104 protein-coding genes, 2 tRNA genes and 5 riboswitches are annotated in these 101,365 nt (G+C 41.3%); of the genes, 97 read left to right on the plus strand and 9 right to left on the minus strand.

Features of this window, described 5'->3' with window-relative positions; all coding sequences use genetic code 11:
* The 8 genes from BUB56_RS01040 to BUB56_RS01075 all read left to right on the plus strand — a co-directional run.
* A partial coding sequence (locus BUB56_RS01040) for an LPXTG cell wall anchor domain-containing protein (RefSeq protein ID WP_190014023.1) occupies positions 1–297 on the plus strand: 297 nt, incomplete at its 5' end.
* Positions 298–398: 101 nt separating this feature from the next.
* Complete coding sequence (locus tag BUB56_RS01045) at positions 399–1,070, plus strand: class D sortase (protein WP_110939524.1); 672 nt, start codon at positions 399–401, stop codon at positions 1,068–1,070.
* A gap of 570 nt (positions 1,071–1,640) precedes the next feature.
* A riboswitch (cyclic di-GMP riboswitch) is annotated at positions 1,641–1,725 on the plus strand.
* Between the two features lie 68 nt (positions 1,726–1,793).
* A riboswitch (cyclic di-GMP riboswitch) is annotated at positions 1,794–1,878 on the plus strand.
* A 14-nt stretch (positions 1,879–1,892) separates the two neighbouring features.
* A complete protein-coding gene (locus tag BUB56_RS01050) occupies positions 1,893–2,693 on the plus strand; it encodes a transglutaminase-like domain-containing protein (protein WP_110939525.1) in 801 nt (266 codons plus the stop codon).
* Between the two features lie 179 nt (positions 2,694–2,872).
* Positions 2,873–3,436, plus strand: coding sequence for a DUF1694 domain-containing protein (locus BUB56_RS01055; RefSeq protein WP_190014024.1), 564 nt, complete (start codon positions 2,873–2,875; stop codon positions 3,434–3,436).
* 179 nt (positions 3,437–3,615) lie between these two features.
* Positions 3,616–4,368, plus strand: a complete 753-nt coding sequence (locus BUB56_RS01060) for a YwmB family TATA-box binding protein (protein ID WP_110939527.1) — start codon at positions 3,616–3,618, stop codon at positions 4,366–4,368.
* A 281-nt stretch (positions 4,369–4,649) separates the two neighbouring features.
* On the plus strand, positions 4,650–5,906 hold the full coding sequence (murA, locus tag BUB56_RS01065) for a UDP-N-acetylglucosamine 1-carboxyvinyltransferase (RefSeq protein ID WP_110939528.1): 1,257 nt from the start codon (positions 4,650–4,652) through the stop codon (positions 5,904–5,906).
* A 581-nt stretch (positions 5,907–6,487) separates the two neighbouring features.
* Positions 6,488–7,474: a stage II sporulation protein D gene (spoIID, locus tag BUB56_RS01070; protein WP_110939529.1), complete on the plus strand. Its 987-nt coding sequence runs from the start codon at positions 6,488–6,490 to the stop codon at positions 7,472–7,474.
* A gap of 192 nt (positions 7,475–7,666) precedes the next feature.
* Positions 7,667–8,509, plus strand: coding sequence for a M23 family metallopeptidase (locus BUB56_RS01075; RefSeq protein ID WP_190014025.1), 843 nt, complete (start codon positions 7,667–7,669; stop codon positions 8,507–8,509).
* A 438-nt stretch (positions 8,510–8,947) separates the two neighbouring features.
* On the opposite strand, the gene spoIIID is transcribed toward BUB56_RS01075, so the two are convergent.
* Positions 8,948–9,202, minus strand: a complete 255-nt coding sequence (gene spoIIID / locus BUB56_RS01085) for a sporulation transcriptional regulator SpoIIID (RefSeq protein ID WP_110939532.1) — start codon at positions 9,200–9,202, stop codon at positions 8,948–8,950.
* A 231-nt stretch (positions 9,203–9,433) separates the two neighbouring features.
* On the opposite strand from spoIIID, the gene mreB reads away from it, so the two are divergent.
* From mreB to BUB56_RS01140, 11 genes are all read left to right on the plus strand, one after another.
* Entirely contained in the window at positions 9,434–10,465 is a 1,032-nt protein-coding gene (gene mreB / locus BUB56_RS01090; RefSeq protein ID WP_110939533.1) for a rod shape-determining protein, read from the plus strand.
* Positions 10,466–11,138: 673 nt separating this feature from the next.
* Positions 11,139–12,215 carry a flagellar hook-basal body protein gene (locus BUB56_RS01095; RefSeq protein ID WP_110939534.1) on the plus strand — a complete coding sequence of 359 codons (1,077 nt, stop codon included), beginning with the start codon at positions 11,139–11,141 and terminating at the stop codon, positions 12,213–12,215.
* Positions 12,216–12,305: 90 nt separating this feature from the next.
* Positions 12,306–13,097: a flagellar basal-body rod protein FlgG gene (gene flgG / locus BUB56_RS01100; protein WP_207650377.1), complete on the plus strand. Its 792-nt coding sequence runs from the start codon at positions 12,306–12,308 to the stop codon at positions 13,095–13,097.
* Positions 13,098–13,300: 203 nt separating this feature from the next.
* Entirely contained in the window at positions 13,301–13,666 is a 366-nt protein-coding gene (locus BUB56_RS01105) for a rod-binding protein (protein ID WP_110939536.1), read from the plus strand.
* A gap of 308 nt (positions 13,667–13,974) precedes the next feature.
* On the plus strand, positions 13,975–14,409 hold the full coding sequence (gene fabZ / locus BUB56_RS01110) for a 3-hydroxyacyl-ACP dehydratase FabZ (RefSeq protein WP_110939537.1): 435 nt from the start codon (positions 13,975–13,977) through the stop codon (positions 14,407–14,409).
* A gap of 542 nt (positions 14,410–14,951) precedes the next feature.
* On the plus strand, positions 14,952–15,860 hold the full coding sequence (locus BUB56_RS01115) for an NAD-dependent epimerase/dehydratase family protein (RefSeq protein WP_110939538.1): 909 nt from the start codon (positions 14,952–14,954) through the stop codon (positions 15,858–15,860).
* 79 nt (positions 15,861–15,939) lie between these two features.
* Positions 15,940–17,676: a phospho-sugar mutase gene (locus tag BUB56_RS01120; RefSeq protein ID WP_110939539.1), complete on the plus strand. Its 1,737-nt coding sequence runs from the start codon at positions 15,940–15,942 to the stop codon at positions 17,674–17,676.
* Positions 17,677–17,761: 85 nt separating this feature from the next.
* On the plus strand, positions 17,762–18,157 hold the full coding sequence (locus BUB56_RS01125; RefSeq protein WP_110939540.1) for a DUF16 domain-containing protein: 396 nt from the start codon (positions 17,762–17,764) through the stop codon (positions 18,155–18,157).
* Positions 18,158–18,306: 149 nt separating this feature from the next.
* The gene (locus BUB56_RS01130; RefSeq protein ID WP_110939541.1) at positions 18,307–19,482 is read left to right on the plus strand and encodes a hypothetical protein; all 1,176 of its coding nucleotides are present in this window, start codon (positions 18,307–18,309) and stop codon (positions 19,480–19,482) included.
* Positions 19,483–19,991: 509 nt separating this feature from the next.
* On the plus strand, positions 19,992–20,897 hold the full coding sequence (locus BUB56_RS01135) for a DMT family transporter (protein WP_110939542.1): 906 nt from the start codon (positions 19,992–19,994) through the stop codon (positions 20,895–20,897).
* 117 nt (positions 20,898–21,014) lie between these two features.
* On the plus strand, positions 21,015–21,953 hold the full coding sequence (locus tag BUB56_RS01140) for an AEC family transporter (RefSeq protein ID WP_190014027.1): 939 nt from the start codon (positions 21,015–21,017) through the stop codon (positions 21,951–21,953).
* A 131-nt stretch (positions 21,954–22,084) separates the two neighbouring features.
* On the opposite strand, the gene yyaC is transcribed toward BUB56_RS01140, so the two are convergent.
* Positions 22,085–22,627 (minus strand): spore protease YyaC, encoded by a 543-nt coding sequence (gene yyaC / locus BUB56_RS01145; RefSeq protein ID WP_330392527.1) that lies wholly within the window; start codon positions 22,625–22,627, stop codon positions 22,085–22,087.
* A gap of 85 nt (positions 22,628–22,712) precedes the next feature.
* Entirely contained in the window at positions 22,713–22,877 is a 165-nt protein-coding gene (locus BUB56_RS01150; RefSeq protein ID WP_190014029.1) for an aspartyl-phosphate phosphatase Spo0E family protein, read from the minus strand.
* A gap of 164 nt (positions 22,878–23,041) precedes the next feature.
* Here BUB56_RS01150 and BUB56_RS01155 point away from each other — a divergent pair, with 164 nt between their 5' ends.
* Positions 23,042–23,530, plus strand: a complete 489-nt coding sequence (locus tag BUB56_RS01155; RefSeq protein ID WP_110939545.1) for a hypothetical protein — start codon at positions 23,042–23,044, stop codon at positions 23,528–23,530.
* 32 nt (positions 23,531–23,562) lie between these two features.
* Here the strand turns inward: BUB56_RS01155 and BUB56_RS01160 are convergent, their stop codons facing one another.
* Positions 23,563–26,391 (minus strand): phosphodiester glycosidase family protein, encoded by a 2,829-nt coding sequence (locus tag BUB56_RS01160; RefSeq protein WP_110939546.1) that lies wholly within the window; start codon positions 26,389–26,391, stop codon positions 23,563–23,565.
* Between the two features lie 473 nt (positions 26,392–26,864).
* On the opposite strand from BUB56_RS01160, the gene BUB56_RS01165 reads away from it, so the two are divergent.
* From BUB56_RS01165 to BUB56_RS01500, 68 genes are all read left to right on the plus strand, one after another.
* Positions 26,865–26,941 (plus strand) — tRNA-Pro (locus BUB56_RS01165).
* Between the two features lie 11 nt (positions 26,942–26,952).
* A tRNA-Glu gene (locus tag BUB56_RS01170) sits at positions 26,953–27,027 on the plus strand.
* Between the two features lie 291 nt (positions 27,028–27,318).
* Positions 27,319–27,786, plus strand: coding sequence for a COG2426 family protein (locus tag BUB56_RS01175; RefSeq protein WP_110939547.1), 468 nt, complete (start codon positions 27,319–27,321; stop codon positions 27,784–27,786).
* A 221-nt stretch (positions 27,787–28,007) separates the two neighbouring features.
* The gene (locus BUB56_RS01180; RefSeq protein ID WP_110939548.1) at positions 28,008–28,871 is read left to right on the plus strand and encodes a ComEC/Rec2 family competence protein; all 864 of its coding nucleotides are present in this window, start codon (positions 28,008–28,010) and stop codon (positions 28,869–28,871) included.
* A gap of 12 nt (positions 28,872–28,883) precedes the next feature.
* A complete protein-coding gene (locus tag BUB56_RS01185; protein ID WP_110939549.1) occupies positions 28,884–29,081 on the plus strand; it encodes a DUF3006 domain-containing protein in 198 nt (65 codons plus the stop codon).
* A gap of 338 nt (positions 29,082–29,419) precedes the next feature.
* Positions 29,420–29,523: riboswitch (SAM riboswitch) on the plus strand.
* Between the two features lie 147 nt (positions 29,524–29,670).
* A complete protein-coding gene (metK, locus tag BUB56_RS01190) occupies positions 29,671–30,861 on the plus strand; it encodes a methionine adenosyltransferase (RefSeq protein WP_110939550.1) in 1,191 nt (396 codons plus the stop codon).
* A 259-nt stretch (positions 30,862–31,120) separates the two neighbouring features.
* Entirely contained in the window at positions 31,121–31,708 is a 588-nt protein-coding gene (locus tag BUB56_RS01195) for an RNA polymerase sigma factor (RefSeq protein WP_110939551.1), read from the plus strand.
* A gap of 153 nt (positions 31,709–31,861) precedes the next feature.
* Positions 31,862–32,086 carry a DUF1659 domain-containing protein gene (locus BUB56_RS01200; protein WP_110939552.1) on the plus strand — a complete coding sequence of 75 codons (225 nt, stop codon included), beginning with the start codon at positions 31,862–31,864 and terminating at the stop codon, positions 32,084–32,086.
* A gap of 41 nt (positions 32,087–32,127) precedes the next feature.
* Complete coding sequence (locus BUB56_RS01205; protein WP_110939553.1) at positions 32,128–32,343, plus strand: DUF2922 domain-containing protein; 216 nt, start codon at positions 32,128–32,130, stop codon at positions 32,341–32,343.
* Positions 32,344–32,449: 106 nt separating this feature from the next.
* Entirely contained in the window at positions 32,450–32,593 is a 144-nt protein-coding gene (locus BUB56_RS01210) for a YvrJ family protein (protein WP_110939554.1), read from the plus strand.
* A gap of 302 nt (positions 32,594–32,895) precedes the next feature.
* Positions 32,896–33,534, plus strand: a complete 639-nt coding sequence (locus BUB56_RS01215) for a hypothetical protein (RefSeq protein ID WP_110939555.1) — start codon at positions 32,896–32,898, stop codon at positions 33,532–33,534.
* 418 nt (positions 33,535–33,952) lie between these two features.
* Positions 33,953–36,178: an SF1B family DNA helicase RecD2 gene (recD2, locus tag BUB56_RS01220; RefSeq protein WP_242946186.1), complete on the plus strand. Its 2,226-nt coding sequence runs from the start codon at positions 33,953–33,955 to the stop codon at positions 36,176–36,178.
* 34 nt (positions 36,179–36,212) lie between these two features.
* On the plus strand, positions 36,213–37,307 hold the full coding sequence (locus BUB56_RS01225) for a GGDEF domain-containing protein (protein WP_110939557.1): 1,095 nt from the start codon (positions 36,213–36,215) through the stop codon (positions 37,305–37,307).
* A 145-nt stretch (positions 37,308–37,452) separates the two neighbouring features.
* Positions 37,453–38,196, plus strand: a complete 744-nt coding sequence (locus tag BUB56_RS01230; RefSeq protein ID WP_110939558.1) for a ComF family protein — start codon at positions 37,453–37,455, stop codon at positions 38,194–38,196.
* Between the two features lie 183 nt (positions 38,197–38,379).
* Entirely contained in the window at positions 38,380–38,790 is a 411-nt protein-coding gene (locus BUB56_RS01235; RefSeq protein ID WP_110939559.1) for a TIGR03826 family flagellar region protein, read from the plus strand.
* A gap of 78 nt (positions 38,791–38,868) precedes the next feature.
* Positions 38,869–39,144 (plus strand): flagellar biosynthesis anti-sigma factor FlgM, encoded by a 276-nt coding sequence (gene flgM, locus BUB56_RS01240; protein WP_110939560.1) that lies wholly within the window; start codon positions 38,869–38,871, stop codon positions 39,142–39,144.
* 37 nt (positions 39,145–39,181) lie between these two features.
* Entirely contained in the window at positions 39,182–39,679 is a 498-nt protein-coding gene (locus BUB56_RS01245) for a flagellar protein FlgN (RefSeq protein WP_110939561.1), read from the plus strand.
* Between the two features lie 230 nt (positions 39,680–39,909).
* Positions 39,910–41,523 carry a flagellar hook-associated protein FlgK gene (gene flgK, locus BUB56_RS01250; RefSeq protein ID WP_110939562.1) on the plus strand — a complete coding sequence of 538 codons (1,614 nt, stop codon included), beginning with the start codon at positions 39,910–39,912 and terminating at the stop codon, positions 41,521–41,523.
* A gap of 84 nt (positions 41,524–41,607) precedes the next feature.
* Positions 41,608–41,988 (plus strand): four helix bundle protein, encoded by a 381-nt coding sequence (locus tag BUB56_RS01255; RefSeq protein WP_110939563.1) that lies wholly within the window; start codon positions 41,608–41,610, stop codon positions 41,986–41,988.
* A 65-nt stretch (positions 41,989–42,053) separates the two neighbouring features.
* Positions 42,054–43,700, plus strand: coding sequence for a flagellar hook-associated protein FlgL (gene flgL, locus BUB56_RS01260; RefSeq protein ID WP_110939564.1), 1,647 nt, complete (start codon positions 42,054–42,056; stop codon positions 43,698–43,700).
* 136 nt (positions 43,701–43,836) lie between these two features.
* Positions 43,837–44,403 carry a DUF6470 family protein gene (locus BUB56_RS01265; protein ID WP_110939565.1) on the plus strand — a complete coding sequence of 189 codons (567 nt, stop codon included), beginning with the start codon at positions 43,837–43,839 and terminating at the stop codon, positions 44,401–44,403.
* A 181-nt stretch (positions 44,404–44,584) separates the two neighbouring features.
* The gene (fliW, locus tag BUB56_RS01270; RefSeq protein WP_110939566.1) at positions 44,585–45,034 is read left to right on the plus strand and encodes a flagellar assembly protein FliW; all 450 of its coding nucleotides are present in this window, start codon (positions 44,585–44,587) and stop codon (positions 45,032–45,034) included.
* 11 nt (positions 45,035–45,045) lie between these two features.
* Positions 45,046–45,273, plus strand: coding sequence for a carbon storage regulator CsrA (csrA, locus tag BUB56_RS01275; protein WP_110939567.1), 228 nt, complete (start codon positions 45,046–45,048; stop codon positions 45,271–45,273).
* A gap of 317 nt (positions 45,274–45,590) precedes the next feature.
* Positions 45,591–46,718: a flagellin N-terminal helical domain-containing protein gene (locus BUB56_RS01280; RefSeq protein WP_110939568.1), complete on the plus strand. Its 1,128-nt coding sequence runs from the start codon at positions 45,591–45,593 to the stop codon at positions 46,716–46,718.
* 399 nt (positions 46,719–47,117) lie between these two features.
* Entirely contained in the window at positions 47,118–47,612 is a 495-nt protein-coding gene (locus BUB56_RS01285; protein ID WP_110939569.1) for an REP-associated tyrosine transposase, read from the plus strand.
* 160 nt (positions 47,613–47,772) lie between these two features.
* Positions 47,773–47,970 (plus strand): YjfB family protein, encoded by a 198-nt coding sequence (locus tag BUB56_RS01290; protein WP_110939570.1) that lies wholly within the window; start codon positions 47,773–47,775, stop codon positions 47,968–47,970.
* A 23-nt stretch (positions 47,971–47,993) separates the two neighbouring features.
* On the plus strand, positions 47,994–48,227 hold the full coding sequence (locus BUB56_RS01295) for a hypothetical protein (protein ID WP_110939571.1): 234 nt from the start codon (positions 47,994–47,996) through the stop codon (positions 48,225–48,227).
* Positions 48,228–48,469: 242 nt separating this feature from the next.
* Positions 48,470–48,631 carry a hypothetical protein gene (locus BUB56_RS19255; RefSeq protein ID WP_190014031.1) on the plus strand — a complete coding sequence of 54 codons (162 nt, stop codon included), beginning with the start codon at positions 48,470–48,472 and terminating at the stop codon, positions 48,629–48,631.
* Between the two features lie 65 nt (positions 48,632–48,696).
* Positions 48,697–49,077 carry a nucleotidyltransferase domain-containing protein gene (locus BUB56_RS01300; protein WP_110939572.1) on the plus strand — a complete coding sequence of 127 codons (381 nt, stop codon included), beginning with the start codon at positions 48,697–48,699 and terminating at the stop codon, positions 49,075–49,077.
* Entirely contained in the window at positions 49,067–49,441 is a 375-nt protein-coding gene (locus BUB56_RS01305) for a HEPN domain-containing protein (RefSeq protein WP_110939573.1), read from the plus strand. Before BUB56_RS01300 ends, BUB56_RS01305 begins: the two co-directional genes overlap by 11 nt.
* 510 nt (positions 49,442–49,951) lie before the next feature.
* Positions 49,952–50,308 carry a flagellar protein FlaG gene (locus tag BUB56_RS01310; RefSeq protein ID WP_110939574.1) on the plus strand — a complete coding sequence of 119 codons (357 nt, stop codon included), beginning with the start codon at positions 49,952–49,954 and terminating at the stop codon, positions 50,306–50,308.
* 52 nt (positions 50,309–50,360) lie between these two features.
* Positions 50,361–52,106, plus strand: a complete 1,746-nt coding sequence (gene fliD, locus BUB56_RS01315; protein ID WP_110939575.1) for a flagellar filament capping protein FliD — start codon at positions 50,361–50,363, stop codon at positions 52,104–52,106.
* A gap of 18 nt (positions 52,107–52,124) precedes the next feature.
* Positions 52,125–52,511 (plus strand): flagellar export chaperone FliS, encoded by a 387-nt coding sequence (fliS, locus tag BUB56_RS01320; protein ID WP_110939576.1) that lies wholly within the window; start codon positions 52,125–52,127, stop codon positions 52,509–52,511.
* Between the two features lie 11 nt (positions 52,512–52,522).
* The gene (flgN, locus tag BUB56_RS01325; protein WP_190014033.1) at positions 52,523–53,017 is read left to right on the plus strand and encodes a flagellar export chaperone FlgN; all 495 of its coding nucleotides are present in this window, start codon (positions 52,523–52,525) and stop codon (positions 53,015–53,017) included.
* 241 nt (positions 53,018–53,258) lie between these two features.
* Positions 53,259–53,690 (plus strand): nucleotidyltransferase substrate binding protein, encoded by a 432-nt coding sequence (locus BUB56_RS01330; protein ID WP_110939578.1) that lies wholly within the window; start codon positions 53,259–53,261, stop codon positions 53,688–53,690.
* On the plus strand, positions 53,687–54,001 hold the full coding sequence (locus tag BUB56_RS01335; protein WP_110939579.1) for a nucleotidyltransferase domain-containing protein: 315 nt from the start codon (positions 53,687–53,689) through the stop codon (positions 53,999–54,001). Before BUB56_RS01330 ends, BUB56_RS01335 begins: the two co-directional genes overlap by 4 nt.
* Positions 54,002–54,507: 506 nt before the next feature.
* Positions 54,508–54,593, plus strand: a riboswitch (cyclic di-GMP riboswitch).
* Positions 54,594–54,699: 106 nt separating this feature from the next.
* The gene (locus BUB56_RS01345) at positions 54,700–55,146 is read left to right on the plus strand and encodes a PilZ domain-containing protein (RefSeq protein WP_110939581.1); all 447 of its coding nucleotides are present in this window, start codon (positions 54,700–54,702) and stop codon (positions 55,144–55,146) included.
* 968 nt (positions 55,147–56,114) lie between these two features.
* Positions 56,115–56,645 carry a ribosome hibernation-promoting factor, HPF/YfiA family gene (hpf, locus tag BUB56_RS01350; RefSeq protein WP_110939582.1) on the plus strand — a complete coding sequence of 177 codons (531 nt, stop codon included), beginning with the start codon at positions 56,115–56,117 and terminating at the stop codon, positions 56,643–56,645.
* A 191-nt stretch (positions 56,646–56,836) separates the two neighbouring features.
* Positions 56,837–57,481: a hypothetical protein gene (locus BUB56_RS01355; protein ID WP_110939583.1), complete on the plus strand. Its 645-nt coding sequence runs from the start codon at positions 56,837–56,839 to the stop codon at positions 57,479–57,481.
* Positions 57,482–58,110: 629 nt separating this feature from the next.
* Positions 58,111–58,980 carry an HD-GYP domain-containing protein gene (locus BUB56_RS01360; RefSeq protein WP_190014035.1) on the plus strand — a complete coding sequence of 290 codons (870 nt, stop codon included), beginning with the start codon at positions 58,111–58,113 and terminating at the stop codon, positions 58,978–58,980.
* Positions 58,970–59,554 carry a DUF5317 domain-containing protein gene (locus tag BUB56_RS01365; RefSeq protein ID WP_110939585.1) on the plus strand — a complete coding sequence of 195 codons (585 nt, stop codon included), beginning with the start codon at positions 58,970–58,972 and terminating at the stop codon, positions 59,552–59,554. Before BUB56_RS01360 ends, BUB56_RS01365 begins: the two co-directional genes overlap by 11 nt.
* A 163-nt stretch (positions 59,555–59,717) precedes the next feature.
* Positions 59,718–60,311, plus strand: coding sequence for a DUF5317 domain-containing protein (locus BUB56_RS01370; protein WP_110939586.1), 594 nt, complete (start codon positions 59,718–59,720; stop codon positions 60,309–60,311).
* A 98-nt stretch (positions 60,312–60,409) separates the two neighbouring features.
* Complete coding sequence (gene secA / locus BUB56_RS01375; RefSeq protein WP_110939587.1) at positions 60,410–63,085, plus strand: preprotein translocase subunit SecA; 2,676 nt, start codon at positions 60,410–60,412, stop codon at positions 63,083–63,085.
* Positions 63,086–63,218: 133 nt separating this feature from the next.
* Positions 63,219–64,317 (plus strand): peptide chain release factor 2 gene (gene prfB, locus BUB56_RS01380; protein ID WP_190014038.1). Its coding sequence is split into 2 segments (ribosomal slippage): positions 63,219–63,293 and positions 63,295–64,317, totalling 1,098 coding nucleotides; the frame shifts between segments, so codons are not numbered across the junction.
* Positions 64,318–64,466: 149 nt separating this feature from the next.
* Entirely contained in the window at positions 64,467–66,839 is a 2,373-nt protein-coding gene (locus tag BUB56_RS01385; RefSeq protein ID WP_110939589.1) for a methyl-accepting chemotaxis protein, read from the plus strand.
* A gap of 504 nt (positions 66,840–67,343) precedes the next feature.
* Positions 67,344–69,506 carry a Tex family protein gene (locus tag BUB56_RS01395; RefSeq protein WP_110939591.1) on the plus strand — a complete coding sequence of 721 codons (2,163 nt, stop codon included), beginning with the start codon at positions 67,344–67,346 and terminating at the stop codon, positions 69,504–69,506.
* Positions 69,507–69,770: 264 nt separating this feature from the next.
* The gene (locus BUB56_RS01400) at positions 69,771–71,846 is read left to right on the plus strand and encodes a PRD domain-containing protein (RefSeq protein ID WP_110939592.1); all 2,076 of its coding nucleotides are present in this window, start codon (positions 69,771–69,773) and stop codon (positions 71,844–71,846) included.
* Positions 71,847–72,011: 165 nt separating this feature from the next.
* A complete protein-coding gene (locus BUB56_RS01405) occupies positions 72,012–72,278 on the plus strand; it encodes an HPr family phosphocarrier protein (protein ID WP_110939593.1) in 267 nt (88 codons plus the stop codon).
* Positions 72,279–72,311: 33 nt separating this feature from the next.
* A complete protein-coding gene (locus BUB56_RS01410) occupies positions 72,312–72,617 on the plus strand; it encodes a PTS sugar transporter subunit IIB (protein ID WP_110939594.1) in 306 nt (101 codons plus the stop codon).
* A 74-nt stretch (positions 72,618–72,691) separates the two neighbouring features.
* The gene (gene celB, locus BUB56_RS01415; protein WP_190014040.1) at positions 72,692–73,969 is read left to right on the plus strand and encodes a PTS cellobiose transporter subunit IIC; all 1,278 of its coding nucleotides are present in this window, start codon (positions 72,692–72,694) and stop codon (positions 73,967–73,969) included.
* A gap of 261 nt (positions 73,970–74,230) precedes the next feature.
* Complete coding sequence (locus tag BUB56_RS01420) at positions 74,231–74,536, plus strand: PTS lactose/cellobiose transporter subunit IIA (protein WP_110939595.1); 306 nt, start codon at positions 74,231–74,233, stop codon at positions 74,534–74,536.
* A 128-nt stretch (positions 74,537–74,664) separates the two neighbouring features.
* Positions 74,665–75,396 (plus strand): chitin disaccharide deacetylase, encoded by a 732-nt coding sequence (gene chbG, locus BUB56_RS01425; protein ID WP_278319439.1) that lies wholly within the window; start codon positions 74,665–74,667, stop codon positions 75,394–75,396.
* A gap of 42 nt (positions 75,397–75,438) precedes the next feature.
* Positions 75,439–76,752 (plus strand): 6-phospho-beta-glucosidase, encoded by a 1,314-nt coding sequence (locus BUB56_RS01430; protein WP_110939597.1) that lies wholly within the window; start codon positions 75,439–75,441, stop codon positions 76,750–76,752.
* A gap of 213 nt (positions 76,753–76,965) precedes the next feature.
* A complete protein-coding gene (locus BUB56_RS01435; RefSeq protein ID WP_190014042.1) occupies positions 76,966–77,607 on the plus strand; it encodes an HAD-IA family hydrolase in 642 nt (213 codons plus the stop codon).
* A 159-nt stretch (positions 77,608–77,766) separates the two neighbouring features.
* Positions 77,767–79,068 carry an MFS transporter gene (locus BUB56_RS01440; protein ID WP_110939599.1) on the plus strand — a complete coding sequence of 434 codons (1,302 nt, stop codon included), beginning with the start codon at positions 77,767–77,769 and terminating at the stop codon, positions 79,066–79,068.
* Positions 79,069–79,089: 21 nt separating this feature from the next.
* On the plus strand, positions 79,090–80,247 hold the full coding sequence (locus BUB56_RS01445; protein ID WP_110939600.1) for an amidohydrolase: 1,158 nt from the start codon (positions 79,090–79,092) through the stop codon (positions 80,245–80,247).
* Between the two features lie 65 nt (positions 80,248–80,312).
* Positions 80,313–80,783, plus strand: coding sequence for a hypothetical protein (locus BUB56_RS01450; protein ID WP_110939601.1), 471 nt, complete (start codon positions 80,313–80,315; stop codon positions 80,781–80,783).
* 65 nt (positions 80,784–80,848) lie between these two features.
* Positions 80,849–80,972, plus strand: a riboswitch (FMN riboswitch).
* Positions 80,973–81,098: 126 nt separating this feature from the next.
* Entirely contained in the window at positions 81,099–81,722 is a 624-nt protein-coding gene (locus BUB56_RS01455) for an ECF transporter S component (RefSeq protein ID WP_110939602.1), read from the plus strand.
* A 175-nt stretch (positions 81,723–81,897) separates the two neighbouring features.
* Complete coding sequence (locus BUB56_RS01460; protein ID WP_110939603.1) at positions 81,898–82,077, plus strand: Spo0E family sporulation regulatory protein-aspartic acid phosphatase; 180 nt, start codon at positions 81,898–81,900, stop codon at positions 82,075–82,077.
* A gap of 108 nt (positions 82,078–82,185) precedes the next feature.
* A complete protein-coding gene (locus BUB56_RS19260) occupies positions 82,186–82,353 on the plus strand; it encodes a hypothetical protein (protein WP_190014044.1) in 168 nt (55 codons plus the stop codon).
* A gap of 166 nt (positions 82,354–82,519) precedes the next feature.
* Complete coding sequence (tsaE, locus tag BUB56_RS01465; protein WP_110939604.1) at positions 82,520–82,981, plus strand: tRNA (adenosine(37)-N6)-threonylcarbamoyltransferase complex ATPase subunit type 1 TsaE; 462 nt, start codon at positions 82,520–82,522, stop codon at positions 82,979–82,981.
* Complete coding sequence (gene tsaB / locus BUB56_RS01470; RefSeq protein WP_110939605.1) at positions 82,975–83,706, plus strand: tRNA (adenosine(37)-N6)-threonylcarbamoyltransferase complex dimerization subunit type 1 TsaB; 732 nt, start codon at positions 82,975–82,977, stop codon at positions 83,704–83,706. The genes tsaE and tsaB overlap by 7 nt, the downstream gene beginning before the upstream one ends.
* Before the next feature lie 4 nt (positions 83,707–83,710).
* Positions 83,711–84,136 (plus strand): ribosomal protein S18-alanine N-acetyltransferase, encoded by a 426-nt coding sequence (gene rimI / locus BUB56_RS01475; RefSeq protein ID WP_242946187.1) that lies wholly within the window; start codon positions 83,711–83,713, stop codon positions 84,134–84,136.
* A 320-nt stretch (positions 84,137–84,456) separates the two neighbouring features.
* On the plus strand, positions 84,457–85,035 hold the full coding sequence (locus BUB56_RS01480; protein WP_190014047.1) for an RNA polymerase sigma factor: 579 nt from the start codon (positions 84,457–84,459) through the stop codon (positions 85,033–85,035).
* Complete coding sequence (locus tag BUB56_RS01485; RefSeq protein WP_110939608.1) at positions 85,008–85,622, plus strand: zf-HC2 domain-containing protein; 615 nt, start codon at positions 85,008–85,010, stop codon at positions 85,620–85,622. Before BUB56_RS01480 ends, BUB56_RS01485 begins: the two co-directional genes overlap by 28 nt.
* Entirely contained in the window at positions 85,612–86,574 is a 963-nt protein-coding gene (locus BUB56_RS01490; protein ID WP_110939609.1) for a bactofilin family protein, read from the plus strand. Before BUB56_RS01485 ends, BUB56_RS01490 begins: the two co-directional genes overlap by 11 nt.
* A 39-nt stretch (positions 86,575–86,613) precedes the next feature.
* Positions 86,614–87,762 (plus strand): bactofilin family protein, encoded by a 1,149-nt coding sequence (locus tag BUB56_RS01495; protein ID WP_110939610.1) that lies wholly within the window; start codon positions 86,614–86,616, stop codon positions 87,760–87,762.
* Between the two features lie 84 nt (positions 87,763–87,846).
* Positions 87,847–88,044 (plus strand): hypothetical protein, encoded by a 198-nt coding sequence (locus BUB56_RS01500; protein ID WP_110939611.1) that lies wholly within the window; start codon positions 87,847–87,849, stop codon positions 88,042–88,044.
* Between the two features lie 19 nt (positions 88,045–88,063).
* Here the strand turns inward: BUB56_RS01500 and BUB56_RS01505 are convergent, their stop codons facing one another.
* The gene (locus BUB56_RS01505; RefSeq protein ID WP_110939612.1) at positions 88,064–88,261 is read right to left on the minus strand and encodes a hypothetical protein; all 198 of its coding nucleotides are present in this window, start codon (positions 88,259–88,261) and stop codon (positions 88,064–88,066) included.
* A 172-nt stretch (positions 88,262–88,433) separates the two neighbouring features.
* Here BUB56_RS01505 and tsaD point away from each other — a divergent pair, with 172 nt between their 5' ends.
* The gene (gene tsaD / locus BUB56_RS01510) at positions 88,434–89,501 is read left to right on the plus strand and encodes a tRNA (adenosine(37)-N6)-threonylcarbamoyltransferase complex transferase subunit TsaD (RefSeq protein WP_110939613.1); all 1,068 of its coding nucleotides are present in this window, start codon (positions 88,434–88,436) and stop codon (positions 89,499–89,501) included.
* A gap of 75 nt (positions 89,502–89,576) precedes the next feature.
* On the plus strand, positions 89,577–89,756 hold the full coding sequence (locus BUB56_RS01515; protein ID WP_110939614.1) for a hypothetical protein: 180 nt from the start codon (positions 89,577–89,579) through the stop codon (positions 89,754–89,756).
* Positions 89,757–90,022: 266 nt separating this feature from the next.
* Here BUB56_RS01515 and acpP read toward each other — a convergent pair whose 3' ends face one another.
* From acpP to BUB56_RS01530, 3 genes are all read right to left on the minus strand, one after another.
* A complete protein-coding gene (gene acpP, locus BUB56_RS01520; protein WP_110939615.1) occupies positions 90,023–90,253 on the minus strand; it encodes an acyl carrier protein in 231 nt (76 codons plus the stop codon).
* A 201-nt stretch (positions 90,254–90,454) separates the two neighbouring features.
* Positions 90,455–91,732 (minus strand): NAD(P)-dependent oxidoreductase, encoded by a 1,278-nt coding sequence (locus BUB56_RS01525; RefSeq protein ID WP_278319437.1) that lies wholly within the window; start codon positions 91,730–91,732, stop codon positions 90,455–90,457.
* Between the two features lie 47 nt (positions 91,733–91,779).
* Positions 91,780–93,696, minus strand: coding sequence for an ABC-F family ATP-binding cassette domain-containing protein (locus BUB56_RS01530; protein ID WP_110939617.1), 1,917 nt, complete (start codon positions 93,694–93,696; stop codon positions 91,780–91,782).
* 216 nt (positions 93,697–93,912) lie between these two features.
* Between BUB56_RS01530 and BUB56_RS01535 the strand changes: the two genes are divergently transcribed.
* The 5 genes from BUB56_RS01535 (at position 93,913) to BUB56_RS01555 (ending at position 98,820) form a co-directional block, all read left to right on the plus strand.
* The gene (locus BUB56_RS01535) at positions 93,913–94,554 is read left to right on the plus strand and encodes a redox-sensing transcriptional repressor Rex (RefSeq protein WP_110939618.1); all 642 of its coding nucleotides are present in this window, start codon (positions 93,913–93,915) and stop codon (positions 94,552–94,554) included.
* A 288-nt stretch (positions 94,555–94,842) separates the two neighbouring features.
* Positions 94,843–95,982 (plus strand): acyl-CoA dehydrogenase, encoded by a 1,140-nt coding sequence (locus BUB56_RS01540; RefSeq protein WP_110939619.1) that lies wholly within the window; start codon positions 94,843–94,845, stop codon positions 95,980–95,982.
* A gap of 13 nt (positions 95,983–95,995) precedes the next feature.
* Positions 95,996–96,784, plus strand: a complete 789-nt coding sequence (gene etfB, locus BUB56_RS01545; RefSeq protein ID WP_110939620.1) for an electron transfer flavoprotein subunit beta — start codon at positions 95,996–95,998, stop codon at positions 96,782–96,784.
* A gap of 22 nt (positions 96,785–96,806) precedes the next feature.
* The gene (locus BUB56_RS01550) at positions 96,807–98,039 is read left to right on the plus strand and encodes an electron transfer flavoprotein subunit alpha (protein WP_110939621.1); all 1,233 of its coding nucleotides are present in this window, start codon (positions 96,807–96,809) and stop codon (positions 98,037–98,039) included.
* A gap of 307 nt (positions 98,040–98,346) precedes the next feature.
* The gene (locus BUB56_RS01555) at positions 98,347–98,820 is read left to right on the plus strand and encodes a MarR family transcriptional regulator (protein WP_110939622.1); all 474 of its coding nucleotides are present in this window, start codon (positions 98,347–98,349) and stop codon (positions 98,818–98,820) included.
* Between the two features lie 36 nt (positions 98,821–98,856).
* Here the strand turns inward: BUB56_RS01555 and BUB56_RS01560 are convergent, their stop codons facing one another.
* A complete protein-coding gene (locus BUB56_RS01560) occupies positions 98,857–99,027 on the minus strand; it encodes a DUF362 domain-containing protein (protein WP_069976222.1) in 171 nt (56 codons plus the stop codon).
* Positions 99,028–99,363: 336 nt separating this feature from the next.
* On the opposite strand from BUB56_RS01560, the gene BUB56_RS01565 reads away from it, so the two are divergent.
* A complete protein-coding gene (locus BUB56_RS01565; RefSeq protein WP_110939623.1) occupies positions 99,364–100,176 on the plus strand; it encodes an Asp23/Gls24 family envelope stress response protein in 813 nt (270 codons plus the stop codon).
* Between the two features lie 258 nt (positions 100,177–100,434).
* Positions 100,435–101,365, plus strand: a 931-nt coding sequence (locus tag BUB56_RS01570; RefSeq protein WP_110939624.1) for a Glu/Leu/Phe/Val family dehydrogenase, incomplete at its 3' end; no start/stop codon positions are given.

The following is a 101,365-nucleotide window of genomic DNA, read 5'->3' on the forward strand; positions in this document are numbered from 1 at the left end:
CCAGGAGACCCAGGTGATCCAGGTGATCCAGGAGACCCAGGTGATCCAGGAGACCCAGATGATGAGATCATTATAACCACTATAGTGGATGAAGAAACACCTCTAGGCCCAACTCCTGATGAGGTGATCATTACAACCGTAACAGATCCAGTGGAGGATGATCCGGTAGTAGATATCCCAGAGGAAGAGATTCCATTAGGCGCAGCACTGCCAAAGACAGGAGAAACCGCACCAATTCTCTTCTACGGTTTAGGGTTATTGCTAACTTCCTTAGGCGTTACAATGAAAAGAAAATAATGATATAATGGAAGATAACGGAAGGGTTATACTCCATTGAACAGGTCAGGCTGGGAGATTCGCTTCCCAGCCTATTCTTTTAGGAAAGAGAAGTGATTAAAATGAAAAAGTTATCTGCTATATCTATTATCCTGGGTTTGCTGATTGGAGCCTATCCGCTGCTGGACCGGGCCTATACCTGGTATTGGCAGCAAAAGGTAATGTCAGATTATAGCAGTTTGGATGATGTATTTGCCAATGAACCGGAAAATGTCACAGAGCCGGTAGAAGCTGAGCCACAAGAGGAAGTTACTGAAGAACCCCAGCCTTCTTCAGAAGAGACATCAGCAGAGGGAATTGCTCCGTCTTCGCCAAAACCGCAGTATTCAAAAGAAGTGCTTCAGCCTATCGGTGTTTTAAAAATTGATAAAATCAAAGTCAACCTGCCAATTCTGGAAGGAACGTCACAGAAAAACCTTAAGATAGGTGCAGGATGGATGAAGGAAACAACAAAAATTGGAGAAGTGGGAAATACAGCTCTGGCTGCCCACCGCAGCCATACCTATGGAAGATTCTTTAACCGTCTGGATGAAATAGAGATTGGGGACAGGGTGATGATCACTGCCCAAGGAAAAGAATATTCTTATGAGGTATTTAATAAGGTGGTTGTTAAGCCTACAGATGTATCGATTCTGAGACGAAATAAAAAAGATAAGATTTTAACACTTATTACCTGTCATCCACTATATAAGGCAACCGATCGATTAATTATTCAGGCAAAAATAGTGGAGTAAAGGAGATAAAGCATTTTACACTGTGATCCTTTGACTGCCAAAATATAAATATATATTGGCAGTTTTTTCTAAGCAATAATGACTCCACGTGTATACAAAATATATGAAATTTATAGAAGGAAGGGATACATTGTTAAAATCATCCAGACATGTAAAAAATATAGATGAAAACAACAATCATAGGCGTCAACGCAATCCAATTATTTCCAAATAAACCTTAGAAGCATGTCATTCTGAGCGTTAGCGAAGAATCTTATAGAACATAAGCAAGATTACTTTTGATTATCAGAATATATCATCTAGCTTAAAGATCCTTCGACTCCGTTTTACTCCGCTCAGGATGACAAATTATGGGTTAAGTTGACGCCTATGAAACAACAATGAAACTAAAAGAAGAAAGAGGTATTTCCCAAGGGAATTTTTTTCAAGTCCTTTGTTTGGCAGACCTTGGACAGGGTATTTAATAATTAGAGGATTTACCACGATTCTTCAAAAATTTGTTGATTTATAGTACAAGCAGTGGTAAAATTTAACTAAGAAAATGTAAATATTTGTAGAGATTTAACTTGTCAACGACAAGGGCAAACCATCCGAAAGGGTGGGACGCAAAGCCATAGGGCCTTTCGCAAAAGCGAGTGGCAGCCGTGCTACCGAAAGAGAAGTTTTTATTTTGAAAAAATTAACTGAAAAGTAAGAATATAATCAGATGGAAGATCAGCTTTCCATCGATAAAGGCAAACCATCCGAAAGGGTGGGACGCAAAGCCATAGGGCCTTTCACATCAGTGAGTGGCAGCCGTGCTACCGAAAGGAGAGTTAACCAATGAAAAAGCTTGTTGTTTTTGTCATCGGATTTATGATGATATTTACAAACATAGGATATGCTGCAGAAAAAAGCATGACTTCCTTTATAGATAGTTCCATGAGCAGTCAAGGCGTTGTAAATGTTAAATACCTAAGTGCCAGCAACAAAAAGTTAAAGCTTATAGTACAAAAGGATCAATCCCAATATGTATATAATCTAAAGGGTGACGAATCTGTTGAAAGCTTTCCCCTTCAATTAAACAGCGGACAATACAAAATCAGCATTATGGAAAATGTAGAAGGTAAAAGCTACAAGCAGGTACTAAGCAGCAGTATCAATGTAAAGCTTGAGGATCCAAATAAAACTTACCTAAACTCTATTCAAAATGTACGATGGGATGAAAATACAAAGGCTGTTGCAAAAGCAAAGGAATTAACGAAGAACGCAAAAACAGATGAAGAAAAAATCAAAATCGTCTATGAGTATGTAGTAAAAAACGTAAAATATGACTACGATAAAATAGGTAACTTGGCTACAGACTATGTACCTGTAGTAGATGAAACCTTTGAAAGCAATAAAGGAATCTGTTATGATTTCGCCTCCATGTTTGCCGCAATGCTCAGAAGCCTAAATATTCCTACTAAATTAGTAAAGGGATATACAAAAAATGCAGTAGGCTATCATGCTTGGAACGAAGTACTCATCAATGGTAAATGGATAGTAGTCGACACAACTTATGATTCTCAAGTGGCTGAGAATAATAAAAAATATACAATGGCGAAAGATGCAAAAATCTATGAAAAAGTAAATGAATATTAAGAGATAGGCTCCTTGTTGCAAGGGGCTTTTTTTATATAATAGGAAAGTTCTGCTTTCCTATCTTATATTAGTTTAGATACTTTTAAAGCGAATATGGGTATACTGATCATATAATCTTATTGACATAACAGCAATATGTAAAGAAGGTTATGTCAACGATGCCAATAGGAGGGAATGGAATGACCGATAAGAGACTAAATGAACTGGAGAGATATCTAGATATTGCTTTGGGTAATATTCCGGAACTAAAGGGAGATGAAAAAAGAAAATGGCTGGGAGAATTTCGCGAAAGGGTAGTATTTGCTTTGAAAGAAGATCAGATCCATCGAAGGGAAGCCAAAAAAATTCTGGAAGAGAAAATAAAAGCATTGAAACCAAAAAAGCTGATTTTAAATGCAAAGGTTGTGCCGGGGATTGCCGGTATTTTTATGGAGTTGGCAGCAAAATATGATCTTGATTATAAATCTGTGGATTCACCTAATCAAAAGGGAGATATTGCACTGGTGTTAGCCAGTGACCATGCAGTGAATATAGAGGAAGTAGTTTTGGAAGAACTGCCTTTAATGCCGGAAAAATTCTATCAGTCAAAGAGCAAGAAGCTTTGCAAGGAACATATGGAGGAGTTGAAAAAGGAAGCGCCGATCTACTTTGATGAGTTCGAAGAAGTCACTTTTTTTGACAAAATGGTAGGGATTAAATGTGGTGTCTGTGAGGATAACAGCCGAGACGGTGTTATGATATAGCCCTCTTGATTTATTAAAAAAATAACATGAATTGCATGTATATTCCCTTAGTCCCTCGTCAATACTTTTATTAACAAGGGAAGAAAGTAGATAGAAAATATGTTTTCGTCCCCCTTTAACATATTTGCTAACTTATTTTCTTCCCTTAATTATTTGGTGAAGAAGAGAGGTATTGTCGGGTGAGGGAATTGGGAAAAAATGAAAAGAGAATAGCACTCTATATCCTTATATTATGCAACTTAATTTTGCTGCCTTTCTATTCTACAAGGGCAGCCTCTAAAGAAGAAGGGATCCAGGCAGCTTTTGAAGCTTCAGGTGCCTGTTTCGCTGAGCTGAATGTCAATGGGCACGCAGCTGTCGATCACCAGTTTATTGATGTGCAAGAGGCAACTCAATGGTGCTGGGAGCTTGCCGAAAAACTGGAGTTAGAAAACGGGCAGTTGGAATCCAATGTGGAAGAGGATTTTACTCAGGTATGGATCACTGGAAAAGTTAAAGAGGGGACTACTGCTACACTGCAGATTCAATCACAGCAGTATGAAAAACTTGGGGAAACCCATATAATTATTGATTTTTATGATGATCAAAGAATGGTGCAGCTTAATGATTTAACCAAAAGGCTTAGGGATCTGCTGAAATCCTATGGAAAAACGAATATTACTACCTGCCTGGTAGGAACCTTTGAAGGCAATTTGAGTATTGAAGAAAGGCAAGCAGTTTTGAAAAAGGTGATGCAATCTCTGGAGGCAGAAGAAGTCGAAGGATACAAAGAAGGAAATGTGATGAGTATCGTTGGATATAGCAGTAAGGTGAAGGAATGGATTCGTTACGGGGGAAATCGTGTGAATATTAATTTGGCCATGCGGTATAAGGATTATGAAGATAAATCCTATCTTTGGATAGGGACACCATTGATTACCATGGGCTATTAGAAAGAGCTTATGCTGTAATAAGCCCTGAAACAATCCTCGTATTTTGATTTACTACTATCTGTGTCATTCTGAGCTCAGCGAAGAATCTAGATTTTTAAGAGATCTTATAGATTCTTCATTTCACTTCGTTTCATTCAGAATGACAGGAGTCTGATGGCTGTAACATATAACAATAGCTGAGCATATTTTCCTAGAGGATTTTAGAAAGTTTTGTAGAAATAAAAGGAGGATGATGGACAGAAACAGATAACAGAAAATCTAATCATAAAGGAGGACCGGATGTGGCAAAAATTATTGTAGAAAAAAGCGCTCCCCTTAAGGGAACAGTCCGAGTCAGTGGAGCAAAGAATTCTGTTTTGCCGATTATTGCTGCATCTCTTCTAGCTCAGGAACACTGTACCCTAGAGGATATACCTGAACTAAAGGATGTAGAAGTGATTTGTGAAGTGCTGACATCGATTGGCTCCGACATCAAAAAGAAACCTAATGGAATCATAGAGATTAATTCTTCGCGGATAGATAACTTTGAAGCCCCCTATGAATTGGTTAGAAAAATGAGGGCATCTTTTTTGGTAATGGGTCCACTGCTGGCAAGGATGGGAAGGGCGCGTATTGCACTTCCGGGAGGATGTGCCATTGGGACAAGACCTATTGATTTACACTTAAAAGGATTTCATGCCCTAGGGGCAAAGATTGATGTAGGGCATGGATATGTAGAAGCCTCTGCCGAAAAGCTGGTGGGAGATAAGATTTACCTGGACTTTCCCAGTGTGGGTGCAACAGAAAATATCATGATGGCTGCCACAATGGCAGAGGGCATTACCATTATTCAGAATGCAGCTGAGGAACCGGAAATCGTAGATTTGGCCAACTATTTAAATGGTATGGGGGCTCAGATCAAGGGTGCCGGAACAGATACCATAAGGATACAAGGAGTACAGGCACTAAAAGGCACACGGCATGCGGTGATTCCCGATCGGGTGGAGGCAGGAACCTATATGGTGGCTGCAGCCATGACAGGGGGAGATGTCACAGTACTCAACGCACTTCCAGACCACTTAAAACCCATTATTGCCAAGCTGAAGGAATGTGGTGTAGAGGTACAGGAGAATGGTGATCATGTTCGGGTACGTGCACTTAATGGCGTAAATTCGACAGATATCAAAACTCTTCCTTACCCGGGTTTTCCTACAGACATGCAGGCTCAGTTTATGGCGATGCTCAGCATTGCCAAAGGAACCAGTGTGGTCATAGAAACCGTATTTGAAAATCGCTTCATGCACGCAGGGGAATTAAAGCGGATGGGTGCAGATATCAAGATTGAGGGCAGAAGCGCCGTAGTGCAGGGTGTGGATAAACTGCAAGGAGCCCAAGTTACTGCAACAGATTTAAGAGCAGGGGCAGCACTAATATTAGCCGGACTTATAGCCGATGGAAAAACTGAAATTGGAGATATTTATCATATTGAACGCGGTTATGTTGGCATCGAGGACAAATTAAGACAGCTTGGAGCTAAAATTTATCGATCTGAGGATTGAAAAATGTGTCGTCACACGACACATTTTTTCTATTTCCCGGGAAATAGGCAGAAAAACAATGAAAAATTGCGGACCAACAGGGTACGGAGGCCACTGAAAAAGTCCAGGTTCTGTCATTCTGAATGAAACGTAGTGAAATGAAGAATCTCTAAAAGCGCTTAAATACTTAGATCCTTCGCTGGCGCTCAGTAGGACAGTAGTGGCAGGTTTCCATGGCTGCCAGCATGTGCTAGACCTTTCATCCGGTTGAGCGCAGAGACCTAACCCCATAGGCGTCAACTTAATCTAAATATTTCCAAATAAACCTTAGAAGCATGTCATTCTGAGCGTTAGCGAAGAATCTTATAGAACATAAGCAAGATTACTTTTGATTATCAGAATATATCATCTAGCTTAAAGATCCTTCGGCTTCGTTTTACTCTGCTCAGGATGACAAATTATGGGTTAAGTTGACGCCTATGGACCCAACTCTACATTGCTAACAGCTAAAGACGAATAACTTTATCATATTCCCTCCCGGACCCTCATATAATATAAGAGCCATCGGCGATTTACAGGACAACAACAAAGGGGGAAAAGGAATGCGGAGTATTTTTTTTGTGCTCATTGGCATGTTGGTGACCACCATTTTAATACCAATGGTTTTGATCCAAAGCTGTGATCTGTCAACGCCTAAGCTAGAAGAACAAGAGGTAGTGGAAAGCCAGCGTATGGTTCATGTATTCAGTCAACAAACAAAAACTGTGGTGGAGATCGAACTGGAGGAGTATGTAAAAGGGGTTATTGCAGGTGAAATGCCCGCATCCTTTGAAATAGAGGCATTGAAAGCGCAAGCAGTAGCTGCCCGCAGCTATGCCATATCCAGAGTGAATCAGTTTCGTGAATCCGGAAATCCCAACCATCCGCAAGCAGAGCTTTGTGACAGCATCCATTGTCAAGTGTGGTATTCAAAAGATAAGTTGAGGGAGATAAAATCTAAATACTGGATGAAGGACTATTGGCCCAGGATCGAGCAGGCAGTTGAAGAAACCCGGGGAATGATCATGACCTATGACGGTAAACCGGTGAATCAGCCGCTGTTTCACTCCACCAGCGGGGGAAGAACAGAAAATTCGGAGGATGTATTTGTATCAGCGGTACCCTATTTACGCAGCGTAGATAGTCCTTTCGAGGATAAAGCCCCTTATCTGACGGACCGGCAGACTGTATCTGCAGCTGCATTTGTTTCAAAGATAAAGGGCAAATATAAGGATTGTGACATCAAAGAATCAACGATATCGACAGCAATTAAAATTCTGGAAAAAAGCGAAGGCGGAAGAATTTTGAAGATACAGGTAGGCAATAAGGTTCTTACAGGGCGGGAAATCAGAGACCTGTTAGGCTTGCGTTCTGCCAATTTCACCCTTGCTTTTAAAGGACGTGACATAGAGTTTAGGACTGTAGGCTATGGTCACGGTGTTGGCATGAGTCAGTGGGGGGCCAACGGTATGGCAGAACAGGGACATACCTATGAAGAAATTCTAAAGCACTATTACCAAGGGGTAGAAATAGAAAAACTGAGGAATTAAGATTTCATCATAAATAATAGACTTGACGCAAAGAGTATATGTAATCTACAATCCCAGTAACCAGTAACCAGTAACCAGTAACCAGTAACCAGTAACCAGTAACCAGTAACCAGTAACCAGTAAGCGTTTTTTTATATAACATGTATGAAATCCTCTAAATTGGCAACAATACAAGATGGAGGTGGCATATACATGGATAGAAAAAAACTGTTTTTTAGAAATAAAAAATCAGAGGATGCAGAAAAAAGAAAAGAAAGTAGTATCTATAAATTTCTTGACAAAGAAGGATTTTATATCATTTTGTTCTTATGTGTATGTATTGTAGCAACTACAGCTGTTTGGGTAACAAAGACCAATATTGATCGTCTTGCAGTAGACGATTTGCAGCGGCCGATGCTGCCCTTTGACGAGGAACTTCCGGATTCGGGAACCGCTACGGAAGCACAGGATGAGGCTCCCGTTGTGGTAGTGGAAGAGAAGGAAGATGCCGAAGAGGTGATGGCTAAGCAGGAAGCACAAACACCAGTTCAACAGCCTGTAAAGCAGGCAGCTAAACCTGTGAAGCAAACCAGTGCTAAACCTGCTGCAGTACCTGCAAACGCTGCACAAACTGCAACTGCAAAGACTACCTTTAAAATGCCTGTAGTGGGGGAAAAAGGAATGGATTATGCTGCCAATAGTCTGGTGTATTCCAAGACCCTGGATCATTATACCACTCATTATGGCGTGGATATTATTGCGCCGGAAAACACTCCGGTAGTGGCAGCCTTAGCCGGTGAGGTTATAGAGGTTGTGGTTGATTCAAGAATGGGAATTACGATTACCATTGCCCACGAGGGAGAACTGGTAACAAAATATGCAAACCTTAGTACAGGAAGTATGGTCAAAGTAGGGGACAAGGTAGAAAAGGGGCAGATTATCAGCGGGGTAGGAAGAAGTGCACTTTTTGAAATATCCGAGGAACCCCATCTGCATTTTGAAGTATTGGTAGATGGTGAACATGTAGATCCAAACAAGTTTCTGCCGAAGAACTAGCTTGAATATAGGCGGTTTCTCTACAAATCCTTGTTTTTGTTGTTATTGTCGTGGCAGGCTTCCATGGCCGCCAGCGTGGGTTAGGACTTTTATCCGCTTAGACACAGAGAAAGGCTGCTGAAAAATTCCCATATCAGGGTGAATAACATGGCTGTCATCCTGAGCGCAGCGAAGGATCTGAGCATTTAAGCATTTTATAAGATCCTTCATTTCATTACATTTCATTCAGAATGACAAATCTTGACTTTTTCAGTGACCTCCAAAGAGACCCAACCCCACACTTTATGTCGCATCACTCTAGAAGTGTTCATTACGTATATTGCAGATTATAAACGTAGTACTTTGATGAAGAAAAATATAAAACAGGGTAATGATACCCTGTTTTTATCTATAAGCACCTCTATAGGATTTTAGCGCATCTGATGTTGTCCTGACTTCCTATTCGTGGCTGTTGCGATATTTTAGTTTCGTAGCTTTGCCTCCTCGAATATGTCTTTCTGCCTTGTTCTTGTCGAGAATCCGCTTAACCTGATTTGCCACAAGAGGGTTTATCTTAGGAAGTCTTTCGGTTACATCTTTATGTACTGTACTTTTACTTACTCCAAAGACTTTGGCTGTCTGGCGTACGGTAGCTTTTTGATTTATTATATATTCAGCGATCTCCATTGCTCTTTCTTCTATGTAGTCTTTCACTTACTTAACCCCCTTTTTGGATGATTCCTTTGTTAAATAATATGCTGGGATATGGTACTGTAGAACTGAAAAACAAGGGGAAAATATATATTATAATTTTTTTCTGAAATAGAGGAATTATGAAAACAATGTAGAATATGAATACTGTTTGAGACTATGAATATTGTCAAATTAAGATAAATTAAATCGCTATTTAAGATGAGCGGTGGGCAAAATGGAAGGTGATGAGGAATGTTTGGATTTGGTACAGAAATAGGTATTGACTTGGGAACGGCCAGTGTACTGGTATTTATAAAGGGGAAAGGAATTGTACTTCAAGAACCCTCAGTAGTTGCTATTGATAAAAACACGAACCAGCTTCTGGCAGTAGGAGTAGAGGCCAGAAGAATGCTAGGAAGAACGCCTGGGAATATTGTTGCCATTCGTCCACTGAAAGATGGTGTAATTTCTGACTATGAAGTTACAGAAAGAATGTTGCGCTATTTTATACATAAAACCTGCGGGAAGAGAAGATTTTTCAAACCAAAGATCATCGTGTGCGTACCCAGCGGGGTGACAGAGGTAGAAAAGAGAGCGGTTATTGATGCCACCACAGAAGCCGGGGGAGGAATCACCTATTTAATCGAAGAACCGATTGCTGCAGCCATCGGTGCCGGTTTGGATATCTCTAAGCCTGATGGAAACATGGTAGTGGATATTGGTGGAGGAACCGCCGATATTGCTGTAATTTCCCTAGGAGGCATTGTAGTCAGCGAGTCTATCAAGGTTGCAGGAGACAAGTTTGACGAGTCTATTGTGAGGTACATGCGTAAGAAGCACAATCTTTTGATTGGAGAGAGAACCGCCGAAGATCTTAAGATAAGTATTGGAACTGCTTATCCAAGGGTGCAGAATGCAACGAGGGAGTGTCGAGGACGTGACTTAGTATCTGGTCTGCCAAAGACGATCACGGTTACATCAGAAGAAATGCTGGAGGCGTTAGAGGAACCGGTAACCGCCATTGCCGACGCCGTCCACGCCGTACTGGAAAAGACTCCTCCAGAGCTGGCGGCAGATATCAGCGACCGGGGAATTGTTATGACCGGTGGAGGATCCCTGTTAAATGGATTAAACAAGCTAATTGAAAAGAGAACAGGTATTGTGACCTACATCGCCGAAGATGCTGTGTCCTGTGTAGCAAAGGGAACAGGCATGTCTCTTGAATCGATCCATATACTAGAGAAAAGTATGATGAGCAGCCGAAACTTTAAAAGGCTGAGATAAATTCGTTGGGTTTTACCCGTTACCCGTTGCCAGATAAAGATATAAGATCTATCTTAAAGGTTAATGTAAAATTTAGTTATAACAGGTTTTATAGGTTTACGCCATTAGAAATAAAAGTATTATTGTAGGGGCAGACCCGTAGGCGTCAACTTAATCTAAATATTTCAAAATAAACCTTAGAAGCATGTCATTCTGAGCGTTAGCGAAGAATCTGATAGAACATAAGCAAGATTGCTTTTGATTATCAGAATATGTCATCTAGCTTAAAGATCCTTCGACTCCCTTTTACTCCGCTCAGGATGACAAATTATGGGTTAAGTTGACGCCTATGGGGGCAGACCTGCGTGTCTGTCCGCTTTTTCGGGACGACACAAGGGTCATCCCCTACATATATCATTTACTGGCCTTTGTCTAATACAACGAAGGAATAAAAACTGTGTTTTAGTTAACGACAGTTTTTATTTTTTTCTAAAGATTTATTATAAAGGTGCCGATATATATGTAGAAGTATGGAATAATGTATGTTTTTAAAGGATTTTTTGGCCTTTTGTTTTCCACCAACTCGTCGTAAGGATAACGAAAAGATGAATATATCCTATAAGTAAAACTAGAGTTTTTTTATAGAGTTTACTTTTTCACCTAAATATGGATTATACTAAGGAGTTGAAATCCTATGTTAAGAGGCCTTTATACAGCTACGTCAGCCATGACAACAAATAATAAGAAAATGGATGTTATCACCAATAATCTTGCCAATATTAACACCACTGGTTATAAGAAGGATTTGGTTATATCAGAAACCTTTCCGGAGGTACTTATTAAGAAAATAAATTCTCCAGTAGATTATGCAGGAAGAGAAGGCTTTCGGGGAGTGGAAGTAACGCAAGAAGAAAATGGTGGTTATCAGGTAAGTACTACAGGCGGCTTCTTCAGAACAAAGACCTTTAACGGGGTCAGCTACGAAAAGATGTTGAATTTCGCTGTAAACGAAGATGGCTACTTAAGTACATATTACCGGGATCAGGATGGCAATATCGACACCGCTGCAGGATATTTAGTCTTAGGAAACAGAGGCCCTGTATATGTAGGAGATGCAGCCTTAGAAATCAATAACAGAGGCCAGGTATTGGTGGATGGAAATATTGTAGACAACCTGGTAATGCTGGCTCCTCCTCCAGTTATCGGTACACTAAATTCAGGGGTAAGATTAGATAAGATTGAAATCAACTATGATCAAGGGCAGATTTTTGAAACCGATAATCAGCTGGATTTTGCCCTAAAGGGTAGAGGCTTTTTTCAGATAGAAACTCCAGAGGGAGTAAAGTATACCCGTGACGGCTCCTTTAAACTCAATGCAAATAACGAGCTGGTGACGTCAGAAGGATATAGAGTACTAGGCAGCAATGGCCCGATCCTCATCGAAGGGACAAAGGTATCTGTGTCAGAAAGAGGAGAAATCTTTGCTGACGATCAGTGGATGGATCAGTTAAATATTGTGGACATACAAAACCTAAGGGATATGCGAAAAGAAGGCAGCAATCTGTACAGAATGGCAGCTGGTACTGAAGCGGAAGCACAACCCTTCTCAGGACAGGTGCTGCAAGGCTTCTTAGAGAATTCCAACGTAGATGCTGTCAAGGAAATGATCGAAATGATCACCCTTTTCCGAAACTATGAATCCAATCAGCGAATGATCAAAGCTTATGACGATACCCTGCATAAGGTAGTTAATGAGGTTGGGAAAGTGTAACGCGTAACGTGCAACAATGACAGCAAATACTTTATTTGATAAAAAATAAATGTCTCTATAGAATTCAAACAAAAAGAGGAGGAAAAAATCATGCGTGCACTTTGGACCGCTGCATCTGGCATGAAAGCACAGCAGCTAAATGTGGATACAATCGCCAACAACTTGGCCAATGTAAATACAACGGGATTTAAGAAACAAAGGGTAGAATTCAAAGACCTTTTATATGAAACATTGAGCAGAACAAATCTGGATCAGGGAGAAGGGAAACCCGTAAACCTGGAAGTAGGCCATGGGGTAATGCCGATTGCCACCACCAGATCCTTCTTAGCCGGGAATTTTGAACAGACAAATAATAACCTGGATCTTGCCATAGAGGGAGACGGGTTCTTCGTAGTAAGAGATGAAAATGACAACTTATTCTATACCAAGGATGGAAGCTTTAAATTGAGTATCATTGATGATGAAGCAAGATTGGTTACTTCCGACGGTTATTTTGTGCAAAGCGATGCAGGAGATGTAGAGCTGGGTACCGATATTGCAGATATTATGATCTCTCAAAATGGCGTGATTTCTGTGAAGCGAAAAGGGGAAGAGGAAATCGAAGAAATCGGGCAACTGACCCTCGTGACCTTTGCAAATCCCGCAGGGCTGGAGAGTAAAGGCAAGAATCTTTATGTGCAAACCACTGCATCAGGGGAAGCGATAGAGGCTATTGAAGGAGAAGCGGGAAAGGTATTGCAGGGATTTTTGGAAACCTCCAATGTGCAGGTAGTAGAAGAGATGATTAAGCTGATCACGGCACAAAGGGCCTATGAAATCAATTCAAAATCTATCCAGACAGCTGATCAGATGCTGGAACAGGCTAATAACCTTAGAAGATAATAAAAGCCGTTACACGATACATGTTTTTCGTTGGACGTAAAATATAAACCTATCAATGAACTCAGTATGTATACGCAATCGAGAAAAATAGTCAATTAGAATGGAAATAGGAGTTTATCTGTGTAGGTTGCACATAAAATAGGTTTTAGAGGTTTTTACGGGTAACGTGCAACGTGCATCGATATCTATAGGGAGAGAAGCAAATGAAAATTGATGGAAATCTACCCATTCACCAGGTGGATATAAAGAACAAAAAAGAAGAAGTAAAAACAGAAGAGTTCAAAAACCTGCTGGAACAGGCACAAAAAAGCCAGGATGAAAAGAAACTGATGGATGCTTGCCGGCAGTTTGAGTCTGTATTCATCAATATGCTTTTAAAAAATATGCGAAATTCTATACCGGAAGGCGGATTTATTGAAAAAAGCTATCCGAGGGAGATTTTCGAAGGCATGTTTGATGAAAAGATGGCAGATGAGGTGTCTAAAGGGCAAGGAATCGGCTTGGCCAAACAGATGTATAGTCAGCTGTCTAGAACGATGAAAATCAAAAAAATAGATGGTGAAGAATAAAAACTAAAAAAAATTTTAATAATTTAGAAGGGGTTTTATACCCCTTTATTTAATTTAATCAGTTATGCTAGTCGTTGGTATGTGACTGAGCATCCTAATTTGTACGCGGATCGACGAGGGCGTCGATCCCTGCTTCCTATTTTAAACTTATGTAGGGAACGGCCTCTGTGCCATTCTGCTGAATATTAGATTTCTCAATCACACATCTATAGAAGATCATCTGGAAAATTACTTCTTGTATTTTCTTCTGATTAGCGAATATTAACTAGTAGGATCTGTTAGTTTATATCTATAAAGGAGTGGATCAAATGTTAAATAGCGTAGACATTCAAAAAATCATACCTCACCGGTATCCATTTTTGCTGGTAGACAAAATCCTAGAGTTGGAGCCGGGTAAAAAGGCCGTAGGGATAAAAAATGTAACCATCAATGAACCTTTTTTTCAAGGACATTTTCCAGGAAATCCCATTATGCCTGGGGTTTTGATTGTGGAAGCCATGGCACAGGTGGGTGCTGCCTCTATGCTATGTCTTGAAGCCAATAAGGGCAAGCTGGGAGTATTTACGGGAATCGATGAACTGCGATTTAAAAGACAAGTGGTTCCGGGAGATACCCTAAGGATGGAAGTAGAGATGATCGCTGTAAAACGCAATATCGGCAAGGCCCAGGCTGTAGCTTATGTAGGCGATGAAGTAGCCTGCAAGGGTGTGCTGATGTTTGCTTTAGTGGATACACCAAAATAAATAATCTTAGATATATCTTAGGATTAGAGATTTACGCGTCTACAACAAGATGTTATTTTGTAGGGGACAACCTATGTGTCTGCCCGCTTTTTCGGGACGACACAGGGGCTGTTCCCCATAGGCACCAATGTAATCCAAATATTTGTAAATCAACCTTAGAAATATGTCATTCTGAGCGTTAGCGAAGAATCTTGTGGAACATATGCAAAATTACTTTTGATTATCAGAATATATCACCTAGCTGAAAGATCCTTCGACTCCGTTTTACTCCGCTCAGGATGACAAATTATGGGTTAAGTTAACGCCTATGGCTGTTCCCTACGATTATGTTTCTTTATAGAGGCGTAAATCGATATAAAGTAGGGTATTAAGAAATGTAGGGAATGACGCCCTCGTCATTCCGAAGAATATAAGCGCAAAATGCAATAAGAAGGAATCCTTTTTATTGCTCTTTTTTTGATTTTTTATTTAGGCTTCATGGTATAATAGGGAATGAGAAAACATAAACCCATAAAATTTACATAGAAAAGAGGAAAAAGCACATGAAGGTATTGGTAACGGGCGGAGCTGGCTTTATTGGGTCTCATGTGTCAGATTTACTGATCTCTGAAGGTTTTGAAGTCATCATCATCGATAATTTGTCTACTGGAAAGTTGGAGAATATGAATAAATCCGCCAGGTTTTATCATATGGATATTAGAAGTGATTCTTTAGGCGAAGTCTTTGAGAAGGAGAAACCTGACTTCGTTGTACACCACGCAGCCCAGATCGATGTGCAGACATCCATCAAAACCCCTGTTCTAGACGGAGATATCAATATATTAGGGACGATCAATATTTTGGAAAACTGTGTTAAGTATGGAGTAAAAAAAATCATATATGCATCATCGGCGGCTGTATATGGGGAGCCTGCCTATTTACCGGTGGATGAGAAGCATTCCATTGAACCAATGTCTTATTATGGGATTTCAAAGTTTGCACCGGAGCAGTACATCCGTGTATACAGCAGTCTCTACGATCTTAAGCATACGATCCTTCGTTATGCCAATGTTTATGGGCCTAGACAAGCCTATGAAGGGGAAGGCGGGGTAGTAGCCATCTTCCAGCATCTCATGTCAACGGGGCAAGCTCCAAGAATATTTGGCGATGGGGAACAAACCCGGGACTATGTCTATGTGAGAGATGTTGCACAGGCCAATCTTCAAGCGCTAACCCAAGGAGATAATGAAACCTTTAACATCAGCACCAATGAAAAGACCACAGTAAATCAACTGTTTGATGCAATGAGGCAGCTTCTGGGATTTCAAGGAGAGGTGCAATACGGGCCTGTCCGTCCAGGGGACATTCCTCACAGCACACTGGACAATGGAAAAGCAATGGTACAATTAAATTGGAAGCCTCAATACAGCCTTAAAGCAGGGCTGACAGAAATGCTTCAACCAGAAATCTAGGAAACGGCCCCTGTGCGGGTCCGCCACCAAATGCTAACCTTTCAGATATATACCTAGAGGAGAATAAGGAGGTACATATATGGATTATAAAAAAATCTATCAAGACTGGCTGGAGAATCCCTATTTTGATCAAGAAACCAAGGCAGAATTAAAAGCCATTGCAGAGGATGAAAAGGAAATAGAAGAAAGATTTTACAGGGATTTGGAATTCGGTACCGGGGGCTTGCGCGGGGTCATTGGAGCAGGTACCAACCGTATGAACATATATACTGTGCGGAGAGCTACCCAGGGCTTTGGGGAATATTTAGCAGAGTCTGTTGAAAATGCAAAAGCCAAAGGAGTGGTTATTGCATATGATTCCCGTCATAAATCTCCTGAGTTTGCGGAGGAAGCGGCTTTAGTACTATGTGCCAATGGCATTAAAGCCTATCTTTTTGATGCACTGCGTACCACACCGGAATTATCCTTTGCTGTCCGAGAATTAGGATGTGCCGGAGGGATCGTAGTGACAGCCAGTCACAATCCGCCGGAATACAATGGTTACAAGGTATACGGTGAGGATGGGGGACAGTTAGTTCCCGAGGATGCGGAAAAGGTCATTGATAAGATACAACAGATCCATGACTATAGCAAAGTTCCCTATCTACCAAAGCAGGAGGCTTTGGATAAAGGACTGCTGAAAATCATCGGCGAGGATATAGATAAAAAATATATAGAACAGGTGAAATCACTGGTTTTAAGACCAGAGATCATTGGGCAGACGGGAGAGGACTTCAAAGTTATCTTCACACCTCTCCATGGAACCGGCAATATGGCCGTAAGAAGAGCGCTGGCAGAAGCAGGCTTTAAGAATGTCTATGTGGTAGCGGAGCAGGAGCTGCCGGATCCCAATTTTTCTACAGTGAAATCGCCAAATCCAGAGGAGCATGAGGCCTTTACCCTGGCCCTTTCCCTGGCAAAGACCATAAAGCCTGATGTGATCATCGGGACCGATCCTGACTGTGACCGCATTGGTGCCGTAGTACAGAACAAGCAGGGAAATTATGAGGTTTTAACGGGCAATCAGACAGGGGCTTTATTGATCGATTATATCTTATCGGCCATGCAGGAAAAAAAACAGCTGCCTGATAACGGAGTGGTGGTGAAAACCATTGTAACCAGCGAAATGGGTGCAGCAATAGCGAAAAGCTATGGCATGACGGCTCTGGATACCCTTACAGGCTTTAAGTTTATAGGAGAAAAAATTAAACAATTTGAAGCAACAGGGGAAAAACAGTTTGTTTTTGGCTATGAAGAAAGCTACGGTTATCTGGCGGGAACCTTTGTCAGAGATAAGGATGCTGTGATCGCCGCCCTTTTGATCTGTGAAATGGCTGCCTTTTACAAAACAAAGGGTATGACCCTATACGATGCACTATTATCCTTATTTGAAAAGCATGGATACTATCAGGAAGGCTTGGCGTCTATTACCTTAAAGGGTAAAGAAGGAATGGAAAAGATTACAGACATTCTGAAGCAGTTAAGGATGAATCCCCCTAAAGCCGTCGGAGATAAGTCCTTAAAACTCCTTAGGGACTATGGACAGCGGATAGAATATCATCTTTTGGAGGATAGGGAGGAAGTGCTGACGCTGCCGCAATCCGATGTGCTTCACTTTACCATGGTCGATGGGTCCTGGTTCTGCGTTCGTCCCTCCGGTACCGAACCTAAGATCAAGATATACTTCTCTGTTATTGGAAAGTCCTTAGAAGATGCAAAGTCGCAGCTGCAAGCATTGAAGGACGGGGTAATGGCTATCATCAATGGAATGCTGTAGATATTAAAACATAAACCTTTCATCAATCATCTATAAATGATATAATAAGTATACAAAATAGCGGAAGAAAAAGGGAGGAGTACCCATGACAGATCAAGATCTTCAGCATACCTTGAATCAGATCGTAGGTATGATCGACACCCTGGGAAAGAAAATAGACAGATTAGAGGAAAAGGTAGATCGAATAGAGGAAAGATTAGATCGAATAGAGGAAAGATTAGATCGAGTAGAAGAAAGATTAGACCGAGTAGAGGAAAGATTAGATCGAGTAGAAGAAAGATTAGACCGAGTAGAAGCAAGATTAGATAGCCTTGAGGTAAGAGTGGACCGATTAGAGTCGAAAGTAGACCAACTGCAGGCAGACGTAACCTCTATGAAGGCAGAACAAAATGAAATGAATGACCGGTTGGATACTATAGCGTCAATGTATGGCTCCCATGAGGAAGCTATTCGCAGATTAAAGGCAAGAAAAATATTATAGAATGTGAATAGGAGATATGATACGTTGTGATAACGTATCTTTTTCTTTGCTGGCAGAAATAGTGTATAATAGATTTGAATAAAATATTACAAGAAACGTGACAAGATTCATTGCAGATCAATACTTGTTCATATTATGAGGAGACCATCATGAATAGAAGAAGATTTAAGGTGATTGTTGGAAATAAAAATATAGAAGCCATAAAAAAGCACCAGTTTCAGGAAGCCTACGTGACCAATACTCGGCTGATGGGGGTACTGGGTTTAAGAATTCAATGGATTACAGAAGAAAATCATCTGTTTACGCAGTTTTTTCACCTAGATGCGGAAGCGTATGGATTGGATGACTATGTAGGTGTGCTGGCACCGACAAAAGAAGAAGTAGAACTGCAAACCGCAAGGATGATGGGCGGTCTTGGGGGGAGACTGGTTCCTATCAGTGAGCGGGAAGCCAGATATCTTTTGAGAGAGTTTATCAAACGAAACAGCACTTTTAAGGAGAACCTTCCGGAACCTTTAGCCGAGTATGACTTTGCTATTCAGGAAAAGGTGACCCTTTCTTCGAAGGAAGTAAGACTTTTGTGGGATAAGATCTGTGAGCCCATAGAAACCCCTATACAGTTAATCAATTATTTTATCATGCGCGGGGTAGGCTGCGACGATGAGGCGCTGAAATATCTTTCCCTATCCGATGGGGTGGATTATAAAATTGTGGAAGGGCCGGGAACTCTTTTGAAAAATGTGACAGAAACCATAAAGGATGAGGAAGGAATCAGCTATCTCACAGAGTCAATCATTGATGTAAAAAACCAATATAAAATGGTTTTAAGTGAAATCAGGCTTCAAGAGACGAAGGACGGTTTGAAGGTAGCAAGGGCAGAAGTGCGGTCTTCTATGAATATTACTGCTATGGAGGCCGCCTTTGGCCTGACGAAGCCGGAATATATATCAATCTACTATGCTTCAGATCCTGATGCTGTTATACAGCGGCTGGAGGCAGATAAACCTCATGCCATGCGGCATGCCTATGAGGGCAGCTGCCTTTTTACGGAATTCAATCCTACCAATGATCATGTGAAGAGTCAGACCTATTATCTAAATGAGGATGTCTATGGAATATACTATTTAACCGATGAGGATCAGCTGTTGGTGGCAGCCTATTCAGAAGAGAAGATGAAAGCCTTGGAGGAATATTTTGCACAACCCTTCTATGACCAGCTGATACAGATGGAAGAAAGACTGCGACTGAATCGTCCTTTGCTCTATGAGTTTGTACAAAGTGACTACGGCGATTTCTTTGAATTCCTGGTTGATCATGAATATTAAGGCGGTGCAGAGGACGTGCCGTTCATTAGGCGGATGCACACCCAGGTGCACCCCTACAAAGGAAGACTACGAACGCAGGGATAACCTGTGTGCCACCCCGTAACCACAGCAATGTAGGGAACGACCTATGTGTCATTCCGAAAAGAACGGTGTATACACGGGTGTTCCCTTACGCAGGAAAACCATGAAGGTAGGGAACGACGCCCTCATCGTCCCCTATACATAGTCTAAATAATCGTAGGGGACGGTCCATAGGCGTCAACTTAACACATAATTTGTCATCCTGAGCGGAGTAAAACGGAGTCGAAGGATCTTTAAGCTAGATGATATATTCTGATAATCGAAAGTAATCTTGCTTATGTTCTATAAGATTCTTCGCTAACGCTCAGAATGACATGCTTCTAAGGTTTATTTGGAAATAATTGGATTAAGCTGACGCCTATGGGGGACGGTCTCTGGGCAATGTCGTCCCGTAAATATAACATATATAAAACAAAGGAGGTACTCCAATGTTTAATAAACTGAACCCCCAATGGGCAGTACTTATAGGAGTGGTATTTGTCTCTTTTTCCTCTATATTTATCAAATACTCTACAGCGCCATCCCTGATTATCGCCGCCTATCGGTTGGGATTTACCATCCTGCTGCTGCTGCCTTCAGTGATCAGGTCAAAGGGGGAGGAGATCAGCGCCATTAATAGAAAGAGCTTAGGGATATGTATACTCAGCGGTGTTTTTCTTGCTCTACATTTTGCAACCTGGATTACCTCCATCAAATATACCTCTATTGCCAGCTCCGCAGTCCTGGTCAATACCCATCCTGTCTTCATACTATTGGGAAGTGTATTGATACTAAAAGAAAAAGTGTCCAAGAGATCAGTGCTGTGCATTGCACTGGCACTAACGGGAGGAATAATCATCTCTCTGGGGGATTCGTCCTTGGGAAGCCATGCAATCTTCGGAGACATGCTGGCTCTTGCAGGGGCATTGTTTGTAGCAGGATATATGATGATTGGAAGGGCGGTACGGCAGCATATGTCGGTAACCACCTATACCTTTTTAGTCTATGCCAGCTGTTTTGCAACTTTAATGCTTCTCGTAGCAGCTGCCGGCATACCCTTATACCCCTATCCCATAAAGGAATGGTTTATCTTCTTGGCTTTAGCAGTGTTTTGTACGATTCTGGGTCATAGCATCTTCAACTGGGCCTTAGCTTACGTGAAAGCCGCCTTTGTATCTACTGCAGTCCTTGGTGAGCCGGTTTTTGCCACCCTATGGGCAATCCTCCTCTTTTCAGAACACCCTACCCTGTGGCAGATTCTTGGCAGTGGATTAATCCTCTTTGGCATCTATTTATTTATTCTTTGGGGTCAGGAAGATCAGCAAAATAAAGTCCCGGTTAAGGCTGAACAATAAAATATGAGACATGAAGATATAGAAAAGCAGCATTTTTATAAAGACTGACGTAAATTAGCAGGGTACCCTTTGGGGATACCCCATGATATAATAGTAGGATATAAGGGGGGATTTTTGTTGCAAACCTTAAATCAGATTTTCATCCTATTCCTGCTTATCCTCATAGGCTATGGTTGTAAAAAGCTTCATGTCATTAGCAACAATATGAATCAGGATGTGAGCAAACTGGTTACCAGCGTGGCACTGCCCGCTTTGATCATCAGCTCTTTAAGCAGCTACAGCTTCACGAGAGAAGCCCTGGCGAGAAGCGGTATCCTTGTAATGATTTCCTGTGCTGTATATGCACTATCTATATTGATTGCCACATTTGCACCTAAGCTTTTAAAGATTGAAGGATCTACCAGAGATATTTTCCAATTCATCACTGTATTTTCCAATGTGGGGTTTATGGGTTATCCGGTAGTAAATGCCATCTATGGAGAGCAGGGAGTTTTTTATGCAGCTATATATAATTTGCCCTTCAATGCGGTGCTTTGGACTTATGGCGTGATGGTCCTGAGCAGGCCCCTGATGGAAAAAAATGCTGCAGCATTGGATCAACGGGGAAGCATCGATTTTAAGCTACTGGTGAATCCTGGTCTGATATCTGTATTTATCGGCTTTGGGCTCTTTGTGACCTCTACAAAACTGCCCGGACCCATATTTTCTGCCTTTCAAATGGTGGGAAATACATCTACACCGCTGTCGATGATTTTTATAGGTTCGATCTTAGCAGACACAAAAATCAACGAAATTTTCGCCAATAATAAGATTTTTATGGCTGGCTGCATGCGCCTGCTGGTAATTCCCTTATTGGTATTGGGAATTTTGAAGGCATTGGACTTTCAAGGGATCATGGCAGGGATACCGGTTCTAATTACTGGGATGCCAGCTGCGGCCAACTGTGCCATCATGTCTACCAGATATGGAAATGATTATCAACTGGCTTCTCAGGCAGTGTTTGTTTCGACGGTTTTATCTATGGTCACGATTCCAGCCATAGCCATGCTGCTGTAGGAATAAAGAAATGACGGATATATAGGGTACTGCTGAAGTTTCCTTACTCTGGAACGAAGCGTGCGTCGATCCCTACGTCGCTGTTTCGTTACGCTTACTTGTGTCCTGAACCTTGCATCTAGTACCCAAAATTAACTCAAATAGGTTGCCAGCATAAATGCATCGGCGATGATCTGAGCCATATGCATGATCAGACTCAGGCGGATATGATGAATGGCATAAAGATCATCATTTTGAAGTTTATCTACGATTCCAACCACAGACAAATGACCTACTCTGGGTAAGGATTTTCCCACACCTTTGCCTGGGTAGATGGGGCCCTTTTTAATATGAATATTACCAATCAGGTTTTCCTGACCAAGACAGGCATCTATAGCGATGATATGGGCATCGGGATGTTCTGTCTTAATTTTTTCCAGGGAGGATTCCAGATTGACTGCATGAATCGGATCGTCTAGAGTACCATAGAGTGGATATCTAAAGTTTTTATTGGCTAGCAGTGTTCCGACTAGAGGCCCCAGTGCATCGCCAATACAGCGGTCTGTACCGATACAGAGAATGATGGTTTGTTCTAAGAGATGAGCCTTTAACATTTCACATAAAACCATAGGTGCGTTTTCATCGGTAAAGTGAACTTGAATGCCTGTGGGATGCAGGGGATTATATTTTTTCAAATAAAAAACACCTCCTTATATGAATATATATATAAGGAGGCGGCAGGTATCATGACACAAATGATAAGCAGGATTGCTTGCCTGGCTATAGGTAATTCTCTTTCTGGTAAATTAAGATCAACTGATCCAGTTCTTGGCTAACCTCCATGATTGTCCCATCATTCACCTTGTGGGAGTTTTCCTCGATCAGCCGGTAGAGCTTTTTACGAAGACGTTCAATTTTTTCGTATAAGACGGCAGTATCAGTCATCACTTCACCTCTCTTTTTCCATAATACTCTAAACATTTTATCTCAAATAAAAACAGATGGCAAGAGTATAATCGTAAAGAAGTTAGTCTTGGAAAGAAGTGCATAAAGAACAGCAGATATTCCCATACTATTGAATAGAGAATATTCAATAAGGAGGAATTATCATGGCGCCTTTAAAAAGTGGAAACGTCATGGTCCTAGTAGCACTGACCCTTGTTACAATTCTTGGTATTATCAGCATGGCCCCTCAGGAGCATGGATTTTTACCAAAGGATATTATTGGATACCTGCCTCATGGTGAACTAGGCGACACAGTTCCGCTAAACCCTAGAGAGGATTTATACTTTGATGATTTTGTCATGGAAGAGCAGGAGCAGTTCCAAGCAGTTATTGATGATACGACGTTACAGCGCTTTATACAGGTTTATATAGAAAAAATCAATGCAAAAAATATGGATAGGATGATCCCGGTAGAAGATCAGGAGCAGGTGAGAACCCTATTGGAAGGTATGGGCTACGATAACACCCTGCAGTTAAAAACGGTTTTGAGCCAGGAAGCTACGGAGGATGTGGTCCGAAAAGTACAGGATATACTGTATGATAATCTTTTTGAGCATGAATTGAATTTGCTGCACAGTCTATTGATCAAATAAAAACAAATCCGAGGAATTCCTCGGATTTGTTTTTATTTTGTATACATTGGAAGGATTTCATAGGTAACTTGATCTTCATTTACTGTAAAGCGCATATACTGCAGCTGTGTAAAGATATCGTAGTCATTGCTTTTCGGAAATGCTTTCAGTGTCACGTAGCGAATACCATCCTCCGGGGTGACGGTGAAGCCGTTTGTACTTGGAGTAAATACCCAGATATCTGCATTTTTGTTGTCTTTAGCTTTCTTGAGGGTATCCTTAAACAGTTTTTCCTCCAGAGGATCTTTGAAGGCAAGAGGTTTCGGCAATACCACAAATACACTGCCTGCATCTAGATTTTCCATAGTCTGTAAGAACCAGGACCACTGAGACACATTGGTTTCTCGAAGACCTCCCTTATTATTGTCCAGCTTGATAAACAAGCTGTTTTTGTATTTGCTGGAACCGTGACCGTTATTCCCCAGGAATACAGGTTTTTTTAAGGCACCGCTGAGAGAAGAATCTACCCCTTCGGTGAAAAGATTCATCTCTGCTTCCTTGTTAGAAAGCTCTGCCATTTTTGTTACCACCATTTTATCCTGAAGGGTGTCGATGCCGCTCACTAAGCCATGGGCAAAGAAGCGGAAGGAATTCTCCCCCTTAGCTTCTGCTTTTACATTTCTTTTATCCGCCGGACTTGCTGGAGTAGGAACAGTTCCTTGGAAGTTTATAGGATAGGAAGCTGTCAATTGATCAATGAGAATGCTTCCTGTATTTTTAATCAATGGATCCGTTTGCACTACATAAATTCTTTCCAGCTTGATCGGCGCTTTCATCGTACTGGGCACATTGGCTTCAACATATTTCCAGCCTTCCCAGTCAATACTGGAAACCAGGTCGATGACTTGGGCCGTTCCGTCTGCACCTACAGCTCTTGCTCTCAACCAGTGGCCGCCGCCTTCATTGCCGAATACCCACATGCCTATTTTGGAAGGCCGCTGCTCCAAATGAATACCGCCGTTATTAAAGACCAGATAGGCGGCTCTTGTGGCATCTGTTGCAGTAAAGTCATAGGATAGCTTGCCGGAGTAACTGCCCTCTTTCGCTACAGAAGCCAATTCATAGCTCCCTGTAACCTCTGCCGGGAAGGAGAGGTAAGCTCCTGTTACCTTTTCGAAGTTATCAATAACCTGATCCTGTGATCCCACTGCCGCAGCAATATATGCTTCCAGATTTCCATAGGTTGCACGAATTAATCCTGTTGCTCCTTGGGCAGAAGCTTTAAAGAAGCCCCGGTCATCAACAAAGCCTAATCCCGCTGGAATGTTGAAGCTCAGTTCTCTTGGATGAATAGAGGCACTGTAGCCATCCTCGTTCACTAGAGTGGCTTGAAGCTGTCTTTCACCGTTAGCGCCTAGGGTCAGAGTGCCTGGAGAGAGTTTGAGACGTACCGGGTTATCCAATACATGCAGGGCTAAACTTGCAGTAGTGCCGTTGTACTGGGCTGTCACAACGGCTCTGCCCGCTGTAGCAGGACGGAAGCTGCTGCCTTGTACAATTCCTTGCACACCGGATACCTCCCAGGTTACTTTATTCCAATCAATATTGAGAGGGTTATGATTTTTATCATAAGCTTTTAAAGTCAGCTGCCTCGAGGTGTTGACAAATACATTTTTATCCTGTGCTTCCAGGATGATGCCGGATAAATCTGTGATGGGAGCGTTGTTTACAACACCGATGCCATTCATCAGACGTCTCTCTGAACCATCAGAAAGGTTATTGACGATTTTCTTAATATTTTCCCCCAGAGGTCTAACCATCATCTCTGTAGAGCCTCCCCCATCCAGATTCATGGCCTCATAGGCTCCGAGGTAAACCATGATATTGGCAAGCTCCTGCTGGGTAACTCCAGTGTAGGAAGCTGTACGTCCATCAACGGTAACAAATAGTACCTCCTGTTTATCTCGGGAGATTCCCAGTGCAGTTCTGGGGTGGCTGCCGGAAATGTTATGGGTGAAGGTAGATGAAGCAACGCCGTTTTTTACCAGCGTTGCACCGCCGCCAAGGGTCAATGCCAGACTATTGAGATCCGGTTGTGCTGTAAAGGACAAGCTTACAGGGTCTTCCAAAAGCAGTGATTGGCGAATACGCTCAGAGCTGCTGCTGGAGGCTAGGATCACATAACCATTGGCAGGGATGTCAATACCATCTGCTGTAGCAGCCGTGATCTGCTTTACCATATCGTTTTCTACTACCAGGTAGGTTGGATTGGTAAGGTTCTTGTGAGGTACCGGTGCCTTTAGGCCCCAGTGAGGCGTGTAAAGGATCACTGAGCTGTTATAGTCGGTTTCTTTGTTTACAAGACCGATATTTAGTGTAAAGGCATTACTGCCTTGAAGTTCTATTTTTGTAGATACCCAGGGGGCGATATAGGGCATACCTTCATTGGTTATATTAAAGGTTGCCATCTGATCCGGCTTGGAAAAAGGTGTGGCTAAGAGCTGGCCGTCCTTAACCATGGGTCCAATGGTAGAGGAATTGGTAGTCATAAAAAAGTCCCCGTTGATAGCACCGACGATTTTTTCGTTTTGGTTTACCATTTCAGACAGCCTTGCTTTTTCACTCAATCCCTTCGGTCCCATTAACAGATCGATGGTATTGGAAGGTTCCGATAGAGAGATTCTGAGTACATTGATATTGACCCAGCCAGTATCAGTAAATCGCTGGAGTTGTTCATGCTTGACACCCTTTGCGATAATGGTTTCACTTCTGTTTTCGTAGATAGAGGTTGTCCAATCGGCATAGACCAGGGCATCCATATGGATGGAAAACAGCATGATCAGGGTTAAAAGCAGTGCAAAAAATCTTTTGCGGTTTAGCATAGTTCGTTGCTCCTTTCTAAGGTAGTAAATGTTATATGTAATATTCAGTTGTGCAGCATAAGATGACAGATATGAAACCCACCCTATTTAAGACGCATATGACTGGAAAAAGTTTCATAATATGTTTAAAAAAATAGGTTTCTGTGTCTGCCTGCTGGATATTGATATGTGACTGAGAATCCTAATAAATATTCGGAACGACGAGGGCGTCGATCCCTACATTTCTATTGAGGTTTATGTAGAGAACGGCCTCTGTGCCGTTCCCATGAATGTTAAATTTCTTAATCACATATCTATATTAGAACAAAATGGGCCTATCCTCCATGCTTTCATTATACCGAAAGAAGACTGCTATTTATATTAAGATACTGTTACAAAAGGCTGGAGTCCTTACCAATTAATGGAGAAAAAATTAATAAAAAATCTAGTTGCATTTTATGTTTTTGTATCATATAATTATGTAGTGACAAAAACGGGGTGTAGCGCAGTTTGGTAGCGCATCTGGTTTGGGACCAGAGGGCCGCGGGTTCAAATCCTGCCACCCCGACCATTTTATTTTTTGGCCCATTGGTCAAGCGGTCAAGACACCGCCTTTTCACGGCGGTAACTCGGGTTCCATTCCCGGATGGGTCACCAATTATATGTGATAGGAAAGGGGTTGAAGGTTCTATAGGGCTTTCAATCCTTTTTGTTATACATTGACAGATAAATTAAGGTTCATAAATTTAAAGGATTCCTATATAATGGTTCTATAGGTGTGTGATGAAGAGATTTGGCATTTATCGGAAGGGCATAGAGGCCATTTCCTGGGTAAACCCTAAAAGGGATGCAGGGATCGACGTCCTCGTCTTTCTGGATATAAATAAGATATCTCAGTCATATGTCTAAAGGAGAAGGATTAATCTTTATCAACAAAAGGAGATTGCAATGAGTACAATTTTGGATTTTCTGACAAAGGAGATTATGGTTTTGATGGTTGCAGCCATGCCTGTTATGGAATTGCGGGTAGCGATTCCTATGGGGGTATCTCTGGGAATGAGTCCACTGCATGCGATGATTTTAGGTATTGTAGGAAGTATGATTCCTGTACCTTTTTTACTGCTTTTTTTGAAACCGCTTTTTAGGAAATTGAGAAAGATGCCTACTTTTAAAAGATTTGTAGAGTGGGTAACCCGACGAACCATGAAGAAAACCAGTCAAATTCAAAAATACAGTCTGTGGGGATTGCTTCTTTTTGTTGCAGTGCCTATCCCTACTACGGGCGTATGGAGCGGGTCTATTGCAGCTTCTTTACTGGATATGCGGGTAAAGCATGCTTTTGCTGCTATCTTTGCAGGCAATTGCATTGCAGCAGCAATTATGATGACCCTAAGCCATATGGCAGTGAAATTTTAGATGTGGCTGCATTTAATACTAATCAAAGAATGCCTCTTATACGGACTTGCTCTATGTGTCTGTCATCCTGAACGCAGTGAAAGATCTTGCATAGGGTTTAAAGATCCTTCGTTTCACTCAGGATGACGAGTTATAATTTAGGTGGGATATATTTTTTTAATTGTTTTAGTTAGATGTGCTTATAAAAAATAATACATATAATCGACCAGGAGACTAAATCTATGAAACTCAACAAACCGCTTATAACACTACTCTTACTACTTATCCTCTTATTAACCTCCTCTTGCGGGATCATGCAGGATATGGAGGTCCAACTGCCTCCAAACTCCGGCTTGTTGGAGGTGCATTTTATCGATGTAGGACAAGGCGATGCCATATGGATTAAAACGCCTCAGGACCAAAATCTATTGATCGACGCAGGAGGGAACCGATATGGTGATTATGTAGTAGACTATCTCAGCAGTCATGGGGTAACAAGTCTTACGGCAGTGATTGGTACTCACCCTCATGAGGATCATATCGGGGGACTGGACCGGGTAATTGATTCTTTCGACATAGAAAAGGTTTATATGCCCAAGGTGCTGCACAACACAAAAACCTTTGAGGATGTGCTGGATGCCGTTGACCGAAAAGGATTAAAGATCAGTACGGCAAAAGCAGGCGTTCCGTTAGCATTACAGGGTGTTGATGCAGAATTCCTGGCCCCGGTGTCTGAAAAATATAAGGAATTAAACAATTATAGTGCAGTACTCAGGCTTCAGTATGGCACCCAGGTCTTTTTATTCATGGGAGATGCAGAGCAGCTGTCGGAGCAGGAGATGTTGTCCTCCTACCCTAAGGCAGTGTTCAAAGCCAATGTGCTAAAGGTAGGCCATCATGGCAGTACTACGTCCACAGGAGACCCGTGGCTGAACGCTGTAAATCCCCAGTATGCAGTAATTCTTAGCGGGAAGGATAATACCTATGGGCATCCCCATAAGGAGATACTGGAGAAGCTGAAGGAAAGAGATATCAAAATCTATCGAACCGATGAAAAGGGTACGATTGTTTTTCAAAGTGATGGAAAAACTATTTCTGTGAAATAGGGAGTGAAAAAAATGTTCGTATTGGATCGTATAGAAGAAGAAACTGCAGTGATAGAATGGCAGGGTCAAATGATCATGCTGCCGGCTGCTTTACTGCCTGAGGACGCAAAGGAGGGGGATTTGTTAGAGATCTCCATAAAGATCGATCATGAGGGCACAAAAGGACGGGAAGAAAGGATAGCGGAAAAAGCCAGGAGGCTGTGGGAGTAAAGAAGCGTTACACGTTACGCGTTGCACGAAAAAACAACAGTGAGATAGATGGATCTTCGTAGGGAACGGCCCCTGTGAAGGCCACTGAAAAAGTCAAAAATACAGCAAAAAGTCGAGTTTGTCATCCTGAGCGCAGCGAAGGATCTGAGCAATTAAGAGCTTTTAAAGATTCTTCATTCCACTACGTTTTATTCAGAATGACAAAACCTGGACTTTTTCAGTGGCCTTCCCCTGTGCAGAGGTGGCGACCCTATTTTCGGAATGCAAAAAATAATTGTTGACTTTTTATTTTTAACATGATAACATGTTTTTTGGCGAAATTGAATAGAAATCTTGATGCCTTATCAAGAGCGGCGGAGGGGATAGGCCCTATGAAGCCCGGCAACCGGTAATTCTTACGCGGTGCTAAATCCTACAGAACTTGTATTCTGGAAGATGAGGACAATGGTAACGACAACCTCTTCTTGTGATGAAGAGGTTTTTTTATTGGATTTTAGGGTAGAATATTTTTGTGGTGACTGATTCAATGATATGAATACCTTTTTAACATATATACAAATATAATAAAGATAATCAAGGAGGTTAACAAATGACAAGAAGATTATTTACTTCAGAATCCGTTACAGAAGGGCATCCTGATAAGATATGCGACCAGATTTCTGATGCCATACTAGATGCCATTTTTGAGCAGGACCCACAGGCACGTGTTGCAGCTGAGACATCTGTGACTACAGGGCTAGTGCTGGTAGCAGGGGAAATCACTACAAAATGCTACGTGGATATCCCAAAGGTAGTACGCAGAACCATTGAAGAAATCGGATATACCCGTGCGAAATATGGCTTTGACAGCGATACTTGCGCGGTGTTGACTTCTATTGACGAGCAGTCTCCTGATATTGCAATGGGGGTTAATGAAGCCCTCGAGCATAAAAAGGGAGAAATGACTGACGAAATCGAAGCGATCGGTGCAGGAGATCAGGGAATCATGTTTGGCTTCGCCTGCAACGAAACACCTGAATTAATGCCGCTTCCTATTGCATTGGCCCATAAGCTGGCAAGAAGATTATCCGAAGTTAGAAAGAATGGCACCCTAGATTACTTAAGACCAGATGGTAAGACACAGGTAACAGTAGAATATGTGAATGATAAGCCGGTACGTATTGATACCATCGTAATCTCTACACAACATAGCCCGGAAGTAAATCAGCCGCAAATCGAAAGAGACATGATCGAGCATGTAATTCGTAAGATCGTGCCTGCAAACCTGTTGGATGAGAAAACAAAATACTACATCAACCCAACGGGCAGGTTCGTAGTAGGGGGTCCACAAGGAGATGCGGGCTTAACAGGAAGAAAGATCATCGTAGATACTTATGGCGGTTATGCAAGACACGGCGGCGGTGCATTCTCTGGAAAAGATCCTACAAAGGTAGACCGTTCTGCTGCTTATGCTGCCAGATACGTAGCGAAGAATATTGTAGCTGCCGGATTGGCGGATAAGTGTGAAATTGAATTAGCATATGCAATCGGTGTAGCACAGCCGGTATCTATCCTGGTAGAGACCTTTGGCACTGGAAAAGTATCTGAAGAAAAATTGGTAGAGTTGGTTAAAAAGCACTTCGACTTAAGACCTGCTGCCATTATCCGTGATTTAGACCTAAGACGTCCTATCTATAGACAAATTGCTGCTTATGGACACTTTGGAAGAACAGACTTAGACTTAAGCTGGGAGAGAACGGATAAAGCTGAAATCCTTAGAAAAGAAGCATTAGAAGCGTAAAAATAGTTATGGGTTACCAGTTGCCGGTTATCGGTTGAAACCTAAAACCTATAGAGGAGGGCCTTGTGCCCTCCTTATAATATATGTAGGGAACGACGCTCTCGTCTCAGTAGGGAACGACGCCCTCGTCGTTCCGTAAGCTCAACTGAAAGTCGACTTTAAATAAGTCGACTTTTTCTTTTTTTGAACAGTTCCTCTAAAATGGTTGTATACCATGGGATTCTGAGGACCGGTCCTCCAAAATTTTGGAGGAGTAAAAATGGAATATGATATTCAGTCCTTGGTGACCAAAGCACAGAGAGGAGAAAGGGAGGCTGTGGCTGAATTGATAGAGCGGTTAAAGCCCTTGATCTATGCGTCAGCGAGAAGATATTACTTTGGTGAAGGGGACAAAGAAGATCTGCTGCAGGAGGGCTACCTAAAGCTGTTGGAACTGCTGGACAAATTTGATATGAGCAGGGGAATTCCATTCCTGGGTTTTATCAAGGTACACCTGAAATACTTCTATATGGAAAAAGGAAAAGACAGTAAAAAGGAAGCTGCCTTCTATATCCTGGAGAGCTTGACTGAGGATGGAAGGACATTTATTGAAGGGATGCCCGATGCAGATATGAGTATCGAGGAAAAGCTGGTACAAAGAGAAGTACAAAGGTCACTAGGAGAGGCGATACAGAAATTATCTGTCCATCAGAAGCGGGTGATCTCGCTTTGTTACGGACAGGGAATGGATATGGGCCAGATCGCCAAATATCTAGGTGTTCATTATCAAACCGTAGTAAAAACCAAGGAACGAGGATTGAGAAGGTTGAGAGAAACAATGACAGAAGTCCAGAGATCTAGGGGATGACGACCTTGTCATTCTGAAGAAGACGGGCAGACACAAGGCCTGCCCCTACAAAAGCAGGGAACGATTTCTGTATCCTTCTGAAAAAAATCTTTAAAAACCCATACTAAACATCCATCATATTTATCATCTAATGAATGAAAGGAGGTGATAAGTATGGCAGTAAATGTAACTCCCTTAGATTCCAAGCTAAGGATTACCTATAGCCTGGGAGCAGACAGCAACGGGAAGGAAATCACACAGATCAAAACCTACTCAAATGTTAAAGCTTCTGCAGCAGACGAGGATGTATACGCCATAGCAAAGGTTTTGACCAATCTACAGTCTAATGATGTACTTCGCATCGGAAGACTGGAAGAAAAAGAGATGACCGAAGTATAGGGGCATGGCTATAAAGGCTGAAGCAGGGAGGAGGTGAGCGTGTGAGTCAGAAAAGACTGGAAATGGTGTTTAAAAACCAGCTAGGCAGAACCAGCAAAATTACTGTAGAAAATGCAAGGCACGACCTTGAGGAAAGTGATGTACAGGCTGCTATGCAGGCCATTATTGACAAGAATATCTTCAAAACCAATGGAGGGGATCTGGTGTCTATCGAAGCCGCCAGAATCATTACCACAGATGTGGCAGAACTGGTGTAGAAGTATGTTAGAAAGACTTGCCTTAGTCAAGTCTTTCTAACTGTTTTAGATTTTTCGCATAACGGGTAACGTGTATCGTGTAACGATTTTTCCAAGGAGGTGGATTATGGAGGAAATCTACTCTCATGTGGCCAATCTGGGATTCCCCATTGCTGTCTCTGTATATCTTTTGGTACGTATTGAAGGAAAGCTGGAGAATCTCAGTTCAAGCATACATGAGTTGTCCAAAGTGATTGCAAGTCTGAAGTGAAAAAAAGGAACAATTTTGGAGGACTTCAAAATTGTTCCTTTTTTCAATAGCTAGGAAATTGAGATCTTTAATTTTCTAGCTATGGGGGATTTTTAAAGGGGGTCTCCCCTTTATGTCTAATATTTGGAGGGTTACAGCGAAGCGTCCTAGGGAACTATCAGTTCCCTGGGAAGAACAAAAGCATTTCTTTTGGCTTTTAAAGTATAAAATGCTTTTGTTCCGTAGACATAAAAAAGAGAAGAGAGTATAATAGAAATAACAAAAGAACATATGTTCGATTCAAAAAGGAACGAGGTGACAACATGGAAAATATAACAGAAATCTTTGAAGCAGGAATAAGCTGCTTAGTGCCTGTCTATCAACCCGGTGACGGCAATGCTACGAAATTGATTACAGATCAGGGTATATGCTATTTTGATAAAAGAGCGATCAAAACTGTAGTAAGGCTTCTTTGTAAGCACTATACCATACATATGGAGTCCTGCAGAGAAAAATACGGAACAATTATTCATCGCCAGCTGGGGGTGCCCCTGCCAATTCATTCCCAATTATTATTGATACCTGTTAAAATGAGAAAACCGATGTTTGGTAAAGATGGAGCCTATGGATATGTAAATCTATATAGCATAAAAAACCTGGAGGAGAAGGATGGATATGGATGGATCAGCCTGCATTCAGGCATTAAAATACCCAGTCTTCACAAGATGCAGACCCTAAGGCAGCAGATCAATCAGGCCAAACTGGTGGCAGGCAATATTCCCACAGTACAGAGCGGAGAAGCTGTAAGGGAAACACTGGATATTTTCTATGAAACCTGTGAGCACCCGGCGACTAAAGCGGATATTGCCATATTAAAGAGAGAAATATTGGAGCTCAAGCGGGTATTAAAGCGGGGAACCCTAGCGTATAACAATGAAAGAATAAAAATGAACAATGAATAATTAGTGAATTATAGCTACAGGGGACGATGACTCTGGAGGCCGCTGAAAAAGTCAAAAATACGGCAAAAAGTCGAGTTTGTCATCCTGAGCGCAGAGAAGGATCTGAGGGAATAAGTGCTTTTAAAGATTCTTGGTTTCACTCAGAATGACAGAATCTGGACTTTTTCAGTAGACTCCGACTCTGTCGTCCCGCAAATAGAAAAACGGGTAGATACCAGGCATATCCTACGCAAACCTTAAATAAGAAGTAGGGAACGATCAGTGATCGTTCCAAAAAGAGAGCTATAACTAAGTAAAAAAGGAAAAGCTACAGCCATAGAAGCCTAACCGATAACTTTTGCCTCAACCTATGATATAATAAAATAAAATATGTATACAAATAAATTGCTACTATATACAGCTTTCCATGGAGGCATTTATGACCATAGAAATTCAAGGGGTCTTAACAGATATCGTTTTTTATAATGAAGCCAACGGATATATCGTTGGCGTTGTGGATACTGGTGAGGAAGATATTACGGTAGTAGGATATATGCCTATCGTAAATAAGGGAGAAACCTTTGCTTTTAACGGCAAATGGACTGTCCATCCCGTTTATGGGAAGCAGCTGGAGATTCTCAGCTATCGGCAAGTGGCACCCAATACCCTGGAAGGCATGGAAAATTATCTGGCTTCCGGATTGATTAAGGGGATAGGCCCTAAGACTGCCAAAAAGATTGTGGACAAGTTTGGGAAGGATGCGCTGGATATTATCCAATACAGGCCACACCTGCTGACACAGATCGAAGGGATCGGGGGCGCTAAAGCGAATTTGATCGCAGAAGCCTTTCAGGAGCAGCGGGAGCTGCAGGAGGTTATGCTTTTTTTACAACAATATGGCGTAACCCCAAGTTATGGGATAAAAATATATAAAAAATATGGACAGGATACCATCAGGCTCATTCAAGAAAACCCCTATCGACTGGCCGACGAAATTATTGGCATTGGCTTTAGAATAGCTGATACCATCGCCAAGAGAATGGGCATAGATCCCCGTTCTAGCTACCGGCTCATGTGTGGGTTAAAGTATATGCTGATGCAGGGAAATCTGGAGGGGCATACCTATACCCCGAGAGAAGAGCTTCTCAGAGACACTGCAAGGCTATTGGAGGTCGAGGTTTCTTTGTTGGAAGAACCCCTAATGAATCTTGCCCTCAATAATGAGGTACAGCTGGAAAATCTGGAGGGTGAAATTGTAGTATTTGGATTGTCCTACTTTTTTGCAGAAACCTATGTATGCAAAAAATTAATCGAACTGGCAAAGACAGAAATTCCGCCTATGGGGGAAAATCTCGGTGAACTCATCAAAAAAATAGAAGAAAATGAAGGACTGGAGTTAGCAGACAATCAAAAGCACGCTATTAAAGAGGCTTTACAAAACGGGGTAACGGTAATCACCGGGGGCCCCGGAACCGGGAAGACAACTACCATCAACAGCATCATACGGATATTTGAGATGAATAATCTCAGTATTCTGCTGGGTGCACCTACCGGCCGTGCAGCCAAAAGAATGAGCGAGGCTACAGGAAGAGAAGCCAAAACCATTCACCGCTTGTTGGAATATGCTTACGCAGAGGATGATCTGGGGATGGCCTTCGGAAGAAATGAAGAAGAACCTCTTGCCGCTGATGTGGTGATCATTGATGAAATGTCCATGGTAGACATTCTGCTGATGAAGGCATTGCTGCGAGCCATTCTTCCCGGCACCCGCCTGATCCTGGTAGGAGATGTGGATCAGCTGCCCTCCGTAGGACCCGGAAACGTACTGCGGGATATTATTGAGAGCAATATATTTAGAGTAGTCAAGCTGGATAAAATCTTTCGCCAGGCCCAGGAAAGCATGATCATCGTCAATGCTCACCGGATCAATAAAGGCCAGTATCCCTATACCAATCAAAAAGAGAAGGATTTTTACTTCATATCGAAGAAAACTCAGGAAAACATTGCAGAGACCATCAAGGCATTGTGCAAGGAGCGTCTGCCAAAATATAACGGCTTTGATCCTATTAAAGATATCCAGGTCCTTACCCCTATGAAAAAAGGGGTAGTTGGAATGCTGCAGCTCAATAATCAGCTGCAGTCCATCTTAAATCCCAAGGCTCCTCATAAAGAGGAGAAGGAAATGAAAGAAAAAATCTTTCGAGTAGGGGACAAGGTGATGCAGATTAAGAACAACTATAACCTAAAATGGAAAAAAACTGAGGATGATGGGGATGGCGAAGGGATTTTTAATGGGGATATGGGATATATCCAGGAGATTGATACGGAAAACAGAGAATTGTGGGTGCTTTTTGATGATGAGAAGCTGGTGAAATATGACTTTAGTCAATTGGACGAGTTGGAGCTGGCCTACTGCATCACTATCCATAAAAGTCAGGGCAGTGAATTCCCCGTGGTAGTTATGCCCGTCAGCTGGGGACCTCCTATGCTGCAGACGAGAAACCTCCTTTATACTGCTGTGACCCGGGCGAAAAAGCTGGTGGTGATGGTGGGGCAGGAAGGCAGTCTGAAAAATATGGTAGACAATCATCGGATCACCAAGCGTAATACAGGTCTTGGGGTTCGACTAAGGAGATTTTTAGAGGACAGATTGATTGAGTTTTAGATTTGTAGAATAGTTTACCCTGGAGGCATAGGCTATGTCAAAGAAAAACAGAAAAAGCAAACTGCATATGGCAGCAGGCGGACTGACAGCACTTACCTCAGCATTTTTAAGCCTTACCTCATTTCATCGGTGGGATCATGGGGGAGTGCTGTGGGTTCTTATGGTGGCTGCAGCCTATAATGCATTGTTCCTCTGCTTTCAATTAACCAATATATCAAACCGCAAAAAGAATCAGATGATTTTCTCAGGAAACTTTTTGCTGTTTAATCTATTCCTTATCTATACCGATGGCTTCTCCAACAATGCTTATTTGCCTGTTTTTGTTTTTACCGTTACTATGGTTGCGGCCTATTATGGCGCAGGGTGGGGATTGTTGGCCATGTTTCTTTGCAGCTTTCTATCACTGCAAAAAGTACTAAACAGTGAAATAGCATGGAGTTTTCTAAAGCTTCATATCGGAATCTATGGAGGGGCTTTTTTTATCGGGAATATTATAACCTACTGTTGGACCATCAAGAAAAGGAAAAAACAGCAAAAATTTAATGCTTCAGGAACAGAGACCACACTAAGGCAATATGAGAGTATCAGTAAAAGCATGAAGGCTGTTATTGAAAGCATGCCGCCAATTAAGAATGAAATTCCTGATGGATTGACAGGTTTGCTTTCCTATAGTGCTTTTTATAAGAGAACAGGTGAATTGGCACAAAAGTGCCTGCAGAATAATGAGAGCTTTTTTCTGCTGATGATAGATATTGATCATTTTAGATGGTTTAATCAGAAGTACGGATATCCTATGGGGGATAGAATTTTAGCGGAAATCGGCCGCACCATCAAGATGGCTGTTGGGGATCAAGGATTTGCAGGGCGACATGGGGGAGAAGAGTTTATCGTCATACTGAAGGATGTAGATTATGAGAAAGCAGGAACCTTGGCAGATCAGCTGCGTGTGAAAATCAAAGGAGTGGCTGAGGTGATGGAAGAACTGGACAATCAGGATGTAAAATTATCTGTAAGCATTGGTATGGCCTGCTTTCCCGATGTGAGCAATGATATCCACAGTCTTGTAAGCATTGCAGAACTCAGAATGAACAAGGGAAAAGAGCTGGGGGGTGACCGGGTAACGGCTTAAAATTAAGAAGATCATTTTTGATTCAACCGGGTAGGGGACGACCTGTGTGTCGTCCCAAGGGTTTACGTTTAAGTTTTGCCGGGAGCGACGCCCTCGTGGTTTCGAATACTATCTTAATTAGGATGATGGAAGCGGAGGAGATCATATGAAGAGCTACAAAGTCTTATGGGAGCTAATAGATGGACTGCTGGATTTTATCTATCCCCGTAATATCGAGTGCATCCTCTGCGGAACGGCGGTCGAAAAGACAGAGAAATATTCTCTCTGTACTGCATGTAAGTGCCAGATTCATTTTGTAAATAAAGAATGTAAAAAATGCGGAAAACCGCTGGAGGAGATGTATCTTCCGGATACCTGCCATGACTGCATGCTGACCAACCACTTTTTTACAGCCGGATATGCCTGTGTTGCTTACGATGAAGAAATCAAAAAGCTTATATATCGATTGAAATATGGCGGGCAGCGGTATTTGGCCTATCACATGGCAGAGATGATGGCTGCAAAGATCCGGCAGAAAAAACTGGAACAGATAGATTGGATTATCCCTGTACCACTCCATATCAATAAAAAACGTCAGCGGGGATTCAATCAATCGGAAATCATAGGACAATACATCAGCCGACAAATGGGGTGGCCCCTAGACCGAGAAAACCTGATCAGAATTAAAGATACGGCTACACAGAACAAGCTGTCCAAAGAAGAACGGAAAATCAATATGAAAAACGCTTTCCAAATTTTAGATCCTTCAAAAATTAAGGCTAAGAAAATCCTGTTAATTGACGATATATATACTACAGGAAGTACATTAGACAGCTGCAGTAAGGAATTGCTCCGGGCAGGAGCAAAGGATATTTATGTGATCACCTTTGCAGCGGGAAAGAACCTATAGGTAATGTTAAAACGATGAACAAACAAGTTGTTGTGTAGAGGAAGGTTTTGTGTCTGACAGAAAAGCAGGCATTTAATGACCTGCGATAAAGGGTAGGGATCGACGCCCTCGCCGTTCCGATATAGTTGTGTAATATTTTTAAATATATATAATGTACAATATATACATAAAGGAGGGCATATCATGGCAGATATTAGAAACTGCATTAAATGCGGGCGGATTTTTCAATATGACGGCTTTAATAAAAAATGCGATCGATGCAGGAAAGATGAAGAGGAAGATTTTAAAAAAGTAAAGGAATACCTTTATGATAATCCCGGAGCTACTATCACAGAGGTTTCTGAGGAAACCGGTGTGGAAGAAGATCTTATTTTGAAATATCTAAGACAGGGAAGGCTTGAAATTACCTCAGAAGGAGGCTCTTTGGTACTGGACTGTGAAAGATGCGGCAGAGCAATCCGAACAGGAAAATTTTGTGATCAATGTGCTGAGGAAATGGCTAGAGAGTTAAAAGGGGCATTTAAGCCAAAAGAAAAGGAAAAACAAACTGTCGTAAACAAGATGTTTATATCCGATATGAGAAAGAGAAGATAATATTATAAAAAGTGTAAAGGAATCCTCTATCGTTGCCGATACTATGGATAGAATAGTGGTAATGATGGGGGTGTTTTTATGAAAATCACAAATAATCCAAATATACAAAAGGTGTTAAATGTATACCGAAAGAACACAGAGGGTGTCAGCAAAAGCGGAAGAACAGTACGAGAAAAGGATAAGGTAGAGATTTCCGAGCAGGCTAGAGCCTTTCAGGTGGCATACAATGCCTATAAAAAGCTGCCGGAGATAAGAGCTGATAAAGTAGAGGATATCACGAGAAAAATACAATCGGGCAATTATAATCCTTCAGCAGAGGAAATCGTCGAGAGTATGTTTGATAAGAAAATATAACTAAAGGGTTAGAGATTTCCTGAAAAGGAGGAACAGTATGTCCAAGTCTGTGGAGCAGTTGATCACTGCTTTAAAAAAGGAATATGACATTTATCGAGACTATGTAGATATAGCAAAGAAAAAGAAAGACATTATCATAAAGGGAAACATTAAAGAGCTAGATCATATTACAGGCCTGGAGCAGGATATGATTTTGAATATGGGCAAGATCGATAAGATACGGGCAGCCATCATAGGAAATTTGTTGAATGAGCTGAAGGTAAAGGAGATCGCCAATATTAGTGAGCTGGCGCCTTACTTAGAGGAAGAGGATCGGGTAAAGGTGCTCAACCTTAAGGATAAATTGGAGAAGGTACTCCAAGAAATTCAGGAGCTGAACGATCTGAACGGCAGACTGATTCAGCAGTCATTAGAATACATTAATTTCAATTTAAATCTTATGACCAGTGCCAGTACCCAGGGTACCACCTATGGAAACCGGGCTGATGAAAAAAACGTAAAGACCAAACCAAATCTATTTGATGTAAAGATATAAGTTCTGTTAGATACTGTATGTTATTATCAATAAGTAATTCTTTTAGATGTCATCCTGAGTGCAGCGAAGGATCTTAAGCAGAAGAAACAGGATATAGAAGTTCTAAAATACACGCATAGATATGGATGTAGAAGTTTATTCAGCGGAACGGCCCTGTGCCGTTCCACTGAATAATAGATTTCTCACTCACACATCTAAAACAGAAGCAAAATATAAGGTGGGATAAGCAGATGTCAACTTTTTTTGGATTTAATATCGCCCGTTCGGGACTCTTTGCCAGTCAAAGGGCCCTAAATGTTACTAGTCATAACATCGCTAATGCCAATACACCGGGCTATACAAGACAGAGGCTGGAACAACAAGCATCTAGGCCGATGATTCTGCCTAATGGCAAAGGAATGTTGGGCACTGGCGTAGATACCATCCATATACGAAATATCCGGGACCAGTTTTTAGATCTTAAGTTTAGAAGTGAAAACCAGGCCTTTGGAGAGTGGGATACCCGAGCAGACATACTACAGAATATTGAAGCCATCATGAATGAGCCTTCTACCTCTGGAATACGTACGGTAATGGACCAATTTTTCTCATCTCTACAAGAATTAAGCACGAAGCCGGAAAACTTAACAGTACGTGCTCTGGTTAGAGAACGGGGTATTGCTTTAGCAAAGACCATTAATCAGATGGGCTATCAACTTGAAAAAATGCAAAGCGATCTGGATTTTAGCGTAAGTACTACTGTTGGAGAAATCAATGGCTATGCAGCCCAGATTGCAGATTTGAATAAGCAGATTTATAACTATGAGCTCGACGGCAACAATGCCAATGATCTTCGTGACCAAAGAAACCTTCTTTTAGATAAGTTATCTCAATTGATCAACATCGATGCCTTTGAGGACAACCAAGGCCGGATGCACGTATTGGTTTCAGGTAAATCCTTAGTTTCCCATTATAGATATTCAGAGTTAGGGACTGTGCCAAGAACTGAGAAAAAGAATAATTCGGATCTAGGGGGGCTTAGTGATGTTGTATGGAAGGATGGCTCCACTTTTACGATCCAAGGGGGAAAACTAAAGGGACTGCTGGACGCTCGGGACAATGCAGAGGGCGGCACAAAAGGGGTACCCTATTATATGGAGCAGCTGAATCTGTTTGCCAAGACCTTTGCTGCCCATGTAAACATGGCCCATCGTAGCGGCTATGGTCTTGACGGCAGTACCGGAAATGACTTTTTTCATATGGGAGAGAATCAATTCCACGATATTTCTACTCACTTTGCAGGAAAAAGTGAAAACGAAATTCAGGAATTAATCAAGAGCATTGAGAAAGGCGGATCCAGCAGTTTAGCTGCTCTAGGCATTGCCACATCTTTAGCTTATGAAAATCTTTCTGTAGTGAAAATGGATGGTAAGTATTTTATTACGCCTAAGGTTACAGCTACGACTTTAAAGATTTCCGATAAGATTGATCAGGATCTCAATAAAATTGCAGCCAGCAGCACCTATGCCGGACTTCCTGGAGATGGAAGTAATGCCCTAAATATCAATCTGCTCAAAAATAATACAGGAATGTTTGACTGGGGGAAACCAGAGGATTTTATGAAATCGCTGATTTCAAACCTGGGGGTAGATACCCAGCAGGCTATACGCTTTGCCAACAACCAGCAGGTATTATTAGATCAAGTTGAATATAAACGGCAGTCCATATCAGGAGTATCCTTAGATGAAGAAATGGCAGATATGGTAAAATTCCAGCATGCATACAATGCCAACGCAAGGATGATTACGACCATAGATGAAATGATTGATGTGATTGTAAATCGGATGGGATTGGTAGGAAGATAGAATTTTTTGTTGAATGAGAAATGTTGAATGTTGTATGTTAAAAGCTTGTATCCCCATGTCTAAGGTTGTTAGAAGGTGAAATAAATGGCAAAATTTAAAACCTTTGAAGAAATTGATGCTTGGGTCTACTCTCGGGAACTAGTGAAAGAGATCTATCAGCTAACTAGAAGTAACAATTTAAGTAGGGATTATGGGTTAAAGGACCAAATTCAACGAGCCTCTGTTTCGATTATGTCTAATATTGCTGAGGGCTTTGAACGAAATAGTACGAAAGAATTTATTCGTTTTTTAAATATTGCAAGAGGTTCTAGTGCAGAAGTAAAAAGTCTATTATATGTTTTACTAGATTTAGGACATGTTGACCAGCAGACTTTTGGAAAACTTCAAGCCAAGACAGCAAATATATCAAAAACACTGCTAGGTTTAATAAACTATCTAAGAAGCTATGAACAACGGATAAAATAGGGTTTTTAACATTCAACATACAACCTTCAACCTTCAACATTTTTACGAACGGAGTGAGTAAAAAAATGCGCATAACTAATTCAATGATGGTCAGCACCATGATGCGAAATTTAAATAATAACTTAAATAGAATGGATAAGATTCAAATGCAGATGGCTACTGGAAAAAGAATCAATAAACCTTCCGATGATCCTGTGGGCATGGCTAAGGTATTGACACTTTCTTCGGATGTAGCAGCCAATGAACAGTATAAAAAGAACGTAGATGAAGCCCTATCCTGGCTGGAAACTACTGAAATTGCAGTAACCCAATTAAAGGATGTCATGCAGCGGGTGCGTGAGTTAACGGTCCGTGGAGCTACGGGAACATTGGCTCCAGAGGATAAGCAAGCCATTCAAAAAGAGATTACCCAGCTTAAGGATCAGGTGGTTTCCATCGGAAATTCAACTTATGCAGGCAGATATATCTTTGCAGGCTTTAATACCATCAATAAGCCTTTTACATTGGAAGAAACTGCTGCAGGAACACAGCTTGTATATAATGGCAGGATGGTTAGTCCTGGGGGAATAGTAGGTGAAAATATAGCAGAAGCAGACTTTATAAATTTCTTGATTAATCCTAACAACAAAGAATTAACCATGGCCCAAACCACAGACTCTATGATGATCGAGATCGGAATGGGAAACTTGATGAATGTCAATATTAATGGACCAGAGTTATTTCAGAAAGGCTTCGGGGGTATATTTGAAACTTTAACGAAGCTTGAAAATGTATTGCAAGAGAAGGAAAATTACCAGCATGGCTTCGTAGATATGCGTTTTCAAGGTGACTTGGGCACCTTGGATTTAGATAATGCTGCAGGAGATAAAATGTTGCAGATTAAGATGGGAGAAGATGTATTTACGATCAATTTTCCCCAGCAGACAGACCCATTGACCATAGATCAAATCCAAAAATCCATTGATTCCATTCCTCATCTGAAGAAAAATGGTGTAACCATTGCTGCAGATGGTACAATCTCAGCAGATCAGAAATTTACCCTTTTATCCAGTACTTTGAGCAGTAATACTTTTCCTCTAGAAGCAGATCCTGCCTATGCCCCTCTGCTGATTGGCAAGCGACTGGAGGGATCTATTGAAACCACTACAGGACAAGGTTTGATAGTTAACGGCACCAGTATACCATTGCATGAGGGGAAAAAATATGATCTCGACAGCAGGACAGGAAAAGAAGAGCTACTAAGGGATATTCGGGCACTGTTGCCATCTCCCTTACAGGTAGACTTTACTGCAGACAACCGGCTGCAGTTTCGTGATGCACATCAGACCGCAGCGCCCTATGATACCATAGTGATTCAAGATATAGGCGGTTTTCTGACAAATCTAGGCTTTACAGATGGACAACAGTCCAAGCAAGCGGATATCAAAACTGAAAAACTAAATACCAGTGCCATGCTGGCAGATCTGGATATCAATATGGAAAATATATTGGCCAAGCTTTCAGAGATTGGCGCTAAAACCAATCGTCTGGAATTAGATCAAAGCCGGTTGGAGGATAACATCATTAATTATAAAAATCTATTATCTAAAACAGAGGATGCAGATATGGCAGAGGTGATCATGAAGCTGAAGATGGAGGAAAATGTGTATCGAGCGTCTTTATCCTCTGGAGCAAGAATCATTCAGCCATCGCTGATAGACTTTTTAAGGTAAAGATTGTTGGATGTTGAATGTTGAAGGAGAAATGTTAAAATCTTTTCGACCCGTAGATAGGGTTTAAACATACAACATTCAACCTTTCTCATTCAACATTTTTAATTCTTAATTTTTAATTTACAGAGGTGTTCCCATGGATCTACGTATCACTACCACTCCCGCATTAATCGGCATCGACCGTACTCCCGGAGGCTTTGACATACGCCAGCCAAAGGCAGATATGGAACTGAATATAGAGCACCCTAAGGTAGAAATCCATACAGAGCATGGACAGGTGCGGATTGATCAAAGCCAATGCTTTGCAGAAGCAGGGCTAAAAAGCTACTCCGAGCTGACAATAGACAATGCTGCCTTTGCACGACAGAAGGTAATGCAGACTATCGAAAAGATCGTACGGCAGGGAGACCAGCTAATGGCAATTGAAACAGGGGCAGATCCCATACCGGGGCAAGCCGAGGAAAATGCCTTTTTATGGGATGATGTGGAGGTAAACTTTGATCTCATTCCCAAAAGCAGACCAAAAATTGATTTTGTGGGAGGCACGGTGGATATACAGGTTAAGGAAGGACGGGTGAACCTGCAGGTACAAGTCAATAAACCCATTGTTAACTATACCCCAACAAAAATAGATATCTATCTAAGGCAGAAAAATAGCATCCAGATAGAGTACGCAGGATCAAAGTTCAACCAGCTTGGTTGAGCTTTTGTATTAGATAGAAGAATAAGCAGCGAGGGCTTTGAAACAAGCTGGGTGAATTGATGGTTTTAATTCATAATAATCTACAAATATGAAAAACCTACAAAACTCGGCTAACATAATAATTGAAAAACAACATAATCCATAAGCATCATTATTTCAATTAAGGAACGGAGGAAATTCTATGAAGCTTCAAACAAAGCATTTTGGAGAAATAGATATTGAAGTAGAAAAAATTATTACCTTTGAAGAGGGTTTGCCGGGATTTGAACACATCAAAAAATATATTCTGATCCCAAACCCAGATTCAGAAAACCCCTTTCAATGGATGCAGGCCATAGATGAACCATGTCTTGCCTTTGTAATCACAGATCCTTTTTACTTCAAAGAAGACTATGAATTCGACATACCGGAAAAGGTAGTTCAACAGCTTGAAATTGAGAAGACAGAAGAGGTAGTGGTATACAGCATGGCAGTTGTGCCGGAAAATATTGAAGATATCACCATCAACCTACGGGGTCCCTTGGTAGTCAACATTGAAAAAAGAAAAGGGAAACAGCTGCTATTAGATGGAGAAGCCTATGCATTAAAATACAAGATATTTCAAAACCTCCCTATAGAGCAGAAAGAATAGGGGGCAGAGAGATGCTGATATTGACGCGCAAAAAAGATGAAAGTATTGTAATTGATGATCGCATTGAAGTGAAAGTCATCGGTATCGAGGAAGGAAAAGTAAGACTGGGAATCTCCGCAACAAAGGATGTGACCATCCACCGAAAAGAAATTTATCTGGAAATCCAACAGGAGAACAAACAGGCAGCTGTGACCAATGTAGATCTGCAGGATTTATCAAAAATCTTCAAGAAAAAGTAAATAAATTTCAAAAATCTACTAAAGTTCTACAAAAATCTTTCCGATAATAGGGATGTAGACAAAATCAAAATCCAACTCTGGCGGCCGACAGAATTGGATTAAGCAAAAGATTTACATACACGATTGTAGATTTAGATATTTTAATCTTCAATCAAAGGGTTTAAGACTTCTAGGTCTTGCTTTTAACTGGTAACCGACAACCAGTAACCGGTAACAAAAGTTTGAAAGGTTGGGTTTTAACCTTCAACCTTCAACATACAACCTTCAACACCCAAACGGCATGGACGCCAAAAACAAAAATCAAGGAGGAGAAAAAAATGAGAATTAACAACAACTTAATGGCAATGAACACCCACAGACAGTTGGGAATCACCAACAACTCTAGTGCAAAAGCAATGGAAAAACTATCTTCAGGCTTTAGAATCAACCGTGCAGGAGATGATGCAGCAGGTCTTGCTATCTCTGAAAAAATGAGAGGACAAATAAGAGGTCTTAACCAAGCATCTAGAAATGCTCAAGATGGTATTTCATTAATTCAAACTGCAGAAGGTGCTTTAACTGAAGTTCATGCTATACTTCAGAGAATGAATGAACTTGCTACACAAGCTGCCAATGATACAAATGAAGCTGTAGATAGAACTGCTATTCAAGATGAAATTACCCAATTAAATTCAGAAATTGATAGAATATCAAAATCAACTCAATTTAACCAAAAGAATTTGTTAGACGGTACATTAGGGGTACAGCTGGACACATCGGGTCTTCAAGTAGGTAGTGATGGAGTTACTGGGATTAGCATCGCAGGAGCAAAAGCTTCAGAAACATATACTATTACCTCAGGTGGGGCAGGTCAATATACAATTACTGAAACAGGTTCTGGAGACACACAAAACGTTACTTTAGCGGATGGAACTGCCGGAGTTCTAAATTTTGATAAGTTTGGAATTAAGATTACGGTTAATGGTAGCCAAACAGCCGCTGGAATTGCAGCAGCAACTGCTGGTGGCGGTGCTGCAGGTACTATTGTTACCGGAGCAGCTGCACAGATTTCTTTCCAAATCGGAGCTAAAAATGCCCTAGATGAAAGAATGGGTGTTCAGATTGCCAAAATTGATTCCTCAGCAACATCATTAAATACAACATCTGTTTCTGTTGCTAATGCAACAGATGCTAGAACCGCTATGGATACCATTCAAGCAGCAATAAACACTGTTTCTTCTGAAAGATCTAAACTTGGAGCATACCAAAACAGATTAGAACACACCATCAAGAACTTAGATACTTCTTCCGAAAACTTACAAGCAGCAGAATCTAGAATCAGAGATGTAGACATGGCTAAAGAAATGATGGAGTTCACAAAGAACAACATCCTTCAACAAGCAGCACAAGCTATGTTGGCTCAAGCAAACCAGGCTCCTCAAGGAGTACTTCAGTTATTAAGATAATCCTTCGTAATACCGTAGAGGCGAATTTATTCGCCATAAAATAATCTTTCATATAAATGAAAACCACGATGGAGACAATATTATAGAAATGGTAGAGGAGATTCCAATCTCCGGTAAGAATTCATTCGAACATTACCTTTTCAAAACAGAGGGTCAGAGGAATATTTCCTCTGGCTCTTTTATAATATTTGATTTTTTTCTTGTAGAGGAGATTTCAATCTCCGTGATTTAAATGAGATATGAAGCCTTCTACATATCAAAAACAAAATGATGAATCGAGGATGTATTGCCTAAAGAATACGTGCGAATGAATTCGCTACTACATATACCAATAATTTTATCAACATAGTAGAGGAGAATTTATTCTCCATTAAATAAAATCAATGAGGAGAGGAAACAATGTCTCCAAAACATTACTATGAAGAAAATAACTTTTATTTCATAACAACAGTAACAGAAAATCGAGTCCCCATATTTAAAGATTATCTGGCTTGTGAATTATTGATAAGCCTGCTTACATACCATAAATTCAGCTGTAATTATAACCTTAAGGCCTTTGTGATAATGCCAGATCACGTTCATTTAATCATACAACCTATGGGTAAGGATAATATATCTGATATAATGAAACGGATAAAGGGTAATTTTTCAAGATATTATAACAGGATACACAAAAGATCAGGCACAGTATTTCAAAAAGGATTTTACGATACTGCAATAAGGGATGAAAAGCATTGCTGTGAGACTATAGATTATATTCACTATAATCCTGTAAAAAAGGGAATCGTGATAGAAGCAAAGGATTATCTATATTCAAGCTACAAATTTTATTGTGAAAATGATGAGAAATTTTTATTGCTTTTAATGCCTTTGGATGAATTGGAAGCTACATAATATAAAAACAAATGGGAATCTTCGAATGAATTCGAAGCTACTTTTGTAAAGATTTAAATGAGATATGTAGCCTTCGAATGAATTCGAAGCTACTATATGACAGACTGTAGAAGGAAATTAAATCTCCAGTGAAAATACATTTTAAAAAGGAGCTGATACCATGGATATAGCAGCACTATCAATGAGCATAAGCCAGATGAAAGTAGCCCAACAAGCTGGCATCTCCGTCATGAAAATGGCAATGGATGCAGGACAAACACAGATGAATGACATAGTACAAATGGTACAGCAAAACACTAAGATGATGGAGCAATCCATAACCCCTCACCTAGGCAAAAACATAGACATTAGCCTGTAAATAATAAAAAAAGAGATGATAACATGACATATAAAGATCATATAAAAAAAGAACTGGAAGAACAGCTTGAGAGGGTCAAGCAGCGACTGCAGATCCTAGACATGATTGAAGAAAAACTCTTTCAGATGAGGGAACTAGCTCAAAGAGTAGTAGATGAAGATTTGACCGATGAAGAAATCCAAAAGATCAACAAACAGGTAAAATACTTGGAAGAGCAGGTAAGATTGCTAGATAGTGAAAGTACCCAGCTGTCTTAAAGAAAAGTATCCCCCAAAAAAACACCGAAGGCCCTGAAAAGGGTCTTTTCTTCTGCTATTTTTTTAAATACGAATTTATCCTAAAATGCTGCCAGTAGTGACAAATCATACTTAGTGTGGCGGTACCTGCCAATTTTGACAATACAGAGGATAAGAAGAAAACTCCTATTCTGTACTTTACTTTTTACGTTGATAGCATATAAATGTGGTATAATATAAGCAAAAACAGGTGGCTCCAAAAGATGCCTAATATAGATATACCAACGAAAAGGTTAATCCAGATTCGTCCTATGTGCCGGGCAAAGGCTACTCTGCCAGAATATGAAAATGCAGATATAGCTGAAATGAAAACAGGTAAAGTCCCAAGGACAGAATCTAAGCTAGATTCATTGTTTTGGATTTAAAAGGATAAAGAGCAATTTATCTCAAAGCCTGAAGTTGCTGGAAGAGAAAGGATGTTGATATAAAAATGGATATAGAGTGGATGATGAATAATTCGGAAAATAAGCCTATATCAAAAGAGCTAAATCAATATCAGACAATTCCTCTAATAATAGATGTAATTATAAAGCAAGTTGACCCTCAAAAAATTATTTTGTTTGGTTCATGTGCGAAACGATATATATCCAAAAACAGTGATATCGATTTATGTGTTGTAATAGATGAAATACAAAGTCCAAAACATAAAAGGAAAATGAAAATCAGTTTGTTAGAGAAACTTTTACAAATTACGGAGCATGAAGTAGATATACTTATCTGTAGTAAAGAAGAATGGGAAAAAAATCATAAAGATAAAAGTACTTTCATAGGTAAAATTGCTGGAGAAGGAGAATTGATTTATGGTCGATAGCAGCAGGTATGAAGATTGGCTCAAAATGGCTCAAAAAGATTTAAGAGGGGCGAAAATTCTTTTTGAGGCTGCTGGCACGGAAGAACTGGTTGCATTTCATTGTCAACAGGCGGTGGAAAAATATTTAAAAGCTTTTTTAATAAAAGAAACTGGGATGCTGCATGGTGGCCATTATTTAATGGGATTATTAAAAAAATGTTATAAAATCAATCCTGATTTTGAAAAATTCACGAACCACATTGCTTATTTAAACAGTTTCTACATAGAGACTAGATATCCTTCTAGTGAAGGATTAGTGGTGGAGGAAGAGGATGCGAAGAAATGTATCGAATATGCTAGTGAAGTTTTAGCGTATATTTTTTAAATATCTAGACAGGGAGGATTCTTCTGTCTTCAAAGTCTACATGTATGGGAATGAGGTCTGTAGGGATAGAGGTGGTCCAAAGTACCCGACAACCATTTTTCTATCTTCCCGTAGAAGCGAATTCATTCGTTAGAAAATGGTTGAAGATATAGTCTGGCAAGTATGGAAAGATATTTGATGGTCCGCAAGCAAACCAAGCACCTCATGGGTATTTCAATTATTTAGACAAAGGCACAGCAGCAAGCCTGTATATAAGCAAAGTAAGAATCTTTCAACCAAGGGAAATCTAACTTCAGATTTCCCTTTTCCATTAAGATATCTTTGTTAAAGACTGCTGTTAGAAAAGAAAATGAACATGGAAAGATTATTCATGCAGCAGATAAAAATTTTACTAACGGAGATTCAGTAAAATTAGATTGGAACTATACTTTTGATATATTTTCTATAAAGTCTGGCAAATAAATTGCCGATATAAATGCTAGAAAAATGATTTGAGGTGGGTGTATAAGGATGAAAATAGAAAGCAGCAGCTTAGCAAGTAATACATACATGACTCCCAATTCTGGTGAATCAGCTATTAAAAGAAGCACAGAGGAAGGAAAGGCTGCAGAAAGTGTTCAGGCAAATTCACAGACTTTTCCTGGAGAAAAGCAACTGATTGACGCGATTGAGAAGGCCAATAATGACTTGAAAATGAGTAATACCAGTCTAAAATTTTCCATTCATGAACAGACAAAACAGATTCTTGTGAAAATCGTTGACAATGAAACGAAGGAAGTGTTACGGGAAATTCCTCCTGAGAAGATATTGGATATGGTAGCGGCAATGTTAGAAAGAGTAGGACTGTTTGTAGATAAAAAAGTGTAATAATTTCTATAGAAATCTATTCTAGACTATAGAAAAAAGGAGTTGAAAAAGAATGAGTAATTTACGGATTTCAGGGATTGCATCGGGTATAGACACAGAGACTATGGTGCGTGATCTAATGAAGGCTCAGAGAATGAAAGCTGATAAGTTTGGACAAAACAAGCAGCTATTGCTGTGGCGCCAGGAGCAATATAACAATGTCAATAAAGATTTTGCCAATTTTATACTGGATATACGAAAAGAACTAGGATTAACTCGGACTACAGCCTCCGGAGCGCTAGTATCCAGTGGAGTAGGCAGTATGTCGTGGGTAAAAAAGGCAACTTCTTCACAGGAAACGATTTTTACGGCGTCTGCAACTGCAGCTGCTCCGTCGGGAATCCATAGAATAAAAATACAGCAGCTGGCAGAGGGGGTTAGTATAGCTAGTCAACAAGCCGTATCTACAACTGCAGGAACACGGGCGACTACAGCTACGACATTAGGTCAATTAGGTGTTATAGGAAGTAGTCATGTTACTTTCCAGATTAACGACAATGGAACTCCTAAGGACATAAACGTTTCATTTGATGAAACTTTTACAATAGGAAAGCTTATTACAGAGATCAATAGAGCAGTCACTGGTGATACTGCGAAAACAGCCCTTGGTATTCAGGCAAGCTTTGACAATACAACAGGGCGGTTATTCCTATCTACGAAGGCTACTGGGGAAATGGCACAAATTAAAATTACTGAAGATGATGAGGGCCTTTTCACAGGAACCAACAATAAATTTAACCTGAATCGGCTTACGAGCACAGAACCCGAAGTATATGAACCGCTACTGACAACCACTTCAGCAATTCGTGGTTCAAATGCAAAAATTAGCTTCAATGGAGCGGACAATTTACAATATAGCTCCAATCAATTCACCATCAATGGTATTCAGATTGATCTTAAAAAACTTCCTACAGACACTACAGAAGAATTTACTATTCGAGTAGACACTGATGTGGATGGGGTCTACAATAAAATCAAAGCTTTTGTTGATAGATACAATGAATTGATTGAAAAAATGAATGGTAAAATCTCTGAAAAGAGAAATAGAAACTATCTACCCCTGACAAAAGAACAAAAAGAGGCTTTAAAAGAGGATGAGATCAAAAAATGGGAGGAGAAAGCCCAGAGCGGACTACTTGCTAACGATGAGGCAATCAGCAGAACCCTGCAAAGCATGAGAAGCGGATTGTATGAGAAAGTAAGCGGCAATAATATTTCTGCCAAATACAGCCATCTAACAAGCATTGGGATTACAACGAGTGAGTATAGAAGCAAGGGGAAATTGGAAATAGATGAAACAAAGCTGAAAAATGCCATCATGGATGATGTAGATGGTGTACTCAATCTATTATTTCAACCATATACGCCGGAAGATGGAGATAGCGCATTATCGGAAGCGGCTCTGGCTAAAAAAACAAGAGAGGGCACTGGTCTGCTAAACCGTCTGTTTGATGATATCATAGTGGGCATGAAGGGGATCATCACGAAAGCCGGAACAGGCAGCAATGCCGATCTTTATAGAAATGTGCGAAGCAATATTTTGATTGACTTTGTCACTGGGGCTTCTACTGGAAAGGGTTCCATCAGTTTTCTAGATGATGACATTTTTAAGATTGAAAAAACCATTGCCAATGAAGAAAGACGTTTAGCAAGTATTGAAGATTCCTATTGGAAAAAGTTTACTGCCATGGAGAAAGCATTACAGAATATGAATTCTCAAAGCTCATGGTTAGCACAGCAGTTAAGTAGCGGAAGATAAAGATAAGGGGAGAGAGAGATGGCTTTAAGTAATCCTTATAATGCATACAATCAATATAAGCAAAATAATATTATAACAGCACCTCCGGAAGAACTGACACTTATGCTCTATAATGGTACCATTAAATTTGCCAATCAAGCGATGCTGGCCATTGATGAGAAAAATGTACCAAAGGCCCATGAATTGATCCTTAGAACAGAAGCAATTATTGCAGAGCTTAATGCAACGCTAGATATGCAGTATGAACTGTCAAAAAATCTCAGAGCACTCTATGAATTTATTTCTGATCGCTTATTGCAAGCAAATATTTCTAAGGATAAGAAATACATTGAAGAAGCATTGGTCATCATCACAGAAATGCGCGACACCTGGAAAGAGGCTATGGTATTAGCCAAAAAGAAATAATGGAGAAAAACATGGATAGTAAAGGACGAATCGACCAATTAATCCAAATCTCAGGACAAAAACTCAATGCATTAGAAGATCTTCTAAATATAACCGTCATGCAAGGAAATAGCATTAAGACAGGAGATCTGGAAGAACTTTCTACGCTCATCGAAAAGAAGCAGGACCTAATCAATTTGATTAATGGGCTGGATGTACAATTCCTGGAGCATTATACTCATTTTAAAAAGATGCTGCATATCCAGTCCTTAGAAGAGATCAATGCAAGAGAGCATCCTACTGTGGCGGTTTTGCAGCAAAATGTAGGCAAGATTTTGGTGCTTTTAAAGCGCATTGAAGAGATAGACCGGCAAAATAATGTTCACCTGAGCAAGGATTTTGAGCAGGTAAAGGAAGAAATGAAGAAGATCAAGGCTGAGCAGCAGAGCAATAAAATTGCAGCCAGCTATACACGGAAATATGCCGATGTGCAAGGTGTGTTTATTGATAGTAAGGATAAGAGATAGCGGGTAGATAAACAAATTAAGGAACGACGAGGGCGTCGTTCCCTACGATAGCGGAGAATAGATTCTCCGCTATTTTAATACCCATCTGAGCGTCTTTATAGGGTATGTATTTAAATTATTTGAACATACTGACTACAAATCTAGGGGTATGGTATAATAAATATATAGTAGAGGGGATAGGACAAGTGCTTAAGGGGTTGTCAGTAGGAAAGTCCCGATGTATTTAATAAGGAGAGTTTTTATGGAAGATAAAGATATTCGTTGGATTCAAAGATTTAGTAATTATAAGAAAGCACTAAACCAGCTGGAAGAAGCAGTAGAATTGATGAAAATAAGAGACCTTTCAAGACTTGAGAAACAAGGCGTTATACAAGCATTTGAATATACCCATGAGTTAGCATGGAAGACTTTGAAAGATTTTCTTGAAAATAGAGGGAATACAGAATTATATGGTTCAAGAGATGTTGTTAGAGAAGCTTTCAAGCTAGGGATTATAGAAAATGGAGAAGCTTGGATGCAAATGATAAAAAGCCGAAATCTGACAAGTCACACCTATGACGAGGGTAGGGCAGATGGCATTATTATGCTCATAAATGACTTATATTTTGCTGAGTTTGAAAAATTAAAAATAAAGATGAATGGTTTTCAAGAAGAAGAAGGTAGAAAAATATGAAATATGGACTAAAAGACAGTATATTAGAAAATTTAGTCCATGTTTTTGCTAAATACCCTAAGATAGAGAAAGTTTTACTTTATGGTTCTAGAGCAAAAGGAAATTATAAAAATGGTTCTGATATAGATTTGACTTTAATTGGGGAAAATCTTGATCTGCAGGATTTGAATAAAGTCAGCTTAGATTTGGATGAATTATATTTACCTTATAGTTTTGATCTATCCATATTTGAAAATATAGAAAACGAGGAACTTATAGAGCATATTAGTAGAATAGGAGTTACAATATATGAAAGACCCGTAAGATGTTAGTATCTTCAAATATGTTGATAAATACGCAAAAATAGGGTATAATTATTGATGCATATATTTTAGGTCTGTGGTTGCAAGTCCAAGCCAGTCGCAGGCAAAGGGACCCACGTAAGGTAATTAAAAATGAGATTACTGAGCATGGTGCGGCTTAGGGGTAAGACCTGCCAGATTCTTGCTCAAAGAGATTTCCCTAGAAATCCTTGTTCAGGAAGACTGAGAGGGGCAGTAGTGATGGCGAACCCAGAGCGAACCTCCCAGCAGGCGGGTGTGGGGTCAAAGACCAGGTCAGCTAAAAATATATGTAAAAGCAAAATGGGAAACCTTGATAGACTGCTATCAAGGTTTTTACTTTTCTATCTTCACTGCAGTTTGAAAAAGCAGTAAAGTATGATAAAATATAAGTAAGCTTACCATAATTTACATATTGCGACAGATCAATATGATAAAATAGTTCTATAAATTATTGGGACAGTAAAAACTGACAGACATAATCTGCAAATAGTACATATGGAAAACGGCACACTTATCTAAAGGTAAGGTCGCAAAGCTATGGGTCTAAGGGATGCATTCCTATGATTGCCAAGCCGCCAAAGTATGCTTCATAATGCTGTGGAAAAGGACCAAGGCCTTTGTATATTTATATGTGCAGTGGGCCTTTTTTATTGTCTTTATATCAGGATTTATGAGGAGGGTTTCTTTTGAGGACAACAGTATTAGAGAATAAAAGAGAATACTTTCGCCTTGATCTGAAACCTCCGCTGTGCGCGTCCATGAGGATTGTTTTGATAGACGGACAGCCAAAGAAGACAGGAAGCACAAGTGTATGCATAGAAGATATTGGTGCAGGCGGCCTGCGGTTTATATCCCATTTAAAGTTTCCGGAGAGTAGAAGGATTATTCTTGAATTTGATTCAAGAATATGTGGACAATATTATAAATTTTGGGGTTCAGTGGTTCGGGCTGAGAAGAAAGAAGAGGGAATCTGGGAATATGCCATAGCGTTTTATGTAGATGAACCTACCCGTTCTAAGTACATAACGTTGTTTAATCAGCTGGCAGTAAAGCTATACAAATTTAAACAGTGGGGCAGTTGTGATATTTGTCCTAAGGAAGAGCCGATGGAATGTCTTCGCAGCAGGTGTTAGTAAAAAATCAGGAGAAATTTCCTGGCATATTTCCCTATGAATAAACATATACATAATAGGTTGTAAAAAAAAGCTGTCATATCAACATTAAAGAGGTATTGCACAAAATTTGTAGAAAAATGTATAAAAAATGGTTTTCATTCATTGCAAATTATTACACTTAACGTCAAAAAATACTTGTCCACTAACTATTCACATTGTTTTCCACATAAAAAAAGATTGAAAAAACAAGTTATCAACAAAACTGTCCACATTATCCACAAAAAATGTGGACACATAGCCACAATCTGTGGATAAACTGTATAAATGAAACTTATTACAAAGGATTCATGAAAATCATGAAATGGAGAGAAGCAAAATTTGTTGGTGGATAAAAAATATACAATTTCTCTGTGCATGTTTCTGTAGAATTCATAGAAAAGCACTGTAAAAGTATTAAAAATTAACGGATAATCCTATAAATAAAACATAGGCGTCAACTTAACCCATAATTTGTCATCCTGAGCGGAGTAAAACGGAGTCGAAGGATCTTTAAGCTAGATGATATATTCTCATAATCAAAAGTAATCTTGCTTATGTTCTATAAGATTCTTCGCTAACGCTCAGAATGACATGCTTCTAAGGTTTATTTGGAAATAATTGGATTACATTGACGCCTATGATAAATAAAAAAACTTAAGATAGGTTGTTGAAAAAGATAATCCACAGGAATTTCATTTTTTGACAAATGATGATGGAAAAAAGTAATACAACCTGTTTTATAAAAGAACTGGTGGGTAAAATAATAGATATAGTACTTGTCCAAAACAAAAATTTTTTATTAGGAGGAGCAGGAAAGAATTGTGAATTGTTGAATAATAATAGAAATAAAAAGTGAATATGGAATAAATTCTCAAAAATTTGATAAACTTTGAGTTAAGGAGACTTAACTCATTGATTTATAGATATGTTGGAAGGAGCTGAAGTATATGAAGATTAAGGTAAGTGGAAGAAATCTAGAGGTTACAGATGCTTTACGGGACACAGTCATAGCAAAACTAGAAAGGTTTGGAAAATACTTCAAGGAGGATACAGAGGCTCAGGCAACTTTAAGTGTTGAGAAAAATCGTCAGATTTTAGAGGTGACTATTCCGATCAACGGATCATTATTGAGGGTAGAGGAAGCAACCGATGACATGTATGCTTCTGTAGATCGAGTGGTAGACAAGTTGAATCGTCAAATCGAGAAGCATAAAACAAAGCTGGAAAAGAGATATAGAGGGCATGATACCATTCGCTTTGAGAATATACCCGATGTGGAACCCACAGAAAGAAACGAAGCCCGCATCGTTAAAACAAAAAGATTTGCAGTAAAACCAATGGATGCAGAAGAAGCCGTATTGCAAATGGAGCTCATTGGCCATAACTTCTTCGTATTCACCAACGCAGAAACAGATGATATCAATGTGGTATATAAGCGAAAGGATGGACAATACGGTTTAATCGAACCGACCTTTTAAATAGAGTAAATGGAGGCAGCGAAAGCTGCCTTTAATTTTTTTTTTGCAGTCCCTGTTTCTTTTAATAAAAATTATGTCGATTAATGAGGAATATTTTAACATGAAAAATGAAGGAATTATCATTTTCTGGTCGAATTAACTTTAATATATGTAAAAATCAACATGAATAGGTTCAGATAGAGGAGTATGTTATGGAAAATAATGAAATGATACAGATGCATTTAAACATGGAGGAAATTATCAATCAAATGCCATCGGTAATCTCCTCAAAGGTTGTTATGAATGAAAGTGAAGAAATAGAAGAAATCCATGTATTGGCTTCTAACAATAGAAGTCCAAAGCAAATTTCCCGGGATATTCAATCTGCCTTGACAGCAAAGTTTCAATGCAAAATCGACCATAAGAAGATCAGTGTGGCACAGATCGACTTTCGAGATGAAAAGGAGCAGTTAGGCCGCTTTAGAATTGCGGCCATTGGATATGCCGTTTTAGGAAATATGGCAGAAGTAAAAGTGACACTGCAAAAAGGAGAGCAGCAGGTAGAAGGCGTGGCCAAAGGGACAAATTCAAAAAACAATGTCTATCGGCTGACTGCTAATGCAACGCTAAATTGTGTGCATGAATTGTTTGCGATTGACGATACCTTTATTATAGAAGATATTGAGAAGATTCAGCTTGCGAAGCGGGAGGTCATTATATCAGCTGTCAGCTTTATCACAGGGCATGGGGAAGAGATGCTGGTAGGTTCTGCCGTTGTGCGTAAGGATGAATATGAAGCCATTGTAAAGGCTACATTGGATGCAATCAACCGAAAGATTGTAAGATTTATTGATTAAGTGAATATTTTAGGTCGGCAAAATCATTCTTTATAGCGAAGCGATATAGCCTGTGAACATTAGCGAAGCAGCAGAGCCTATATATAAGGGGGCTATATCAGTGAAAAGATTAATGGTTTTATTCATGAGCTTGTTATCATTAGTTTTAGCAGGCGGAGCAAGTTTCAGCTGGAAATAATAGTTAGCCGACCTAAAATACTATATAAGGGGATATAAAAATGAAGGGTATGTCTACAAAACTAAAAGCTTATACTCTTTTTATAATTAGTCTAGGAATGATGTCGATTTTTTTAGGGCTAATAAATATTAGTGCTGACATAATGCCTAGCTTGGCATTTTTTGCAACCCTAGGTATAATTGCTGAATCTCTAAATATAAGGATTAGAGGTTCTGCAGCTGTTTCTGTAAGTTTCACAATTGGGTTGAGTGCAGTACTAATTTATCAATCATACTTAGCTTCAATTATTGGGTTTATGTCCATGTTTTTTTGTATTGAAAGTGTTAATGGGGAAATAGTACATATTTTAAATACTTCAAAATACAAAAGACTATTTAATGGGTGTGCCTATGCACTTTCTTTAGCTGTAGCGAGTATATCCTATAGATTTTTTAAGATCGATGTTCTTTATATGAATTTTTTAGGACTTAATATTGTTAGTATCATTGCGTGTGTAATTGCATATCTGGTAACAAATTCTTTGATTTTTATGGGGCTAATGGCACTCTTAGAGAAAAAAAAGTTTAGACAGGTTTTTTCTGATAATAAGTGGGCTATGCTAAATATATTAGCTCTTTCGCCTTTAGGAACAATAATTGCAGCCTCTTACCAAAACTATGGATGGTTTGCAGTAATACTCTTCTTTGGTCCACTGCTGATTGCCCGCTACTCCTTCAAGCTTTATATGGACATGCGCCATGTATATTTCGAAACCATCAAAGCCCTTTCCAGCGCTATGGAGGCCAAGGATCAATATACCAACGGACATTCCTACCGGGTGGCAGACTATGCGGTAGGGATTGCAGAACAAATGGGGTTGAAAGCTGATGTTATTGATAAGCTTCGCACCGCTGCCATACTCCATGATATCGGCAAGATAGGCATCGCCGACTCTATTCTCAATAAAAGCGGACAGCTGGAAAACAATGAATACTTAGAAATACAGAAGCACCCAGAGATAGGAGCAAAAATATTATCAGAGGTAGATTTCCTCGCAGAGGTGGCCCATATCATCAAGCATCATCATGAGCGATATGATGGTAAGGGATATCCGGACAAGCTGGAAGGCCCTCAGATATCTATAGAATCCTGCATTCTGGCCGTAGCTGACGCCTATGATGCCATGACCTCTGACCGGCCCTACCGCCGTGCCATGAGTCAGCAAACTGCTATGAATATCGTGCTGGAGCAAGTGGGAAAGCAGTTCAATCCTGTAGTGGTCAAATCCTTTATAGATTACCTCAATGCACAGCCAAAGGAGCACATTGCCCATGTTAGTTGAAACCCTAGGTACAGCTGTGGCAGTAGGAAAACTAAGAGGCGGAAAAGTGCTTAATCTTTCAGAGATATCCATCAAGTATTGGGAATGGATGGTGGCATCCGGACTTATTGAAGGCATTGCTGCATATATTCGCAAAGCAGAGATTGAGCCAATCTGGCCGCTTGTGGATCAGCATATTTTTTTGATCCATTTGCTGACCTACAGTCTGTTATTCTGTACCATTTTAGTCAACCGTAAAGAAAAAGGCTTTGTATGGATTTTGCTGGGTGTATTCTTAAATTTTCTGGTGATTATGGCAAACGGGGGAAGGATGCCTGTAGATACTAGCAATATCAACCAGGAGCTTTACCCGGCAACCATAGCTCTTCTGGAAAACGGTAAGGATCTTACCCATGGTCTTATGACGGAGCATACGAGATTGAAATTCTTAGGAGACATTATCCATTTGCAAAAGCCCTATCCCCTGCCAAAGAGTCTGAGCATTGGAGATCTATGGATGATGCTGGGAATTTTTATCTTCATACAGGATAAAATGGTGGTAAGTTCAGGAAGGGAAAATAGTCAAATCCACTAAATACAAGGCATGCCCAACACCTCTATGCTGATTAGAGGTGTTTTTTAGTTTTTTTTTTAAATTATTATTACAACTTGTCAAAAATAAAGGAAAAAAAGATGTTACAATAGAAGTAGTATCAGTATGGCTATAAAGAAAAATCAGCAATAAGGAGGCGTGGCATTTGTTTATTGAGGGTGGAATCATTGGACTGATTCTTGGTAAAGTACGGGGTGGCAGGTTTTCCAATTTCTCTTATTTGTCTATTCGTGCTTGGCCTTTGATTTTTCTGGCATTTTTCGTTCAAATTTCTCCGGCATTTACCGATAAGATTTCTGTTTTAGCAGGGTTTCAGTTCTATGCCTATGGTATATCTGTAGGTTTGATTATCCTGCTGCTGTTATTAAACCTGGATAAGCGTGGTCTTAAAATCATGCTGGTGGGTCTCTTGCTTAACCTTGCAGCAATTTATTTCAATACCTGGAAAATGCCTGTTTCCATGGAGGGACTCCAACTGGCAGGCTTACAGCCTATGCTTGAGGCTATCCAGAGTGGAAAGATTGCAAACTACATGCCGTTAGAGAATATTCACCATTGGTCTAAATACCTGGCTAAGTTTATTGTAATCCCTAAGCCCTATCCACTGGCAAAGGTAGTTAGCGTTGGAGATCTTTTCATTACCTTGGGACTAATCCTGTTCATACAGGGAGAAATGACAAAAAACTATTTGCATTCCAGAAGCAGAATGATAAAATTTGGATATAAAGGAACAATATAAGGAAGAGAAGAACATCTTCCTTTTTCCTTTTCAGTAGAAAAGGGTTATGTTAAAATGTAAATTGGGGTAAGATTCAGATTTTTAGAGGAGTGAAAAAAATGAGCTTTTTAGAAAAAATATTTGGCAGCTTAAACGACAGAGAGGTAAAAAAGCTTTTTAAGACTGTCCATCAGATTGAGGCACTTGAACCGGAGATTGCGAAATTAAGTGATATAGATTTACGGAATAAGACCTTATATTTCAAAGAACAGTTAAACGCAGGAAAAACACTGGATGATATTCTGCCTGAGGCCTTTGCAGTAGTGAGAGAAGCATCTTGGAGAACTTTGGGTATGAAGCATTTCCCTGTACAGATGCTTGGTGGTATTGTGCTCCACCAGGGCCGTATTGCAGAGATGAAAACCGGTGAAGGAAAAACCTTAGTTGCAACCCTTCCGGTGTATTTAAATGCTCTGGAAGGAAAAGGGGTTCATGTGGTTACGGTCAACGATTATCTGGCAAAACGTGATAAGGATTGGATGGGAAAAATCTATCAATTCTTAGGCCTTAGTGTGGGCTGCATTATCCATGGATTGAATAATCAGGAGCGTCAAGCCGCCTATAATTGTGACATCACCTATGGAACCAACAATGAATTTGGCTTTGATTATCTGCGGGACAACATGGTGATTTACCGGGAAGAAATGGTACAAAGAGATCTCAATTTCGCCATTGTGGACGAGGTGGACAGCATTTTGGTAGACGAAGCGAGGACACCGCTGATTATATCAGGGGCTGGAGAGAAATCAACGAAGCTGTACTTCATCGCAGATCAGTTTGTAAAGACACTGAAGAAGGAAATAGATTTCACTGTTGACGAAAAGGCCCATACCGTAGTACTGACTGACTCGGGGGATGAGAAGGCGGAGAAATATTTTGGCATCGAAAACCTTGGAGATCCGGAAAATATGGAGATTTCTCACCATATCAACCAGGCCTTAAAAGCCCATCTGCTGATGAAGCTAGATAAGGATTATGTGGTGAAAGACGGGGAAATCATCATCGTAGACGAATTCACCGGCCGTTTGATGTTTGGCCGACGCTATAGCGACGGACTGCATCAGGCCATTGAGGTAAAGGAAGGGCTGGAGGTACAGCGGGAATCCAAAACCCTGGCTACCATCACCCTGCAAAACTATTTTAGGATGTACCGAAAGCTTGCAGGAATGACCGGTACAGCAAAGACAGAGGAAGATGAGTTTAAACATATCTATAATATGGATGTTGTGGTGATTCCCACCAATAGAGAAATTCAGAGAAAAGATCTGCCTGATGCTGTCTATAAGACGGAAGAGGGCAAGTTCAGAGCCGTAGTCAATCAGATTGCTGAAAAGCATAAAACCGGGCAGCCGGTCCTGGTGGGTACCATATCCATCGAGCGGTCAGAGATTCTGAGTACCCTGTTGAAACGCAAAGGTATACCTCACGAGGTATTAAATGCCAAGCATCACGAGCGGGAGGCAGAGATCGTGGCCCAGGCTGGACATCTAGGTTCTGTTACTATTGCTACCAATATGGCAGGTCGTGGTACCGACATTGTGTTGGGCGGAAATGCCGAATTTATGGCCATCAAGGAAATGCGCAAGAGAGGCTATGGAGAACATATCCTTTCCATGGTAACCAGTTATGCCCCAACCACAGATCAGGAACTGATTGAGGCACGGGAAATATACCAGCAGATTTATAAAGAGATCAAGAAGAATACCGACGCGGAGCATGAGAAGGTAGTGGCTGCAGGAGGGCTTCATATTATTGGTACGGAAAGACATGAGTCACGCCGGATTGACAACCAGCTGCGAGGTCGTGCGGGACGTCAGGGAGACCCGGGTTCTTCACAATTCTTCATTTCCTTGGAAGATGATCTAATGAGACTTTTCGGCAGCGATAAGATCAAGGGTGTGGTAGAAAAGCTAGGGATGGATGATGACGAGGCCATTGAAGCCAGTCTGTTAAGCAAATCCATTGAGACTGCACAGAAGCGGGTAGAGGGAAGAAACTTCTCCATCCGAAAGCATGTATTGCAGTATGATGATGTAATGAACAAGCAAAGAGAGGTTATTTATAAGGAAAGAAGAAGAGTCTTGGAAGGGGAAAACTTGCGGGAGCATGTGATGAACATGCTGGAAAACATGGTAGAGGGCGTAGTGGAGATCTATACCGCGGAAGCCAAGTATCCGGAAGAGTGGGACTTGAAAGGTCTTGAAGATTATCTGCATACCATTTTCATGCCAAAGGGCAGTTTAGTGTTTGAAGATATTGAAAGCTTAACGAAGGAAGATTTAAAGGATAAAATAATGGAAATCGCAGAAGCTGCCTACAGTCATAAGGAGGAAGAGGTAGGAGAGGACCGCATGCGGGAGCTGGAGCGTGTGATGCTGCTGCGGGTGGTAGATACCAAGTGGATGGATCATATCGATGCTATGGATCAGCTCCGTCAGGGAATCGGCCTCAGAGCTTATGGACAGGAAGACCCGGTTCGGGCATACCAGGTTGAAGGCTTTGATATGTTTGATGCGATGATCAAGAGTATTCAAGAGGATACATTAAAATACCTGTTCAATGTAACGGTGGAGACCCAAACCCAAAGAAAACAGGTAGTGGAAGTAACCGGCACCAGCGGAGGCGACGGCGCAGTAGAGAGAAAGCCTATGGTCAAGGAAAGCGCCATCGGTCGAAACGATCCTTGTCCATGTGGCAGCGGCAAGAAGTACAAGAAGTGTTGTGGGGCGAAGTAGCGTGTTGAAGGAGAAAGGTTGAATGAGAAAGGTTGTTGGGGAGGATTTTTAGGGTCTAAAACTAAGATAATGACTCGAAAACATTCAACATTCAACCTACAACATTCAACATTATGATGAAGGAAGTGAAAGCGTGATTCAATTAGAACAGTTAAAATATACCTTGAATTCTTTTGAAGAAACCTTGCAGGAATTGAGGGCTTCTCTTTGACATTGAAAGGCTGAAAAATCAGATTGAGGAATTAGACGCCAAGACTGTGGATACAGGCTTTTGGGATGATCCTCAGCAGGCGCAAAAGATTCTGCAGCAGGCAAAGTTTTTGAAGGATCAGGTTAAGAAGTACGAAGATTTATATCTAAGCTGGGAAGAACTGCAGCTGCTGCTGGATATGGCTTTGGAGGAAGAGGATTTATCCCTAGAGAAAGAGATTGTCAGCGGGGTAGAAAAACTGGGACAGGAAATAGAGGACCTGCGGGTGGCTACCCTGTTGTCCGGTGAATATGATCACAGCAATGCCATTCTATCGATCCATGCCGGTGCAGGGGGACTGGATGCCCAGGACTGGGCAGAAATGCTGCTGCGTATGTATACCCGATGGGCTGAGACGAAGGGCTACCGGGTGAAAACATTGGACTTGCTGACGGACACCGAGGCAGGGATCAAAAGTGTTACCCTATTAATCGAAGGGGAGAATGCCTATGGATACATGAAGAGTGAAAAGGGTGTACACCGGATTGTCCGAATTTCGCCCTTTGATCCTTCTGGGAAGCGGCATACCTCCTTTGCTTCTGTAGATGTGATGCCGGACATTGACGATAGCATTGAGATTCATATTAATCCAAGTGATTTGAAGGTGGACACCTATCGGGCCAGTGGTGCCGGAGGACAGCATGTCAATAAGACGGAGTCGGCCATAAGGATTACCCATTTGCCGACGGGGATTATTGTACAGTGCCAAAATGAACGCTCTCAGCACAGCAATCGTGACACGGCCATGAAAATGCTAAAGGCCAAGCTAATCGAGCTAAAGGAGAGGGAGCAAAAGGATAAAATCGAAGATTTGAAGGGCGACTATAGTCAGATTGCCTGGGGCAGTCAGATTCGATCCTATGTTTTCCATCCTTATAATCTGGTGAAAGATCACCGGACCAATGCGGAGATAGGAAACATACAGGCTGTGATGGACGGAAATATAGACCTATTTATCCATGAATATTTAAAAGCGCGCTAGTATAAGGGCAGGAGATAAGGTTTCTCTGCCTTTTCTTTTTGGGTTTCCATAAAGAAGAGGAAAAACCAAGAGGAAAAGGAGAATTTTTGTCGAATATAGAAAGCTGATGATTCTAAAAGATACTGGTTAAATGGGGAAGGAGTGGAAGGATGCGAAATAAATATAAGCTTAAGCTTAAAAAACATGCAATAGGTACAGGCATGGAAGTAAAGACAAAAATGAGTTTCCAGTTAGCATCTGTGATTGTATTGATCATTGCGGTGACTGTCACTGCAATAGGCATAATTAATTATTCTAATGACATCAGCAAAATGGTAAGCAACCGAATGGAAGGAAATGCTTCCATGGCAAAGGTAGTTGCACAGCAGGTAGACCTATATGTAACAGGATCTATTGACACCATGAAAACAGTGGTAAATACGTTGGATTTTTCAAATATGGATAAATACGAAAAAAATATATCACTTGCCAAGGTAACGGCGAAAAATATGCAGTTTAAGGCCATTTACATAACAGATCTGGAAGGCAATGTAACGGCTACCACCAACAACCGGAGAGACGAGGGGAAAAATTATAAGGGTACCCAGTGGTTTCAGGCAGCAGCTAAAGGACAGACCTACATATCGGAAGCCTTTATAGATGAGGATTCAAAAATGCCCATTATCATTTTAGCTGTACCCGTAGAGGGTACCATCTCCGGTCAAACCGGTGTAATGGCTGTGGATCTCCGCCTGGACCGTCTTTTTTATCTTACCAGGGATATGAAGATTGGAGAAACAGGTTTTAGTTATATTGTAGACAGGGCAGGAAATATTATTGCCCATCCGGATTTTCAAGCAAAGGTATTGCAAAAGTTCAATGCAGTTGAAAAGGGAATCCTTGCAGCGCAAAAGGTTACAAAGGGTGAAAGCGGTGTGGAAGTTTATGAGGACACAGAAGGCCGGAAAGTAATCGGAGGCTACAGCCTTGTGACGACTACAGGCTGGGGAGTGATTGTAGAACAGCAATATGCAGAGATTACCCAGCAGAGTAAAGCCTCGTTGATCCGTACTTTCACTATTTCTTTATTCTTTATTTTATTAGGATTAGTGATTAGCTACTATTTTGCCAGATTCTTTACAAAACCTATTTTAGACATGCTGAAGGTGGTTAACCGCATTAAGGATGGAGACCTGACAGAACGTATTAAAATAAACGCAAGTAATGAGGTTGGAATACTGCAGAGAGCTTTTAATGATATGGCGGATAATTTAGCCAGTCTCATTAGGGATGTGGAGCAGGTAACGATGAAAATCCAATCCTCCACAGGAAATCTGGAAAACAACGCCCAACTGACAGCAGAAGCCGTTGCGGAAATCGCCACGGTAATCGATGAGGTAGCAGCAGGCTCCGGCAAACAGATAACCAGTGTAGTAGAGACTACAGAGGTAGTAGGCCAGATGGTAGCCAGCGTAAAAAATGTTACGGAAAACTCTATGGAGATACTGAAATCTTCCAGTCAAGCCTCCTCCTTAGCAAAACGAGGCGTTGAAAATATCGAACAGATCAACCGAACCATGATTTCTATAGACGAAACCGTAGGTGAATCTGCAGCCCTTATCAAGGAGTTGACGGTACATACAAGACAGATCGGAGATATTGTACAACTCATTAAGCAAATTTCCGATCAGACCAATCTGCTGGCACTGAATGCTGCTATCGAGGCAGCAAGGGCAGGAGAACATGGCAGGGGTTTCTCTGTCGTTGCTGATGAAGTAAGGAAATTGGCGGAACAATCATCCAATGCCTCCGGAGGTATTGTGGCACTGATCCATAAAATACAATCGGAGACCGATAAGGTTGTAAAAACCATGGAATGCAGTTTAGCAGGCGTACGTAATGGGACACAGGTAGTTAGCAGTACTACACAGTCCTTCTATGAAATCATTGAAGAGACACAAAAGGTAGCCAGTGAGGTAGAGGCTTTTACTGGGGTTGTACAGGAATTGACGGCGGGGATGGATCTTGTAGAACAGGCCATCCACGAGGTGAGCCAGATTTCAGAGGCCACTGCTGCAGGTACCCAGTCGATTTTAGCCAGTACGGAGGAACAGGATACAGCGGTTCGCAGTATTCATGAGTCTGCTATAGAATTAACCGGCATGGTAGATGCATTGGAAAAGGTAATGGGACGCTTTAAGACCGATAATCGGTTGAAGAATCTGGAGTGCCGGGAAGAGAAAGTCATAGAGGCAGTTGGGGAAGATGTTGTTTCCTGCGAGGAAGATAAGCCGGATGAGTTTTCAGATGAAGAGGAAAAGGATCAAACAAATGAAATTTCCGATAGGGAACAGGAGGAAGAACTCCTTGAGATATCAAGAGAGATGGAGGAACTTGATCCGGAGGATGATGGGGAAGAGTTTACATTAGAGGATGAAGGGGCGCCTGCTGTGGAAGATGTCATTTCAGAAGAGGATTCAGCAGACTCGGAAGAGGGAGAAGCTGAGACGATAGAAGAAGACGCAGAAAAATTACAGGAATAAATTGAATGAGCCGGGGTAAAACCCGGCTGTCCTATTTATGTCTAGGAAATTATGGTTTTAAATTTCCTAGACATGGGGAGTGCAGAGGGGATTCCCCTCGCCGGTTTCAGGGGGGTGCTCAGACTGCGATAGCAGTCGTCGAAGGGGACCTAGGGTCCCATAGCGAAAACAAATTGACGAAGTCAAATTTGTTCTTTCCAGGGATGTGGTATAATAAAACAGCGGATAAGAGATTTGAATGGGGAGGATTATCTTTACGGGGGCAGACACAAGGAAGGCCAGTGAAAAAGTCAAAAATACGGCAAAAAGTCGAATTTGTCATCCTGAGCCTTTAGTCCTGAGCGATAGCGAAGGAGCTTGCGAAGGATCTAAAGAGGTGTAAAACAGGATCCTTCGCTGCGCTCAGGATGACAAACCATTGCGTATTTCTACGCTTATAAAGAACAATAGTATAGAATCATTTGAAAAAATAAGCGGCTAACAGCATATTAGGAGGGATTTAGGATGGAGTTAATCAAAGGACAGCTGATGTCGGAGTTCCGGCTAAAGGAGTATCAGGTAACCAATACCATTGATCTGATCGATCAGGGGAATACCATCCCCTTTATCGCCCGATACCGTAAAGAACAGACGGGAGAAATGGATGATACGGTACTGAGGGATTTCTATGACCGGTTAACCTACTTAAGAAATTTACATACCCGTAAGGAAGAAATAATCCGTCTCATCGAAGAACAGGGAAAACTGACGGAGGAGCTTCGTATAGACATAGAGAAAGCAGTGACCTTAACAGAGATAGAAGACATTTACCGTCCTTACAGACCTAAGCGTAGAACCAGAGCCACCATTGCCAAGGAGAAAGGCCTGGAGCCTCTGGCAGAACTTATTTTTGCCCAGGATATTTATGCCGGTGACATAAATGCCTTAGCAGCCCCTTACATCGATGCTGAAAAGGAGGTGCATACAGTAGAAGATGCGCTGCAGGGAGCCATGGATATTATCGCTGAAATGATCTCCGATGATGCTGAATATAGAAAGAAGGTACGCCGGCTCACCTTTGAAAAGGGAACCATGCACTCTACTGCAGTGAAAGAAAGGGAGCAATCGGTTTATGAAATGTACTATGACTATAAGGAGCCTCTGAAGAAGATTCCGGATCATCGAATTTTAGCCGTAAACCGGGGAGAGAAAGAAAAGTTTCTGCGGGTAAAGATTGAGGCGCCTGAAGAAGAAATACTTCGTCAGCTGGAAAAAGAAGTAATTAAGCCGAAGGCCTCACTGACTACCGGATATGTACAAAGGGCATTGGCGGATGGTTATAAACGGCTGATCGCCCCTTCCATCGAAAGGGAAATCAGAAATGACTTAACAGAGCGGGCAGAAGAAAAGGCTATCCGTGTCTTTGCTGCAAATTTGAAAAATCTACTGCTGCAGCCTCCTGTAAAAGGCAGGGTTGTGATGGGCTTTGACCCGGCCTACCGTACAGGGTGCAAGATTGCAGTGGTAGATGATACAGGGAAGCTGTTGGACACCGCTACCGTATATCCCACACAGCCTCAAAATGATGTGGCAACTGCAAAAAAAGAGCTAAAGGGATTGATCGAAAAGCATCAAGTAGATTTGATCGCCATTGGCAATGGGACGGCTTCCAGGGAATCAGAGCTTTTTGTAGCGGAGTTGATTAAGGAGCTAAATCGCCCTGTGTACTATATGATTGTCAACGAAGCAGGAGCTTCCGTATACTCTGCTTCCAAGCTGGCCGCAGAGGAATACCCGGAGATTAACGTATCCTTAAGAGGAGCCATCTCTATCGGGCGTAGACTACAGGACCCTTTAGCAGAGCTGGTGAAAATTGATCCTAAGCATGTAGGGGTAGGTCAGTATCAGCACGATGTCAATCAAGGCAGATTGGATGAAGCCCTTAAAGGGGTGGTAGAAGATGCAGTTAACAGCGTAGGGGTAGATTTAAATACTGCATCCCCTTCCTTGCTCCAATATATCTCAGGTATCAGCAAGACCGTAGCTAATAATATCGTAAAGTTTCGGGAGGAGAAGGGGAAATTTACCGACCGCAAGCAGCTGACCAAGGTGCCGCGGCTGGGGCCCGCAGCCTTTGTACAGTGTGCCGGCTTCCTGCGTATTACGGAAGGCAGCAACGCACTGGATAATACCGCTGTTCATCCCGAATCCTACCAGGTAACGGAGAGGCTGCTGGCGAAGCTGGGCTACAGGCTGGAAGATGTACGGAACAGAAAACTGGCAGACCTTGAGGAAAAGATTGAAAACATCGGTCTGAAAGTATTGGCAGAAGAGCTTGGCGTGGGACTTCCTACCTTGAGAGATATTCTGAAGGAAATTCAAAAACCAGGCAGAGATCCCCGGGAAGAGATGGAAAAACCGGTCTTCAGAACAGATGTGATGAAGATAGAGGACTTGAAGGTAGATATGGTACTGACGGGAACCGTGCGCAATGTAATAGATTTTGGCGCCTTCGTAGATATCGGGGTAAAGAATGATGGTTTGGTGCATATCTCAGAAATGAGTGATAAGTTTATAAAAAATCCCATGGAGGTAGTGGCTGTAGGGGATATTGTCAAGGTTCGGGTCATCAAGGTAGATGTGGAACGAGGGAAAGTGTCTCTTAGTATGAAAAATATTAAAGAATAGGCTGAAGGCAACAGGCGTCAACTTAACCCATAATTTGTCATCCTGAGCGGAGGAAAACGGAGCCGAAGGATCTTTAAGCTAGATGATATATTCTGATAATCAAAAGTAATCTTGCTTATGTTCTATAAGATTCTTCGCTAACGCTCAGAATGACATGCTTCTAAGGTTTATTTGGAAATATTTAGATTAAGTTGATGCCTATGGGCTGAAGGCAGTAGGCGCAAAAAGCATCTCAATCACAAATCTGCTATTGGGGGAATAGGGATGAAAAAGATTGATGAGATTTATCAAACACTCCTTTTACTGGAGGAGAGAAATCCGGCAGGGGTTTTTGCCTTCGAATTGGGTGAAGTACTGAAGATGGATCGGGCCAATATCAGCAGACATCTAAATGAGTTATACAAGCAAAACAAATTAGATAGAGTGGAAGGAAGGCCCGTACGCTACCGTTCCTCAGCTTCACAGGCTAAAACCTATATAGAGAAAAACCCTGGAAAGGAAAATAGCTTGGACAGGATGGTAGGTGCAGCCTACAGCCTGCAGGTATCTGTTCAACAGGCCAAGGCTGCAGTGCTATATCCTCCAAGAGGTCTTCATACTCTGCTTTTGGGAGAGACCGGTGTGGGAAAATCCATGTTCGCCGAACTGATGTACAAATTTGCATTAGAGACAAATATGATCAAGCCCAATGCACCTTTCATCCGATTCAACTGTGCAGACTATGCAGATAACCCCCAGTTGATCGTAACACAGATTTTTGGTGTTAAAAAAGGTGCATACACCGGTGCGGACCGTGACCGGGAAGGGCTATTGAAGCAGGCAGAAGCAAAAATTTATGCATTGAAGAACAAGGGGATGAAAGAAGGAGAGATCAATCAAATCTTAAACATTGATATAGACAGCCATTTTGAAAGATATATCGGAAATCTTCCCCATAAATACAGGAAAGATGAAATCATCAAGGTTGTGGATAAAAAAATAGTGGATATAGTAGAAGAAATATTGACAATTGCCCAGAAAAGGCTCAATAAAGAGTATGACGAAAAGATCTTTTTTGGTCTTGCACTGCATCTCCACAGCAGTATCGAAAGAATACGGAACAGAAGTAAAATTTATCATCCCAATCTAAATTTCATCCGATCCAACTATGTTGAGGAATTTCTTACAGCTATGGAAGCGGCCAAGTGGATCGATCAGATTTTTCAAATCGAAACCCCCTTGGATGAAATCGGGTATCTAACCATGTTTCTGGCTTCAGATCCCTATAATCTTGAGGGGAAAGAGGAGGGGAAGGTAGGACTGCTGTTGATTATGCACGGAAATAGTACTGCCAGCAGTATGGCACAGGTAGCCAACACATTGGTAGGCGTAGATCATGCTGCTGCTTTGGATATGCCCCTCAGTATGAAACCGGAAGTCATGTATGAGCTGGCCAAGGAGAGCGTCATTCGGCTAAATGAAGGAAAAGGGGTTCTTTTACTGGTAGATATGGGTTCACTCACAAATTTTGGAGAAATGATTTACGAGGATACTGGGATTATTACCAAGACCATTGAAGCAGTCAGCACGCCTATAGCGATAGATGCCTGCCGTAAGGCTGTCATGGGAAGAAGTTTGCTGGAGATATACAAATCCTTTAAAGATAGTGGAGCCCATGGAAATACAGAATACATAAAGTCAAATATCAAAAAAAAGAATATAATCATTACGGCTTGCTTTACAGGGGAAGGTGCATCGGAGAAGCTAAAGCAGATTATAGAAGAAAAACTCCATATCGGGGATAATCTCAGGATCATTCCTTTAAATATACTCAACCGGAAAGCCTTTGTTCAGAGCATAGAAGGTTATCGCAAGGAGCATAATGTTTTGGCCATAGCAGGGACTATAGAACTCCATATAGATGATATTCCCTTTGTTTCTGCCGGGGAGATTCTTACAGGCAATGGATTAAAGACCTTGCAGGACATCATTGAGGGCGAGGAACAATATATCAATATGGGAAAATCCATTGGGGAATATTTACATGGGATTGACGGAGAAAGGATCATACAAGAGACGCGACAGGCAGCGGAAACCATAGCCCGCAGTCTGCAGGTACAGATTAGCAATGAAGTGCGCATCGGAATCATATTGCATATGATCTTTTTAGTAGATAAATTATCGAGTGGGGGAAAGGAAACAGATTTTCAAGAGCTTGCAATATATAGAGAACAGTTTAGCAGAGAGCTGCTTTTAGTGAAGGAAAGTATAAAGTCTCTGGAAGCAAGCTTTGGCATAGATATAGGAGAGAATGAATTAGCCTATCTGTGTAAAATGTTTCTGGCAAATCATAATAAATAATAATGTGTGTTGACTGTGTAATGCAGTGTAAAATAGTGTGTAATGATAAACTGCCCTATTTTACACTGTATTTTTTTATTTTTTTCATTAGAAAAATTGGCATCAGCTTTGCAAGTATATTATGTGTAAATGTTCCAAGAGATTAGGATTCAAGGAGATGATGAAATGCGGGAAATATCGGTGACCATTCATAATAAAGCGGGATTGCATGCCCGACCGGCAAGCATGTTTGTAAACATGGCACAGAAGTTTGCATCGGAGATTCTAATTGCTAAGAATGGCAAAAAGGCTAACGGAAAGAGTATTATTGGAGTCCTCAGCTTAGGTGTAATTGAGGGAGACCAATTGTACATCTATGCTGCGGGAGATGATGAATCCGATGCAATTGCTGCAATTGAAAACCTAGTGAATACACAGCTGCTGCATGCATAATTTGTGAAAATATTAAGGAAAGGAGGAAAAAGGATGAAAACAATTATGTTAGTTTGTTCTGCAGGAATGTCTACCAGTTTGCTGGTAACAAAAATGAAAAAGGCAGCAGAGGAACAGAATATAGATGTAGAAGTTTTTGCAGTGTCGGAAGCCGAATCAAAAAACTATACCAATCAGGCAAATGTAGTACTGCTTGGACCTCAGGTCAGATATATACTGGAAAAAATGAAGGCTATGATGGCTTTCAGAGAGGTGCCTGTTGCAGTGATCAACAGTGCCGACTATGGAATGATGAACGGCAAAGCTGTTCTGAAGCAGGCGTTAGATCTGATGAAGTAGACAAAAGTCCGTTGAGCGTCCTCATTCAATTTATGTGAAACAGTAAAATTAAGAAGGTGAAAAGGGGGATTTCCATGAAAAAAATCATGGCATTTCTAGAAAAATATTTTGTGCCGATTGCCGGGAGAATAGGGTCTCAAAGACATCTTGTGGCCATCCGGGACGGCTTTGTAGTGATTATGCCAATTATTATGGCGGGCTCCTTTGCAGTGTTAATCAATAACTTACCGATAGCACCTTACCAAAACCTCATGACATCTATGTTGGGAGAGAGCTGGAAAAGCTTTGGCGGCCAGGTATGGATGGGCTCCTTTGCCGTGATGTCGCTGCTTGTTAACTTTACCATAAGCTATAATGTTGCAAAATCCTATAACTCAAATGCAGTAGCTGCCGGAGCGGTAAGTTTGGCATCCTTGATGGCCATCATGCAGCCGGCAGCAGAAGCTTTTGCTATCCCTTACCAGTGGACTGGAGCTGTAGGGTTATTTGTTTCAATCTTTGTAGCATTGGTATCTTCAGAGGTTTTCGTCCGACTGTTAGGAAACCCTAGGTTGGTTATTAAAATGCCGGAGGGCGTACCGCCAGCTGTAGCCAAATCCTTTGCAGCATTATTTCCTTCCATTATTACACTTTCCATATTTGCACTGCTGAAAGTATTTACTGTCCTTGCAGGAGTAACAGATATTCATGCCCTTGTGAACGATATTGTCCAGGCACCATTGTTGAAGCTGGCCAATTCCATGGGATCTGCCCTAACCATAGCTTTTGTAAATCATCTATTATGGTTCTTCGGTCTACACGGATCCAATATCCTTGAGCCGGTTATGCAGACCGTATTTATGCAGACTCTGGATGCAAATATCAGTGCATTCCAGGCTGGTGCTGCCATCCCCAATATTGTGACAAAGCCTTTCTTTGATGCCTTTGTATATATGGGTGGTTCTGGGACCACGATTACACTCATCGCTGCAATCTATATCGCTTCCAAGCGAAAACAGTACAGAAGCCTGGCAAATATGGCAGCTGGACCAGGGCTATTCAATATCAATGAACCGGTCATCTTCGGAATGCCGATTGTATTAAATCCCATATTTATGATTCCTTTTATATGCGTGCCGGTGGTGACAACCATCATAAGTTATATTGCTTTAGCCAGCGGAATTGTTCCTAAAACCGTCGCCATGATTCCTTGGACTACTCCGCCGATTATCAGCGGATATTTGGTAACAGGAGGATCTGTAATGGGCTCGCTGCTGCAGATTGTCAATCTGATTATCGGAATAGCGATTTATATGCCTTTTGTGCTGATGGCAGAAAAGCTGGATACAGAAAAAGCTACAGAAGAAGCTTAAGATTTTTAACGGGAGACGACCGATGCTTTGCCTTATTTAGGGAGGAGCATTATCATTTCCCATCCTTCTTATTCATATAGATGTGCAATTAAGAAATCTCAAATTCAGCGGAACGGCACAGAGGCCGTTCCCTGCGTAAACCTCAATAAAAATGTAGGGATCGACGCCTCGTCGTTCCGAATATTCATTAGGATTCTCAGTCACATATCTATAATAGGAAATCTGATCGGATAAAATTGAAGAAGCAAGGGGAGAGCAGTCATGAACTTTGAAAGAATTATCTTTACGATTATCACGTATAGCGGTGAGGCGAGAAGCTTGTCCATGGAAGCCATTGCTCATGCAAAGAGAAAGGAAATATCAAAGGCTAAAAAGTGTATCGAGGAGGCCGTAGAAAAGCTGGAAATGGCCCATAGGGAGCAAACTCACCTAATTCACGCAGAAGCACAGGGGGAAAAAGTAGAGGTCTCCTTGCTCCTCATTCATGCCCAGGACCATCTCATGATGGCAATGACGGTAAAGGATTTAGCCAATGAGCTGATAGACATTCACGAAAAAATATCCTAGGAGACCAAGGCGGGGCGGTTTATATCAATAGCTTTGCGGAGGACTGTCAACAGATAAGCCTGCATGCCGGACGCTGGAAACTCCTTAGAGCACTTATTTATGCAAAGGGGGAGATTGGGATTCGACTGATTGTTAATGCAGATGATTTTGGGCTTTCAAAGGGTGTCAATCTTGGAATTATTGAAGCCTATCAACATGGGATTGTTACCTCTACTACCATGATGATGAATATGCCGGAATATACCCACGGACTCAATCTTATACGGGAAAATCCGGGGATTGGTGTGGGTATTCATTTGACCGTCACCTGCGGCAGACCAGTGGCAGAGAAGGTGGATTCTCTGATTGATGCTTCGGGGTGCTTTCATTCTCAGTTCAATATCCTTCATTACGGAAAATCAGAAGACATGGAAAGAGAGTTTCAATGCCAGATTGAACGTTTTTTAGATACCGGACTGCATCCAACTCACATAGATAGCCATCATCATATCCATATGCATGAAAGAGTCTTACCAATAGCATTGAAGCTGGCCGATCAGTATGATTTGGCCGTAAGGTTAGGGAGGACTGGGCTTCCAAGGGATTTTAAATACAGCAATCTGCGAACCACCGATTTTTTTACCGATGCCTTTTATGGCCAGAACTTAACACAGAAGAATTTTTTGGAGATTCTTCATAAAGCACAAGATTATAAGACGGTTGAAGTGATGTGTCATCCGGCATTTATAGATAATGGGCTATTAGCACAGAGCCGGTACAGTCATCAGCGTAGAAATGAACTGGATATTTTAACAGATGAGAAAATGATTGAAAAGATAAAAGGAGATCATATTCAGTTCATTCATTACGGAGACCTGTAAAACCTAAAGGAGAAGAGTAAATAGCAATGGGGGGATATGGGAATGAAAGGAATAAAAATTGTAACAATAGGCGGTGGTTCCAGCTATACGCCAGAGCTGGTAGAAGGGTTGATACAGTACTATGATGAACTGCCGGTAAGAGAGCTATGGCTGGTAGATATTCCTGAGGGCAAAGAAAAGCTGGAGATTGTAGGAAACTTAGCAAAAAGAATGGTTAAAAAAGCCGGTGTACCCATGAATATCCATTTAACCTTAGACCGCAGGGCAGCACTAGAGGATGCAGATTTTGTAACAACACAAATTCGGGTAGGGCAGTTGGATGCGAGGATTATCGATGAAAGTATTCCATTAAAATACGGAATGATAGGCCAGGAAACCAATGGTGCGGGAGGACTTTTTAAGGGTTTGCGCACCATACCAATCATATTGGAGATTACTAAGGATATGGCAGAGCTATGCCCAAAGGCTTGGTTGATTAACTTTACAAATCCTGCAGGGATGTTGACAGAGGCAGTGCTGCGCTATGGAAAAATAAAAAAGGTCATTGGACTTTGTAATGTTCCCATTGGTATGGAAATGACAATCGCAAATATGCTGGAGGTGGACAGCAGTAGAATCCACGTAGAATTTGCAGGATTAAACCACATGGTTTTTGGGACCCATGTATATCTGGACGGGATGGAGGTCACTGCTCAGGTATTGGATTTGCTAGGCAGCGGCAAGGTGAGTATGACAATGAAAAATATCATCGGACTAGATTGGGATAGGGATTTCTTAAAGGCGTTGAAAATCATACCCTGCCCATACCATCGATATTATTATAAGCATAAGGAAATGCTGGAGCATGAACTGGAAGAGCTTAAAAAGACAGGTACAAGAGGTGCAGCGGTTAAGCAGATTGAAAAGGAACTCTTTGAGGTCTACAAAGACCCGGATCTGGCTGTAAAACCATCCCAATTGGAAAACCGGGGAGGTGCCTATTACAGCTATGCTGCATGCCGGTTGATTCGTTCTATCTATAATGATAAAAGAGATATCCAGCCAGTCAATGTGAGAAACAATGGGGCCATTATAGGTCTGCCTGAGGGGGCGGCAGTAGAAGTTAGCTGTATGATTACAAAGGATGGACCGAAGCCCTTAGCAGTGGGAGAACTGCCAGTGGCTGTAAGAGGATTGGTACAGCAGATCAAGTCTTTTGAGCAGCTGGCGGTAGAAGCAGCTGTGACAGGGGATTATCATTTGGCTTTGCTGGCGATGACCATACATCCGCTGGTTACCTCTGATGTCATCGGAAAAAAGATACTGAATGAAATGCTGGAAGCCCATAAGAAATACCTGCCTCAATTCTTCCGGTAAAGAGAATAAAAATTGCATCACTCCAAAACAATAATTGACGAGAGTCAATTTTGTTTTTTTTGTCGTTATCTCATATTGGATTCCCATATTCGAAAAAATATTATTCCTTTATTTACTTTGTTTAGATTGCTGGCAAAGGTTATGTGTGCTAAAATATTATAAGACTACAGATACACAGACATAAACTGTGATCAAAATGAAGGGAGCAATACAGTGGCAGTAAAATACATATTATTTGATTTAGATGGTACATTACTGGATACCAATGAATTGATCGTTCAATCCTTTCGACATACCTATAAAGAGCATTTAAACAAAGATGTGCCTAGAGAATATATTATTCAAAGCTTTGGAGAGATCTTAAGAACTACCCTGGAGCGGGAATGTAAGGATTGTGTGGAAGCGGCGCTAACCACTTACCGAAGCTTTCAGCAGGAACATTTTGAAAGCTATATTACCCTCCACTTAGGGGTGCGGGAAGCCTTGGAGAAATTGACTGCTAAGGGCTATAAGCTGGGGATTGTAACCTCACGGCTCAATGAATCTGCATTAAGGGGATTGAAGTTCTTTGATATAGAGGGTTATTTCCATAGCATCATTGGTGCTGATGATACAGACCTGCACAAACCGGATCCTACCCCTGCAAGAATGGCCCTTGAAGCCATGGGGGGCCGTGCTGAGGAGGCTGTTTTGGTAGGAGACAGTCCCTTTGATATCCAGTGCGCGAAGAATACGGGGATGGTGTCCGTTGCCGTTGGATGGAGTGCGCTGCCTCGGGAGGTATATATGCAGTATGAGCCGGACTATGTGGTGGACACCATGGAAGAATTAGTAGAGTTAATTTACTCCTTGTAAGAACCATATAAAGTAAGGACTTATAAGACGGACATGATTTCATGTAACGTGCAGTGCGTATCGTGCATCGATTATTGGAGAATATAATTAGACTTTATTGTACAGTTTCATAAAAGAGGAAAGTGTGGATATGAGTCTAACATCAATGGAGGGAAAATCATGGAACAACTAGATCAAAATAAAGTAAAAAAGCTAATGAGCTATCGGTGGGCCGTATGGGGTGTATTGGTCTTGTCCTATGTGATTGTATTCTTTCATCGATTGGCTGTAGGCGTAGTGAGGGAGGACCTGGTCCGTGCCTTTGATATATCAGGAACAACCTTTGCCCATTTGGGATCAACCTATTTTTATGCCTATATGCTTATGCAAATCCCTTCAGGGATTCTGGCAGATTCCCTCGGCGCAAGAATGACTGTTACCATAGGGACTCTGGTGGCAGGAATCGGTTCCATCATTTTTGGATTTGCACCTACTATTGCCATAGCATTTGCAGGAAGGCTGCTGGTAGGATTAGGTGTTTCTGTTGTATTTATTGCGATTCTAAAAATCCAATCCCAGTGGTTTAAGGAAAGCGAATTTGGTACCATGTCAGGAATCACTTCTTTCGTAGGGAATCTGGGGGGCATGTTTGCCCAAACACCATTAGCCCTTTTAGCCGCTGCTATTACCTGGCGATACTCTTTTGCCGCCATTGGCGTAATTTCCTTAGGAATTGCAGCTCTTTGCTATATGATCATCCGCAATGAGCCAAAGGATATGGGACTGCCCAGTATTGCCGAAATAGAGGGAAGGGCACCTGCTCAGAATACCGGAAAGCCCGATTTAGCAAAGAGTCTTATCACCGTTGTTGCCAATTGGAAAACCTGGCCCTCCTTTGTCATGTTCACGGGATTTTTCGGTGCCTATGTATCTTTGACAGGTACCTGGGGACGATCTTATATGGTAGACGTTTATGGGCTGTCCAAAGTGGCTGCTGCCAACTATATGACAGCTGCAGTTTTAGGAATGGCCATCGGAAGCCTTGTGATTGGAAAGGTTTCTGATGCCATGGGCCGAAGAAAGCTGCCCATGCTGGTATTTGGAGCCATCTATGTAGCCTGCTGGGCAGTATTGGTCTTTTTTCAGGGAGGTCAGCCCCCTGTGGCGGTTATGATGCCCTTGATGTTTGTGCTTGGATTTACTTGTCCCACCTTTGTGTTGGGTTGGGCTTGCGCAAAAGAAATCAACCCTCCTCAGATTGCAGGGATTTCAACTTCTGTAGTGAATACGGGAGGATTTTTAGGAGCAGCCATTCTTCCTCCGGTAATGGGCAGCGTTTTTGATCGTTTTGGAGGACAGCTGCTGCCGGCAGAGCTGTATCAAAAGGCCTTTTTATATGGATTTATCGCTGCAGCCCTTGGATATCTGGCTACATTTTTGGTACAGGAAACCCACTGCAGAAATATTTATAAAGAGAAATAGGATAGATTGGAGGCATCAGACATGCTATTTATAAAAGACGGTCGTCTTCTCACCATGGAAGGAAAGGTCTATGAGAAGGCCAGCATACTTGTAAGAGATGGAAAAATTCAAGAGATTGGGGAGGAACTGGTAGCGCCTCTAGATGCAGAGGTAATCGATGCGAAAGGCAGAATCATTACACCAGGTCTGATCGATGCCCATTGTCATCTTGGATTATGGGAGGATGCTATTGGCTTTGAAGGTGCCGACGGAAACGAGGCTACCGATCCTGTAACGCCCCATATGCGGGCCATTGACGGCATCAACCCTATGGATAGAACCTTTGAGGAAGCCAGGCAGGGCGGCATCACAACCGTTGCTTCAGGGCCGGGCAGTGCCAATGTGATTGGAGGCCAGTTTGCTGCGGTTAAAACCTGGGGCAGACGAATTGACGATATGATTCTCCAAGCGCCTATAGCCATGAAATGTGCTTTTGGAGAAAACCCTAAAAGGGTATATCATGACCGCAAGCAGTCTCCCAGCACGCGGATGGCAACGGCGGCAATTCTGAGAGATACTCTATATAGGGCTAAGGAATATGCAGAAAAACTGGAAGCGGCCAAGGAGGATCCGACGAAAAAACCGGGATATGACATGAAAATGGAGGCATTGCTTCCTGTCATACGAAAAGAAATTCCGCTAAAGGCCCATGCCCATCGTGCCGATGATATTTTTACAGCGATCCGTATTGCTAAAGAGTTAGATGTAAAAATTACATTAGAACACTGTACAGAGGGACACTTGATCGTAGAGGAGTTAAAGCAGGAAGGCCTTTATGCGGTAGTAGGACCAAGCCTCAGTGAACGTTCCAAATATGAGCTAAAGAACCTTACCTTCGAAACTGCAGGTATTCTTAGCAATGCAGGCATAAAAATTGCCATTATGACGGATCATCCCGTGATCCCCCTGCAGTATCTGCCTATGTGTGCAGCACTGGCTGTGAAGGCAGGGATGGATGAAACAGAGGCCTTAAAGGCTATCACGATCTATGCTGCGGAAATACTGGGGATAGATCATCGTGTAGGCAGCATCAGGGAGGGGAAAGATGCAGATCTGGTGATCTGGCAGGGGCATCCCTTTGAACTGCAGTCTACAGTAGAATATACGATTATCAATGGATCGATAGTATATAAAAAATAATTTAACCGGACATATTTACACTACGAGCGGCTAACCGCTAACGGTTTTATAAAGGGGACATGAGAATGGATAGAATGCCGATAAATGTGGTTGTGCTTGGATCCATTCCCGAGGCCATGTTAATGGTTTGGGCAGGGTTTTTGCTGCTGGGAATAAAGCCACCTCTGAGGAGAATTCTAATGGTAGGCGTGCTGCAAGGAATATCCTCCTATTTTATTCGAAGATATTTTGATTTTGGCCCACATATTGTAGCCCATATGGTCACTTTCATTTTTTACAGCTACGTAATCATTCGCGCCAATATACCTACAACTGTACTGGCTATCGCATTAGCATTTACCGTTGTAGTCATGGTTGAAGGGCCCTTATTAATCTTTGGCAATATAAATATAGCCTATATGCTGTCATCTTCATGGAAGCGGCTGTTGTTTTTTTTACCCCATGAAATCCTATTGGGGCTGATCATTTATTTTTGCAGCCGTAAGGAGATTTCTTTAGTGAAGGAATTTGGCTTCCTAAAAAAAATTGTAGGGTAGGGTTGCAAAAACGATGTACATATTTTATAATGAAGTTGAGATGAATTTGCCAACAATTCAATAGAGGTAGTCTTCGGGGCAGGGTGCAATTCCCTACCGGCGGTATAGTCCGCGAGCGGCTGTGGATACAGCTGTTGAACTGGTGAGATTCCAGTACCGACAGTATAGTCTGGATGAGAGAAGATGGACTGTTTTCGTTTATTTAGTCGTCTATGCCTGAAGATCATTTTTCTTCAGGCTTTTTTAGTTGAAGAATATGACAGTTCCATAAATCATGAGGATTACCCCAAAAAACGATAAGGAGGAGGAAGTGTCATGTCAAACAAAACAATTGCATTAGGAAACGGTATTTTTGAAGGAAGACAGCTGGGATCCACAAAAGCATTAACCAAAATTTCTATTCTTTCAGTAATCGCATATCTGATTATGTTTTTGGAGATGCCGGTAATGTTTTTCCCAGGTTTTTTAAAAATTGACCTAAGCGATATTCCAGCGTTGGTTGGAGCCTTTGCTATGGGACCTGCAGCAGGAATCATGATTGAATTAATAAAAAATATCCTGCATTTCATCACTAAAACCACTACGGGAGGCGTCGGGGAGTTGGCCAATTTCCTTGTAGGGATTGCATTGATTGTACCAGCAGCTATTGCATACAGACAATACCAAAGCAAAAAAGCAGCCGTAATCGGCGTCATCATCGGAACGATGGTGATGGGCATTACCGGGGGGCTGGCAAACTATTATATTCTTTTGCCCTTCTATGCCAAAATTATGCCTATGGAGCAGATTATCGCATGGAGTGCTGCTGCCAATGGGGCTATTGTAGATATGAAAACTTTGATTTTTTATGCAATCATACCTTTTAATATCCTTAAAGGCATTGTAGTGGCTGTGATCACCAGCATGCTGTATAAGAAGCTTTCCCCGATTCTAAAATAAAAACAGTGAAATGATCCCCTTAGAGCAGGCACATTCTTCTAAGGGGATTTTATATTTGTCTAGGAAATGGATCATAGGTATGGGTTCCTATATTTTCCTGGGCAGTAGGAAAAAATAAGGATTATCGTTTAAGAAAGAGAATAATAGGTATATATATTTAAAAGGAGGGGGAATTATGGTTCAAGAAAAAAACTACCTAAATTTAGACTCTAAGATTGATGAGAACAGAAAGAAATTAGAAGACATGATTAGCAGACATGACAGCATCAATCATGATGAAATCCTCTTGATCAGCCAACAACTGGACGAACTGATCACCTTGTTTTATAGGGAAAGGAAGGAAAAGGAAAAGTAAGAAATAGCTGCTGAGGAGCAGTTTGCTTTTAAAATTCTCAATTCCACTGAATAGGACGGAAAGCTTTAGGGTATATGTTGAAATAAGTATAATGAGGGAGGGAAAATGATGGATACCAGCAAATTGTTTAATATTATGACGGGCTTGACCCTTACATTTGGTGGGTTATCAGCTCTCTTTTACCGGCATTTCTTTGGGGGATTTGCATTTTTCATATTCTTTGTTGCCTTAGTCTCAGAAGTATTTTTGTTGGTAGGTAATCTGTATGAAGAATAAAATTAAATACATAAACACAAGACATAAGGCCTTCTTCCCAATGTTTGAATGAAGGTCTTTTTTTTGCCCAATCCCTGCCCTTGCACCCTATATTAAGACAATATATAATAAATATGAAATATTGGAGAAAATAACCTATATCCAGAATTTGAATCGAGGTGTAAGTGTGATAAAACTAACCAGTCATGATCCACAGGAGACAGATCAAATAGGGTACAAGCTCGGCACTATGCTGCAAGAGGGAGATGTCGTCTGTCTGACGGGAGATCTGGGTGCCGGGAAAACCACCTTGACCCAGGCCATTGCCCGGGGATTGGGCGTGAAGGAGGATGTAACCAGTCCCACCTTTGCTTTGATCCATGAATATAGGGGCAGAGTGCCCGTATACCACTTTGATGTCTATCGTATTGGTAATATAGAGGAACTGGAAGATTTGGGCTATGAGGAATATTTCTATGGACAAGGGGTCTGTATCATAGAGTGGGCTTCTCAGATTCGGGAGGTGATCCCAAAGGAGCATTTGTGGATTTATATCCAGAGAACAGAAGAGGATCACCGGGAAATAAGGCTAGAGGGAACTACTGCAAGATTTCATGGGATAGTGGAGGAGTTGAATCATTTATGCTGATTTTGGCTTTAGATACATCTTCTATTGTGGCTTCTGTGGCCTTGATGGAAGAAGATAAACTAATTGGAGAGTATATTATCAACCACGAGAAGACCCATTCTCAAAAACTGATGCCCATGATCGATGCGCTGCTTTCAGACTGTGAGCGCAAGCTGGAAGAAATAGATGTAATTGCCGTCGCAGAGGGGCCCGGATCCTTTACAGGGCTGCGCATAGGCGTTGCCACAGCCAAGGCTTTAGCCCATGGATTAGACCGGCCTGTAGCAGGCATATCTACTTTGGATGGTCTTGCCTTCAATATGCCTTATTGTGAGGGACTGATCTGTCCTATTTTAGATGCCAGGAGAAGTCAAGTCTATACAGCGGTCTATAAATGGGATGATGGTGTTTTGAATAGAGTTTTGGAGCCCATGGCCCTGTCTATTGAAGAGCTGACAGAGCAGCTAAAGAATCGACCGGAAAAAATCGTATTTTTAGGAGATGGCGTAAAAGCCAACGAGAGCTTTTTAAAGGATCAGCTGGGGAATAGAGTTTTGTTGGCGCCACAGACTGTAGCGATGCAGCGGGCGTCCTCCGTTGCAGCCCTTGCACTCCAAAAGGCCAGAGCCGGTCAACTAGACAATTTCTATGGGCTGACACCGGAGTATCTGCGAAAGTCTGAAGCAGAACGTCAATATGATGAAAAAATGAAAAGGTGTGATCAAGATGGGGGAACCCAGGGTTAGATCTATGACTAAAGATGATATTTCGCAGGTTCTGGAAATCGAAGAACAGTGTTTTTCTGTACCTTGGACAAAGGAAGCTTTCACAATGGAAGTTGAACAAAATAAATTTGCCAGATATATTGTTGTAGAACAGGACGGCTTTATATTGGGCTATGGAGGCATGTGGATGATTTTAGATGAAGCCCATGTGACCAATATAGCCGTACGCCCGGCCTTTCGCGGAAGGGGTTATGGAGACAAGGTGGTTCAAGCCATGATCGCTGCAGCGGAAAAGGAAGGCATTTATAATATGACCCTGGAGGTGCGCTTATCCAATACCGTTGCCCAGAACCTTTATAGTAAATATGGTTTCAAAGCCTGTGGGATAAGGCCGAAGTATTACCAGGATAATGATGAAGATGCAGTGATTATGTGGAAGCAGGGAAGTTGAATCGCCAGTAGAAAAACAGGGAAACCTGTTTTTTTCATTCATGCCCCATGAAAACCAGTCTTGATTGCCAATGTAGATATTCTCACAGAGAGTAAACAGGATGTAATGGGAGTGTCCTATGAAGCCTTGTTTGAAAAAAAGCAGTGAAACCGTTGTATCGTGAAGGGTCTCTGTGCCCTCCAGCAAAGCGAACAAAAACATGGGCTAATCAAAAAACCCATGTTTTCCTATTTAAAAATATAAATAAATTTTATTAGGGACTCAAACAAAATCATTTTTCTTCCGTAAATATGTATGGAGAGATAAAAGAGGTGGTATGGTTGACACTGACGGATCAGGAATTGATAGAAAGAATCCTGCAGGGTGAGGGCGAGCTTTTTGAGGAACTCATGGGCAGGTATAAGAACGGGGTATATTCCCTGTGCTTTCGCATGCTGGGAAATGGAGAAGATGCTAAGGATATGGCGCAGGAAACCTTTATAAAATCTTATCACGCCTTGGGAAAATACAGCAGAGAATACAAATTTTCTACCTGGCTTTTCAAGATTGCCACCAATCTATGTATTGACGAACACCGGAAAAGGAAAGCCAAGCTGATGCCCCTGGATGAACAGATTCATATGCCCTATGACACTGCCAGCGCGGAAACCATGTACTTCCATCAATCCAATAAAGATGAAATTGAAAGAGCTATCGGAGAATTATCCCAGGAATATAAGGCTTTAATTCTTCTCTATCATAAGGAAGGTTTTTCTTATCAGCAGATTTGTGACATGCTTCAATTGCCTATGTCAAAGGTAAAAAACAGACTCCACCGCGCTCGGCATATGCTTAAAGACCGGTTGAAGGAAATCAAGGAGGAGGAATCAAAATGGACTGCCAAAGAGCTGCAAATTTGATGATGAAATACTTTGATCATGCAATCGGTGATTTAGAAGAGAAGGAAATGACCCTGCATATGAAAGGCTGCAGTAGTTGCAGATTGGACTTCCAATGGATGAAGGAAGCGATCTGCTCTGTTGAGGAGATGGAAGAATTAGAGGCCCCGGAGGATTTTGAAAGCATGGTCATGGCGAGCATCCCCATAGACTACTACAGACCCTCCACCCAGAAAAACAGTTTTTTCCCCTATGGGGCGGTTATGATTGCTATGGCTGCAGTGTTGGTGTGCGGTATGCTGTATCTCCGATATGCAACAGTAGACTTTGGGGAAATCCACCATCTCATGAGCTTTGTCTTTAGAATAATGGATCTTCAGGGTGTTTTCCAGAACCTAGCGGCTTTAGCCAGTAAAAATATGGTCAGGTTACTGATCTTCGTTATACGCTGCCTAAACACCATAGGAACTGTTTTAATCAATACAAGAATGAATGTATATCTTATCATCGTAGGGACCCTGTGCAGTATTTTTGTAGGGATACAACATTGGCTGATGCGCCTGACCTATGAAGCAGGATATAGAGGAGGCAAAATATATGAGAAATAAATGGGGAAGGATATTGCTAACGGCAGTCTGCATCATGTTACTCCTTGGAACTAGCGTGTGGGCTGCAGGAACCAATCATATGTCGGATTTGTTAGGGTTCTTTCAGGATATTGAAGTACCCAGCGGAATGACTGTATACGGCAGTGTAGTGGCTATTTTTGGCGATATACAGATGAAGGGAGCTGTCACTGGAGATGTGGTGGCCATATTCGGAGATGTAAAAATCGATGGTCCCACGAAAGGCAACGTAGTAGCAATTTTCGGCGACCTGCATTTGGCCTCAAAGGCAGCAGTGAATGGCGATACAGTTCAAATTCTGGGAGGAAGAACGATTGAGGAGCCTGGGGCCATTGTTACGGGACAAAAGGTAAGCCTGGCTGGTTTTGGACTCAACGGACTCCCAAACGCAGGCATCATATTGGTAATCATTATGCTGATTACCTTAGTAAAAATTATCATTGATTATCTGATTTCAATTATCGCAGTCTTAGTATTTCCGGAAAGATTTGAAAACATGGCATCAGCTGCCTTGGACAATATGGGAAAAAAGTTTTTGATTGGTATTTTGATTATCCTGGGATTTTATATCCTATCGGCAGTGCTGGTGATGGTCATCATCGGAATTCCATTCATGCTCCTTTTGGTTCCTGCCATGGCACTCTTGTCCTTTACCGGTAATACAGCTGTCAAACTGGCCATTGGCAAAAGAATCGGCTCAGGGAGAGAAAAGCCTTGGTCACAGATGATGGAGCTCTTTATAGGAACCCTGGTGTATGCTTTAGTAGAGATAACATTGGTAGGGAAAAGCGTAACCTTTCTGGCTAAAGCAGTAGGAATTGGAGCAGTCATCGATACCAAAGGAGGCAACGGAGGCCCTCATGTGCAAGCTCCCATAGGATTTATCACAAAGAGACAGGATGAAGAAGAGATTATGGGAGAACCTAAAGAATAGGCTCTTACGCTGAATTTAAGGAGGATGGAGGTTGGATAAATGAAAAAAATAATAGGGATGCTCCTCGGCGTGTTGTTGCTGACAATGAGCAGCTTCCCTGCAGCGGCAGCCCAAGATAACCCGAATAATATTATTATTGGGCAAGAACAAGTAATACAAGGAGACTATTTTGGCGCCGGGGAAACCATCATAAATAACGGTAAAATTAATGGAGATATTTATGCTGCCAGTAGTGCGTTTGAAAATAGCGGTGAAGTAACAGGAGACATTCTTCTGGCAGCTTCCTATAGCAAAATCGGCGGAAAAACCAATGGAAATCTTAGAATTGCATCCAGCAGAACGGAGATTTCCGGAGAAATCGGAAAAAATATAACCGCCTTGACGGAGACCTTGCTATTGGTAGAAGGTGCAGCAGTAGACGGTAATATCAATGCCTTTGCATCCAGTGTTATCTTGAATGGCATCGTAGGCGGAGATGTAAGATCTGCATCCCGTCGATTAGAGATCAACGGTGAGGTTAAAGGAGATGTAGCGGCATCTGTTGAAACATTGACCTTTGGACCCAAAGGAAAAATACAGGGGAATTTGATCTATACCAGTGAGCAGAAAATGAACATACCCGAGGGTGCTGTGGCAGGCAGTGTAGAGCATCGTCTGCCGAATCCCAGAACCAATAGAAGTCAAAGCGTAGAAAATCTTCAAAAGGGGTGGAAATATCTCCGTCTTGTAGGTAAAGGGATCAGCATGCTGGCCTATCTGCTTATTGGATTTTTATCAATTTTACTTTTTGATAAATTCATGAAGAAAAGCGCAGTCACCATGGAGGAAAAGCCGTGGCATAGTGCAGGCATTGGCCTGGTGGCGTTGATTGTGATTCCTATCGCTTCTATACTCATTATGTTTACAGTGATTGGCATTCCACTGGGGATTATTTCTCTGATGCTTTATGGAATATTGTTATATTTGGCTAGGCTTCCTGTAGGATTATGGATTGGCAGCAAGATTTTGAAGAATGAAGAAAAGCCCATACTGCCCATGCTGTTAGGATTAGTCATGCTGTTATTGGTTTCCTACATTCCATATATAGGAAGATTTACATCCTTTGTTGTACTGCTCTTTGGAATAGGGACCTACCTGATAAATATTCAAAGTGCTTTGAAAAAAGATAAAAATATAGAAGAGATATAGAGAAAGCCGAGGAAAGAATTTTCCTTGGCTTTTGTATAGTTCAATGAAGTTTACGGATACTAATAATAAAAAAGGAGGGATAGGATGTCTAGTGCCAGCAGAGATCAGCTTCACGCCATCGCATCTCAATGCAGCAAGTTTCGAAATGTTTATCGGGGCGGTCTTCAGAGTGCAACATTTCCATCTCAGGTGACCTGTGAGCATTGCGGACATTTTACAGAAGATCATAGATGCGAATTGGATCTTATTGATGAAATTCTAGTGAATATGGATCAAACATAAAAAGCAGCCAAGCTGCTTTTTATGTTTGATCCTCTGTGTCATCTTTTTCATCCTGTATAGACTGTTCTGCGATCAATACATTGGTAAAGTCTGTTTGATCTACTTCTACCAGCAGGGCATCAGAAAGAACATTTTGATTGCTTAGTCGCTGCATGAAGCCTTCAACATCAGGTTCTTTTTCTTTCTTTTGATTGTTATCCTTAGGATGTTCGATCATCGGCTTGATCCCCCCATACAATCGGATTTCCGTACCACGGATAACTATAGTATTCCACGCAGAAACAAATATCATGAAAAAAGCCAGATAGAGGATGGTATATAGAAAATTTTGCTATTTGCCCTTCCTTTGGTTATAATATACTGAGATATAAACAAAAGTAGGTGAACCCATGACAAAAGTTTTAAAAGAAAAAAATGGATCGGATATTCTAACCCTTGCCATAGAAACAAGCTGTGATGAAACCTCTGCTGCAGTGGTTAGAAATGGTAGAGAGGTTTTATCCAATGTTATTTCCTCTCAAATTGATCTGCACAAAAAATTTGGTGGTGTGGTGCCTGAGGTAGCTTCCCGAAAGCATGTGGAAAATGTGAATTTGGTGATTCAGGAATCCTTGGATGTAGCCGGTATAAAACTAAAGGAAATTGACCAGATTGGCGTAACCTATGGGCCGGGATTGGTAGGGGCGCTGCTGGTAGGTGTTTCTGCGGCAAAGGCCTTGGCCTATGCGTTAAAGGTTCCCCTCATCGGTGTAAATCATATCGAGGGTCACATTTGCGCCAATTACATCGAAGACAAAACCCTGACACCGCCTTTCCTATGCCTGATCGTATCCGGAGGACACTCCCATTTGGTACATGTTAAGGATTATGGAATCTATGAAGTGCTGGGAAAAACCAGGGATGATGCAGTGGGAGAGGCCTTTGATAAGGTAGCAAGAGCCATGGGCCTGGGATATCCCGGTGGGCCTTTGATTGATGGACTGGCTCAAAAGGGAGATCCGGAGGCAATAAAGTTTCCCCGTGTGTATTTAGAGGCAGACAGCTTTGATTTTAGTTTCAGCGGGATCAAGTCTGCGGTTCTCAATTATCTAAACGGCGAAAGGCAAAAAGGAAATAAGATTTCCCTTGAAAACGTGGCAGCGGGATTTCAACAGGCAGTTACGGAGGTCCTTGTTCATAAGACTATTGAAGGGGCAAAACAGAAAAAAACCGATACCATTGTTCTGGCAGGCGGGGTAGCAGCCAATAGCGGATTAAGAAAGCTATTGACGGAGGAAGGGAAGAAGCAGGGACTGAGGGTAAAATATCCCTCGCTGACTCTCTGTACCGACAATGCAGCCATGATTGGATGTGCAGCTTATTATGACAGCTTAGGAGGTCATAGGGCAGATTTATATCTGAATGCTGTTCCTAACCTGAAGCTGGGGGAGAAATATGTAAGGTTTTCCCAAGAATAACAGAGATTACAGCTAGGAAGAAAAAAAGCCTCCATGATATAATGGGTCTAGAGGATATCATTAGGAGGTATACATATGCTGCATTGGTTGAAGGAAGTGGATGAAAACATTAGCAGGGAAGAACTGGAAGCTAGAGTAAAGGACTTATACGAATTGGTAGAGTTGCTATTGAAGAAGAACAAGCAAAATGATGAAATCATCTGCAAAATGTATTCAGAATTGGAAGGCCTGAAGAACAGAATGAATATCGCATAATCTGAAAAACCTCTTATGTTAATCATAGGAGGTTTCTTTTTTAAATAAAGTTATTCAGAAATAAGTGTGGATAAAATTGTGGATAATGTGGAAAATGTTTCGAATGGAGTGTATAAGTAGATTCTACTGTGGATAAACATGTGGATTCTGTGGAAAAAATGTGGATAAAGATATGCAGATTTCCACTTATATGATATATATGCCCATGTTATGTAAAATATAACACCAAAATGTAAAAAATAAAAAATGTAGTTTGGAATACCAAACTACATTTTGTCCTCTACATATCTTACGATATCTCCGATGTTCTTAAAGGCTTCTGCGTCTTCATCGGGAATTTCCACATCAAATTCATCTTCAATTCCCATAATGATTTCTACAGCGTCCAGTGAATCTGCTTCCAAGTCTCTCATGAGAGAAGTGTCCATTGTGATTTCTGCATCATCATCCAAGCCCAATTGATCGATAATAATCTGCTTTATTTTTTCAAATACCATTATGTATATACCTCCCTTATAATATCATCATAACCACTCAGTGGCCACTAACGTGTTTATTTTACCACAGTTCATTTAAAAATACTATACTGAAAACTCGGGGAAAAAATTTTCCTCCAGATTTCTTAAGGAATAGAAGCTTGAATTTGAAGATAGGCTGTCCACTAATACCTTTCTTAAGTTTAACACATAAGTAATCTTCTATTCATCTATTTTCGCTCTTTTTTTTTCGACGTATTCTGATATACTCTCTGCAACATCTCGAGCCATTTTTACGGCCTCTACCACATTTTTGGCGCCGGTTACTACATCTCCTGAAGCAAAGACTCCTTCCCGTGTGGTCATTCCACCCCTGTCGGTGATCAGCAGGCCTCGGTCATTGATCTCGATTCCCTCTGTGGTGGATACAATGTTTTTACGGGGTCCTTGGCTGGCAGCAATGATTACTGCATCCGCAGGGAGCATAAATTCTGAGTCCGGGATTACTTCAAGATTTCCATTGACCAGATGATTTTTTACACAACGGATGCCATCATCAAGGATTTCCACAGGGGAAGTAAAAAATTGGAACTTTACTCCGTCAATCCGCGCCAATTCTACTTCCGTATCTCTTGCAGGCATGCTTTCCCGGTCTCTGCGATAAAGAATCTGCACATCCCGTGCACCGTTTCGGAGGGCTGTTCGAGCCACGTCCATGGCGGAATTGCCTCCGCCGATGACACAGACCCGATTCCCCAGCTGATATGCCTGGGGACTGCGGAGGTAGTCAATGGCATAGTGCACGTGGCCTAAGCTCTCGCCCTTAATGCGAAGAACATTAGGACGCCATACACCAGTGGCAATAAATACTGCATCGTAGCCGTCATCGAAGAGGGTATCAATGGTAATGACCGGGCCAATCAGCGTATTGGGCCGAATTTTTACCCCCAGAGCTGTAAGACGGGCGGCGATTTGATCTAAGATGGATTTAGAGAGTCTGAATTCAGGAATGCCATAGCGCAAAAAACCGCCAATTCGATCCTGCGCCTCAAAAAGAGTGATTCTATACCCCTTGGAAACCAAATAAAAAGCGGCTGTTAATCCTGCAGGGCCCGAGCCGATGACAGCAATGCGGCCTTTGTTGAGCTTTGGGCTTTCCGGGGAGGTTCTGTTGAGAAAATAGCTTGAGATATAGTTCTCAATGGAGCTAATGCGAACAGGGTCCTCCTTGATGCCGCGGATGCAGCTGCCTTCACACTGATTTTCATGGGGGCAGACCATGGAGCAGATGATAGAAAGAGGATTATTTTCAAATATCTTTTTACCTGCATCCTCAATATTCCCCTCCAAAAAATCGTGAATAAAGCCGGGAATATCCGTAGCGATGGGGCAGGCATTGCGACATTTGGGAGACTTGCATTGATAGCAGCGCTTGGCCTCCTTAATGATGTCATGGGACATAAAGGTCTCCTCCTTTTCTGCTTCATTTTTATTAAACACAATTGTATAGTATTCTGTAGAGATTTTCAAGAATTATACATAGGTTTCTAATTTAAGTATTCTTCCCATTGGGCATATAAATCCTCCAGCTGCTGCCTTAAGGCACTGGATTCTTCGTGGATTTGCCTGCTTAATTGGGGATTGGCATAAACCTCTTCCTGACACATCTGCTGTTCCAGATCGGTGATGCGTTCTTCCAGCAGAGAAATCTGCTCTTCGATGCTTTCCCTTGCTTTTTTTACTCTGCGTTCTTCCTGCTGCTTTTCTTTTTCCTTCCTACGTTCATCCTTAATCTGGGTCTTAGTTTTTTGCACGGTGATCTCCGGCTCTTGAGGCTCCATCAGTTCCTTTTTCTTTTCCTGATAGTACTTATAATTGCCAAGATACTGCTGGACGCCATTGTGGGATAATTCGAGAATTTTAGTGGTGACCCGGTTTAGGAAATACCGGTCATGGGAGATCAAAAACAGCGTGCCGTTATAATGAAGCAATGCCTCTTCTAATACTTCCTTCGAGGAAATATCCAAGTGGTTGGTGGGCTCGTCCATCAGCAGAAAATTTGCCTTTGAAAGCATCAGCTTTAACAGGGCTACCCTGCTTTTTTCTCCGCCGCTCAAAGCGGAAATATCCTTTTGTACATCATCCCCGCTGAAGAGAAAGGAGCCTAACAGGGTTCGAACCTCAGTTTGAGTAAAGTGTATATTTTCTTTCCATATTTCATCGATTACCGTTGATTTTTGATCTAGATCCGACTGTTCTTGATCATAATAGCCTAAAATCACATTGTGGCCTATACGAATGAGACCCGTATCATAGGGCAGCCGGTTCAAGAGAATCTTAAAAAGGGTAGACTTGCCGATGCCGTTGGGGCCGATGAGACCTACCCGCTCTCCTTTATAGATTTCGAAGGAAACATTTTGAAAAAGGAGTGCATCCCCAAAGCTTTTGGATAGATTGCTGACCTGAAGGACATCTTCACCGCTGCTAATCCTTGTTTCGAAACGGATTTTTGCTTTTTTATACAACAGCAGGGGTTTCTCTATTCTTTCTATATGGGCCAGTCTTTTTTCCCGGCTTTGGGCCCGTTTTGCCAATTTCTCCGTGCCATGCTGTTTGAATCTGCGGATGATTTCTTCCTGTTTTTCAATTTCCTTCTGTTGTTCAGTATATTCCTTAAGCTGCTGCTCATAAACCTGGAGCTTCTTTTCACTATAATAGGAGTAGTTGCCATGATAGATAGTGAGGGATCTGTTTTCCAACTCATAGATTTTATTGACGACTTCATCGATAAAGTATCGGTCATGGGAGATTAAAAGAACAGTTCCTGCATAGGTGCGCAGGTAGCCCTCCAGCCATTCTACTGCTTCAATATCCAAGTGGTTTGTGGGCTCGTCCAGTAAAAGGAGATTCGGCTTAGTCAAAAGCAGCTTGGCAAGATTTACCCGGGTTTTTTGTCCGCCGCTTAGCTGGAAAATAGGCTGTTCGAATTCCTCCTCGGTAAAGCCCAGTCCTTTAAGAACTCCTCGTATCTCACTAGGGTAACCGTAGCCGTTTTTTTGTTGGAATTCTTCCGACAGGCGGGCATAATGATTCATTAATTGGTTTAAACTGTTACTATTAGAAAGCTGACCTTGCTGTGCAATCTGATGCTCCAGCTGCCTAAGTTCTGCCTCCATCTCTATCAGGCTGCGAAACACTTCAAGAGTTTCCTGAAAAATCGTATATTCAGGATTTAATGGGGCACTTTGCTCCAGATGACCTATCGTGAGGGATTTGGATATGAAAAACTCCCCCTGGTCATAGCCGTACTGTCCCGTAAGAATACGAAACAAAGTGGTCTTGCCGGCACCGTTGACACCGATTAAGCCGATCTTTTCACCGGCATTAATAGAAAAGGATATATTTTCAAGAACGGTATCGATACCAAAGGATTTGGTTAAGTTGTTACAGGACAAAACAATCATAGGAACCTCCTTATATGATGACTGCGCTCTTTTATTTTAACAGAAAAAATTAAGGATGAAAATGGACTGGATTTATGCCATAATATAATGGAAGATAATAGGTATAAAAATACCTTATAAGCCGCTAGATTGACACTTTTATATCAAAGTGATATAATCTTGTGGAAACCGATAATATGTGGAAAACAATAATAAAGGCAATAGGAGAAGAGAGCAATGGATAAGGATAATATGAAGATTTCTATGGCTGTTATCAGACGGCTGCCCAAATATCACCGATACTTAAGAGATTTATTGGAAAAGGATATTAAGCGAATTTCTTCAAAAGAGCTAAGCAATATTATGGGATTAACTGCGTCTCAGATCCGACAAGACCTAAACAATTTTGGAGGTTTTGGCCAACAAGGTTATGGATACAATGTAGAAGCGCTCTATGAAGAAATTGAGAAAATATTAGGGTTAGATAAACAGTATAACACCATTATTGTGGGGGCGGGCAATCTAGGTCAGGCAATTGCCAACTATACCAATTTTGAAAAAGCAGGGTTTTTACCAAAATGTATGTTTGACATTAATCCTAAGCTCATCGGATTGAAGATCAGGGATATTCAAATCATGGATGCAGATCACATGGAAGAATACATCCGAAGGAATGACATTGCAATCGGCATCATATGTACACCAAAGGAGCAGGCCCAAAGTGTTGCAGACCGTTTGGTAAAATGCAATATCCAAGGAATATGGAATTTTGCCCCTGTGGATTTAAATGTACCAGACCATATCATTTTGGAGAATGTGCACTTAAGTGAGAGTCTGTTTACACTATCCTACCTGCTAAATCATCGAGACGAACTATAAAAAACCAGAAAGTGTACGGAAAAGCACACAGTGTACGGAAAAATGCACATGTTTGACAGGCAATTAACAAACAGATAATTTTATAAGCGGTTGTACTGAATGAGGAAGAAGATACTTATGGTCTTTCTGATTCTGTACAGCCGCTTTTTTACTGGGTTCCATAAACCCAGCCAAAACAAGTGTGAAAAAAATTTAACAAAGATAAAAAACTGGCATAGAATATGCAATATGATATGAGGCGCGATGTGAATAAAATATCAATTGATAAATATAGAGGAGGGAATTGCGTTGAATTTTACACTGAGTAAAGAACAAGAGATGGTTCGCAAGATGGTTCGTGAATTTACCCTTAGAGAGGTAGCGGGTATTGCGGCAGAGATTGACGAGACAGAAAGATTTCCAAAGGAAAATGTAGAAAAGATGGGCCGATACGGAATGATGGGTATGATCGTTCCCAAGGTTTATGGAGGTGCTGAGGCTGATGAGGTAGCCTATGCAATTACTGTGGAGGAACTTTCCAGAGCCTGCGGTACAACAGGAGTAATCTGTTCTGCCCATACCTCATTGGCATGTTGGCCGATCCTGAAATACGGTACAGAGGAGCAAAAACAAAAATTTCTGATTCCTTTAGCAAAGGGAGAAAAGATTGGTGCCTTTGGATTAACGGAGCCTAATGCAGGTACAGATGCTGCTGGACAGCAAACAACTGCTGTTGCCGAGGGAGAAGAATGGGTGCTCAATGGTACGAAGATCTTTATCACCAATGGCGGTGAAGCAGATACTTATGTAATCTTTGCCATGACGGACAAAAGCAAAGGGGTAAAGGGAATTTCAGCTTTTATCGTAGAAAAAGGAACTCCAGGATTCAGTATTGGAAAAAAAGAGAAAAAGATGGGGATTCGAGGCTCCGCTACTACAGAATTGATTTTTGAAAATTGCAGAATCCCGAAAGAAAACCTATTGGGCCAAGCTGGAAAAGGCTTTGGGATTGCCATGGGTACATTAGACGGAGGCAGAATTGGTATTGCTGCCCAAGCACTAGGAATTGCACAGGGAGCCTTGGATGAAACCATTAAATACATTCAGCAGAGAGAACAGTTTGGAAGACCAATCGGTAAGTTTCAGGCCCTGCAGTTTGAGATTGCAGATATGGAAACCAGAGTGAATGCGGCCCGTTGGCTGGTGTACAACGCGGCATGGAGAAAATCCAAGGGACTCAGCTACGGAAAAGAAGCGGCTATGGCCAAGCTTTTTGCTTCAGAAACAGCTATGTATGTAACCACAAAGGCCGTACAGCTTCACGGAGGCTATGGTTATACTCAGGATTATCCCGTTGAGAGAATGATGAGAGATGCTAAGATTACTGAAATCTATGAAGGAACCTCAGAGGTACAAAGAATGGTTATCTCTGCGGCAACGATTAAATAAAGGAGGAATTTTCGTGAAGATCATCGTTTGTGTAAAGCAAGTGCCTGATACAAATGAAGTAAAAATAGATCCAGTGAAAGGAACCCTGATTCGAGAAGGGGTACCCAGTATTTTAAATCCCGATGACAAAAATGCCTTAGAAGAGGCACTGGCCCTAAAGGATAAAAATCCGGAGGTCCATGTAACCGTTGTGACTATGGGACCTCCACAGGCTGATGAAATGCTGCGGGAGTGCCTGGCCATGGGTGCAGACGAGGCTATTTTATTAAGCGACAGAGCTTTTGCCGGTGCAGATACTTGGGCTACCTCCAATACACTGGCAGCGGCTGTGCGAAAAATCGGACACTACGATATTATTTTTGCCGGCCGACAGGCCATCGACGGAGATACTGCTCAGGTAGGGCCGCAGCTGGCAGAGAGATTGGGCATCCCTCAGGTAACCTATGTACAGCAGTTTGAAATTCAAGGAGAAGACATATTGGTTCAAAGAGCTTTAGAAGACGGCTACGAGCTTATCAAGGTAAAAGCTCCGGTCCTGTTAACAGCGATCAAAGAATTAAATCATCCGCGATACATGTCTGTCGGCGGCATTTACGATGCTTTCCGGGAAAAGGAAGTAAAGGTTTGGACTTTAGCCGATTTAGATGTACAGAAGCAGGAGGTTGGATTGGATGCTTCCCCTACTCAGGTTAAGCGATCCTTTACACCGGAGCCGAAGGGTAAGGGTATTATGTTAAAGGGAAGCACGAAGGAAATGGTCGAACAGTTGGTAGGCAGTTTAAAACAAAAACATGTAATATAATCGGGAAAATGGAGGGAAAAAGATGGCTATTATAGTATTAGAGGATAAATGTATCGGCTGTAAGCTTTGTCTAAAAGCTTGCCCCTTCGATGCAATCGATATGGTCGAGAAAAAAGCGGTAATCAACGATAAATGTGTGGCTTGCGGTGCCTGTATAGATGCATGTAAGTTTGATGCGATCCTTCGGGAAGAGGGAGAAGGATCAGAAAAGGATTTATCTGCCTATAAAAATGTTTGGGTATTTGTAGAACAAAGAGAAAATAAAATCATGCCTGTAGCCATTGAGCTTTTAGGAGAAGGGAAAAGACTGGCGAAGGAAATTGGCGTAGAGCTATGTGCAGTTGTATTAGGAGAGAACATCAGTGATTTGGCGAAGGAATGCATCGCCTACGGCGCCGATAAGGTGTATCTGGCTCAGCATTCACTGCTAAAAAACTTTACCACCGATGGATATACGAAGGTAATATCGGAAATGATCCAGGCAGAAAAGCCTGAGATTGTACTGCTGGGAGCGACCCACATCGGAAGAGACTTAGCACCTAGGATCGCAGCCAGAGTGGATACAGGACTTACTGCTGATTGTACTAAGCTGGAAATCGACCCGGAGGATAAAAAATTATTGCAGACCCGTCCGGCCTTTGGTGGAAATATCATGGCTACTATCGTTTGTACTAAGCATAGACCGCAGATGGCCACAGTAAGACCAGGGGTAATGGACAAAGCCGTTGCAGATGGCAAAAGAAGCGGCAAGATCATCGATGTAGCAGTAAATTTGGACAAAGAAGATATTCGCACACAAGTCATCAAAACCGTAAAAGCAGATAAAGCTGTGGTTGCCCTAGAGGAAGCGGAAGTAATCGTTGCCGGCGGAAGAGGTTTAGGGAAGGCTGAAGGTTTCCAATTGATCCAGCAGTTGGCTGATCGTTTAGGCGGTGTTGTTGGGGCATCCCGTGCAACGGTTGATGCAGGATGGATCAGCCATGATCATCAGGTAGGACAGACGGGAAAAACTGTTAAACCTAGGATTTATGTTGCCTGCGGTATTTCAGGAGCGATCCAGCATATGGCAGGAATGCAGGGAGCAGATGTGATCATTGCCATTAATAAAAACCCGGATGCACCGATCTTTAGTATTGCAGATTATGGTATTGTAGGAGATCTTTATGAGGTTATTCCAGCCTTAATTGATGCCTTAGATAGAGTAGATGACATTGTGAAAGCCATGAAGGAAGTAGCGGCAACGACCCAGTTATAGTAAGCTGCAAAGAAGTCGGGTTATCTTATACAAGCATGGGAACTTGGAAAATAGTGTTTCTAATTTTCCATACAGGTTACACGTTGCACGATAAAAGCTATTAAGCTGTTTTGTTTTAAAATTAATTTCTACTGTTTATCAGGATTATTGATAAACGCCTCTATAAAGAAATATAATCGTAGGGAACAGCCCCTGTGCTGTTCCGAAAAACGGGCAGACCTGCGTGTCTGCCCGTTGCTATTTTTATGATTGAAACTTATTCTCAATAATGCTATAATGGCAAGAACAGAGATGGCAGGTGATCGAAATGGGAAATTACTATAATGAAATCAACCGAATGATGGAAAAACTCATTCATAAGGTATTGGTTTATGATCGTAAGGGCTTCAAAGCAGGTGTAAAGGGAGAAGCCTTATCTCTATTGGATTTGGACATTCTGAGAAGAATAGAAGAGCAGGGTTGCAAAAAGCTCTATGAATTGGTAGAAGAAATGGAAATAGACCGGGGCTTGATCTCATCCTGTATTCAAAAATTGGTCCTAAACAGCTATCTGGAAAAAGAAAAATCAAAGAAGGATAAACGGGCCTATATTGTACGGCTTACGGAATTGGGCAGAAAAATGACAGCAACCCATTTAGAGAAGCAGAAGGAATTGCTGCATCTCATTCTGGATGATATGAGCCTAAATGAGGAAAAAGCCATCCTGAAGTTTCTCAGTAGAGTGAACCAGACTTCTTTGGCCTATAGCAGAAAAATGGAACAAAAGAATAATACCCCCTGATTGTATCAGAGGGTACCTTTTATTGGTTTTATAAGACTACTCTTGAACAGGAGCGTCAACTGGGCATACATTTGCACAAGCGCCGCAGTCAATACATCCGCTTTGATCGATTACATATTTGTCATCTCCAGCGCTGATTACGTTTACTGGACACTCAGGCTCACAAGCTCCACAGCTGATACAAGAATCTAAAATTACATATGCCATATGTATATCCTCCTCAATATTGTTTTTCTTTGGATAATAGTATTATAACAAAAGGAAATTTGCCGGACAATAAAACAAACAAAATTATAGGGTAAAAAATCCAATATATAATGATTATCATTGTATATATTATGAGATACTGTTGAATGAGAAAGGTTGTAGGTTGAAGGTAAAAAGCATAACACAGCGTAAACAGCAGAGCAGCTGTAAAGATAAATTGTTACCTGTTCTGATCATTGTTCAAATGTGATAAAATAAAAAAGTCAAAAGTTATAGGTATAAGAACATTCAACATACAGCAAAAATATCTGCAGGATATTTTTAAGGAGGTCCTCCATGAGGGTATATGCGCTAATTGGAAGCAGTGGTACAGGAAAAAGCTATCGGGCGATGATGCTGGCCGTTGAAAAGGGACTGGACTATATCATTGATGATGGCTTATTAATTCATGAAAATAAGATTATAGCAGGCAAGTCTGCTAAAAGAGAAGCTACTGCGGTAGGAGCCGTCAAGAGGGCCCTTTTTGCCAGTGAAGAACATCGGAAAACGGTAAAGCAAGCTATTGAAAGAGTTCAACCGAAGGGACTCCTAATATTGGGCACCTCTGACCGGATGGTAGAAAAAATTGCATCCCATTTAGAGGTAGGGCCTATTCAACAATATGTTTTTATTGAGGAGATCTCCACTGAAGAGGAACGAAAAATTGCACAGAAACAGCGGAAGGAATTGGGAAAGCACGTAATTCCGGTACCTACCTTTGAAATCAAAGAGGATTTTTCAGGGTATTTTATAGATCCTCTTAAAATTCTTCGCAGAAGAAAGGACAACAGCGTACATATTTCTGAAAAGTCGGTAGTAAGGCCAACCTTCAGCTACCTTGGAAAATACACGATCTCTGATAAAGTAATCAGTGATCTGGTATATCATGCAGCCCATAAGGTGATAGGAACCTATAAGATATCTAAGGTGGATGTGGTAAACTATCCCAACGGAATTGCTATTCATTTGGAGATTGTTTTTGTATATGGAAACCCTGTTAGAGAATTAGCAAAGTTGGTACAAAAACAGATAAAGGAAGAAGTAGAATACATGACAGCGCTGAATATTCTGTCAATAAATGTCATGATAAAAAGTTTGGTAATTATTTAATAGACGGTGTTTACAAAAAAAATTGAGTATGTTATAATGACTTTGGAGTGGGACAAAAGACAAAAAACATTGAAATATCAAAGCGGAAAATGTTTTCCCTAATTAAGTGCGCGCAAATTTATTTTCAAAAAATTTTGTAAAGTTAAAAAATTAACAATTAACATACATAATTTATTAATTTTTTTGAGATAATAAAGTGTGCATGGTTTTTATGATTTTTTACATCAATAACATATATTAACGAGGAGGTCATAAGAAATGGCTGAAAAAACATTAAATCCTTTTGAGATTGCCCAGCATCAAGTAAAAGTAGCATGTGACAAATTGGGTGCAGATCCGGCAGTATATGAAATTCTAAAGAACCCATTAAGAACCTTAGAAGTGTCCATTCCGGTAAGAATGGATGATGGCAGCATCAAAACCTTCATTGGCTTCAGAGCACAACACAACGATGCGCCTGGACCAACTAAGGGAGGTATTCGTTTCCACCATGATGTATCCAGAGATGAAGTAAAAGCATTGTCTACATGGATGACATTCAAGTGCAACGTAATCGGATTGCCATACGGTGGCGGTAAGGGCGGAATCATCGTAGACCCGGCAACACTATCTAAAGGAGAATTAGAAAGACTGTCCAGAGGATACATAACAGCGATTGCTCCAATCGTTGGGGACAGAAAAGATATTCCGGCACCAGACGTAAATACAAACGGACAAATCATGTCCTGGATGGTAGATGAGTTTAGCAAATTAAGAGGATACAATGAGCCTGGTGTTATCACAGGAAAGCCGGTAGACTTCGGCGGATCCTTAGCAAGAACAGAAGCAACAGGGTACGGCGTAGCCATCATGGCAAGAGACGCAGCAAAGAAAATCGGATTAAACCTAAATGGTGCAACTGTAGCAATCCAAGGTTTTGGTAATGTAGGAAGCTATGCAGCATTATACATCACAAAGATGGGTGCAAAGGTTATCGCAGTATCTGACTCCAGTGCATGTATCGTAAACGAAAATGGATTAGATGTAAAAGCATTAATGGAATATACAGCGAAAAACAGACATGTGAAGGGCTTCCCGGGAGCAACAAAAGAAATCGACAGAAACGAAGTATTGACAATGGATGTAGATATGTTATTCCCATGTGCCTTAGAAAACCAAATTACATCTAAGAATGTAGGAGACATCAAAG

The sequence above is a fragment of the Geosporobacter subterraneus DSM 17957 genome (genome assembly GCF_900142145.1).
GTDB classification, from domain to species: Bacteria; Bacillota; Clostridia; order Peptostreptococcales; family Thermotaleaceae; genus Geosporobacter; species Geosporobacter subterraneus.

Bases quoted from the DNA above. Each gene is read 5' to 3' on its own strand.
- BUB56_RS19260 (WP_190014044.1), top strand. From the start codon at position 82,186: ATGGATACCAGCAAATTGTTTAATATTATGACGGGCTTGACCCTTACA.
- BUB56_RS01445 (WP_110939600.1), top strand. From the start codon at position 79,090: ATGCTATTTATAAAAGACGGTCGTCTTCTCACCATGGAAGGAAAGGTC.
- BUB56_RS01455 (WP_110939602.1), top strand. From the start codon at position 81,099: ATGTCAAACAAAACAATTGCATTAGGAAACGGTATTTTTGAAGGAAGA.
- BUB56_RS01130 (WP_110939541.1), top strand. From the start codon at position 18,307: ATGAATAGAAGAAGATTTAAGGTGATTGTTGGAAATAAAAATATAGAA.
- BUB56_RS01385 (WP_110939589.1), top strand. From the start codon at position 64,467: ATGCGAAATAAATATAAGCTTAAGCTTAAAAAACATGCAATAGGTACA.
- BUB56_RS01175 (WP_110939547.1), top strand. From the start codon at position 27,319: ATGAGTACAATTTTGGATTTTCTGACAAAGGAGATTATGGTTTTGATG.
- BUB56_RS01555 (WP_110939622.1), top strand. From the start codon at position 98,347: ATGGGAAATTACTATAATGAAATCAACCGAATGATGGAAAAACTCATT.
- flgN (WP_190014033.1), top strand. From the start codon at position 52,523: ATGGATAGTAAAGGACGAATCGACCAATTAATCCAAATCTCAGGACAA.
- BUB56_RS01535 (WP_110939618.1), top strand. From the start codon at position 93,913: ATGGATAAGGATAATATGAAGATTTCTATGGCTGTTATCAGACGGCTG.
- BUB56_RS01135 (WP_110939542.1), top strand. From the start codon at position 19,992: ATGTTTAATAAACTGAACCCCCAATGGGCAGTACTTATAGGAGTGGTA.
- csrA (WP_110939567.1), top strand. From the start codon at position 45,046: ATGCTGATATTGACGCGCAAAAAAGATGAAAGTATTGTAATTGATGAT.
- BUB56_RS01400 (WP_110939592.1), top strand. From the start codon at position 69,771: ATGAAAAAGATTGATGAGATTTATCAAACACTCCTTTTACTGGAGGAG.
- fliS (WP_110939576.1), top strand. From the start codon at position 52,125: ATGGCTTTAAGTAATCCTTATAATGCATACAATCAATATAAGCAAAAT.
- BUB56_RS01300 (WP_110939572.1), top strand. From the start codon at position 48,697: ATGGATATAGAGTGGATGATGAATAATTCGGAAAATAAGCCTATATCA.
- BUB56_RS01120 (WP_110939539.1), top strand. From the start codon at position 15,940: ATGGATTATAAAAAAATCTATCAAGACTGGCTGGAGAATCCCTATTTT.
- BUB56_RS01255 (WP_110939563.1), top strand. From the start codon at position 41,608: ATGGCAAAATTTAAAACCTTTGAAGAAATTGATGCTTGGGTCTACTCT.
- metK (WP_110939550.1), top strand. From the start codon at position 29,671: ATGACAAGAAGATTATTTACTTCAGAATCCGTTACAGAAGGGCATCCT.
- celB (WP_190014040.1), top strand. From the start codon at position 72,692: ATGAAAAAAATCATGGCATTTCTAGAAAAATATTTTGTGCCGATTGCC.
- BUB56_RS01285 (WP_110939569.1), top strand. From the start codon at position 47,118: ATGTCTCCAAAACATTACTATGAAGAAAATAACTTTTATTTCATAACA.
- fliD (WP_110939575.1), top strand. From the start codon at position 50,361: ATGAGTAATTTACGGATTTCAGGGATTGCATCGGGTATAGACACAGAG.
- BUB56_RS01115 (WP_110939538.1), top strand. From the start codon at position 14,952: ATGAAGGTATTGGTAACGGGCGGAGCTGGCTTTATTGGGTCTCATGTG.
- secA (WP_110939587.1), top strand. From the start codon at position 60,410: ATGAGCTTTTTAGAAAAAATATTTGGCAGCTTAAACGACAGAGAGGTA.
- BUB56_RS01160 (WP_110939546.1), bottom strand. From the start codon at position 26,391: ATGCTAAACCGCAAAAGATTTTTTGCACTGCTTTTAACCCTGATCATG.
- BUB56_RS01420 (WP_110939595.1), top strand. From the start codon at position 74,231: ATGAACTTTGAAAGAATTATCTTTACGATTATCACGTATAGCGGTGAG.
- BUB56_RS01355 (WP_110939583.1), top strand. From the start codon at position 56,837: ATGGAAAATAATGAAATGATACAGATGCATTTAAACATGGAGGAAATT.
- flgK (WP_110939562.1), top strand. From the start codon at position 39,910: ATGTCAACTTTTTTTGGATTTAATATCGCCCGTTCGGGACTCTTTGCC.
- BUB56_RS01230 (WP_110939558.1), top strand. From the start codon at position 37,453: ATGAAGAGCTACAAAGTCTTATGGGAGCTAATAGATGGACTGCTGGAT.
- BUB56_RS01495 (WP_110939610.1), top strand. From the start codon at position 86,614: ATGAAAAAAATAATAGGGATGCTCCTCGGCGTGTTGTTGCTGACAATG.
- hpf (WP_110939582.1), top strand. From the start codon at position 56,115: ATGAAGATTAAGGTAAGTGGAAGAAATCTAGAGGTTACAGATGCTTTA.
- BUB56_RS01105 (WP_110939536.1), top strand. From the start codon at position 13,301: ATGAAAATTGATGGAAATCTACCCATTCACCAGGTGGATATAAAGAAC.
- rimI (WP_242946187.1), top strand. From the start codon at position 83,711: ATGACTAAAGATGATATTTCGCAGGTTCTGGAAATCGAAGAACAGTGT.
- BUB56_RS01295 (WP_110939571.1), top strand. From the start codon at position 47,994: ATGACATATAAAGATCATATAAAAAAAGAACTGGAAGAACAGCTTGAG.
- mreB (WP_110939533.1), top strand. From the start codon at position 9,434: ATGTTTGGATTTGGTACAGAAATAGGTATTGACTTGGGAACGGCCAGT.
- BUB56_RS19255 (WP_190014031.1), top strand. From the start codon at position 48,470: ATGCCTAATATAGATATACCAACGAAAAGGTTAATCCAGATTCGTCCT.
- BUB56_RS01530 (WP_110939617.1), bottom strand. From the start codon at position 93,696: ATGATTGTTTTGTCCTGTAACAACTTAACCAAATCCTTTGGTATCGAT.
- BUB56_RS01500 (WP_110939611.1), top strand. From the start codon at position 87,847: ATGTCTAGTGCCAGCAGAGATCAGCTTCACGCCATCGCATCTCAATGC.
- flgL (WP_110939564.1), top strand. From the start codon at position 42,054: ATGCGCATAACTAATTCAATGATGGTCAGCACCATGATGCGAAATTTA.
- BUB56_RS01055 (WP_190014024.1), top strand. From the start codon at position 2,873: ATGACCGATAAGAGACTAAATGAACTGGAGAGATATCTAGATATTGCT.
- BUB56_RS01405 (WP_110939593.1), top strand. From the start codon at position 72,012: ATGCGGGAAATATCGGTGACCATTCATAATAAAGCGGGATTGCATGCC.
- BUB56_RS01185 (WP_110939549.1), top strand. From the start codon at position 28,884: ATGTTCGTATTGGATCGTATAGAAGAAGAAACTGCAGTGATAGAATGG.
- BUB56_RS01310 (WP_110939574.1), top strand. From the start codon at position 49,952: ATGAAAATAGAAAGCAGCAGCTTAGCAAGTAATACATACATGACTCCC.
- fliW (WP_110939566.1), top strand. From the start codon at position 44,585: ATGAAGCTTCAAACAAAGCATTTTGGAGAAATAGATATTGAAGTAGAA.
- BUB56_RS01235 (WP_110939559.1), top strand. From the start codon at position 38,380: ATGGCAGATATTAGAAACTGCATTAAATGCGGGCGGATTTTTCAATAT.
- BUB56_RS01450 (WP_110939601.1), top strand. From the start codon at position 80,313: ATGGATAGAATGCCGATAAATGTGGTTGTGCTTGGATCCATTCCCGAG.
- BUB56_RS01200 (WP_110939552.1), top strand. From the start codon at position 31,862: ATGGCAGTAAATGTAACTCCCTTAGATTCCAAGCTAAGGATTACCTAT.
- BUB56_RS01050 (WP_110939525.1), top strand. From the start codon at position 1,893: ATGAAAAAGCTTGTTGTTTTTGTCATCGGATTTATGATGATATTTACA.
- BUB56_RS01095 (WP_110939534.1), top strand. From the start codon at position 11,139: ATGTTAAGAGGCCTTTATACAGCTACGTCAGCCATGACAACAAATAAT.
- BUB56_RS01410 (WP_110939594.1), top strand. From the start codon at position 72,312: ATGAAAACAATTATGTTAGTTTGTTCTGCAGGAATGTCTACCAGTTTG.
- tsaB (WP_110939605.1), top strand. From the start codon at position 82,975: ATGCTGATTTTGGCTTTAGATACATCTTCTATTGTGGCTTCTGTGGCC.
- BUB56_RS01280 (WP_110939568.1), top strand. From the start codon at position 45,591: ATGAGAATTAACAACAACTTAATGGCAATGAACACCCACAGACAGTTG.
- BUB56_RS01365 (WP_110939585.1), top strand. From the start codon at position 58,970: ATGTTAGTTGAAACCCTAGGTACAGCTGTGGCAGTAGGAAAACTAAGA.
- BUB56_RS01515 (WP_110939614.1), top strand. From the start codon at position 89,577: ATGCTGCATTGGTTGAAGGAAGTGGATGAAAACATTAGCAGGGAAGAA.
- BUB56_RS01360 (WP_190014035.1), top strand. From the start codon at position 58,111: ATGAATTTTTTAGGACTTAATATTGTTAGTATCATTGCGTGTGTAATT.
- BUB56_RS01460 (WP_110939603.1), top strand. From the start codon at position 81,898: ATGGTTCAAGAAAAAAACTACCTAAATTTAGACTCTAAGATTGATGAG.
- BUB56_RS01125 (WP_110939540.1), top strand. From the start codon at position 17,762: ATGACAGATCAAGATCTTCAGCATACCTTGAATCAGATCGTAGGTATG.
- BUB56_RS01075 (WP_190014025.1), top strand. From the start codon at position 7,667: ATGGATAGAAAAAAACTGTTTTTTAGAAATAAAAAATCAGAGGATGCA.
- flgG (WP_207650377.1), top strand. From the start codon at position 12,306: ATGCGTGCACTTTGGACCGCTGCATCTGGCATGAAAGCACAGCAGCTA.
- tsaD (WP_110939613.1), top strand. From the start codon at position 88,434: ATGACAAAAGTTTTAAAAGAAAAAAATGGATCGGATATTCTAACCCTT.
- BUB56_RS01430 (WP_110939597.1), top strand. From the start codon at position 75,439: ATGAAAGGAATAAAAATTGTAACAATAGGCGGTGGTTCCAGCTATACG.
- BUB56_RS01245 (WP_110939561.1), top strand. From the start codon at position 39,182: ATGTCCAAGTCTGTGGAGCAGTTGATCACTGCTTTAAAAAAGGAATAT.
- BUB56_RS01395 (WP_110939591.1), top strand. From the start codon at position 67,344: ATGGAGTTAATCAAAGGACAGCTGATGTCGGAGTTCCGGCTAAAGGAG.
- BUB56_RS01505 (WP_110939612.1), bottom strand. From the start codon at position 88,261: ATGATCGAACATCCTAAGGATAACAATCAAAAGAAAGAAAAAGAACCT.
- BUB56_RS01440 (WP_110939599.1), top strand. From the start codon at position 77,767: ATGGAACAACTAGATCAAAATAAAGTAAAAAAGCTAATGAGCTATCGG.
- flgM (WP_110939560.1), top strand. From the start codon at position 38,869: ATGAAAATCACAAATAATCCAAATATACAAAAGGTGTTAAATGTATAC.
- BUB56_RS01225 (WP_110939557.1), top strand. From the start codon at position 36,213: ATGTCAAAGAAAAACAGAAAAAGCAAACTGCATATGGCAGCAGGCGGA.
- recD2 (WP_242946186.1), top strand. From the start codon at position 33,953: ATGACCATAGAAATTCAAGGGGTCTTAACAGATATCGTTTTTTATAAT.
- BUB56_RS01485 (WP_110939608.1), top strand. From the start codon at position 85,008: ATGGACTGCCAAAGAGCTGCAAATTTGATGATGAAATACTTTGATCAT.
- acpP (WP_110939615.1), bottom strand. From the start codon at position 90,253: ATGGTATTTGAAAAAATAAAGCAGATTATTATCGATCAATTGGGCTTG.
- BUB56_RS01330 (WP_110939578.1), top strand. From the start codon at position 53,259: ATGGAAGATAAAGATATTCGTTGGATTCAAAGATTTAGTAATTATAAG.
- BUB56_RS01560 (WP_069976222.1), bottom strand. From the start codon at position 99,027: ATGGCATATGTAATTTTAGATTCTTGTATCAGCTGTGGAGCTTGTGAG.
- BUB56_RS01150 (WP_190014029.1), bottom strand. From the start codon at position 22,877: ATGACTGATACTGCCGTCTTATACGAAAAAATTGAACGTCTTCGTAAA.
- BUB56_RS01155 (WP_110939545.1), top strand. From the start codon at position 23,042: ATGGCGCCTTTAAAAAGTGGAAACGTCATGGTCCTAGTAGCACTGACC.
- BUB56_RS01490 (WP_110939609.1), top strand. From the start codon at position 85,612: ATGAGAAATAAATGGGGAAGGATATTGCTAACGGCAGTCTGCATCATG.
- BUB56_RS01550 (WP_110939621.1), top strand. From the start codon at position 96,807: ATGGCTATTATAGTATTAGAGGATAAATGTATCGGCTGTAAGCTTTGT.
- BUB56_RS01045 (WP_110939524.1), top strand. From the start codon at position 399: ATGAAAAAGTTATCTGCTATATCTATTATCCTGGGTTTGCTGATTGGA.
- BUB56_RS01210 (WP_110939554.1), top strand. From the start codon at position 32,450: ATGGAGGAAATCTACTCTCATGTGGCCAATCTGGGATTCCCCATTGCT.
- BUB56_RS01565 (WP_110939623.1), top strand. From the start codon at position 99,364: ATGAGGGTATATGCGCTAATTGGAAGCAGTGGTACAGGAAAAAGCTAT.
- BUB56_RS01290 (WP_110939570.1), top strand. From the start codon at position 47,773: ATGGATATAGCAGCACTATCAATGAGCATAAGCCAGATGAAAGTAGCC.
- BUB56_RS01195 (WP_110939551.1), top strand. From the start codon at position 31,121: ATGGAATATGATATTCAGTCCTTGGTGACCAAAGCACAGAGAGGAGAA.
- spoIID (WP_110939529.1), top strand. From the start codon at position 6,488: ATGCGGAGTATTTTTTTTGTGCTCATTGGCATGTTGGTGACCACCATT.
- fabZ (WP_110939537.1), top strand. From the start codon at position 13,975: ATGTTAAATAGCGTAGACATTCAAAAAATCATACCTCACCGGTATCCA.
- BUB56_RS01180 (WP_110939548.1), top strand. From the start codon at position 28,008: ATGAAACTCAACAAACCGCTTATAACACTACTCTTACTACTTATCCTC.
- BUB56_RS01265 (WP_110939565.1), top strand. From the start codon at position 43,837: ATGGATCTACGTATCACTACCACTCCCGCATTAATCGGCATCGACCGT.
- BUB56_RS01215 (WP_110939555.1), top strand. From the start codon at position 32,896: ATGGAAAATATAACAGAAATCTTTGAAGCAGGAATAAGCTGCTTAGTG.
- BUB56_RS01305 (WP_110939573.1), top strand. From the start codon at position 49,067: ATGGTCGATAGCAGCAGGTATGAAGATTGGCTCAAAATGGCTCAAAAA.
- BUB56_RS01335 (WP_110939579.1), top strand. From the start codon at position 53,687: ATGAAATATGGACTAAAAGACAGTATATTAGAAAATTTAGTCCATGTT.